The organism is Pedobacter sp. BMA, assembly GCF_001027745.1.
Classification (GTDB): Bacteria; Bacteroidota; Bacteroidia; order Sphingobacteriales; family Sphingobacteriaceae; genus Pedobacter.
Map to the genome: position 1 here is coordinate 229,883 of NZ_LECU01000002.1, position 115,343 is coordinate 345,225.

Genomic DNA, 115,343 nt, shown 5'->3' on the forward strand with positions numbered 1-115,343 from the left:
ATTACAAGCGTATCCGACATTTCAACAAGTTGTTTCAAATACTTCTTTCCGCTGTCTGTTCTAAAATAGATATAACCGTAAATATTTATAAACCAGGTTTTGATCAGTTCTAACCATTTAAGCTTGCCTATGCGGTGTCGCATTTCTCTACCTAAGTTATTGAAACTGGTTTTAAATATAAGTTTAGGAATACTAATGGGCTGTCTTTTTTCCGGGGTACCATAAATCTGATCGATATGTTTGATCACTCTGCTAAAGGCTGACGCCTGGTCCCTTCCCTGTTTCGCAATAACAATTAAAGTCACTACTTCTTCCATATTCTCAGGAGGTGCAATTTTGTCCCACCTGCATTGCATGCCAGTGAGATCAATGTCTTCGGCTCCATATTCCTTTGCAGCAAGCAGATAATCTTCTCCTTTAATCTGTTTCTCCGCGTACTCCAAACCATCCCCCAAAATTACAGGTATCACAAAATTATCAGAGGCGCTGAATCTACTGATACTTAAGCGATGTGCTTTGTCGTAAATCTCCTTAACTGAGATTACACCAACCCGTAGATCAAGATTAAAATTATTGAGTGTATTTGCCTTATATTGAGATAAACCTTTCAATGCTTTATCAACTATAGCATCGGGTACCAAAAAGGTTGCACCATCGCCGCCAAAGAAAAATGGTATGGAAATATTCGCTTTGAAAGCAATGTTTAAGACTGTGACCATACTACCTGTGGCAATTAAATTGACCGTTTCATGCAAACCTGAATTAACAGCTATCGTTGAGCTTTTAATATCAGTAATAATCACATGCCAATCTGCAGGGATATCATTAAACAGTTGCTTCCTAAGCAATAATTCATGCAAAGGCAATTTACTAATGTGTAGATTCGAATAAAAGTGTTCTGTATGAGCTTTCATCTATTATAGATTATAACAATATACGAAGTGAATTGATTAAAGTATCTATAATAACTGCCATTACATTAAAGCTTATTTAGAATTAATAAAAATAATTTTGCTAATACGGTTTTAATGTCATTCCTTTGCGCCAACTAAGAATTAATCTAAATAATTATGTACAAAAAAATTACCCATTTTTTTTCTGTGCTGGCTGTCGCAATGTTATTTACCGCTTCCGCTCTTGCACAATCCAAATATGGTTCGGTGTCCGGATCAATCAAAACCAGTGATGGAAGCCCTGCTCCTTTTGTGAGTGTAGGTTTAAAAAACACAAACAAAACTTCCCAAACAGATGAAAAGGGTAATTTTACAATTAAAAATATCAATCCTGGTGATTATACTATCAAAATCTCAGCTATCGGTTTGTCTGTCCAGGAAAAGCAGGTCAATATTACTGCCGGTCAGGTAGCTCAGGTTAGCTTCACAACTGTCGAATCTTTGTCTCAGTTAGATGAAGTTGCCGTTAATGGGTACAGAACACCTAATAAGAAGCCTGTTACCTTGGGCAAGATTGCTATTGCACCAAAAGATTTACCCCAATCTGTTCAGATCGTGAACAGTCAGATAATCACTGACCAGCAAGCATTACGGTTAAGTGACGTTCTGGCAAATGTAAATGGAGTGGCGTATTCCGAAAATCGTGGAGGCGTAAGTGGCGAAACATTTGTTGCACGTGGCTACAGTCTTGGAGGAAATAATCTACTAAAGAATGGAGCGCGTACGTCTTCAGGTGGAACACCAGAGGTAAGCACTTTAGAGTCTGTTGAAGTATTGAAGGGAAGTTCCGCATTGTTGTATGGTGGAGTTACCGGCGGAGCGATTATTAATATGATTACTAAAAAACCAAAATTCGAATATGGTGGTGAAGTATCAATGCGTGTAGGCAGCTATGATCTGTATAAGCCAACAATCGATTTTTATGGACCCGTTTCTAAGAAACTGGCATTTCGTGTGATTGGAACTTACGAAAATGCCAAAAGCTACAGAGATGATGTAAAAACTAAAAGATTTTATATCAATCCTTCATTATTATACAAAATTAGTGATAATACCGACTTCTTGCTTCAAGGAGATTACTTAAAAAGCGATTTCACACCAGATTTCGGGATTGGAACAGTAGCCAATGCTATCCCGGATATTAGCAGAAAAGCTTACCTTAACGCGCCATGGGCATATAACAAAACCAATACTGCAACAACGCAACTAAATTTTAATCATAAGTTCAATGAGAATTGGAAGTTAAATGTAGTTGGTTCGTTTCAATCTTACAATAGAAATTATTTCAGCGCAGAACGGCCTTTCGCAACTACTGCAAACGGAATAGCGGCCAGGAATGTAACTCGATCGAAATCCAAAGAATTTACATATAACGAACAGGTAAACTTAAATGGTAAATTCACAACTGTTGGTATATCACATACCCTTTTAGTAGGTGCAGATGCTGATCAGTCGAGATCGACGTCTGCAGCTAATTGGACTTACAACGGAGCAACTGCCTTTAATTATGGCAATTTCAACATCCTCGACCCATCTACGTATTATGGATCTGGCTTAGAACCCAATGCTGTATCTGCTGCATCTACTTTTGCACCAATTTTTAGAATGGGCGCATTTGTTCAGGATTTGGTAAGCATAACTGAAAAATTTAAAATTCTCGCAGGTGTTCGATGGACATTTCAAAAAACACCGTCAACGCAAACAACCGCCGCTGCTACTGGCATAACAACAGCAAGTACTACTGTAGATAAAATTGATAAGGCATTTTCTCCAAAGTTTGGTTTAGTTTATGAACCATTGAAAAGCACATCTGTATATGTAAGTTATGCGAATAACTTTACATCTAACTCTGGGACGGATATTTATCTCGCGCCAATGAGACCTTCGATTATTGATCAATATGAAGCTGGTATTAAAAATGACTTTCTTGAAGGAAAACTTACAGCTAATGTTACTGTTTACAGAATCCTAAATAGCAACTTCGCTCAAACAGCATTATTCAAGCAAGATGGGACTGCCAATGCGGATGCTACTATAAAAGAATTTACTGGGAAAACAGCCAGTGACGGCGTTGAGCTTGACTTAAGCGGAACAATTACAGCAGGCTTAAACTTCCTAGCCGGCTACAGTTACAACTATTACCGTTATTTAAGCACATTACCAGGTACTGGTATTATTGAAGGAGACAGAGTAGTTGGAACAGTAAAAAATAAAGCAAATGCAACGGTTTTCTATACCATTCAAAATGGGGTGGTAAAAGGCTTAAAATTAGGTGCTACAGCAATTTACACAGGCGACCGCTTTGGTGGTAGGAACCAGAACAAAAATGGAACAACCACCGGCCTCATTCCTTTGACTCCATTTACAACCTTGGATATTAGTGCGGGTTATACCTGGAAAAGATTATCACTGCTTGCAAAAATATCAAATCTTACGAATGAATTGAATTACTATGTTCACGAAAACTACAGCGTGAACCCCATTCCCCCTCGTCAGTTCGTAACCACATTATCGTATAAGTTCTAAGTACACTCTCAAAAACGAAAGCCCGGAATCAGCAATGATTTCGGGCTTTTTTGTAAGTACAACTTACGCAATGATAAAAATGGTTCCTGATTTCCCCAGGTAGAAATAATAATGCGATTCCCTTGGATAGTCAACCTTTTCAATATTGTTGACCTTGCCGGATCTGCCATACTCATCCGCTACAAAGTCGCCAACTTTAATATTTTCCAATAGCATCCGGTTGGCCGAAGATCTTTTAATTAGTTTAGCATGTTTTTCCATGAGATATGCGTTTAGAAACTTATTTACGCATTCTCAAATCTTTCGGTTTCAGGTAACTGCAGAATACTTAAAACTAAGTATTAATAAAAGTCAAATTCCTGATTTAGAAATGAACCATTTCGTAAATACGCCTCATGTACAGCGCCTCATCTACTTTATGAAAAAACTCTTCCCATTCATATCTGGTAAACACTAAACTGATATCCGGTAATGGTGTAGAAAGAATCACCACCTCTTTCCCGTCTGGTCTGTTTTCGAGATAATCGTCGAAGCTTAACTTTTTGGTAGATTGATAAAAAACCTCAAACTGGTCAAAAGAAAAATTCATAAGCACACCGGCACGCCAGATATTCAGAACTTTACAATTGTTGCACTGGGCAATGGTGATATTATCATTTTGGCTAAGTACTGTGGTTTGGCACATAAGTGATGATTTTGCAATTAAACAGATTAAAGCAAATATCATACTATTTAGAATAATTCCAAATAATTATCTAAACATTTATAAAAAAAACCGGATGATGAGTCCGGCTTAAGTTTTAATGTGCATCGTAAATAATTACGTTTTCGAAGTACTGTTTAAATTCATCCAGAAATGCTTTATGTAATGGATGTACCTGATACACATCATGAGCAGCAAGATCTTCAAAAATTAGAATCAAACTAAAGGTATATGTAGTATCTACAACTGCGCGTTCTATAGGTGCAGGTGTTCCGATATGGAACGTTTTAACAACTTCAATGTCTTCCAGGGTCTGTAAGCTAGCACGAAAAGCTGCTTTCTGTTCTTCAGTGATATCGGCTTTAAGCCAGAATAATACGTGGTGAGCTATCATAATATATTTTTTTGCCAAAGATAATGAAAGCAAACATTCGAACCTCCCTAACCGAATACTGTTTTTGCTTTATTGATGGCTTTTTTTAAATCTATTCCTTTTCCTAGAACTCCTTTAAATAAATCACCCTCAGCTTTCAAACGTTCGAGCGTATTGACGATATTAAAATCTTTCATTTTTAATCCGGGTTTCACTTCATCCCAATGTAACGGCATAGAAACTGTAGCCCCTTCTTTTGGTCTAAGGGAATATGGGCCTGCAATGGTTGCTCCAGGTCTGTTTTGAAGAAAATCCAGATACATTTTACCTTTACGTGCAGAAATCATCCGCTCTAATGAAGTAAAAGATGGAATTTGCTGGTGTACCAGATTTACAATAATCTTCGCGAACATCTGGCTTTGTTCGTAGGTATACTTCGCATCAAGTGGAATATAAATATGCATTCCGGTTGAGCCCGAAGTTTTACAAAAGCCCGGAACTTCAATGGCATCCAGAATCTTTTTCGTTTCCAGAGCTGCCGTAATTACCTGGTCAAAGGTATGCTTATCCGGGTCCAGATCAATTACACAATAATCAGGATGATCAGGACTTTGAATTCTGCTGAACCAGGGATTCATTTCAATACAACCTAAACTGGCCATCCAAAGTAATGAAGCTTCATCCGTACCAACCAGATACTCTTTCTTTTCACCCTCACCGTTTTCATAGGGAAAGGTTTTAGCCCAGTCCGGAGCTTTACCTTTAACGTCTTTTTGATAAAAACTTTTTCCGTGAATTCCGCTCGGAAAACGGTTCAAAGACTGTGGCCTGTCCTTTAGATAAGGTAATATATAATCCGACACCTGGTAGTAATAGTTAAACATATCCCGTTTCGTCACCTTGTCCCCTGGCCAGTAAACTTTACTCAGGTGCGTAAACTTTAGCTCATGTCCCTTCACTTTTCTAACCTGCGTTTCATCCTTTGGGTTTAAAAGTGTTTTTCCCCCTTTTTCCTTTGGTGGTTTTATCGCCGAATCGTGTTTTGCATCTACCTCATTCATGATCTGGCCTACAGGAACTTCTTTCTCTCTAACTACATCTTTTGCCGCTTTATCGGTACGCATACCTTTAAAAGATGGATGCCTGAATACGCCATCTTCGGTAACTTCAGTAAACGCGACTTCGCATACCAGCTGAGGCTTCAGCCATGTTGCTTTTGCATTTGGAGGGTTAGGTCTAAAACGAGATGGTTTATTTACATCAGGCAATTCACTGAAAGGCAACTTTTCAGTTTCCAGCGGCTTAAACAGTTTCATCATTTCCTTTTGATCGGCATCTGAAAAGCCAGTTCCTACCTTGCCTACATAACTCAGATTCTTTTGATCATATACGCCTAATAATAGAGAACTAAAGGTTTTAGGACTATCTGCATTGGTAGTATACCCCGCAATAACCACCTCCTGACGCTTACTCACTTTAATTTTAAGCCAGTCCTTCGATCTGCGGTCTGCAACATAAGTACTGCTTGTTTTTTTAGCAATAATTCCTTCTAAACCCATTTTTTCTGCTGCAGCAAAAAACTCTACTCCACTGGCCTTGAAAACCTGGCCCAGTCTGATCTGGTCACTGTCTAAGGGCAGTATATCCTTCAATATTGCCTGCCGCTCTATCAATGTTAAACCCATTAGGTTCTTACCTTCGTACCAAAGCAAATCGAAAACATAATACACCAGTTCACCATCTGCTTCACTTCGCCAGTTCTGCAGCGCACCAAAGTCCGATACGCCATTTTTTTTCAACACCAGAATCTCGCCGTCGATAACTGCATTAATTTCCCATTTGGCGAGTAAATCATGAATCGGGTAAAATTTATCGTCAAACGATTTGTTGTTGCGGGATAGTAGTGAAACTTTTCCTTTCTCTATAAAAGACAATGCCCTGTAACCGTCCCATTTTACTTCATATTGCCATTCATCATCATCAAATGGCGCATCAACCAATGTGGCTAGCATAGGTTTTATCCCGGTAGGTATGGATGATTTAGGGGCATCCTTTAGTATTTTCTTTGTATTAAGATCATCTTTATTTATGCTTGCCGGCTTCTTCTTTGCAGCACTTTTTCGGGGCTCTGCTGGCTTTTCTTTGATCTCCTGTTCTTTGCCGTCTTTCCATACCTTCTCTGATGACTTCGCCATGGTTTCTATTGTCTTTCCCGAAAGTACAGATTCACCCTTCTTAGTGATGTCCTTAACCGAGGCGTAATCGTCTTTATGTTTAATTAACAGCCACCCATTTTCCCCCATTCCATGCGTTTTAACCAGGGCAAACTCGCCCTCCAGTTTCTTACCATGAAGCTTAATTTTTACTGATCCCTCTGCCAGCTGTTTCAAGAGGTGTTTCTCCTGCGCCTTTTTACCTTTGATTGCCTCAATGGGCTCATAGGTTCCTTCATCCCAAACAATTACAGTCCCGCCGCCATACTCCCCTTTAGGGATTAATCCTTCAAAGTTTCGGTAATCAAACGGATGATCTTCAACCATCATCGCCAAACGCTTATTCTTAGGATCGGTAGAAGGGCCTTTTGGAACAGCCCAACTCTTTAAAACCCCGTCCATTTCCAGCCTGAAGTCATAATGTAGTCTGCTGGCGTCATGTTTCTGAATTACAAAAAGTAACTTGTTTTTATCTTTACTTTTTCCCGCTTCAGGCTCCGATGTTTTGGAGAAATCCCTTTTGGTTTTATATTTTTCAAGACTCATCTGTTCTGTTTTTAGTCCCTGATATTAATCACAATACGGGTAAAACAGGACCTGAACAAAAAAGGTTTTAACACCTGCTATCGACACAGACATTAAAACCTTCAAAAAAATAAATGATTTAAACTATTCGGCCAACCTGGGCAAAATACCGGCATCCATTTCATCAGCAAATTCATGCTGACTTTTTACGGCACTAAACAGCACCCTTAGCCAAACCAGAAAATATGGAAAACTCAACATGGATAGTGAAAGTGGATTTGCTTTTGCAAACTGCGGAAAACACAATAGTGGGATGTTACAGGTTACAACAAGCAATATGGGTAAGAGTACATGCTTTAGTCCTTTATTCTTTTCAAGCACATACCAGATACCAACCCCTGTAATAGAGATAATGTAAGTACAGTCTTCAGACCCTGTGCTGAAAAGTACAGGAAATAATAGCACTGATGATAAAATCAACAGCTGAAACTTACGCTTGGAAAAACGGCTGACAAAAGCAAACGGAAACATAAATAATAATGCTCCTACTGCCAGAAACATGATATTTGATAAGCCGGGATAATGTAGCAAGCGCCTGAAAAAACCCATAATAGAAATATCAGTAGCGGCACCTGCAATATTTGCAATATTCTTATTTACCAGTTCATTTTTCCAGTCAATATAGGAATGAGCCACGAAATCCGGAGAAGCAAAAATCATCGGAAGCACAAAAAACACTGCAGACCACAGTATAAGATAGCCGATAAATGCAGGTTTCTTTTTAATAAAAAAGAATACAACTATCCCAACAATGCCGTATAGTTTAACAAATGTACCAAACGCAATGCACATGGCCGACCAGAATCCGTTTCGTTTTTCAAACTGGGTATAACTCAATATCATAATTGCCCCTGCTCCAGCATTAAATTGCTGATTCAACATCGAAGCTACCAGACAAGGTATAGCAATATAGCCTATGATGACCTTTTTGTTTTTACTCAAGGGTAAGGTTTGTATAGCCTTAAACAAGAGAAAGCAATTAAAAAGATTCCAGAACAATAGCCCGAGCCAGTTTGGCATCAAGGCAAAAGGTGAAATCAGTACACTAAAGATCGGGCCATAGTGATTAACATCACCGTGATATTGGGGATAAAAAGCGTACAATGACCGCTCATGAAGCAAATTTCTGAAGGTATTTTCAAAAATGAGGTAATTGTTTAAACGGTTTGTTGCCCATGAATCTATAACAAAGATTAAGGTGACAAGGACCCATAATAAAAGTACGAAGCGATTGTCCTTGTAAAAATTACGACGCGACAATCCATCGAATGGTTTGGTTAGGAAATGATTTAGCATGTAAAAAAAGTATTACACAGCAATAATACAATCTGAAAATTAATTATGAAAATACTGTGTAAGGAAAGTGTTACAAAGTTATTGACTTTAGTCAAATGAACCGATTTACAATTGATTATATTTACAACTGTATTGTGTTTGTGGCGTTATCTACGTTTACAACGGCTATAAATACGTGCAAAACGACTGAATGTCAGTCTTTTTAATGTTTATTGCCATTTTTTTGGATGAAATAAAAAAAAACAGATAATAATCAGCAAAACAATTAAGCCTTACTAATGTTTAATACTAATAACTAAATATGAATCCCATGGAATATCCACTTCAATCCCTGAATGCCAGAAAAGAATTCATTGAAATTGCAGATGAAAAAGACCGCGATTATTGGGCAACAAGATTAGGTGTAAGCACCGAAAAACTGAAGTCTGCAATCAGGGCTATCCAAAGCATGGAATTTTTGCAACTAAAGGAATATTTAGCAATGGAAAAAATTAAATCAGGTACTGCATACCAGCATTTCCTAAACGCATAAAAAGCTCTTTCAAAGAGCTTTTTATATTTTCTATTCCCCCTTCGCTAAAACGTTTCTTCCATCGCTCTCACCCGACTACCTAAAATTCCTTACACATCTCTTTTGCATGCAATCAATACTATTTTACAAAATAGTTATAGAGCAGATTAATCGCTGCGCGACTGAAATCAGGAAAATCTCCTGTGTAGGTGGCATTTATTCCATTGGTGATAATTACAAATCCAAACTTTCGCTTAGGTTCGAAGAACATTGTGCTATACAATCCATACGCTGACCCGGTATGCCCGATTAATGAAATGTTGGGAATAAGTGTTTTGGTGCCCCTCAAGGCCAGGCCATAATCCTCATCTGCAGATAAAGGGGTTTGCATTAAACGTGCACTCTTCCGGGAGATCAATCGAACGCCCCCGGTCTTTCCATAATTCATATGCATAACCATATATCGGGCAAGATCGCCCGCCGAAATCTTCATTCCTCCTGTCGGAGAAAAAATTGGAGTTGAGTAACCCATTACATAATTACCAATCTCAGTACGCCTGGGTGCATAAGCTGAAGTTGCTTCTGTGAAGCTTTTAGCAACTGGCTGGTATTCATAAAGCTTTACGAAACGCGCCGAATCGAGTGAATCTATGCAGTAACCACCGTATAAACCTAACGGTTTAAGAATATGACTTTTAACGTAAGCATCAAAACGTTCACCAGATTTCTTTTCTATAATAGTTCCAATCAGATTGAAGTTCAGGTTACAGTAGTTAAACTTCGTGCCGGGCTCATATTCATTATAACATTTGGCCCAGTCAGCATTTTTGGCAGGGTTGATCAGATCCAGGTTAAGGTAACCTTGCGAATCATTCAGACTTGAGGTATGGGAAAGTGCCATCTTCAGTGTAATCTTCACGTCGGGGTATTTTGGGTTTCTGATTTTGAAGCCTACTAAATCTCCGAAGTCATCATCCAGAGATAACTTACCAGCTTCCACAAGCTGCATGATGGAAGTGGCAGAAAATGATTTGGATATTGATGCAATTCGAAAGATATCACTGTTTTCCAAAGGTATTTTACGATCAAGGTCTTTCAAACCAAACGAATGGTTGTAAATAACCTTACCATCCTTTATTACCGCAACCGATGCGCCAACAGCGCTAAACTTTTGCATCACGGAATCAAAAGCAGTCTCTAATTTATTTTCCTGCGCCCCGGCACCACCACCAATCAGTAATAATAGTAATGCAGGAATGGCAAGTCGCACAATCAGATTTTTCATACAATATGGGATAAAAACCTAAATATAAACTTTAATCCTATGGAAGCAGGCCTGTACCTAAAAATTTACCTTGCATTGTTAACCTCCAGCCAATGCCCGTCAGGATCCTGAAAGTAGATTTGTTTTACCCCATCAACACGCACGTTGATTGCACCTGTTTTGCCTCCCCAGTCTCCATATGAAATCTTTTGCGTTTGAAGCTTCTTTATAAAGTCTTCTATGGAGCTGATACTGAAACACAAGTGATCATTTCGGTCATAAACCTGGCCCGATTTGGCCCCTTCAATCAAATGCAGTGCCGAACCATTACCCAATGAAAACCACGTATGTTTTCCGTCCTTGAAAGGCTCTGGTATGATCTTGAGATTAAACAAACTTTCATAGAAATCAGTTGATTTCTTCAAATCGCCAACATATACGGCAATGTGGTTTAAAACTGCGGGTGTCTGCTGTGCCATGGTTTTATTCATGATAGATCCCGTTAATCCAAATATGAGAATGATCAGATATTTTTTCATTCTTCAATATCGCATTAATTGCTGAAAAATACAGATCAAATCAACGATAAATTATGAACGTACAATTATTTAGATTCTTGCGACCTGTGTGTCTTTCAGGATTACAATGGAACTGGTCCCCCAGTCATTAAAACCATCGGTTATGAAACCATCAATAGCTTAACTGAAAACCCCGGCAAACAACTTATTTGAATGAAGCTTAGCCTCGTGATCGTATATATGCGAAGTACTCATCACCTCATTCACACCATGCTGATCAATAAAATCACTTAGTTGCTGCTTGATAGTTTTTGCGCTGCCAATGAACGAATAATGTAGCATCTGCATCACGGCTTCTTTTTCCATTTGATCCCACTGGCTATCCAGGTGATCTATTGCAGGCTTTAATAGCTCACGTCTTCCGGTAATCACACCTAAAAACATGCGCTTAACCGAACTCGATAACCGTTCTGCTTCCGCATCTGTATCGGCCGCTACTACATTCACACAGGCAATAACATAGGGTTCCTGTATATAGATGGAAGGTTTAAAACGGCTTTTGTAAAGGGCTATAGCCTGCTCAAAATAGGTAGGCGCAAAATGACTCGCAAAGGCGTAAGGCAAGCCTTTTTCTGCGGCAAGCAAGGCGCTGTCAGTACTTGATCCTAACACCCATATCGGAATCTCCAACCCTTCACCGGGGATTGCCCGCACATTTGAGCGCGAATTGCCAGCAGAAAATAACTGTTGAAGTTTGTCGATATCCCGGGGAAAGCTGTGCACAGCATTAAAATTTTCACCCCTTATGGCCATGGCAGTAACCTGATCCGTGCCAGGTGCCCTGCCTAATCCTAAATCTATACGATTGGGATATAAGGATGCGAGCGTTCCAAATTGCTCGGCAACGATTAAGGGCGAATGGTTGGGTAACATAATCCCACCCGATCCTACCCGGATTCGACTGGTACCACCGGCAACATAACCAATGAGGATAGGCGTTGCTGAGCTGGCAACTCCAGCCATGTTGTGATGCTCTGCGAACCAGTAACGTGTATAACCAAGGGATTCAGACTGCTGAGCCAGCTCCAGGCTCGTTTTAAAAGTATCAGCAGCAGTATATCCCTCTAAAACAGTAGCAAGATCAAGAACAGAATAAGGTATGTTTTTTAATGTAGTGTTTTCCATAGTATGCGCAGGTATTAAAACCTACTCCGCAAAAATATCTTTTGATATCCTGGATACCACATTTCATTGCCACAAATGACCCTAAGGCAACATTAAAAGATTGTCATGACAAAACACGATAACTTCCACATCATTATATTACTATCGTTTCGCAAAGTAATTGTTAAAGAATAACATTTGATAAGCAATAGCATTGCCCCAGTATTCCCAGGTATGACCTCCCGGCCTTACGATAAAATCATGCGCTACATTTCTATCAACCAGCTTGTTGTGCAGATCTACATTAACCTTATAAAAGAAATCACTGTAACCGCAGTCAATAATAACCGCCAATTTATTTGGTGTAATTAAATGTGTCAGGTTGATCACCGTGTTCGCTTCCCATCGCTCCGGATGCTCGCTGTATTTACCTAAACGTTTCGCGATTTCCCAGTTCTCCGGAAAGGGCCTGATATCTACACCACCACTCATGCTCCCGCAGGCTCCAAAAACATCCTGGTGCCTGAAACCCAGATATAAACCACCATGGCCGCCCATGCTCAAACCTGTAATCGCCCTACCGCTCCTGTCTTTTATAGTGGCATAATGACTATCGATATATTCAACCAGTTCACCGGCTACATAGGTTTCATATTTGTAGGTCGGGTCTTCAGGGGCATCGAAATACCAGCTGGTTACCCCTCCATCCGGGCAAACCACAACCATATTGTAAAGATCAGCAAGCCGTTTTACAGTTTCCTTATCCGGCGTTTTGCTTACCCACTCAGAATACTTGCCTCCTGCGCCATGTAGCAGGTAAAGTGTAGGGAATTTTCGGTCCGTATTGTAGCCTGCAGGTTTAATTACCACAGCTTTAATATCTTTTTTCATGGCTTTGCTACGGGTAACTACAGTATCTACCGTTGCTGCAAGCGCTATATTGCACCATACGAGTGCCAATAAACCCAATGTTCCTGATAACAGATTTCTTTTCATGGAATGTATAAGATGTTTGCTGCACAATATAAATAAAATGCCAAAAGGGAACGATATCAATCATTCCCTTTTTTTATTGTTTCCTTAAATAGCCTTATTTTGATTTTGCAGGTTTGGGAAATACCTGGTTGTTATTCGCCCAGTTTTTCCACAAAACCTCCAGTTCCTTTACTTTTTCAGGCAGTTGTTTTGCCAGGTCGTTTACCTCCGACTTGTCTTTCGACAAATCAAATAAATGCCAGGTACTGTCGTTGCTGAGTGAAACCAGTTTCCAGTTACCTGATCTGGCATATTGCGCACCAAAATGCTCATTGAACAATACTTCGTGTCCTGCATTTTCTTTACCTTCAAAGGAGGGAACCAAGCTCACTCCGGTGGTAGGAATGATTTTATTACCCTTATAGCTCGATGGATATTTCGCGCCGGCTAATTCCACAAAAGTTTTCATAAAATCCATCACATGGCCCCGCTGATCACTAAAGCTTCCTTTATTCCCTTTTATTCCTTTTGGCCAGAAAGCAATCATCGGTGTATGTATTCCACCTTCAAATGATTCAGCTTTAGCGTATTGATATGGTGTATTCGCTACACTGGCCCATATTTTTCCTATAGAGCTATAGGTCGTTTGAGGCCCTGGCATAGCCTGTTTCTGCGTAGCGTAAATAATGGGAGAACCCCCACGGCTTTCACTGGGACGGTCAAAGCCTGGTCCGTAAGCAGCAGCGTTTTCCGGACTTGCGCCGTTATCAGAAAGGAAAATAATAATCGTGTTATCAAGTTTGCCTGTTTTACGAAGTGCATCAATGATTCTTCCGATTCCCTGATCCATTCTGTCGATCATAGCAGCATGCACCGCCATCGCTTCTGCATCCCATACCCGATCGGGATTATCAGCCCAGGTAACTGTACGCCCTAAGGGTTTGGGTAATTTGGTGGTGTTCGAATCAATAAGCCCCAGCTTAACCATCTTTTTATAACGGGCTTCACGAATCAAATCCCATCCGGCTTTATAAGTATCTTTATATTTCGCAATATCCTCGGGTTTAGCCTGCAAAGGCCAGTGGGGCGCATTTTGCGCTACGTACAAAAAGAATGGTCTATCTGTTTTTTTCCAGGAGTTGATATAGGCAACAGCGGTATCATTAATAGCGTCTGTTTGATAATAATCTTTGGGTACCGTTTTAACAGGCTTTGTGCCACTTACCAGACTAAAAGGATCAAAGAAATCCACCACCCCCCAAATGGTACCGAAAAACTGATCGAAGCCCCTGCTTGTTGGATATTGGTTGATGGGTGAAAAATCGCCATAGTCCTTTTGATGATTTAGCCAGCTTAGCTGATCCTTGGGATTTTTCTGCACAATCGTATTACTCACATGCCATTTTCCCGACATAGCTGTATGATACCCCGCTGTTTTTAACACCTCGGCAAGGGTAACGGAGTTATCCGCTAACCTTCCTAAATAGCCAGGCTCATCTTCTGCCTCCGTCATCTTACCTATTCCAGCCTGTTGATTATACAAACCAGTAAGCAATGATGCCCTTGTAGGACAACACCTCGATGTATTATAAAATTCCCGGTAACGCAGTCCGTTGTTGGCGAGATAATCCAGGTTTGGTGTATTAATTTCACCGCCATAACAGCCGGCATCCGAAAATCCCATGTCATCAGCAAGGATGACCACAATATTAGGCCGGCTGGCTTTAGCTTCTGTCTTCTGCTTTTTTGATTGCTGATCAAATGCACTCAGGAAAACAAGCGCTGAACCTGATACTGCTGCAAGGGTTAAAAAAAATAGCTTTGTTGATTTCATGCCAGAATCTATCATAATTTAACGCTAATCTAACTAAACCGTTTTAATAGCTCAAACTACAGCGAATAATCATCTCCGAATTTTCATCTTTACAAAGAAATAATGTCGAACTATCCAACAGAATACCTATATAGCAAAGCAATTAACAAACCATTAAACCAATAAGAAACATTTCTAAAACTAAATCACCTTATTCTTCGTTTATCCAACTATAATGAGCAGTTTTACCATACAGGAGCAATTCGATAATTACCTCGACATTCTCAATAAGATCCATGTCATCGATCACGATATTGACGCCTCGATCAACGAAGTTGAAATAAATGATCTGGCAAACCGTCGTACCGCATTAAAAAACAGGCTACATCACGTAACCAAAAGCCTGGTCAATTCATTAAATGAAATGGGGAAGAAATATCCCGTTCAAAATAACCTGGCCAACCAAACCACCTACATTTACACTGAAGGCGGCAAACTCATGTTCGAGTACCACTAATACTAATACATCCTCGCAATCAGTGGCTGGAACGCTACTGATCCATATGCACCTGCCCATCACCCTAAAAGGCTATAGCAGGAAAAATACGGTTTGGCTAGTTTTGTGACAATGGCAATAACATCTATCGTTACCGTAAACTACAATCAACCCGAAGCCACCCTGGCTCTTTTAGCGTCCATTAAGCTTAATCTAAACCTTGAAAATCTGGAGGTCATTATTGTTGATAATGGCAGTTTAATTGATTCAGGTGCCAGCTTCAAAGCATTTTTACCGCAAACAATCTATATCCGCTCCGAAGCTAACCTGGGCTTCGCCGGTGGTAACAACCTGGGTATCAAGGTCGCTTCAGGGGAATATATTTTAATGGTAAATAATGACACAGAAGTTGTAAAAGGAATGACGGATGTGCTCATCAAAGAAATGGAGGCCAATCCCGAAATCGGAATTGTAACCCCTCTCATTTTATATTTCGATCAACCGGATACCATTCAGTATGCGGGTTATACCCCCATGAATTACACCACCTGCCGTAATAAAACCGAAGGCTTGATGGAAAAGAACACCGGTCAGTATATGGGGATGAGCAACGAGACCGCCTTTTGCCATGGTGCTGCGATGATGTGCCGCAAAGCCGATATTATGGCCATCGGACTGATGCCCGAGATGTATTTCCTCTATTACGAAGAGCTCGACTGGTGTGAGATGTTTAAGAAAGCAGGGAAAAAAATATGGTTTACCGGCAAAACACATATCTTCCATAAAGAATCCATCAGCGTGGGTCGCGAAAGTGCTTTGAAAACATATTTTGTTACCCGTAACCGGATCCTTTTCATCAGAAGAAATGCTAACCTGTTTAATCAAATTGCTTTTGCCTTTTATTTTACCGGCATCGCCATCCCCAAACAAATGATCATTTACATACTTAAAAAAAGAACAGATTTAATCCCTTACCTACGCAGGGCCCTAACCTGGAATATCACTCAGGCGAAAGACAGTCTCAACCTGGGCTTCAATAGAGTGGCATAACACACTCATCAAAACCAATCGTTTACAAATAATATCTCCATTATATGATCACGCTATTCTGGCTTTCCCTTGCCATCGTATTCTACACTTTCCTGGGTTATGGCCTGTTGCTTTATATTTTAATCAGGCTAAAACGGGTATTCAGCAAACCTGTCCGGCATGTATTAAATACACTTCCAACAGTTACTTTGCTGGTTGCTGCATGGAATGAGGAGGATATGATTGAACAGAAAATCAATAATACCCTTGCCCTCGATTATCCCGCTGACCGCTTCCAGATCATTTTTATATCCGACGGTTCTACCGACAGGACTCAGGAATATATCCAGCCATTCAAGCAAATTGTTTCCATGCACATTGATGAAAGGAACGGCAAAATGGCGGCAATTAAAAGGGCCATCCCGGCAGTTACAGGAGAGATCATTGTATTTTCCGACGCCAATACTTTGTTAAATGAGCAGGCCATAAAAGAACTGGTGAAACACTATCAGAATAAAAAAGTAGGCGCCGTTGCAGGTGAAAAACGAATCCTGGTAGACGCCCAAGCCGATGCCAGTTCTGCCGGAGAAGGGTTTTACTGGAAATATGAGTCGAAGTTGAAAACATGGGATTACGAACTGTACTCTAACGTAGGTGCCGCCGGCGAACTGTTTAGCATCCGAACAGCCTTGTATCAGCCTGTTGAAACCGATACCATTATTGATGACCATATGATTGCGATGAGAATTGCCGAACAAGGCTACATCATCGCCTATGAGCCGAATGCCTATGCCTCCGAAACTGCATCAGCCAACACCAGAGAAGAACTAAAGCGTAAAATTCGGATTGCTGCAGGCGGTATTCAATCGATCTTCAGGCTTAAAAAATCTGCAAATCCATTCAACCATCCCATACTAACTTTTCAATACCTGTCACACCGGGTACTCCGCTGGACGGTTACACCATTCCTCATTATTCTTGCCTTCATACTTAATATTGCACTGGTTGCCACCACAAATAATAATGTTTATACCGTATTGCTCATCGCCCAAATATTCTTTTACAGCGCGGCCTTCATCGGTTTAATCTTTGAAAGAAGGAACATTAAAATCAAATCGTTTTTTGTCCCCTACTATTTCTGTGTGATGAATTATGCCGTGATCGCCGGAATCGGCCGATACATCAAAAAGAACCAAAGCGCAGCCTGGGAAAGATCACTCAGAAAATAAAAAACAAACGCTGAAGGCATCAACCCGCAATAGCCCTTCAGCGTTTCCAGTTTCTCCCCCGCCCCCCGTGGCAAAATAAAAACGCTTCTAAACATTCTCCGCCCTGCCTTCTATTTACTTACATCCGCATATGGTAAAAGATACCGTCGGCAGCGCCCTATAAAGCCATTCCGTGGCTCCGCCTTTCCGTGGCTAAATTAACATGCCGGAGGCATGCCCCCTGCCGATAGCCCTTTCGCACTATTTTCAGCACCGCATATAACCGGTATTTTAGTACACGCAAAAAAGATAACCGGCTTAAAGCTACAGTACTGCTTTACAGTCACTTAATCATTTACGCACAAAATTAACGATCCAGTTAACCCCGGTTTTGTATGCTTAATAATACCCTCATATCCCGTTTTTCCGAGCACTGTAGTGTAAGCCCACATAGCATTGCTCTCGAACTTAATAATGAATCGTTAACCTATCAGGAACTCGACAACCAGTCAAATCAACTTGCAAACTTATTGGTTAACACAGGAGTAAAACCAAATAACCATATCCCAATACTTCTAAACCGGTCATTTGAAATGATCATAGCCATTTTGGCCACAATGAAATGCGGGGCAACTTACATCCCTATCGATCCTTCTTCCCCTTCGCAGAGAATCAATTATATATTGAATGATCTGCAGGCTGATTTTTTAATTACCGAAGGAGCAAACGAACTGAATTTTGCTGGTACCACTATCAAAGCCGACGATCCGCAACTTTCAATACAATCCTGTGAAAAAATTCAAATCCAGGGAGCACACTGTGATATCTGTTACATCATATATACCTCTGGTTCCACCGGCAAACCAAAAGGTGTAATGATCGGTGATCAGGCCGTCGGTCACTTCATCAACAGCCAAAGTGAATACTATGGAATTGGGAATGATGACCGGATACTGCTTTTTTCCAGCTTCGCCTTCGATGCATCAGTTGAACAAATCTTTCTGGCTTTAACTACAGGTGCATCTTTAATATTAATACCTGAAGAATATTTAATAGACGTTAAACGGTTCACACAATATGTTCAGGATAAAAAAGTAACCCATCTCGATGTCACTCCTGGGTTTCTCGACAACCTGAATCCCGATCACTTCAACAACCTCAAACGGATCGTTGTAGGTGGAGACACCTGCCCAAAAAGTCTTTACCTCAAATGGCAGGCAAAGGGGACATTTTACAACGCCTACGGGCCCACTGAAGCAACAGTAACCGCAACCCTCTTCAAATGTAGTCCACACCAGTTGTCGTTGTCTTCAGGTTTGCCCATTGGGAAACCAGTAAACGGAACAGGGGTATATATTCTCGACGAAACAAAAAGACAAGTAGCAAATGGCGTTGCTGGCGAAATTTATTTGAGCGGAGAACATCTCGCCAAGGGCTACCTCAACAATCCTGAACTTACAGACGAACGCTTTGCCATGATAGATATATCCGGCCCGCAACGATTGTATAAAACCGGTGATCTCGGCCGGCTTCTTGCAAATGGAAACATAGAATTCTTAGGGCGGATAGATAGCCAGGTTAAGATAAGGGGATACCGGGTGGAGCTGGGCGAAATCGAAACCGCATTGAGCACACTCCCCAACATCAGCCAGTCTGTTGTGGTGGTCAAAAGTCACGACCTAGGCGACAAGCAATTAGTAGCCTTTGTTGTTGCTGCGAATTCATTTTCCAAAGAAGCTGCTGAAGCAGCACTTTCTGCAAACCTTCCCGAATTCATGATCCCAAAAATATGGGTTCAGCTTAACCACATGCCATTAACAGTAAACGGAAAAATCGATAGGAATGCATTGGAAGTTCCCGACTACGCCGACTTACTGCACACCCCTTATGCACAACCTAAAACAAAACTCGAAACTAAAATAGCCGCCATCTGGAAACAGGTACTCGATGTAAAACGAGTGGGACTAAACGACAACTTTTTTGATCTCGGAGGAAATTCACTCCTGTCGCAAAAACTGATGCTGGCCATGCAGGAACAAAATATTGTGCTGCCTATCGCAAAACTGTATCAATATCCTACAATAGCGGGATTAGCAAAATACCTGGATAAATCTGCCGAAAAAAACACCAATACAAAACGCCATCAGGCACAAGCCGGAAGAAATATAGCGGTGGTTGGCCTGGCAGGTCGCTTTCCCGGTGCAGATACTGTCGGCGAGTTATGGGACCTGCTTTGCAAAGGAAAAGAAACCACCACATTCTTTACCAGCGGTGAGCTGGATGTAAACATACCCGACAATATCAAAAACGACGACCTTTATGTAAAGGCCCGGGGAATCATTAACGATACCATGATGTTCGATCCCGATTTCTTCGGCATCAATAAAAAGCTTGCTGAACTCATGGATCCTCAGCAAAGGATATTTCTCGAGATTGCATTCGAGCTACTGGAGAAAACTGGTCATTTGCAAAAAACCGATCAATATAAAACCGGTGTATTCGCTGGTTGCGGACCTAATTTTTATTATGAAAACAACGTTTTAGCCCACCCTGAGAAAATCGAAGTGATGGGTAAACTGCAGGTTACTACTGTAAACGATAAAGACTATATCGCATCGCGAACAGCCTATCACCTTAATCTTAAAGGCCCTGCAATTAATGTAAACTCAGCCTGCTCCACCTCGCTCCTGGCAATTTTAGAAGCGGTAAATAGCCTCCGGGCCATGCAATGCGACGTAGCCATAGCCGGCGGGGCAAGCATCAATGCTTCCATCAACAGTGGCCACCTATATCAGGACGGCAGCATTCTGAGCAAAGACGGCCATTGCCGCCCTTTTGATAATGACTCAACCGGAACGGTGTTCAGTGATGGAGCCGGCGTTGTATTATTAAAACGGCTGGAGGATGCTGAAGCCGACAGAGATCAGATCTATGCCATAATCAAAGGCGTTGGCGTTAGTAACGACGGAAATCAGAAGGCCAGCTTCACTGCCCCAAGTACTGACGGACAGGCCGATGCAATTCTCACGGCCATTGCCGACGCAGATGTAGAAACCCGTAACATCAGTTATATCGAAACGCATGGAACAGGAACACCAATCGGCGATCCGATAGAGTTCGAAGGGCTGTTACAGGCATTCGGCAATCATAATGATAAACAATATTGTGCAATCGGGTCGGTAAAAAGCAACTTCGGCCACCTTACCGAAGCTGCCGGTGTAGCCAGCTTCATTAAAACCTGCCTCTCCCTGCACCATAAAAAATTATTGCCTTCTATCGGGTTTCAAACACCTAATCAAAATATAGACTTTAAAAACAGCCCATTCTTCGTAAATACCAAACTTCAGGATTGGAAACATGAAATAAAGCTTGCTGGCGTCAGCTCATTTGGTGTGGGCGGCACAAATGTCCATGTCATTCTTGAAGGCTACCAGAATACCGAAATACCCACAACTTCAAGGCGCCAATACGAACTGATCGCCTGGTCCGCAAAAGCCCCAGAAAGCTTAACCGCCTATCATGGAGCATTGCAACACTTTACTGCAGGCCAGCCAGGCTTATTGGCGGAAGATCTTGCCTACGCCCTGAACACGTCGAGAGGGAGTTTTCCTTACCGCGGTTTTCAGGTAGTCAGTACAGAAAACCGGCTTTCAGAACAACTCAGCAGGCCCGACACAGAAACTCATCTACCTACAGTATCATCAGCAGCAGCCGCAGATCTCGTTTTCCTCTTTCCCGGACAGGGGGCCCAATACAATAACATGGGGCACGACCTCTATAAGCAGGAACCGGTATACAGGGAAGCCGTTGATGAATGTGCTGAAATCCTGAAAGAATTTATGGAGGCAGACATCAGGGACGTCATTTTTGATGAAAACAGCTTCTCCGATACCATCAATCAAACTGAAAATAGCCAACCAGCAATATTTGCGACCGGGTATGCCCTCGCCCGCCTGTGGATGAGCTGGGGACTTCAGCCCGGTTTATTATGCGGACACAGTGTAGGCGAATATGTTGCAGCACACCTTTCAGGAGTTTTCTCCCTAAGCGATGGTTTAAAATTAGTAGCCCTTCGGGGTAAAATGATGAGCACAATTCCCAGTGGGGGAATGCTTTCAGTCAGGGTAAAAGACAATGATCTATCTAACCTGTTATCAGGCGAACTTTCTATTGCCGCAGAAAACACCCGGAACCTTTTTGTTGTGGCTGGACCATCAGCAGAGCTGGAAGACTTTAAGGCTAAAATTGATACATTAGGTATTCCCGGCAAACGTCTTTCGGCGAGCCACGCCTTTCATTCTTCAATGATGGATCCGGTTATCGCCGATTTTCGCAGTCTGGTAGACACCATCAGTCTTTCCAAACCCAAAATACCGGTGATGTCTACGGTAACGGGTAAAATGCTCACCGAATCTGAAGCAACCGATCCCGGCTACTGGGCTTCGCACCTACGCAAAACAGTAAAGTTTTCGACCGCCGTTGAAGCCATTATATCATCCTGCAATCCTTTGTTTCTGGAAATCGGTCCCGGGGAAACGTTGAGCGTTTTTGCCAGACAGATAGCGATGGGCCAATCCAGGCCTTATACTGTGATATCAGGTATCAAAGCTAAAGAGTCCGGCACCAGACAGGTCACCACAGCACTGGGAAAATTATGGAGCAATGGATTTGACATTAACTGGCATCAATACTACAGCAGCCAGCAGCGAAAGTTAATTGAACTGCCTGCTTATACTTTTAACAAGGAGAAATACTGGCTGGAACCAGCATCAACGAATAAAGTGACAGAACATACCGCTCAAAACGCCTATCATAACATGGATACCCTTCAGACAAGAAAAAACACACTCATTTCCAGAGTTAAAACCGTACTCGAAAATTCTTCAGGCATTGGCTTCGATCAGGTCGACTTAAACAAAAACTTCCTGGAAATTGGGTTCGACTCACTTTTGCTTACCCAACTGGCCACTTCCCTTAAACGGGAGTTTGCCATATCGATCACTTTCAGGCAACTAAATGATGAATGTTCATCTATAAATACACTAACGGAATACATCGCGCAACGCATTCCTGAAGAAATTGTCCAGAAATTGGCTCCAATGCCTTCAGCTCCGCCGGCAGCATCTATACAAACCGCCCAAGGTCAAAATGGAAATGTACTTTCCCTCTTGTCTGCACAGCTGGAAATTATCGCTAAACAAATTCAACTCATGAATCAGGCTGATGTGTCATTACTACCGCAGCCATCAATTCCCCTAAAGGAAACGCCCGCAGCCCCTTTGCACACAGCTGCAACTGCGCTAAGCAGCGAAGAAGAGACCAACCTGCGTAAACCTTTTGGTGCAACGCCAAAGATTGATCTAAATCATGCATCAGTAGATTTGAAACAACAGAAATTCCTCACCAGCCTGATTCAACGCTACAACTTAAAAACAGCTAAAAGTAAAGCTTATACCGCCGAAAGCCGTCCATACATGGCCGACCCTCGTGTGGTCAACGGCTTCAAACCAGCAGTGAAAGATTTAGTTTACCCGATTGTGGTTAAACAATCGTCTGGCAGCAGATTATGGGACCTGGATGGCAATGAATATATCGATGCGCTGAATGGATTTGGATCAAATATGTTGGGCTATCAGCCTGAGTGCATCAAAGAAGCCCTTCATGATCAGATTGAAAAAGGCTTTGAAGTAGGCCCGCAGCATGAGCTGGCTGCTGAAGTCAGCCGTCTGGTATGCGAATTTACCGGCTTCGACAGAACCGGACTATGCAGCACGGGATCTGAAGCCGTATTAGGCTGTATCCGGTTGGCCAGAACTGTCACTTCCCGCCCAATCATTGTGGCCTTCACAGGCTCATACCACGGTATATTTGATGAAGTATTGGTGAGAGGCACGAAAAAACTTAAATCCTTTCCCGCAGCAGCTGGCATTATGTCTGAAGCTGTAGAAAACATTCTGGTACTCGATTATGGTACGGATGAAAGCCTCAGGATCATCAAAGAAAGGGCCAATGATATTGCGGGGATACTTGTTGAACCTATACAGAGCCGCAGACCAGATTTTGTGCCGATTTCGTTTTTACAGGAATTGAGAGAAGTTACCCGCAACCAGGGCATTGCCCTGATTTTTGATGAGGTGATTACCGGATTCAGAATGCATCCTGGTGGTGCTCAGGCGCAGCTTGGCATCAAAGCAGATCTTGCAGCTTATGGTAAAGTGGTAGGCGCAGGCATTCCGATCGGCATAATTGCCGGCGACAAAAACTATATGGACGCGCTTGATGGCGGCATGTGGAACTATGGCGACGATTCAATTCCCGAAATTGGTATCACATATTTTGCCGGGACTTTCGTGCGCCACCCCCTTGCATTAGCTGCAGCAAAAGCATCGCTGCTGTACATGAAAACGCAGGGCCCCGGCTTACAGGAAAAACTAAACGACAAAGGCAACTTCATTGCCAAAGCCCTCAAGAGGGAAATTTCAGCGCGGCAGCTTCCAATAACAGTAGTCAATTATGGCTCGCTCTGGAAACTAACTTTCGATCAAACCATTCCCTTTAGTGAGCTTCTGTTTGTCATTATGAGAGAAAAAGGAATTCACATCCTGGATGGTTTTCCATGCTTCTTAACTGAAGCCACCACTTATCAGGATATTGATAAAATTATAACGGCTTTCACGGCATCGGCAGATGAAATGATCAGGGCGGGCTTCTTCCCTGATCAGCAGCAACACCTGAATCAGACATATCAAAGCAGTGCTGTAGTCATCGACGGTATGGTTCCTCCGGTTCCCGGTGCGCGTCTCGGCAAAGATCAGTCGGGTAATCCGGCCTGGTTTATCGAAAATCCGCAGGTGCAAAATGGTTACTTACAGATTCAGATTTAAACTTAAACGCTCATAAATGGAACCTCTTTACGCTAAAAGCGATTTTATTGCCATTGATTTCAACCCTTTTGATGATCAGCTCACCATCAGCAAAATCGTGTCAATTAATAAAGCACAACAGGAAATTTACCTCTCTTGCCTTTTTGGAGAACAAGCCGCTAACCTGGCCTACAACGAATCGCTATCAGTAATGCTAACTGGCAATTTCAATGTGGGCTACTTCAAACAAGCCTTTGCGCAAATCATTAAACGGCATGAAGCCTTGCGCAGTGTCATCAGTGGCGATGGGGAGAAGCTGATTATTTATGAAGATCTTCCCTATGCAATTACGGAAGAGAATTTGCTGCACCTCGATCAGGAAACCGCTAAAGCCAGTACAGCTGATTTTATAACGCGACAGATGTCTATGCCTTTTGATTTGCAGGAAGCCCCCCTATTCAGGGCTTTTATACATCAAACTTCTGCCGATAATCATATAGTCACCTTAATCTTCCATCATATTATTTGCGATGGCTGGTCAATGGGCATTATCCTCGAAGAGTTAAGTAAGGTGTACAGTGCACTTTGCAGGGGCAATTATCCCCTGCTACCCGAAGCATTCCAGGTGAGTCAATTCGCCCTTGTACAGGAAGAATATCTGCGTAGCCAAACCTTTCACGAAACTGAACAATTCTGGCTGCAACACTTTCAACACCGTATCCCCGAAGTAAATCTGCCTGCCGATTTTCCGCGTGGCGCATTACGGACTTATCACTCACGACGCATCGACCAGCTGCTCCATCAGGATGTAATTGAAACCCTGAGAAAATGTGGTGCGAAAATAGGTTGCAGTCTGGTAACTACCATGCTCTCCCTGTTCGAGATTCTCATCCACAAAAAAACGCTGCAAACAGAAATGGTTATCGGACTACCTTCTGCAGAACAAGCCGTAACTGAATTTTATAACCTGGTAGGTCATTGCGTTAATATTTTACCGATCAAAAGCCGTATCGACCCGGATGTCTCCTTAACCGATTATCTTAAAGCAAAACGCGAACAGCTGATGGACGTTTATGAGCATCAGCAGTATAGTTTTAGTCAATTGCTCAGCAGTTTAAAAACTAAAAGAAATCAGTCGCGCATTCCTTTAGTACCCATTGTTTTCAATATCGACATGGGTATGGATAGTGATGTGAATTTCTTTGACCTAAAGCACCAGGTCGTTTCGAACGTACGCCAAAGTGAAACTTTCGAGCTTTTCGTTAATGCAACCGATACTGCCGAAGGCCTCACGCTCGAATGGAACTATAACAGTCAGCTGTTTACATCCGAAAGCATCAACAAAATGATGGATGATTTTACGCTACTGATCAACGGATTCATTGAAAATCCATCTGTCCGCATCATCGAGGCCATCAGCACTGAGCATAGAAAGGCCATCGTTGCCGGTGAAATAACTGCCATTACCAAAACATGTATTGACCTCCTTAGCGAAAGTGTTTATACCTTCCCCGATAAGATTGCTGTAGCCGATGAAATAAATCAGATCTCTTACCTGTCTCTCGACAAGCAGACCAACGCGCTGGCGAACTACCTTTCTGGTACGGGGATTAAAAAAGGACAGATAGTTGCGGTTGCCATGCACCGCTCCGTTCAGATACTTACAGCCATTATTGGCATTCTTAAAACCGGGGCAGCTTATCTTCCGATCGATCCAACATTACCGGCCGATCGCATAAAATATATGCTGGCTGATGCAAATGTCAAGCTAATGATAACCGATGCGGCCGACAATATCGGTACCTCGGTCAATCGCGTTAACCTCAATCAATTATTTCAATTCCTTGATCTGGAGGCTCCGCAATGGCAGCAACCAGCAATCAGCTTAACCGATACCGCATACTTACTGTATACCTCTGGCTCAACGGGTCGCCCTAAAGGCGTAAAAATCAGTCACAATAACCTCTCTAACCTCTTGTCAGGAACCATGCAGATTCCCGGCATGAAGCCTGAAGACAAGCTGCTGGCCATTACAACCATCTCTTTCGATATTGCAGTGCTTGAACTGTTTCTTCCGCTTGTTTCCGGTGCAAGTGTAACCATTGCGAACACCGAAGCTGCTAAAGATGGTCGCCTGATCAATGAACTTATTGTCCGCGAAAACATCACCATTATCCAGGGAACACCTTCGACACTCTCGATGATATTGGATTCAGGACTTCAGCGCAATCAACTGCGGATCATTGTCGGCGGCGAACAACTTGACTTGCTCCTGGCCAGAAGAATCATGGCTACGGGTGCACGGTTGTGGAACATGTATGGACCAACAGAAACAACCATCTATTCTATAGGAAAAGAAATCCTCAGAGAGGACGAAGTGATCACAATAGGAAAACCCATACACAATACCCAGGTGTATATTACCAGTACCGCGGGGTACCCGGTACAAATCGGACAAACCGGAGAAATATGCATTGGTGGTGAAGGTGTCGGTCTCGGTTACCTAAATAACAATGCCCTCACTAGCCAGAGATTTACACTTGCCGGCAAAAATTCCAATACCATTTTATATAAAACCGGCGACCTCGGGAAAATACTTCCCAATGGCGAAGTACAATGTTTTGGACGTATTGACCATCAACTAAAAATCCGCGGACATCGCATCGAACCGGGCGAAATTGAATCGTTATTGCTCAGTCAAACCGACATTAATCAGGCTGTGGTAGTGCAAAGAAATGATTATGGGGATGACAGCTGTCTGGTAGCATACATCATCCCAAAAGAAACAGCAGTCAGCAATCCCGCCGTGATTGGCCAGTCCTTGAATATCCGGAGTCAAATGCCATTAACCAAAGATTACACTCAAATGTTGTTGAACGAGCTGGCGAAAACTTTACCAGCTTATATGATACCAAAATACGTTGTGGCCATGACTGCAATGCCTTTAACCCAAAGCGGTAAAGTCGACAGAAGTCGCCTGCCAGCACCGGAGGTAAATAAAGTATCAATTTCAAAAGATGAAGCTAAGCGACTTACTACCAACGAACAAATGTTAACTGATATCTGGTCTGAGTGTCTGGGTACTCAAAATATCGGCATTAACGACGACTTCTTTGAACTGGGAGGAAATTCATTGATGGCTGTAAGAATGATGGTGAAGCTGGAGAAAGTTACGGGCGTCCGCCTGCCATTAACCGCACTGCTTAGTCATTCTACTATTGAGCAGCTGGCGTTGCATTTGAAACCTGACTGGGGTGAATACCGTTCGCAAACCATTATTCCCATTCGTACGGAAGGAAACAAACCACCTGTTTACCTTATACACGGAAGCGGACTAAATGTGCTTTTATTCAAAGGCATCATACAATCCCTTGATATCGATCAGCCTGTGTTTGGCGTTCAGGCCATCGGTCTTGACCAGTTTGAAGCCATCCCCGATAGTATCGAAGAAATCGCTGCGCGGTATATAGAAGAACTCCTCCTTCACAACCCACAGGGGCCATACAATATCGTTGGTTATTCTATGGGTGGATTCATCGCATTCGAAATGGCAAAACAATTAAAAGCCGCCGGAAGAAATATGAATATGCTGGGTGTAGTGGATACAGATACAGGTGAAAATGCATCACGCCCTGGTGACCATAAAAATCTGTCATATTTCATGAAGCGGCAATTCAAAAAAATACCCTTCATCACCAGGTCATTCAAGAAAACCCCGGTAAAAGCCATTAAATATCAGCTGAACATCACCAAACAACGCCTGCTTAAAAAAGAGAACGAAATGGATCTCGAGTTTGGGATGCTCAGCCAGCGGGAAAAAGAAATCTATATGGTTTATGATCTGGCACTTGAAAAATATTTGCTCACGCCTGCGGCATTAAAAGTAACCCTCTTCAGGGTTTCGGAAAGGTTGTATTTTCTGGATGATCTGGTGCATCTGGGTTGGGACCGTTTTGCCTCCCTTGGTGTTGAGGTATGCGAAATTCCCGGAGATCATAAAACATTTATTTCCGAAATGCACAGGAGCGCTTTTGCCAGGATTCTACAAAACCAACTTAATCACCACACCCATGCACACTAAGGAAAAGTTCGTCATCTCCAGTACGCCCTGGCATGATTACCTCCGTTCATCAGTCCTTGAGCAAAACCTGAATCATGTTTTCCAAATCAACGTTGCCGAATGCTTCGAAACCATCGCTGGTCAGTTGAATGCAGTGTTGCCCGCTACCGAAATAGAAAAAGCATCAAGGTTTTCGAATTATGACGATGCGCAACGTTACCTGTCAACCAGATTTGTGCTACGAAAACTCATATCAACCACAACCGGGCAGCAACCTTCGTCAGTATATTTCGGCGAAATAAAAAATAAAAAACCCGTTACAAAAGGGATAGCATTCAACATCAGTCACAGCGCCAATTGTATCCTGATCACCCTCAGCAAATACGCCATAGGTATTGATGTGGAGTACATCAGCCCCCGTTTTGATTATGTGGAGCTCATTTCCCATTGTTTCGATCAGGATGAACAATATTTGATCAATTCTGCAAACGATAAAACAGCAATGTTTTATGCGCTCTGGACCCGCAAAGAAGCCATATTGAAAGCAACGGGTGAAGGTTTGATTGATGACCTGCCAGCACTTAACTGCCTTTCACCAGTGTATAGAAACGCAGGTAGCGACTTCCAGTTACAAACCTTCGCACTTGGAGCTGATTACATTTTTACCCTGGCAAACAGCCATATAGCCAAAACCATATTCTGGAATTACCAGATTTAAACAATAAGATACCTGACTAGCAACTGGATATAGCCTTAAGAATGTCATGGCATTTGGTATTAAAGGGCTATTGTGATGCAGAGCTGCCAGCTTTACCTTCGTATCAATAAAACATAGAAACCAAAACCCTCGAAATTCATGAAAATAGCAGTAATTGGTACAGGCTACGTTGGCCTGGTAACAGGCACATGCCTGGCAGAAACCGGAAACGACGTGATTTGTGTCGACATCAACGTCGCCAAAGTAGAAAAAATGCAAAATGGCCTTCTGCCAATTTATGAGCCAGGGCTTGAATTGCTTTTTAACCGCAACATCAGCCAGAACAGATTAACGTTCACCACCAACCTTGCTTCAGCAATTAAGGATGCGCAAATTATTTTCATGGCTTTACCAACCCCTCCGGGTGGCGACGGTGCAGCAGATTTATCTTACATACTTGGCGCGGCCAAAGATGTTGCCTCGCTGATTACCGATTACAAAGTGATTGTAAATAAGTCAACTGTTCCAGTGGGCACAGCTGCTAAAGTAAAAGCAATATTTGAACAACATACCACCATTGAGGTAGATGTGGTTTCCAATCCTGAGTTTTTAAGAGAGGGAGTTGCGGTAGAAGATTTCATGAAACCCGATCGTGTTGTACTCGGTACCGGTAGTGAAAGAGCAAAAAAACTCATGACAGAGTTATATGCCCCTTACGTACGTCAGGGAAATCCAATCATCTTTATGGACGAAAAATCATCAGAACTAACCAAATATGCCGCCAACGCTTTCCTGGCTACAAAGATTACCTTCATGAACGAAATTGCAAACCTATGCGAACTCGCAGGTGCAGATGTTGATGCAGTCAGGAAAGGCATAGGCTCCGATGAAAGAATCGGAAAACGTTTTCTCTTCCCTGGTATTGGTTACGGTGGATCTTGCTTCCCAAAAGATGTTCAGGCACTGGTTAAAGCCGCAGATGAACATCAGTACAATTTCGAAATCCTGAAATCCGTGATGCAGGTAAACGAAAAACAAAAGCTTGTTCTGGTAAATAAAGTCCTTCAATACTATGATTTTGATCTCAATGGAAAGCATTTCGCCATCTGGGGATTGTCATTTAAACCTGAAACCGACGATATCAGAGAAGCTCCGGCACTTTATATCATCAAATCACTACTTAAAAAAGGCGCTACCGTAACCGTTTTCGATCCTGAAGGGTCTGAAAACGTAAAACAACTTTTCGGCGATAAAATCGGCTACGCCAAAGACCAGTACGAAGCGCTACATGCAGCTGATGCTTTACTTATCGCTACAGAATGGTCACTTTTCCGCAATCCAGATTTTGAAATGATCGAAACGCTGATGAAAGAAAAAGTCATTTTTGATGGGCGGAACCTGTTCGACCTGGAGAAAATGAATGGCTTAGGCTATTATTATAACAGCATTGGTCGCCAACTGGTTAACCAGTCTGATACTGAAGAAACAATTTACGTCGGAGGCCACGAATAATGATCGACAACAACATACCAGTACAGCACAACCAATCCGGAAATACATCAGCAAAACGCATCCTGATTACCGGTGCAGCAGGTTTCTTAGGCTCACACCTTTGCGACCGCTTCATAAAAGAAGGTTACCATGTCATAGGCATGGATAACCTCATTACCGGAAATATTGAAAACATTGAACACCTGTTTGCATTACCGAACTTTGAGTTTCACCACCACGATGTTTCCAAATTTGTACACATTCCCGGAAAGCTGGATTATATTCTGCATTTCGCATCGCCTGCAAGTCCGATAGATTACCTTAAAATCCCGATACAAACGCTCAAAGTGGGGTCTCTGGGTACACACAACCTGCTTGGCCTGGCCAGAGCAAAAAATGCGCGCATGCTGATTGCTTCTACTTCTGAAGTTTATGGCGATCCCAACGTAAACCCTCAGCCCGAAGAATACTGGGGCAATGTAAATCCGGTTGGGCCGAGAGGTGTTTACGATGAAGCCAAACGTTTTCAGGAAGCCATCACCATGGCATATCATACCTTCCACGGCGTAGAAACCCGCATCGTGAGGATCTTCAATACCTACGGACCAAGAATGAGACTAAACGATGGTCGTGTACTGCCTGCGTTTATCGGTCAGGCGCTACGCGGTGAAGATTTAACCGTTTTTGGTGATGGCAGCCAGACACGCTCCTTCTGCTATGTCGACGATCTGATCGAGGGCATCTACAGACTTCTCCACAGCGATTACAGCCAGCCGGTAAATATCGGCAACCCTGATGAAATCACCATTAAGCAGTTCTGTGAGGAGATCATAAAATTAACCGGCACTACGCAGAAAATCATCTACAAGGAACTCCCTCAGGATGACCCTAAACAACGGCGCCCCGATATTACTAAAGCCCGCGATTTGTTAAACTGGGAGCCCCTGGTTGGTCGTGCAGAAGGCTTACGAATTACCTACAAGTACTTTAAACAATTACCTGAAGACGCCCTGCAGAAAACCGAACATAAAGATTTCTCAAAGTACAACACGCATCACATTGCGCAGGCAGAGCTTACATCCTGATCATTTTATCTCAAAGTGCAATGCTAAATCATACAGAAGTGACAGCCCGACCAGAATTACGTAATAAGAACATCCTGTATATCGGGGTAAAATTTTACTACTATCATCAGCAGCTTATCGATAAGCTCGAATCAAGCTATGGTGCCCGGGTAGATTATTTTCCCGAAAGAGATACCAGTATCCTGTATGGCATTATCAATCGCCTGAGTCCTTCTAATCTGGAGGCCTATCAGGAACTGCACTATAAACGGGTTCTCCGTCAAATCATGGAAAGGGAATATGATTATTTCCTTGTCATCCGTGGTTTTAAGATGCCCGTGTGGTTTGTAAAAAAGTTAAAAGAATTAAACCCATCACTTAAACTGATCAATTATCAGTGGGATTCAAATGCAAACAGTCCTTTCATTAATACGAGCACACATTACAACATATTGCCCGAATTTGATGTGACGTTATCTTTCGATTATAAAGATGTAAGTGACTACCCGCAACTAGCCTATTCTCCAACGTTTTATACCGACGAAATTAAGGCGCTTGGGCAGCAAAACGAAAGTAATGTACAAAAGTATGATCTGTTTTATTTCGGCTCTTATCTTCCTGAAAGATATGCAGGACTTCAAAAGTTCATTGCTTATGCAAAGGCCAACAACTATTCTCTGAAATCGCATTTTTATATGCCGATCAGATATTATATCATCGAAAGACTAAAGGGCGTTAAAATCGACTGGAAACTGATCAAACTTACCAAGATGTCCCGGGAAGATTACATAGCCAACCTGGCAAATGCGAAAACAATTATTGATGTAAGCAACGCAAAACAATCTGGAATGGCCATGCGGGTACTAGATGCACTGGGTGCCGGTAAAAAGGTTATTACCACCAACAAATGGGTAGCCCAGGATAGCATATTTGATCCCAGGCAGATTGCTATTATAGACATTGAAAATATCAGTCTGGATAAAAATTTCATTGAAGATAACTCACCCCTGCCACGAAAGAAGGAATTCACAATGGACAGGTGGATAGAACGGATCTTTCTCGAGAGTTTCAGTAAAGTCAAGCAGCCGGCACAGTAATCTATTCACATTCCCCCAACCTAAACGTAAAAGAACGAATAATCCCCGTTAGATGAAGATTTTATCCAAGCTTAAGAACATACATTTTCTGTCATTGATGGGTACGGGAGGCATGTCGGTATTAACCTTTCTGTTAACCGCCATTCTTTATCGTTCTTTGTCCATTAAAGAAATAGGCATCTGGTTCTTTTTTCAGTCTATGCTTTCCTTTCTTGATACCTTTCGCCAGGGTTTCTTATCTACCGCATTTGTCAAGTTTTATGCCGGTGCCTCACCCGAGCGGGGCCGCGAAGTAATTGGTTCAACCTGGTACATTGCTACGGCCACCACCGTTATCCTTTTATTGCTCAGCATTCCGCTCCTGTTTATTGTTTATCTGATCAAGGACGAAAGCCTGGTCTTTTTTGCAAAATTCTACGCCTTTAATCTAATGGCATCATTACCGATGATCGTGACGATGTGCATTGCACAGGGCGATTTAAAGTTCGGTCGCTTGTTGTATATCCGCGTATTCCAGGTAAGCTTTCTCATTTTGTGCGTAGGCTTTCTCATTTTTACCAGGCAAAATAACCTCGTCAATTTAATGTACATTAACATTGCAGCCAGCGCCATCACAAGCATTTTCTGCATGCTGCTGGGCTGGTCGGGCATCAGGTTCTTCTCGCATCGCACAAGAGAAAGTACACGGGAGATTTTCAATTTTGGTAAATACACGGTAGGCACTTCAATAAGTTCCAGCCTTTTCGGCGTTACCGATACCTTCGTGATTAACTTCATGCTGGGTCCTTCGGCCCTTGCCGTATACAACCTGGGCCGTAGGCTAATGGAGGTAGTCGAAATACCCCTGCGCAGCTTTGTAGCAACAGCCATGCCTGCACTGTCAAGCGCCTTCAATCAGGGCAACAAGGAAAAACTCATTTCAACAATGGGTAAATACATTGGTATCATCACCATTGGTCTCATTCCTTTCCTAATTGGCACATACATCTTCGCCGGCTACGCCTTAGCCATTATTGGTGGTGGCAAGTACAATGGTACCGAAGCCGGATCCATAGCGGTGAATATATTCAGGATCAGTGCAACAATTGCACTGCTTTACCCGGCCGACAGATTCATGAGTGTAACTCTTGATGCCATTCACAAGCCTCAAATCAATTTATATAAGGTCATCATTATGGTGATCATCAATGTAGCCACCGATTTCGGAGGGATTTATTTCTTTGGAAACATATATGGATTGGTAGCAGGTACATTTATTCCGATTCTTGTGGGAACCATCATTTCCTATTACCACATTAGCAGAGGCTATAAGCGCTTTTCAATTGTGGAAAGCTATACCAATAGTTTCCTGGAAATTAAAAGATTTGTCTTCAACGGGTTTAAACCCGATAAAAAATTATCTCATTAAAAGCTAAAAATCATGACAACCATGTTCAGCATACCATCCTGGGTTCAGCAATACAAATTTGACTACACTAAAGTAGCAGAGGTACCCGATCAGATATTCAACGATATTAATTCAAAGCTTGATACGCTGACCAAAGGCGAGCCCGATGTGAGCATCGTCATTGGCGCATGGAACGAGGAAATCAATATACTAAAGAATGTCGCCAGCCTGGCTGATCTAAAATCCAGGTATAGCATCGAAATTATTGTCATCAACAACAATTCTACCGATGGTACGCAAACTACGTTAGATAAGCTTAACATCCGCAACTACTTTCAGCCCATTCAAGGCTGGGGGCCTGCACGGCAAATGGGGCTTGAACAATCCAGAGGGAAATACATCCTCCTTGCCGATGCCGACTGCGTTTACCCCGCCTGCTGGGTAGATGATATGCTCGAATCACTCTCACAGGATAATGTTTCCTGTGTATACGGGCGCTACTCGTTCATCCCTGAAAAAGGATATCCCCGCTGGAAACTTTATATGCTCGAAAGAATGAAAGATGTAATCTCGGAACTCCGTCACCTGAAACGTCCTTACCTTAATGCCTATGGCATCAGCATGGGCTATGTGAAAGCATACGGACTCGAAATTGGTCACATCATGACCCGTTTTAGAGGGGATGATGGTAAAATGGCTTTCGACCTGATGAAATACGGCCAGGTGAAACAGGTTAAAGGAGATAAAGCAAGGGCATGGACTGCTCCCCGCACATTACAGCGCGATGGCAGTTATTCAAAAGCCTTATGGAACAGGTTAAAGATCGAATCTGCCAAGTCGCTCTCTTTTTTAACGGCAATGAAGCCACATGACACTAAAAATGTTCCGGGCGAATAATTAGATATTAACAAAGCAATATGGTATTTTTTCCTCAGGTTTCATTACTCATTACCCATTACAACAGAAGTCATTCTTTAAAGAACCTGTTGCAAAGATTCCGGCAATTGAACTGTGTATTCGGCCAGATAGTGGTTTCCGATGACGGAAGCAAGTCCGAACACGCAAAAAACCTTCTTGAACTTCAGAAAGAATATGGATTTCTGCTGGTAACAGCACCTACGAACCGCGGTCTGGGCAACAACCTCAATAAAGGCCAGGATGCCGTTAATAAGCCATTTACGCTTTATATTCAGGAAGACTTCGAGCCAGCTGATCTGTTTCCGACCGCTTTTGCCGAAGCGTTGGTCATCATGGAAAACAGAACTGAACTCGACATCGTTAAGTTCTATGCCTATTACCCATATGCCTACTTAAAGTCGTACAATGAAAATTTTGATGAAATGTATGTACCGGCCTTAGCCGCAGATTACAGGAAAATCTATTTTTATACCGATCACCCTCATTTACGTCGCTCCGCTTTCTTCACCAAATTCGGCCGCTATCCCGAAGGTATCAAAGGCGACGCAACAGAGTATAGCATGTGCATATCCTTCCTGCAGCACAAAGGAAAAGGTTTATTCTATAAAGATTTTGCTAACCTCCTCTCACAGAAAAACTCAGCTGAAGAGCCAAGTACCATGCAGAGGGAAAACTGGAAACAACGTAACGGGCTCCTGATCAGCATGATCCGCTATGTGTACAGACAATTTAAATATAATTTCGATATTGTAACTCAAAAGCCCCTGAAGCAGATGCCATAAACGCCGGACTAAATCCGGCGTTTTTTTCCTTCCTTCCCGCTTTCTTCCTTGCCTCTTAAACGCCTATTGATTCGTAAATCTCCTTTACCGAGCGTTCCCAGCTATGTGATCTGGCAAAAGCTTTTCTTCTTGCTATAAGTTCAGCATTGTTGTTTGATAACAACTGGTGTATGCCATCAATATATTCTTTTAACGAACCGGCCAGGCTAACATAATGTTTAAATGCCTGCATCGACTTTGTAGCCGTTGCAATTGTCGGCTTGCCCAATACCAGGTATTCATCAATCTTTCTAGGATAATTACCTATTGTCAAATCATTTACCACCTGCGGATTAAAGCATACATCGAAGCTGTCAATATATACCGGTAAATCAGTTACAGGCTTTGGACCGGTAAAGTGTACATTCTGCAGCTGATGTAATTCGCTGTTTAAGAAATCTTCATCTTCAGGTCCAACCAGCACGATGTTCCACTCAGGTTTGGCTTTGGCAATTGCACCAATTAAACTAATATCCAGGCGTGCAGAGGTAAGTACACCAACATAACCAATTACGGGTCCAACAAAATCTCCCTTTATTTTATCCTTTTTGCTGTTCAGATATTCATCAAAAAGTTCAAAGTCGCATCCCTGCCCAACATAAAAAGCATTAGGATTATAGGTAGCGCAATAATCTTTAAGAAATTCCGAATTCGCTACGCAGATATTGCTTTTAGCAATCAGCTTGGGTTCCAGGCTTGTACCATGCCTCTCGTAATAGGTGGTCGCAATCATATTATCCCTCGAATAATACACAGAGAAAGCAGGCTTCAGAAAATCAATCAGGTAAAAACTCCTGAAAATATCACTGTCGTTAAACAGAATCACATCTTCGAAACCGAGTGCGTCTATCGTAGGCTTAATGGCCCGATAAAACCGCTGGTTATTCAGGCGGTTAAAAACGTTAAATAAAGTGTCGAAGGGCAGCCAGTTAATTGATTCAATTAAGCAATCCGGATAAAGCGTATACAGGTTATTGTTAATCTGCTGTAGCCCTTCCTGTTTGCCGGCAATCACGTCTAAACGCATTTTTACCCCGGCGTTATTCGAACGCCTGATTTTAGTAATCCGGTCAAGTGGCGGATTGATATAAAGAACACGGTTGTGTTTTGAAAACTCCACTGCAATATTTTTGCAATTGCTACCAATCTCGGTATCCCAGGCTTGTTGCCCTACGATAATAATATTTCGATTTTTCAAACCTTAGCTTTTAGCCTCACCTTTTAATGAGGGAATGACGTGTACGGTAGCTACTGATCGTTTATTCGCATTTCTGATTTTCAGAAGCGAACACACCTGCAGATACATAAATGCGGGAATATTTAACAAGGAACGGAATATTTTCTGATCAGCTTTACCATGGCGTAAGCCAATATAAAAACCAGTTACAAACAACAATAAAGCTACAAACCAGGTAATGGCCATATAACTGCCCATCAATATATTTGCAGCGAAGCAGATTACGGAGAGCAAAATAAAAATAAACAATGGTGGTCTCACCAATATAGTACCAAACAATATCTGGTTCCAGCTCAACGTTTTAAACCCTTTAATCAGTACTGATAGTCCAAGTCCGAAATATTTAAACCAGGTATTAATCCATCTTGAACGTTGATGAACCAACTGCGTAGAATTGGCGGTCTTTTCATCGTATACTATAGCCTGGGGTGCAAATGCTATCCTCTTATTCATTCCCACTATTTTGGCTTGAAGTACCTTATCAAAACCTGCGCCTTCTAAATCATAATTTTTAAAACAGTCCAGATATAACGAAGTTTTAAAAGCCATGCCCGAACCCGCAAGTGTGGCAGATGAGCCCAGTTTGAACAATAATTCCCCGTCAAAAAAATGATAATAGTAGTCTCGTGCGGCATCCATCGCTGCGATAGCTGTATCATAAGATTTTGCTTTCCGCACCCCCTGTACTGCTTCGTAACCAAGTTCAAACAACACATTCATTTCGTTTAGGTATTCCGGGTCAGTCAGGTTATCGCTATCAATGATCGTAATCAGCTCGTGCTCACGAATAAAATGGGCTATCGCGTATAGATGAGATCGGGTGTTACTCGCCAGCACCTGTTCAGGGCGCAATACCACTACCCGGTCATCATCAAATGAAAGTCCCGATACATCGCAGTTATCTGCCACCACATATATGGTATAGTGCTGATAATTTAAAGATAACAGGGATTGTACCACTGCCGGCAATAAATCAACCTGTTGATAAGCCGTCACAATGATCCCGTAATCATAGTCTTTCGAAACTCTCCGGGATTCTTTTGCAGAAGGCACCAGGAGGTAAACTACATAAAGTAAAATGGGCAATACCAGATTATATCCGATAAAAAATTGTAAAATCAGCCATAGATAATGTATGATCATGGTTTATCTTCTTTTATTTTGTGAGCAGTGTAAGCCTTGTAAAACGCAAGACCAAAAAACAAAATCCCGGGAATTATAAATATCTCAAATGGCATGGTATTAAATTAAAATGGGCCGGGCAACAGCCTTTTCCATTAGTTTATGTTGATGAACAAATACCCACGACAGGTAAACCACTATTGAAGTAGGCATCAGGTTAATTACCTCATTTCCGTAACTGCAAAATAATATACCTGCCGCACCCGCAGTAAGGGCAATCAGCTTGGTTTTTAAAATCTTATTTTCAATGTTCCAAACCATCCCGCAACAACTCCCGATAATATACATCATTACACTGAACCAGATGGTTAAACCCACCACCCCGTACATCATCCACACCTTCACAAAATAACTGTCGGGTGGAACGGTAGACAGGTATTTATCCGCATTATAAAGTTTCCCGTAATAGCCTGTTACCCCCGGCCCTGCACCAAATGGTAAATCGGCCATGTAAGCTTTGATATTTTGCTGGTTGATGAAACGCACATTCAGCGAAGCATCTTCAGGGTTTAATGCCGACCTCAACCGGTAAATCTGGTAATTGCTATCGCCCAGGTGTGTAAATTTCAAAATGGCCAGTAAACCTAAAACCAGCATACCACCCACAAAAAGCGCTTTAAAGTTTTTACTTAAGATAATCGCCACTAAACAGCCAATTACAATGGCAAACAAAGCTCCCCTTGTTCCAGAGATCAGCATGCCATATATATTGATAAAGCCACATAAACCAAGCAATATCCGTTTCCAGGTTTTAATAGGCGCAAGGGCAAACATCAGCGCCATTAAGCCAATATGTGCCTGTGAGGCACCAAATTGTCCGGCATCACTATAAAACGAGAATACCCTTAACCTGCCCCATAACAGGTGGGTGCTGGCGTTTTCTTCAAGAAATACCTGTTCCCCTTTCGATAATCCAAAATGAAGCTGCTTAAAACCGTTGATGGTGGCCAGCGTAGAAAGTCCGATGATCAGAATAATAAAGATATCCAGTTCCCTCTCCGACTTAAAAGTGAGTAAACCCAGCATCACAATCATAAAGGGATAAACTGCCGTACTCCTGATTTCATTGATCCAACCGGCTAAACTTGTTCCCGGATTAAAACCCTCAAGTAAGCTTACCCCAAGCCAGATGAGCAACGCATAAAAAATACCTGTGTGCAGCCTCTCCCAGTTTTCTTTTTTGCTGGTAATTAATGTGCAGATGAAAATTACCACCAGCACACAGTCAATAAAAAGCCCCACCGGCAAACCACCGATTTCTCTTGATATAATGAAGAAGAGAAAGCAATAGGCAATTAAAAAATAAAACAAAAATCGTTGCATCGGCGCGTTTGTAAATCCTTATAGATGCGGTTAAACAACTTTATTCAAAATCCATCCTAAAAATCCTGGCTGTTCTTTAATGTATCTTACCAGGCCTTGCTCCTGATCGCTGATACTGGTGTTATGCTCAAAAACAGCGATGTTCTTTTCGGTAAACAAAAGCCACTCTTTCGAAATATTTACATCAGCCAGGCTGTTGATATCAATAATGATATAATCAAACTCTTTCTTTAAAACATCAAATCCATTTCTCAGGCTCACCACATTCTGAATCTCCAGTAGTGAATTTCTTTCACTGCTTTTATTCATAACCGTGATCAAATCTTCGGTGTGGAACTCCTTTTTTACCAAAAACGAATGAAAACTCTGACTGGTCACTAAACCGGTTTCATCGCTCAGCTGTTTCGATTGCTCGTCTGCAATCAGCAGCACTTTCTTTCCCGTTAAGGCAAAGGCATAAGCCAGACTGTAAGCGATAAATGTTTTACCAGCTTTAGCCTTTAAACTCGTTATTCCCAGAATCTTACTCTGGTCTAGCTCCATCTGATTAAATATTTCAAACCTCAGCGAACGAATTTGTTCTTTGTAAACTGTGAACTTATCATTGTCACTTTTGTCGTTCCAGATATCGCGGGGATTCACTTCCTTATTGCCGATGCTGTTCAAGCTTCCTATCGCAACAGATTGTGTGGCGGCTTCAAGTTGCTTAGCATTGGTAATGGATGTGTTGGCAACCACCAGCAGAAAGATAAAGCCAAGGCAAAGCGAAAGCGAACCAATTCCTGAACCGGCAACATATAGAACCTTTTTAGAAGGTTTCGGATTGCCGGGTAAACCAACCTGTTCAATCTTGAGGTTCAAACCCAGCTTCTGATCTGTTTTAGCCAGATTGAACCGATCCAATGCAGCCATATAGTCTTTAGTCGCCAGTTCAGCATCTCTTTCATAATTTTGAATATCGGCATCAAAAGGTACCATCCCGCTGTAACGCGAGCGCAGCACCGAAAGTTCCGAATCAATGGAGCGGATACTGCTTCGAGCCTGTTGCAAGGCAATTTCCAGTGCCAGCTTCTGCTGTACCAGGTCTTGTTTCGAAGAAGCCGTGTTAATCACATTCTCGTCAGCGTTTACAGCGCTTCTCGAGCTTAAAATCCGGTTAAGCGAATCTATCCTGCGTTGGTCTGAAGGTTTAAATCCGCCATCAATAAAAGCATTATTTGCCAGTTGCAAACGTCTTTTCAGGTCAATAATTTCCCGGTTGTCGGCACGGCTGCTGCCATTGATGTATTTATCACTGCCCCTCAGTTTGCTTTCGATGGTGGCGATAGCACCACCGTTCGATTGAATCACCCGCATGGCTTCCGCACGTTGCGATTCATAGAGCGAAATCTGATTATAAACCGTAGCCGATTGCTCTGTCAGGTTTAAAACGCCTTTGGTTTTCCTGAACTTCGAAAGCTGTTCGTTTTTCAGGTCCATTTGTGTTTTCTTGCCCTGTAACAAAGAATCCAGAATTCGGGCAGAAGAATTCTGGTTAAGGGTAACATCCGTACTATAATTACTGATAAACTCCGAAGACAAGGTATTCACCACATAAGCGCTTAATACCGGACTTTCAGATAAATATTTAACCGTAATCAAATCACTATTCCCAGAATGAGAAACATCCAGGTGTTTATTCAGGTCCTCTTCCGAGTAGCCCATTGTTTCCGCTATGGTATAAAACGGATATTTTCCTTTGTCGTCATCAAGCGTCAGCACTGCTTTGGCAGCTAGCCTGGCTTTAAACAAATCCAATACCTGTTGCCTTTCGGTTTGGCTCCAGTTTTCTACCAGCTCCGGATAGGGTTTAAAGCTCGTCTTCTGATTTTCCAGATCATGAATAATAAGCTTGTAGGTCAGGATATCCATCATCTTCTTCATGGTGAATTTCTCCACCAGGTTCGAAAACTGCTGATTGGTAGTAAACCAGTCTACGGTTTCATTGCTGATCACTTTTTTAGAAGGATCCAGTAAACCAGTCGATACCTGCGCTTCAGATTCATATTGTTTTGGTAAACGGTTCACCAAAAAGAAAGTAATCACAATAACCGCTACAGGAATCCCGATGATCAGCCATTTATTGCGATTGGCATGTTGTAAAAATGATTTAAAATCCATGTGTATCTCTATTTACCTTCCTGTATCTTTTGCCCTATAATCTCTTCCAGCATTGCTTTTGCTTTGAGGTAGTTGGTTTCGGTTTGTATCTTGAGTGTAAGCACCTCTGCCTGTTCAATTCTCGATTGGTTATAAACATCGAGTGTAACGCTGCTCCGTTCAAACTTACTTCTCAGGCTTTCCGCAACACCTTTGCTGTCAACCGCACGCTGGGTAACCACCTTCAGCTGGGTTTTCTGTTCCAGGTAATCATAATAGCGTCTTTTTACTTCGGTAGTGAGCTGATAGTCAAAGTCAAGTTCCTGCAACTGTGCAACCTTGTATTCTGCTTTAGCTTTCTTCACCATAAAAGGTTTCTGTAGCAGTGTTCCGATATTGATATTGATACCAGCCTGTAAACCATTAACATTATATGGATTCACCAGGTCTACAGCCGATTTCCCTTCCGGACGATAAATGTATGACACGTTAAAGATGTCGAGGTACGATACCTGTGCCATAGGTACTCCCGCTTTGGCACTCTCAGTAAGTGCCTGCTGCACTTTACGTTTGCTATAGTTCTGTTTCGCCAGGGCGATATAGGTTTCTATATCTGAAGCATTAACCTCAGTCAGCATCGATTCTTGTGCATAAGCGCCTGTAAACGAAAGCAACATCAATAAAGTGGTAATCTTAAATAGGTATCTCATTTTTAAAAAAATTAATCGGTCTTGTATTACACATCTTCTTTTTGAATCAGTGCCGGTATGGTTTTTAGAATTATTTTAAAGTCCAGGAAAATAGAATAGTGGTTCGCGTAGTAATTATCAAGCTCCTTACGTTCACTTTCCGACATGTCTTTTTTACCTCTGCGGCTAATCTGCCACAATCCGGTAAGTCCGGCCGGGCCATTAAAGCGTGTAGACCATTTATTGGTGGTCAGCTGTTCTGCCTCATAAAGCGGCAATGGCCGGTTTCCTACCAGCGACATGTCGCCAGTCAGCACATTAATCAGCTGTGGAAGCTCGTCTATGCTGGTTTTCCGTAAAATCTTGCCTACCCGGGTAATCCGGGGGTCGTTAGAAAATTTAACAAAAGCCGACTTTCCGTTTTTATTGCCTTCGTTGGCATATTGATTCAGGTCGGCAAGTTGTTGCACCATCTGGTCAGCATCACTCCGCATCGATCTGAATTTGTAGAAATCAAAAATCCGGTAGCCTGCGCCCACCCTTTTGCTTTTGTAAACCACCGAACCTTTCGATTCCAGCTTAATCAGTATGGCAACCGCCACAAACAAAGGCGAAAGGATCAGTAACGCTATCGACGAAGCCACAATGTCAAATACCCTTTTGCTCACAGGCATCCGGTACGTATCTTTCATTTCCGCTTCCAGTTGAAGGATGTTCGGTTTAACAGACCTGAATTTCACCAGGAAGCCAATTCTCGATACAAAATCTGCAGTAGGAAAAGGATAGATATAGTAATCGTTTACTTTGAGCTCCAATGATCTGCGCCTGTAGGCGGCATTATCTTCAGTTCCGATCAGGATGATAATTAAACGCTTTAGTACCGGGTGATTTCTGATAAGCATTACTTTTTCAAAGCACTTTCCCTCATCATCCACTTCAATCATCATCACATCAGGCAGACTTAAAAAGGTTTGATGGGCGATGTATACATCAAAATCTGCGATAAATTGTAAATGTTTAAAGTGTTCACCAATATATACCGGCATTACACTGGATAGGATGTTTCCTGAATAGACCGCTTTTACATTGGTAATCTGCAGGTCGCTGAAAGTGTTTAACATTAGGCAATTAAACTATTGATCTGGTTCTTCAATAGCGTCGGGTTAAAAGGTTTCTCCATATAGCTGTCAACCTTAAAAGTCATTTCTTTCACTTTCTCCTCCAGGTTTTCCTCTCCCGATAATAACATCACCGGCGTATTGCGGTATAAGCCACTCAGTTTTAAAATCTGGATAAACAAGCTCCCGTCAAAATAAGGCATTCTTAAACTGGAGATAACGAGGTCCGGATCGTTCCCTTCCTCCAGCCAGCTCAACGCGTCAATACCATTGGTTTTTATCGTTAACCGGTATTCCGACGACAAAATAAAATTCAGCAGTTTACCTAAGTTTAAACCACCATCCACAATTAAAATGTGCTTCTTGCTGGCTTTCTTTTTGATGCTGTTGAGTAGGAGTCTTTTCATAAATTTATACTTAAAAGTTGTAGACAAACAGATGCATATTCCACATCATATACTACTTTTCTAAATCTCTGTAAAGGTCTAATTTGAAGCCTGAGCCAACAATAGCCCGATAGGGCTAAACTGGAAAACTATACTTTTTTTTTAATACCACAGCTGGGTTGCCAACCATCACCGAATTATCATCCACATCTTTTGTAATCACCGATCCCGCACCAATAATCACATTGTTGCCAATCCTGATATCCCCTATAATCACTACATTTACACCAATATCCACATTATCGCCAATCACGGGCGAAGCACTGGGAGTACCATGTTCTGTAATTTTACAACTGATATTGGTGAGCTGACGCAGGTTGCAATTGGTGCCGATTACCGTTCTGCTGCCGATAACCGTACCGAAGCCATATTGAATTTTCAGGCCCTTGCCAATCTTGGCACTCGAGTTTATACCTACATTCATTACCCATCCAATGAAGAATTTATAAATCAGCAGGTACCAGAAAAACAGATATCTCAAGACTTTATGCCGGTAAATCAAAGAAGATAACCTGAACAATATCATAATCATTCTCGATTTGAAATTGCCTTTATTATCCTCCCAGTCTTGAAAAATCCCATCCGAGAGTAACTTGCCTCTCAGTTTAATCATCGCTTTTTTTGGTCATATTTTCATTGAAACTATTTCTTACCTGCCTCCATAATTACTTACAGGAAAAGGTTCGATATTTCAACAAAACTATTGTAAAAAACAGCCATTTTCAATAGCCCTTAACTACCAACAAAAAACGACTAAACCGGTGATAATATCGACTTTACGACCCAATTGAGCATCGTTTTGGATCATAAACAAACTATTTTGCAGCTACAAAAACGGGGGTTTCCGTAACGGTGATTTGTATCTTGCCGTTTTGTGTATCCACCACCCTGCTGCTCATTTCAGCTTGTCCGGTTGCCGGGGTGTAAATAACAGCCTGTGTAGCACTGCCTAAATTGAGTTCGTACGTGGCCGTTCTCGCTGTTTGGTCAGGTATAGAAAGGACATACATCTTTTTCCCGTTAAGAGCGTACACATCAACGTTGGGATCATTGCTGAGGCTGCTCTGATAAAAATATTCACCTAAAAGTTTATTGGCTTGGAGAAAGTAGTCGGCCGAAGGTCTTTTACTGCGGTCGGGATTAACAAACCCTGATGAAGTATATTGCGTCCAGCTGTTTACATCCACATTCTCCAGCATATAGAAAATACATTTAGAAATACCACTTCTGGCGTATAAAAGCGCGGTACGAAGGTTCCAGTCGGCCTGGGTTACCTGCGAACTTTTGTTGCCAATGGCTATCGCCCGTTGCGGCGTATGCTCACCAACATCGTAGCCGGTTTCTGTTACCCAAACCGGAATGTTGGCTGCTTTGCTTTTTGATAAGGAAGAAAATTTATCTGCTACAGTTCTAAGGTTTGAAAGTTCGGGCGCTACGCCTCTGGTTGCAGTGGCATAAACTGTAGTTGCATCATTAGCATACAGATGATAATTGATCACATCAAAACAAAGGTCTATCTGCCCGTTCGCTTTCCTCCCCCTGTTGGCAGCGCACCAGTTAATCAATTTTTCTACGTATTCAGGATTTGGATCAGCCAGTCCGCCCATTACAACAATCATATTCGGGTCGGCATTCTTTACGCCAACACCTTTACCCAGACGTCCCTGATCACCATCATAAAATGCCGATAGGTTGGCAGCATATTCCTCTGCAGTCTGTTTTGTCCCCTCGCCTTTCCACCACTTGTCCCTTTCATTATCACACTCTATATAATTTACGGTACCCAAACCAATCTTTTTTGTATTCTTGGGGTCGCCTGTCCAGCGGATGCTTGGATCGATCAGCAACAATGCGGTATCTACATTTTTGTTGGTGCCGTATCTCGCCGCAAGCTGAAAAGCAGCACGGGCTTGTTTGATGTAGCTCAAGGGTTTAGAACGATCCAGACCATATGGGGCGGGTACATTTTCTGCATCCCTCAAGTTTGCCGGGTAAGAATTTAGCAACCACGAGGGGCAGGTTTTTAAATCTACCAGCACATACTTACCCGCGTTTTTCATGGTTTGATAAATGAGGTCGTAATCCCAGCCACCATTGTGTGCGGGGCTATAAGAAAATGCACCTTCAACTGGCTCTATGCGTTCCCAGTCGAGGTAATGTCGCATTCCGCTAAAAGACTTAATGGTTTCAAGTCGCGAAGGGTCAATCTGCTCATGTGCCGATTCCGAGGCCAGGTCCCATTCAAAGGCATTAATACCAAGATATTCCTTAAAGGCAACACCTGAGCCTGATGTCTCGGTCAGAGACAGTGTTTTGTCCGGAGAAAAAGTTTCAGAATCGGTAGCGATAGTTCGCTTACATCCGTTTGAAAATAGCGTAAGTGCTACGCATGAAAATACGATGATTGATGAAGACATTTTAAGCATAACGGGAGGATTTGGTGCAAAGCTACCCAATTCCTCGCCTAATTAACTATATATCAGAAGAATAAATCGAAATCCAGTATAATTACCTGCTTTCTAGTAGTTCTTCCATTGTAATTCTGCAAAAACATAAAAAAGCAGTGCAGATTACACGGCTTTACTCATGATGAAAATGGTTTGCTTCGTATCCAGGTGAAAACTGAATTCAACAATGCCATCTTTTGCTTTTTTAATTACTTTAACCACTTTTCCATGCGATTGATAATCATCAATCACCTCGTCTCCAACTTTTACTTTTTCTAACTTAAATACTGGTGTGCTGTGTGCTAGCTTAATCATGAGATGAGTTTCGTTATATAGGTAAAACAATAGACGTGAAAATTCCGTAATCAGTTCAGGATACTGCCAAACTTGATATCCGAAATGTGAGTGGTTTAGTTGTAATGGTATTGCTTAAATTTATTCAGTGCTTCAATTTTATTCTGAACATGCAAACGCTTGTAGATATTCTTGCAGTGATTTTTAACCGTATTCGGACTGATCAGCAGTAAGTCTGAAATCTCTTTATACAAGAGTCCTTTACTGAGCAGCGATAATACTTCAAGTTCCCGATCGCTTAAACCCAGGTCCTTACTGCGGTCTTTCTGTGGTTTTTGATGTAAAAGGCCGATTACTTTACGTGCAATAAACGGACTCATCGGCGACCCACCCTGGTGCAAGTCTAACAGTGCGTCATGAATTTCTTCAGTCGATGAACCTTTGATGATGTAGCCCGACGCACCAGCCTGTAGTGCACTAAAAATCTTTTCATCATTTTGAAAACCTGTACACATCAAAAACTGGGTATTCCATTGATTTAGCCTGCTTTCCAGGATTACATCGATACCTGACTTATTTTTAAGTTTAATATCAACAATAACAATATCCGGTAAATCTTTCGGTAAAAACTCAATAGCCTCTTCGGCAGATGCATGTACACCTTTAATACGGAAGTTTTTGCTTTCCTGTATGGCGCTCACAAGGCTGTTTCGGTAATAGTCGTGATCTTCGATAATGGAAACTGAAATCATAAATAATTGAGGTTAATGTTTAAATTTTATTACATTCGTACATCAACACAACTTTGATTCTATCCCTTATAACATGTGCAGTCAAGTAGAACCTAAACTACCTGAAAATCAATTATATCGGTGGCCTAAAATTAGCCTAAGAAGGATGACGACAATCCAGGTTTTAAATGGATCGATACAAACGTACACAACATTTAATAAACAACAAGGTTTAGTTATGTCCTTTTATATCAATGGTATACACATATATACAACCTATTTGAAATACTATAAAGCATTACAAAAAAGCATAAAGAATCTATACTTACAGTATATATTTACATTATTCAATCGTATTATTAATACTACTCATTTATCTTATAGTGTCTAATATTTTATCTAACGCAAACTTACCTCTATGATACTTCAGACCAAGATCACGATTTTACACAACCTTAATTTGACTGTGACAGGGCTGATTTTAATTCTCGGTTTTGTCTTCTTTTTTTTCATTTTCAAGTATTATAAAAGTGGCAAGTTCTACGAAAAAATGTTCATCAAGCAGGGAAAAATTATCAGTCAGGAGCGCACAAGAATCAGCAGCGAGATCCATGATGAGATCGGTTCGGGTCTAACGGCAATCAAATTATATACTGAACATGCCAGTAAAACACGTCCAGATGTCAGGGAGATTCAACACATCAAAGTGATGATCGATGAGATTTCCCAAAAGATCAATGAAATCGTCTGGAGCACCAATACGGAGAATGATGAGCTGGACAACCTCGTCTATTTCATTGAAGATCAGACACGTCAACTGTTTAAGCATACAGAAATTCGTTTCCATTCCGAAATAGATCAGAACATTCCCGATCTGCATATCAGCAATCAAAGCAAACGAGAATGTTACCTTTTAATCAAGGAGATAGCGCATAATGCACTGAAGCATGCGAAGGCTACCAGCATTAAACTTTTATTCAATTTTGATAACGAACATATGATCATCAGCTTCCGCGATGACGGTACCGGGTTCGATATCGGAAATAGCAAAGGGAAAGGCATGGGACTTGAAAACATCAGGCTTCGGGCCGAGAGATTAAAAGGAACCATGATCATGGAACAATATAAAGGAACGATGATCAGTGTGAAAATACCGCTCAAACCTAATCTTGCTCCAAAAATGTAAAGCTCAGCCTGAAATACGTAAAGCAAAGATTACAAATACCGGTAAACGAAAAAAGCTCCCATTGCTGGAAGCTTTTTTCTGCCTGAATGTTATCAGCATTCAGGCCTGTCTTTAGATCTATTCCATCCAGAATACATCATCCCGTTGTTAAATTAGCGCTCCTAATTTGACATCCAAATGTACCCTATCTAAAACCGTCTAACGATAGCCCTTTCGTACTAATGGCACAATATTTATGGCTTAGATATGTTTAAGAATCGTCTAAATCACTAATTTCATGTTTTGTAGTATTTATTCTAGTTATTAATCATAAAACAATATCAAAAAAACGAGGTTCTAATAGGCAATGGAAAATAATGATCCCTTCATCCCAACTATAATGGGATTAAACGAAAAAGAGAATTACATACTTGAATTAATAGCAGAAGGACTTACGAGCGAAGAGATTGCAGAAAAGCTAGAAATCACTTCGAGAAATGTCCAGACCTATAAAAAGCACATGCTCAACAAAACTAAAACCCGCAACATGGCTTCCATGGTAGCATTCGGCTTTAAATACGGCCTGCTAAAGTTATAATCTAAAACCAGGAGATGGATGTCATCAAAAGCATCCATCTCACCCCCCAGTTAGCCGCTCCTTTCGGGTGCCTCAATCCTCTCCCTTGCGCATTACACTCCACATCTTATTTGTCCTTCCATACCTTAAATGGTGAACAAACATAGCGCAAACATCTCATTGTTTAAGTCCCTTATCATGCCTTTTGTGCAAACAATTTTTTTCTTAACTTTAACCATCTAACCTAATCATGATGAAAAAATCCTTCTTAATCCTCCTGCTCCTGGCAACCTTTGCCTGCAAAAAGAAATCCGACGATTCCACAACAGCAACCCTTAGCGGTAAATGGTCTACGGGTGGCTACGACATCATCCTCTATAACAGCTCTGGCGCAGTAGTCAGACATTCGGTAGCTGATGCCATTAAATCTTACTGGAACTTTACCGACACCGAAATCCAGTTCTCGAATATTGCCAACAGCCAGACTTCTACCTCAACATACCGCGTAAAACAATCCAGCAAAGGTCGCCAGCTCATTATCGATAATCCAAGCATGACTGGCAATACCAACTGGCGAATCGAGACTGAAACCGCGAATCAGATGCAAATTTCCGCTGAAATTACAGATAAAGCTTCGCTTCGTTACGGCAACAATCAGGTCGCAGCAGTAGGAAAACAATTTATATACCTGTCAAAAGAATAAACAACCCCCTAACCACTAAACCACCATTATGAGCCAAACCACCACATTCACCATTGATAAAAATACCCTAAACGTTAAGCGTGTATTCGAAGCACCTGTTGATACCTTATGGAAAGCCTGGACCACCGCCGAAATCCTCGATCAATGGTGGGGACCAAAACCTTACCGTGCCGAAACCAAATCGCTCGACTTTAGCGAAGGCGGAACCTGGTTTTATGCCATGGTAAGCCCCGAAAATGAAAAGCATTTTAGCAAATCCACTTTTCAGCAAATCGATCCCGAAAAAGCATTCACCGCAAGCGATACCTTCTGCGATGAAAACGGCACGCCTAGCAATCAGTTCCCAGGCTCCCGTTGGAAAGTATCCTTCACACCACAAAATGAACATACCATGATCGACATCAACATCGTTCATGAAAACGAAGCAGACGTAAAGCAAATCTTAGAGATGGGTTTTAAAGAAGGCTTTACGATTGGATTAAATCAGTTGGAAGAATATTTAGAGGGCAATTTGTAGTATCATGAAATACCTTGCGGCCCTCTTACTTTCTGCTACCCTACTTATCTCATCTTGTACTGTAAATAGAAAATATACCATCCAACGATACAAAACCGATCACCCTGCGGTAATCATAACAGGTGCAGTATACGATAAAAAAACAAAGAAGAAAATGCCAGCCGTACGGATCATGTCATTAATGGATTCAATGAAAGTAAATACAGATAATGACGGAAACTATACTTTAAAATCAACAGTAGGAAGCCAAAAGCTCAAGGCAATATGGGTTGGTTACTACGATGTAAACACTAAGAAAATTATGCTGAACAGAGGCGATTCGTTAATGATCGATTTTTATATGAAAGAGGATAACAGGCCGCTGATTGATTAATGATACCATTTATAATGGAACTTAAAAGTGTCAAGTGGTTCAACTCCTACTCCTCCCCCTCATACCAATCCTTAAAATCCTTCACATTCCTTTGTACAACAATCCCCGGATTTTTGGCCATCGGCTCATAAAAATACACAATCAACCTAAGTGAGGTGTGCTCTTCATAATGACTAATTAATTCCCGGTGAACAATATGCCCCTTATTAATTTGAAAATAAAACTCCGGTGGCAACTCCTCAATGGTTTCCCTTAAACTTTTGCCCCAGCCGTCATATTTACCATTAAACAAAATCACGTAATTAGCTTTCCCCTCGCTGAAGAACATCGCTGGTACCGTGGGGCCGGTCAATGGCAGCGGTGGCGGCTTATGGTTGGGTAGCTTTTTTCTCCTTGGCATCTTAATCGCTGCAAAATCTGCAATTACATAATACAGGTTAACGATCAGCAGGAAACAGACCACCATAGGGAAATCATAAACGAAATACCCCTGTGCCCGTGTAGAGGTTTCCAGTAGCAAAAAGTATATTTCAGCAAGGAGTATCGCAGCAACAGTATGTACCAACGGATATATAACACCTTGCCATAGCAATCTCGCCTTAAAATTCTGTCTCCATGATAATTTTTCGTTCACAGAATAAGTTGTGTAATGAATAAACTCACTCAAACATGCGGCAATACAAAAACTCCCAGCTTCAGCAATAAGAAACCTCCGCGGATGAAGGCTGATTTCATGTATACTTTCCCCAAGAACAGTAATACAAGATCCGGTGAGAAAACATAAAAACAGGCGTACCACACGCGAAGGGTAGTAAGATCCTGTACTGATGAAAATCCAGCCGGAAATCCTTTCATATAACGCATTCCAAAAACTAACCATATTAGGAGCAAAAACAATAAACCAGCCAAACGGAAACCCAATTTTCAAAACAGTTAATCAGTTATCCGATTTTTATATATCACTTATCCCTACATCCTTTTAAACATTTGGAAAGGGTCTTTTTCATTATTTATGTTTGTATCTATTAAGATATTACTAAAATTCTAATCACATTTACTATGGAAAAATTTCCACTAAACAACCATGGTTTTGGGGCATTTCAGTCCCAACTTTATCAAAAGTCCGATCAGGAACTCGAAGATGAATACATTTCAATCCACAGCGATTTCCCAGACTGGATGAATTCCAATTTCATCCTGAACCAGCAACAACTGGCGCATCTAAAATCCCTAAAGCCACAGCTCCTTGCTGAACTTTCTTCCCAAACTGCAATTGCAATCCGGGGCCGATTAAAGATTTCTCTCATCAAACCAGAGGTGGTTGAAGTGAAATCCTACGACAGCAAGTTTGTCATTCCCGTAAGCAGAGTTCGCGAACTGGTTAGTGACGATGATACGTATGAATCCGAAGGAGAATTAATTATCGAAATAGGCTACCAAAAATAATCCCCTGTTGTTGTTCGAAGTTCGGGTGTCCATTCGGCTTAAAATCACATCCCATATGAGCGAACTCATCATCAGGAGGTACACAATAATTGTAAAATATGGATAACCTCCAGCCATTCTTTCGTTACCTCTTTCAATTCAAAACCATTCCTAACGACATGGTTGACTTCCTGCGCGCCTCTATACGAATACATCACTATCCAAAAAATCACGAACTCATCAAAATAGGCCAATATCACACCGGTCTCTTCTACATATTATCCGGTTCCGCACGCGTATGTACCATAAGTGATGGCGAAGAAATTGTAGAAAAAACATTTTGGTTCTGGCATCCCAACGAAATCATTATCCCATTCGATATAATGGATCGTGATCACCCCACAACTACTAAAGTTGTATTAAACGAATCATCCACCTTATTGAGCCTGCCTTTGGTACACCTAAACGAATTACACCGGTTGTTTACCGAATACACACCCCTCGCCTCCAGCATATTGCAGCAAGTAATCGTTAACCTTTCCAATCACATCCAAAACCTAAGTCACTTATGTGCCGAAGAACGATATAACCATCTCCTTGCCACACACCCATATCTGCTAAACATTATCCATCTCAAATACATCGCCTCCTTCCTGGGCATGTCACTCAACACCCTCAACCACATCCGCGCCATCCGATAAAAATACCGAAGGCATCCCCCCTTTTTAGCTTTTAATCTTAAATGCTCTCACATTCCTTATATGGTAAAAAAATAATGCCGAAGGCATTCGTTCCCGATTAATCTAAAATGTTCTTAAATGTCTTAGGTGGTAAAAAAATAATGCCGAAGGCATCCCTCCATTGTTTAAACCAACAAAAAGGCAGTCCCAACCACCACATTCCCTTAAAACAACTGCCTTTTGGATTCCCCCAAACAACCCCACCCATCCTACCTTAGTACTAACAAAACCAATGAAAAAAATAACTTACATATTGACCATAACCACCATGCTACAAGCCATGTTTGCCTATGCCGCCATATCGAAATGGATGGACTTTAGCCGCTTTCGTGCTGCCATGCTACTCCAACCAATACCCAATCAGCTGGCACACGCACTCGTTTACATTTTGCCTCCAATTGAAATCGTAATCGTTGCGCTACTGTTCAAACCATTTGTGAAATACGGTTTATGGCTAGCCGCACTCACCATGTTAGCTTTCACACTATATGTGGGTTTTGGAATAGCTGGCATCCTGGGCCACATGCCTTGCAGTTGTGGTGGCATTATAGAAAACATGCCGCTAGGTATGCATTTGGTATTCAATCTGATTTTTTTAACACTTCCGATAGTGGGCATATACATTTATTTAAAAGAAAAAAGAAAGGAGGTACAACAGAAATAGAACACTAACAGGCTCAACAAAACCAGGTTTTGGTTGAGTAGAGAAATGAGGCTATGAAGCAGGTAAGTTGATCTACCCTTCAATAGCAAACTTAAATTTAAATTGTAAGAAAGATGAGAAATTACATCTTTGGCTTAACAGCCATCGTAATCGCATTTGCAGCAAGTGCGTTTACCGTTAACACGAAAGTGTTAACCAGGGCAGAAAATAACAAACTGTCCATTCAAAACTGGTACTTCAATGTCGGCCAACCATTATCCAATGCTAAAAGCGAAGCCAATTACGGTACAACGTCTGTGGCAGAATGTAATGCCGAGAGAGAGGTGCCATGTAGGATTAGCTTTGAAGCTAACGACTACTTGATTCCAACTACGAATACACCATTGCAAAACTATTTGGATGCACATCCAACAGTAAACGATGTGTTGTTGGATGCAAAAGAAGTTCGCAGTGAATAAAGTCAAGCCGAAACCGAGATAGGCTGCCCAATGTTAATTGGTGCAGCCTATTTTATTTAAGGATTTTGAGAAATCCCCGACAATTGAATCACATCTTCAGGAATAGCCAAAGCATAACGTGAATCATTAGGGGGCAAAGTATAAGTGGCCCCTTTCAAAACCCGCATCATCGTTATGCCCATCCCTTCTTTATTCAACCGCTTCAAATCGGTCCAGCGTAAACACCTCATCAATAGCTCTTTTCGGCGCTCAGTAAGCACCAGATCCATTGCCTGTTCCGCTGTTGTAACATTTAAAGGCACATAGGTTCCTGTTTTGTATCGGGTAACCAGTAGCGTATTTAAATCTTTCAAACATTCACTTGTCTTACCATTTCTTGCAAAACATTCTGCCCTGATCAGGTACATTTCATCAACTGCAACGCCGGTAAACAAGCCCGATGTCCCCTCATAACCACCTTTAAAGGCATAACTTTTATCGGTATTAGTTTTAAAAAAAACTATTTTCCTTAAGTCATTGGCACTATACATTGCATAAATGTCCTCCAGAATCCTCGCCCGCGTCGGACTTACCGGCGTAGGTACTGGCGCATAACTTTCTGAAACAACTTCAGTGTTAACGCGTGAAAAAGGATAGGTTGCACTACTATTGATGCTATTATAATTTAATAGTGTGGAGCGCAATTGCAAACAGGAATCTGCATATAATCCCGCATGGTTGTAATCTCTTATACTCAGGTAAACCCTTGCCAGCATTCCGTAAGCGCCTGCTTTTGATGGCCTAAAAGCCGTCGAAGTAACAGATGGTAAATTAATTATCGCCATTTTCAAATCACTGATTACTTGATTGTAACTCTCAGCTACACTCGCTCTTACAGACTGTTCATTGAAATTGCTATTTAAGCGCAGAGGGACACCTAAATCTGTGGCTGCAGTTTGTGCGTCGTATGCCTTTGTCCATAAACTTACTATCTGATAAAATAGTCGTCCCCTATGAAAATATGCCTGTCCTGTAATATTATTCCAGGTACTTTCCTGATCTTGCTTTCCTATCTTGGGTAAATCAGTAAGCACTTCATTAGTGATGTTTACAGCCCGATACATCTCATTCCATTCATTGGAAGACGATTGGAAAATAAAAGTCTTCTCCCATAAATACATTCGCCTGTAATTCTCCAAACTCAATGCCGTCCATACCGCATCAGTCAAATAATAATCTCCGCTGCTCACTTCTCCGGCAGAGGCATCCCGTTCAACCATAAAAGATTGATTATCTAATAGCGCTTGCAAATCCCCCAGCGTGCTTGGCACAGTGTACGATTTCACAGTTTTCTCATCCAGAAACTTCTCGCAGCCGACAAGCGTCAACAGTGCCGCAAAAACAATTGCGATATAGTAAATTTTATTTTTCATCATTATAGCCTTTAAAAATTTGTCCTTAATCCAATCGAATACGTCCTACCTTGTTTAATGGCAGTCATCGCCTGATCTGGATCAATCTGTAAATTGGTTGCCTTCCATAATATGCCCACATTGCTTACATTCAGAAAGCAATGAACATCCTTCATCGGAAGCCAATTCAGCTTTTTCTTTTCCAGGTCATAGCCCAAAGCGATATACTGCAACCGGATGTGGTCGCCTTTCTCCAAATTAATTACCGATCCCGCATAAAAAGCATCTCGTGTTGAGCTGTAGGGATAAGCCGTAGAAGGAACGTCGGTATTAACTTCATCCCCGGCTTTCTGCCATCGGTTTGCATAATCACCACTAACCACCTTTCCACTATACAAAGCCAGGTCACTAATGGTATTTTTCCTAAAGTAATAGCCAAACTTGTACAGCAACCTCAGGGTAAGGCTCAGGCCTTTATAGCTAAAGATATTACCTATCGAACCATATAGCGTGGGTAATGCCGATCCATGATACACCAGATCTTCCAGTGCCGTTCCGCTGCCTGTTAACAGCGCATAGTCTTTACTCACCACTCCTTTAACATAGCCGCGCGGGTCGCCCGTCGCCGGATCAAGCCCCGCCCATCGGTACGAGAAAATGCTATACACTGGCTTACCCACCAAACCCGTAACCGCAACTGTGCTACTGGTCCCTACAAAGGTGCTCCCGCTATAGGCCGTTAAATAATAATCTGTTACCTCATCTTTATAAAAGCTCATATTCAACTGCGTCGTCCACCTGAATGCACCATTTAGGTTTAGGCTGTTCAGTTCCACATCTACCCCTTTACCTTTCATACTGGCTACATTTTTTACAATGCTACTTCCTGCTCCTCCCGTGTAATCCAGTAAATCGGTACCGAATAAATCCACCGCACGTTTTTCAAAATAATCTATGCTCCCGCTCAATCGTTCGCCCTTAACTTTAAAATCAAGCCCCACATTAAATTGCTTCACTTTTTCCCACTTCAGTTCCGGATTGGCAAACTTCGAAATCACTGCAGTCTGCGTATTAGTGTAGGTATTAATATCCGAATACGAAATTTGAGTGTATGCTGATTTGCCTTGATCCGTATTACCACTTACCCCATAAGTGCTGCGTAACTTCAAATAAGGCAAAAAGTCGAGGTGATAAAATGGTTCTCCAGATGCAATCCATCCCAGTCCGGTGCTCCACAAAGGATTCCATTTCTCATTGGTATTCACGCCGTACAGGTTCGAGGCATCACTTCGCGCACTTAATGAAAATAAATAACGTTCTTTAAAGGTATAAGCCGCATTTGCATACATCGATACAAACCTGTTTGTTGTACCCGATATGCCATCCACATTTGGAATGAACTGTGTGCCACCAGTAACAATAGTCGGATAGGCTGTGGAGTAATCCACAATACCAACCCTCCAGGTTTCATCCTGAAAACCATATTTCCGGTATGTTTGACTACTACCTACAATATTACGCCGCTCAGCACCCGCAATAGTAGCAACACTATGATTTTTCCATGTTCTGTTATAGTTGAGCTGACCGCGCACATCTTCACTATTTAACTGGGAATTATTCTCAGTTCTAATACCACCCTTAGGTACTTTGTACACAGCATCATTTCTAGATGGCAGTTGCGTAAACCGGTTCACAATATCCCTGGCCTCGAAGCTGTTCGCATCCTGCAACGCCACGCCATTAATCCACTGGCGTTCAATACGATATTTTAATTCTGCGGTTAAGCCTTTTAAAATTTCATAACGCATTCCGAAATTAGCAGTCACATCCTGATTAAGTAAGGTGTTGGTACTATGTAAATAATCCGTAAGTGGATAGTATTTCCAGTCCAATAAGCGGCCGTTGCCTGCTGTATTCAGATAACTTAAGCTGTACGTTTTAGCAATAGGTAATGCATTACCATCTGCATCGGCCAGTTGCGCGTAAGGATATAAGCCAGAAGTATTCAACACACTGTAGCTGTTATAAGCCGTTTTGCCTGATCGGCTGTTCGAATACGTGTAGTATAAATCTGAATTGAGCTGTAGTCCTTTAACAAGCGTCCAGTTATTCTGGTAACGAAGATTATAGCGATCAAAACGCTCAGTCAAGTTATCGCTATTCCGGTCAAACCCGCCCGAAAACAACCAGGCATAAGCTTTACTTCCACTTTGCAAGCTAAGCGAATATTGCTGGTTTAATAACGGTTCGTAAACACGATTCAATAGCTCATTCCTTACATCAATTCCTTTCCATGCATTCAGCTGTGCCTCCACATCAGCAGTGGTTACCTGTCCATTGCGTTGCTTCAACAACAACTCTACCACTGGCGATAACGCAGGATGTGCAGTAGAGTTAATTTGCGAATCATAATACCCCTTACTGAACACACTCCGCTCAAAATCGATATAATCAGCCGTACTCATTAAGTTCTGATAAAATAAGTCGGACTTATCCCCCAGTGTATAAGCCACATTCAGGTTTACCTGCAAAGGCGTATTTAACTTTCCTTTCCTGGTGGTAATAACAATCACCCCATTGCCCGCCTTTGCACCCCAAATAGAACTTGCAGCGGCATCCTTTAGGAAAGAAATACTTTCGACTTCGTTCGGGTTCAGGTTATCCAGATCTCCCTCATAGGGAAAATTATCTACCACAATCAATGGTCCTCCTATCCCCTGTATCGTACTAATCCCCCTGATGGCAATTCCACCCGTCCTGCCGCTTGTACGCCGGTCAACAGAAATCGAATTACCAACGGCTTCCAGCCTGCTGAGTATGTCTGTACTTTGCTGCTCATTAAACAGCTTACCGTTAATCTGGCTAAAAGAACCCGTAGCCCGCTCCTTTGGTAACTGCTGATAACCTGTAGATACCTGCACATCCTCCAATTGCAAACTAGCTTCCTGCAATTTAATCAGCAAGCCTTCCTTCAGCGGTAACACAACCTTTACCACTTGAGGCTGGTAGCCCATTAGGCTCACCATTAAATCAACCGCTTTTACTTTAAGCTGTAAGCCAAACATTCCTGCTTCATCAGTTTGCAACGCTTGCTGGCTTGCTTTTACCCTAATCAACACCCCAACTAAAGGCTTCCCATTAGCCGAAACCACCTTACCTGTTAATAGTCCTTGCGCCATTCCCTTTAATCCAAAGAGGCTAAGCATCATCATCAATAATATCAGCCGCATATTATTCCCCCTCCTGTCTGGCAACCGTCATAACCTCCAACTCGCGTTCCGCCGGTTCCAGCGAAAACCCAATTTCACGGAGTTGCTTTTGCAAATCCTGAACCCGGGAACTGGTTAAATCAAAGTCGATCTTACCTTTCCATCCAGTTTCATCTACTATAATCGGCAAACCATTGTTTTCTTCATTCAAATAGGCAGTTAGATAGAATAATCGCGCATTCCTCAATTTTTTTTCATTCACTTGCGCTAAAGTATTCACCATTGCTCCATCGGCTTTGAGCGTCGGGCTTTCCCCTTTTAGCTTTGTCATCACCAAACACGGCATTAATCGCTTTTCTACCCTCACTGAATACCCACACTGGTCATTGAGTAACTGGAGCATTTTCTTAGACAGTAGCATGGTATCCCGCTTACTCATCGTAATGCTCATGGTATACTCATGACTATGAAACCAGGATTTCCTGGCTTCACCTTTTAGTTTACCGTAAAAGAGATCCAATGAGTCAGCGCTACTGATCATAACCCGTTTGCCACTATAATCTTTGATTTGCCTGCGTGCAATACTTTGCATAATAAATACCAATGGTTGATTAGACCATGTAATACCGTATGTCCCAGGCAAATCGATTTCCCTGTTTGATGCTCCAACACCTTCTAAATGTCCTTTCAACCATATTGAGTAGTAAAGTAAGCGGTTAACAGGCAAGGCTTCTGATGCGTATAATGGCTTACTCAAATCCTGATCAATTTTCATTTCAGCCTTTATTTTGTCGCCTGCTATAAAACTAGCAATACTGCTATCGTTTACTTCATCTCCATTAGTGAACCCTGTAACAATCCCTTTAGCATCTATCCATACTTCATGCGGAATATAAACATGTTTAAAAAGTTTGTTTAGGTATTTGTCACCAACTACAGTTGGAAAGCCGAGTGGCGCTTGCTTCATAAAAAAGGCATCAATCTTTTCCTTTTCAACCTGTTCAATTCCTATTATGCGCAAATCATTTGCAAATCTTACTTGCAATTGCGCCAGTTTAGGAAATGCCTTGATGCAGGGAGAACAGTGTGTTGACCAAAAATCTAGTATAATCGCCTTTCCCTTATATACCGCCAACGTTTGTTCACTGGTCACACTGCCATTGCGCACCTGCAACTTTTCTGTCCAGAAACGCTCCGGTACTTTATCGCCAATCTTCAACGGAACTACCTCCTGTGCGCTTAGGCTAAAATTTAGACAAAGCACAGCCATCACGATGGTTATCGTTATTTTTTTAATCATAAAAGTTTAGTTTATTATTTGTTTAGTTAGTTATCATTCGATCATTACCCTTTTCAAAAATGGGCTCCGCCCTCCCCTCACCATTATTAACCTTAACGTGTATGAAAAAACCGAGTCGGTACAGAGCCCTATATCATTCTAGACCGGGTCTTTAGGTTTCAAGGCAAATAAATAATCAAAGGGACAAAAAATGGGATGAATAACATAATGGGGATGTTTTGGGAGAAAGTTGAACGTAGGATTAGGCATTGCTCTGGAATGGAGCAACGGAAAATTGTTTGCCTTGTTTACCCTTTGGTTCATACTCGTATGGCTATACGAGTCTAGGTTGGATGAGTGCCTATAGTAGGCTCTAAACACCATCTACCGGGCTTCTCACGGCCATGCCAACGGATTTACAATAGAGCCTATAGGTCTATAGTGCATGTAAAAGTATGCAAAATATCGCTACAGGCATAAATCTATTGTCTCGTTGGCTGGAATTTGTGAGAATTTGGTAGCCGAGACTCTTTAAAATACCTGATTATAATAAACGAATATAAAAAAAACCTATTGGTAAACAAATTTGTTGACCATCTTTTTTATTATTTATTGAGTTTGCCTTAATGAAAGACGATGTGAAGCTATTTAGAAAACAGTTGGGGAAGAGAATTTTACAACTACGTAACGCAAAAGGTCTTGAACAAACCGAACTCGCCGCAATATTGGATGGTAAAGACAAACAGTTCATCAACAGATACGAAAATCAGGGCGCTAACCCTACGGCATATATTTTGGTGAGATTGGCCAAAGCTCTAAATGTTGGAGTAGAAGAAATGCTCGATTTTTCGAAAATCGAGCATGATAAATGAGAATATCTGCGAACATTGTAAATCCTGATTTGTAGACAAAACTAAATATCGATCTATAAAGCATTAAAAAAACATATCAGCATTCTGACTTTATAAACCTCAGGAGACTAATTGTTTTAATAAATGTCTTGAATCTGTTTATTTCTCAGCTTTATCCAACTCCCCGACTATCTCCCTAAAACTGGCCAAGCCAGCTTCGATATTATCAATAATCTCTAACGCCAAAACATCCGGATCAGGCAGATTATCCAGATCAGTCAAACTTTGATCTTTAACCCAAAAGATGTCAAGACTGGTCTTGTCCCTGGCTATAATCTCATCATAACTATATTTTCTCCAGCGACCATCGGGATTTTGTTCACTCCAGGTTTCTTTACGTTTTTTGATGTTTGAAGAATTATAGCATTTCACAAAATCAGATAAATCAGCTTCTGATAATGGCTTCTTTTTCAAAGTATGATGAACATTGGTTCGATAATCATAAAACCAAACTTCTTTTGTCCATGCATCTTTACTGGCAGTTTTGTTATTAAAGAACAATACATTTGCCTTTACACCATTGGCATAGAATATACCAGTTGGCAAACGCAAAATAGTATGCAGTTCCGTAGTTTTCAGGAGTTGCTTTCTGATCTCCTCTCCCGCTCCGCCTTCAAATAAAACATTATCTGGTAAAACAACTGCTGCCTCACCATCAATCTTCATTAACGATTTAATATGCTGTAAAAAGTTAAGCTGTTTGTTACTGGTGGTTTCCCAAAAATCCTGGCGGTTGTAGCTGATATCTTCTTTTTCTATATCGCCATCTTCGTTGGTAACCGTCATTCCGCTTTTTTTACCGAATGGTGGATTGGCCAGAATATAATCATAAGTCTTGCTTTCGGCGGCAATCAGTGCGTCGTTTGATTTCACCAATGGTTCTGCATCTATTTCTCCAATACCGTGCAGGTAAAGATTCATCAAACACATTCTCCTTGTGCTGGCTACAATTTCATTACCGTGAAAAGTGCTGTTCTTCAAGAACATCTTTTCATCTTTATCCAATTTATTGTTTGCTGTTAACCAATCGTAAGCGGCCAGAAAGAAACCGCCAGAACCACAAGCCGGGTCAATTACCGTTTTCATTGGTTTAGGTTGCACGCAGGCTACCATTGTTCTGATCAAAGCACGAGGTGTAAAATATTGTCCTGCTCCCGATTTGGTATCTTCTGCATTTTTTTCCAGTAAGCCTTCATAAATGGTTCCCTTCACATCCGCACCCATCAAACTCCAATCCTCTTTGCCAATAAGCGTGATTATACGTTGCAAGTTTGCAGGGTCTTGTATTTTGTTTTGGCTCTTTACATAGATTTGTCCCAACATCCCTTTCTCTGTGCCTAAAGACCGTAATGCTTGTATGTAAAACGATTCCAATTCTGCACCGTTTTTTGAAGTTAAATTCTCCCACGAACATACTTCCGCACCTTCTACTTCTTTACCTTCAACATCTTTCAGCCTTGGCAATTTAAGGTTTCGGTTGTAAGGTGGTTTATTTAACTCATCAACCATTTTAAGGAATAGCAAATAGGTAATCTGTTCCAAATAATCTCCGTAGCCTACTCCGTCATGGCGCATTACATTCGCCAAATTCCATATTTTTGATACTATTGCTGCTTCCGTCATTTTACTTTTTATTTTTTCAATCTTTAGATTGAAAATTTTAATGTTTAATTTTAGATTGACTTTATTATTTCTTTGTGCATCAATCTCGTTTTTTAGCGCATCACTACTTACCTTTTAGCGCATCAATGTTTTTTCTTAGCGCATCACTAACATCATAAACCCGATACTTATCAGAGCCTGATAATTTTAGTAATTGTAAAGTATTTAACAGTAATAAATCTCTCTGTATAGTAGCTCGGGAACTATTAAAATGATCTACGAGGGTCTTTAGAGCAACAGCTTCATTAACATAAAGCAGGTTAACAATAACACAAAGTCTAACTTTTACTGCATCACTTACTGCATCACCTACTGCATCACTTACAATAACATCTACTGCATCACGTACTGTATCATCGAATCCAACAGTGAGTTGATGATGCTCATTAGTCTTTACCGTACTTCCTTGTGGAGCATAAAAAGCAAGTGTTACTTCATTGGTCTTTGTTGTCCATTTAGGTTCTTTCATTCCTGCTTTTTTACAATCTTCCATAATTTTGATGGTACCCCTACCCAATTTATCTATATAACCCATCAGAAAGATAATATGTGCAATATCCGGATTAGCAGGAAATGAGCGATGGTTTGTTTTGAGGTCTGCTACTTTTAACTCACGAGGTAAATGTCCGCTATTAGCAATAATAAAAGCATTGGAATCAACCGAGATGGTCAAATGACTATTAAAATGACTATAATCCCGATGGATAAGTGCATTGATAATGCCCTCTTGAAGTGCCTTCTCAGGATATTTAAAATCGATTCGACGCCATTCTGATTCAGCAAAAACACTACGGGTACCCATGTAATCCACATAGTTCTCCAACTGGTCTCTTAACTTAAATAAATTACCCTCAAAAACATCATCACGCAATAAAGCCTTATCTGTTTTGCCTTCGGCATATTCTGTTATTCTCACCCGTGTTTGCGGGAAATATTTTACAGGGTTTAAAGCAAACAGAATAACGCAGGCATTGGTAAATGAACCGTTATTAAACAAACCATAGTGATTTAGAAATTCAAGTGCTTCCTCTCCTTTATAAGTACTCCTTCCATTACTTTGAGCTTTGCGCATCACATTCAGAATTAAACTTTCATCCAAATCTTCCCAATCTACACCAAAGGTTACCTGCCGCTCCCAATGTAGTTCATTTTTTCTACGCTCCAGCAACAACTTGGCTATATCAGAAGCACTCGCTGCTACCGTTTCCGTATTTTTTCTGAAGTAAATAATACCATTACAGATATAAGGTTGCTTGCTACCCTCCAAAACTTTAAATATCAGTACCGTTTTATCATCAATGCTTTCCTCTATTATTTCTATCGGGCTTTCTGGGGTAATTTTTTGGCTCAATTGATGGCGTAGCTCATCAATGATATAATCTGTATCAATACCAGTAATGTACTTATCGGGTGCTACGCCTAACAATAAATTTCCGCCTTTATGATTAAGAAACCCTGAAAGAACAACGGCAATTCTATCTAAATCCAAAGAAACTAAAAACGCAAGCATTTCATTTTCTCCTTTGTTGATTAAATGAAGTAATTTCTTATTTTCCATTTTTGAGTGCTTTTAAATCGTTGCTAAATCGTTCAACATCTTCAAATTGTGTACGAACAAAATCTGCACCATCCACTTCGTATTTAGTAAACTCCTGCGCCCAGATTCTTTTATCTAATGGCTTGCCATCACCTACAGCCAAGTTGTACATGTCTATTACATTTAAGCTGTCCAAAACGGTTGTCTTTTTATCTAATTTAAAGCTAGTTCTATCGCCATTACCATCGTACATAAACTGCTTTAACAAAGTGCGTAAAAAAGGAATATGTGCGTGTGCCAGAAAACCACGTGGTTTGTTTAGTGCTACTGCCCTTTCAAACTCTTTATGCGTAATACCGGAACCGTAATATGGAAATATAATACCTAAAAAGAAATCACATTCTTCAACCGCTGCCAAACATGACTCTTCCGGCGATTTTCCCGGAATATTATAAATCGTTCCTTTATGTGAACATAATACTTTGTATCCGTAACCAGTTAAAATAGCATATAAACTTTCTATATTATGCTGATTACCGTACACCGTAGATGACAACATGATTTTTATAGGTGCTTCTGCTGGCATAGGCGTAGGCCTTTAATTTGTTATTGTTTTTATATTTCGTTACTCTGAATTTTGTTCATTTTTTACTTCTTCTTTTTCGGGAAAGGAACTATCGCTCCATAGCCCGTTGGTACTATTTCATGTCTACGCATCCAGTCAATCGCTTTGAAAAAGCGTTCTCTTGCAATCTTTAACTTTCGTTCAGACCAGTTTTCTCTTGATTCATAAACGATTTCTTCATCTGATGGATTTGCATTTCCATTAAGAATCAGATTGTTCCATCCTGCGTAAGTAGTGGCAATAATTTCTGAGACTTCTAAATCGAACTCTAAAAACAAAGCGATTAAATCATCCAACTGTTTATTCTTACCATCCGAAAATGCAGATTGAAATTTTTCAATTGCCTTTTCTGATTTTTTTGCCGAAGAGTAGGAATAGCCAATATCTTTCTTTTGTATGGCAAAATAGTTGGCCATTTTTGCACGGTGTTCTATTTTCTTCAAGTGCGGATAATCATCCGGACCTGCAGCATCTTTTACAGGCTGTCTGCCCAATGGAATCTGCAAATGGTATTCAACCAAATGGGCAATCTTTTCGCATTTGATGTGACTTAAGTTATCTATCGATGCGGGATTTTCTTCGTGAATTTTAATCACTTTGGCTATTAAACCTGCGTGAATGTCCGCTGATATTTTTGCAATCGGAGTTGCTATTTTAGCCACAACTAAAGGTTGCTCCTCTTTCTTTTTACTTGGTTTAACCGTTGCTTTATTTCGTTCCGCTTTTATCCTTTCCAGCAATACACTTGCAGGTTCATAATCCTTCGCTAGTTTACATTCTGCCAATTCTTGCGCAGTTAACAAATTACCTTCAAATGCTTTTTTAAGAATGCTTTGACGCAAGGCTTCTGCTTTTGCTAAACTTTCTTTGATGTTTTGTTCTATGGAATCACAAACGGATAAACGAGATTCGATTTGTTTGACGATTTCTTTTTGTTCTAATATTGAAGGTATGGGAATTGGCATTTCTTTTAATTCTTCCATACCAACCATATTTGGCATTGCACTTCCCAATGCTTTCGAGAATATTAATCTTTGAAAACTTTCAGACCTAAATAAAATAAGGAAATATTTTTTAAGAATTACTTCCTCATCTAAATCAACTTTAAGTAATGCTTGGTTAATAACACCCACTTCAGCATCCTCAGGAAGTAAACATATTCTTCCTAATGTTGCACCAGAACAACTTATTATTAAATCACCCGCTCCAACTGCAAATGCTTTTAATTCTTCAAATTTTTCAGGGGTTATGAAATATCTATGTCTATATGGATCGTCATTTATTGCGTGTCCTTGTTCATAAACAACTGTTCCGCTTTCAACAAAAAAATCCTTTTTTAAAGCACTTCCAAATGGTCCGCGTTTAAGTGCATATTTTCTATTTGAAGTTAAAGTTTTCCAGGGTAAACTCAACCAACTATTTGGTGTAGTAAAGTTTAATTGCTCTAATTTATAATTTGGAAAATAGTCTCCTTTAGAAATTAGTTTTTCTTTTATTGCAGTATTTTTTTTGTTTTTGAGTTCCTGTAAAAAATCATCCATATTATATGAATGTTTTTCTCTCCAATTCTTCGTCAACTCCCCCTCAAAAGCCTTTTTCAAAACCGCTTGTCTGTAAATTTTTAATTGCTGTTGTGCTTTTTTTAAATCGGCAATACCAGCATCTAAACTGCTAAATAAACTTTCTAATTTTTTAACTATGGCTCGTTGTTCGGGAAGGGGTGGTAGTACAAACTTTATTGTAGAAAGATTTTTTCTAGATATTCTTTTTCTAGTAGTTCCACTTTCTAACTTTGAAATTTCAGATCGAATAAGCGGTGAATTTATTTGATATAGAAAAAACTTATTTTCTAGTAAATCACTACCAAATCTCAACATTGCAATATCAACTGCGGTAATAAACCTTCCATCTCCATCTAATGGAAATATTACTGCTCGTCCAAGAGGATCAGGCATTCTTGCAATTAATATATCATCTTTCTTAAGAAAATGTACTTTAAGCTTGATAGATGTTTTCTCATTAATAAAAATATTTGATTTATCTCTAAAAATCCCATCACCAAGATCTGAAAGTTGAATCAATCTTATTTCTCCAGATATATCCTGATCTTTTTTTTCTATCCAGTCACCATCACAAAAAACTCCTTTATTTGTTACTAATTCGGGTATAACGCATTCTATCCAATCTTCTCTCATTATGCAGCTAACGCTTCATTTAATTCATTAATAATATTATCCATTTCGTTACCAAACAATTGGTACATCTTTCCTCGTCCGCCTTTACTGTCAAACGGGTTATAATCCAAATCATCCAGCTCAATATGGTACGAACTTACAATGTGGTCTTTTATCATGCGCAGCCAGTCCATTTGTTCGGTGCTAAAGCGGTTGTGCTGTCCTGCATTTTGCGCAAAAATCCAACGTTTAAAATTCTCGTCAATGGTTTTATCAAAAGGTTTCAGTTCTTCATCTATGCCACACACTTTTCTAATCAAAGAAACCAATGCCGTGAGTTCATCTTTCGGGCAATCGCTTTTCACTTCTTCTATACCCGCATAAGCATTCCAAACGTGCGCCGGAGCCAACAGCGGCTTTTCCAGTTTCAGTTTATCCATTACTTCTTTTATCATTTTAAAAGTAATGTTGCGGCGGTTGTAAGGCTGGTCGTAAAAAATACTCAGTGCCTGTATTTCGTCTTTATTGGTTTTTAAGTATGCGCTGAAATCGTTAATCAAGGCTTTGGCTTTGTCCACCGATTCGGTGTCCCATTCTGCTTTGGTCACCACATCCAGATTGATATGGTCGATAATCTGGTCGTGCTGTTTGCGCACATTATCAATATGGTCGTTCAGTTTGCCATTAAAAGTCAAAGATGCGGTTTTCAGCAAAGCTTCCTGCGCTTCGGCTCTGGCCTGTTCTTCTTTTGCAGGCGTACGCTCTTGTACCGGAATTTGAGCGATGATGGCATTGGCTTTATCGGCAATCACATCGGCATCAAAAGCTTCTATCAGCTCACGGGTCATCTGCTTTAAGCTTTTGCCTTTTGCCAATTCCTGTATTTTCTCTTTTTCGGCATCGGTCAGTTGTTTTTCCAAACGGATGAGTCGGTTTGCCAAAGAAAGATACACATCTTCTTCCTGCACACCCATAGTAACGGCTTGCAACAAATCTTTTAAAGGAATGGTTGGCGCACGTTCCAGCGGACGGCTGTCGGTTTTTTTAGATTTGGTGGCACCTACTGCATCTACAATTACGAAATGCGTTTTAGCATCTGCTGTTTTGGTCACCAGTTTTAATTTATCGGCAGAAATGGTGCGGGTACCACGTCCTTTCATTTGTTCAAAATAATTGATGCTTCGCACATCCCGCATAAACAGCAACACCTCCAAAGGTTTTACATCGGTTCCAGTCGCAATCATATCTACCGTAACGGCAATACGCGGATAATAGTCGTTCCTAAAACGGTTCAGCACCGATTTTGGGTCTTCTTCTATCTTATACGTTACCTTTTTACAGAAATCATTGCCTTCGTCAAACACTTCTCTTATGATGTTAATGATGTCATCGGCATGGCTGTCGGTTTTGGCAAAAACCAATGTTTTTGGCACTTCGTATTCGCCCTTTTCATCAAATCGATTGGGGAAAATATCTTTTTTCAATCCGTCTTTATAAGCCGTAATAATGGTTCTGATTTGGCTGATGTTGACTACTTTTTTATCTAAATCATTCCGTAGGTAAGCGGTGTCTTCATCTTCCTGTTGCCAGCGTTTGGCTCTTGATAATTTATCTCTTCTGTCTACAAACCAGCCTTTTTCTATCAAAGCGCCTTTGGTAGAAATATCGGTTTCGATTAGATAAACATCGTAAGGAACATTCACCCCATCAATAACAGATTCTTCGTAAGTATATTGGCTTACTACATTTTCATTAAAGAAACCAAAGGTTCTTTTGTCTGGTGTAGCGGTTAATCCCACCAAAAAAGCATCGTAATAATCCAACACCTGTTTCCAAAGGTTGTAAATAGAACGGTGGCATTCATCAATAATAATAAAATCAAATTGCTCGACGGGAACTTTTGGATTATAAGCCACAGGAATGGCGTCTTTTTTTGCCAATTGTTTTTCTATCCATCCTGAATTTTCATTCGGATTAACTACATCTTCATCTTCATCCATTTCCTCGCCCTGCAAAATGGAATACATCCGCTGAATGGTGGAAATACAAACCTGACTTTCATCGGCGATGTAGCTCGAAGTCAATCGTTGCACATTGTACAGTTCGGTAAACTTACGGTTATCATCCTGTGGCTGATAGGCTCTGAACTCCTGCTCGGCTTGTTCGCCTAAGTTTTTGGTATCAACTAAAAACAGAATGCGTTTAGCCTTTGCAAATTTTAATAAGCGATAAATAAATGTAGCGGCAGTAAAGGTTTTACCCGCACCGGTTGCCATTTGAATCAACGCTTTCGGTCGATTACCTTTAAAAGATTTCTCTAAATTATTGATGGCAATAATCTGTGCCGGACGTAAATTTGTTTCATCCAATACCGGATAATCTGCAAATCTCCCTCGTAAACTTTTTTCTCTTTTCGACCATTCCAACAAAGTCTCCGGCTTATGGAAACTAAAAACATTTCTCCCTCTCGGTTTGGGGTCGGTATAATCGGTAAATCGGGTAACAACGCCCGTGCTTTCGTAGATATATTTTAAACCTTCCGTATTTTTGAAGAACTTCAGTCCGGCACCGGCATATTCTTTTGATTGCTCTTCCACCACAGTAAGCCGATGTCCTTCATCTTCCTTTTTAGCTTCAATTAAACCCACAGGCTTTTGATTGACAAAAAGTACATAATCAGCAGGTCCAACACTGGTTTGGTATTCACGAATGGCTACACCCAATCCTACACTGAAATCGATATTATTTTTAGATTGTACGTGCCAGCCCGCTTGTTGTAGCATAGCATCTATTTGGTCACGGGCTTTTTGTTCAGGATTTTGGTTGAGTTCGTTAGGCATTTATTTATATATACGCTGCTTATGACAGCGCAAGATAATAATTAAATTTCGAGTGGTGGCCTTTGTGAGCTAGGGTTAAAAAAATTTGTAACTTCTATGTTTAACAACTGGCAAATCTAAAAAGCAAAAACCAAGTACAAATATGAAAACTTTTACTACACCCGAAACAATCAGACTTCAAAAATATGATGCACTAAAACTCCTTTGAACAATAGGTATAGGTCTGCTTTAAATTATCTAAATCTAGACTATTAACATTTGGAATTCCAGTGGCGAACGCTGCCAGATCCATGGACGAACACGTGTAGTAATAAAGTGTAGCAATAAGAATAATGATTCATAATCTTATGGATTAAGATGATCGGAATTTAGTCGTTCAGCTTCGCGCTTGATGTTCAAATGTATTAAGCCTTTAGGATGTATACTACATACCAACTTACCGGAAACAAGGACATAAATGGTAGTTCTTTTCACGATCAAAGCGATTGAGTCCACCGGAACACCATAAGACGCCGCGAAATGTTGCTCCGCTTTTTCGATAAAATGAATAAATGAACCAACTTCAGGGCGAGTAAAATATCTTCGTTTAGACATATTTGCTAAATGCTTGGTTGAACATTACCTATCAAAGTCATAACGGTTTACATAGCCGGCGTGGTCAAAATCCTTATCCATACATTGAATGGCTGTCAATATCTGCTCACACTTTTTGCCGTCTTTTTGTTCATAGTTAATAAGCAGGTTAACAAAAGCACTGTAGGTTTCAGTGTCATCGGCGTAATAACTCGGCACTTCACATGTTAGTGTAATATTGATGTTTTCTCCTTCAGCAACATCCCCAAATGCCACACTGGGGTCAATCAAAGGGTCAGTAGTCCAGTTCAGTCCCCAGGATTGTGCTCCGTACCAGCTTAATACAACTCCCAATGCAGGTTGCATACTAGCATTTGTTAGAGATATTTGGCATTTCACATATGCGACACCATCTAAAAAATCTGCATACCAATCCACTTCAGCTTCCAGGCGAGGCAATACATGCTCAAAAAAAGCAAGTTCAGTTCTTATTCTACCACTTTTGATCAGGCGAATTAGATAAACCACGAGAAACATAGTAGCCCCCGTAACAATAAATAAGGGAATAAATAGATAATTAGTCATCCCAGATGATTTAAAATGAAACAATACCTACCCATTTGAGCAAATGTGAACTTGCAATACATTTATGGGATGTGAAAAAACTCAATAGGGGGTTTGAGTAATACTAAAATAATGATAAAAAATTAATAAAAAAATTTTATTTCCTTTGTTTGAAGTATAATTATTGTATAGCTGTTGATGCTCCGCGAAATAGATGTTACCTTAACCAAACCCAAATCCATAACCCTGCATAAAATAACAAACCCAGGCCCATCAATATCCCCATTGTAAGCGCCATGATTTTCCAGAAAGCTACCGGCTTTCGTTTCTGCAACCGCTTTTCCGGAATATACTTTCCAAATAGAATAGCACCGCCAACAACCACCACAATTACGCCAAAAAACCATCGCATGCGGTAAATCATGTCTTTAAAATGAATCCACCTGGCCTTAAGCTGATCGCCTGCACTCACTTCAATACTGGTCACGTAATCATTTCCCAGTCCCGATCTTCCTATGTTAAGTTTAAGCTGCTTTCTGCCCTTGAGATAGAAGAATGCATAAGGACGGGCCTCCATAGTAAAAACCCTCCCATCAACGTTTACGCGAACATCGGTGTGGTCAAAGCCGGTTTTGCGATGAAATACCTTCTGCACATCAACCAGGGTTGCATCCTTAACATGCGATGAGCTAAATGCTGCACTAGCCAGAATATCTCCATTTACAATCATGTAGCCCGTAGCAAAAATGCCCAGTAAAGTGTAGATGAAAAAGTAGCCAATTGCACCGTACAGCTTTACGCGCTCAGCATACACCGTCCTCAGGGCAGCATACAAAGAAAATGGTGCGATTGATATTGCCAGCCATGGCCAGAACTGAAACATCCCTTTATCGCTATACATTACCAGGAAAAATCGTGAGCATAGGTAAATGCCTAACCATAAAGCTATATAACCTAAAAGGAGTGGCTTTACAATATTTTGTGAGAAGGCTTTAATATCCATGAGTAACGATAATTGTAAAAACGTTACAATGTAACAGAGAATAACAACAGAATGTTCGATGTCTATTTAGCTAAACTTCAGCATGCATCACAACTGGTCATTCCATCAACGGTTCTTACTAAACTAGTACATATTACCTAAAAAAACGATACATTTTACTGATTGTCTGCGATAGTTTTGGTAGGATATTTACGTTTTAATAACTTTATATATTAGTAAGATTAAAATTATACTGACCGTTTGAAATCGATCACCCCTTTTTAGGTATCGAATGATTAATGGGATAATTTGACCAATGAAAATTTATAAAGATTTCGCATCATATAATCAAGCGATGGGCATAAATGCGCCCTTGAATAACGACATAGATATCGGTTATTATGATCCCAAAAGTATAGTCCTTCAACCCGAACCGGTGATGGTAGATTTTTACAGAATTTCTATCAAGATTAACTACAGGCTAAAATCGACTCCCTCTGAAGCACATAAAAGCGCTATCTTTTTTAATAGTCCGGATTTGATTATACCTCCGGGATGGGAAGCAGAACCAACTTTTACCGGCATGTATTTGCAGCTTTCTAAAAAAGTAATTGAAGAAAACAGGTTTCTGTTCAGGAACTACCTGGATTACGGCCAGCACGAAGCGCTGATACTTAAGGATGAGGAAGTAGTAGAAATTAGTGCCGTGTTCAAGCTGATGCTCACCCACTACCACAGCGAAAAAAAACATTTTGCTGTGCTACTATCCTATGTGAATGTAATGATATCATTGGTGGAATCTTTTTACCAACGGCAATTTTCGACTAACCCTAGACAATATAACCGGATTGTAGCCGATTTCCAACAAGCTTTGATTGATTACTACACGCAACCCGTAAAGCAACTTCCTAACGTCAATTATTTTGCTGATCGCTTAGGTTTGACAGCAAATTATCTGGGCGATATTATTAAACATTTTACTCAAAAATCCGCACTTGAAAACATTCACGAATATGTGATCAAAAAAGCGAAGGAAGTGCTAGAAAAGGAATTAGAGCTGAACACGGCTGAAGTGGCTTATCAGCTGGGCTTCGAATACCCGAACTACTTCGCTAAATTCTTTAAAAAATGGGTTGGATATAGTCCAAAGGAATATAGGCTCGCTTTAAACAAGAAAAAATAGAACCAGCATAAATACCTTCAATGAAAGTATTTTAACTTATCGGTAATTTGTTTCTGTTTTTTTGGTAATCTGTTTCCGTTGCTCCTTTCCTCAACAAATAATTTTGTAGCCTGATCTTAAAGGATAACAAAATGAAAAATAACGATAGGGACATCAAACCGGAGAACTCAAGACGTAAATTTATTGGGCAATCCGCAACGGCCGGGATGAGTATTTTACTGGCGCCGACATTACTTTCTGCAACTGGAATACCGGAAGAATATGACACAGATTTTGGTGTAACTAAAATGAGTACGAGAAAACTCGGCGAATTGGAAGTATCAGCACTGGGCGCCGGCTGTATGAGCATCAGCGCGAATTATGGCGCTCCAGCCAAACCAGAAGAAGGTATTAAAACCATGCGTAACGCTTATGAGAAAGGAGTTACTTTTTTCGATACTGCTGAAGTATACGGTCCCTATACCAATGAAAAACTGGTTGGAGAAGCATTGGCACCATTCCGAAATAAAGTGGCCATAGCTACGAAGTTCGGTTTTGAAATTGGCGGTCCAAAGATTGCACTCAACAGCAAACCCGAACACATCAAAAAAGTAGTTGAAGAGTCGCTGGTAAGACTTAGAACTGATAGAATCGATCTTTTATATCAACACCGGGTTGATCCTAAGGTACCCATAGAAGATGTAGCCGGGGCGGTAAAAGATTTAATTGCAGCAGGTAAAGTATTGCATTTTGGCCTATCCGAAGCAAACACTTCAACTATCCGCAAAGCACACGCAATACAGCCGCTTAGTGCCATTCAAAGTGAATATTCATTTATAGAGCGAAGCGTAGAGAAAAATGGAGTTCTGGATCTTTGCGAGGAGTTGGGAATTGGATTTGTTCCCTGGGGGCCACTAGGCATGGGCTTCCTCACAGGAAAGCTCAATGCACAAACGCCTTTTGATACCAAACTGGACTTGCGTTCGGGATTTGATCGCTTTACTCCCCAAAACCTTGCAGCGAATATGCCAGTTGTCAATCTGTTGAACCGGTTTGCATCCGAAAAAAATGCCACAGCATCTCAAATTGCACTCGCCTGGCTGATGGCTAAAAAACCATTTATAGTATCAATTACAGGAACCAGAAATATTCCGCACCTGAATGAGAATTTAGGCGCTTACAATCTGCGCTTTACAGCACTAGAAATCCAGGAATTGGAAACTGAGTTTTCAAAATTGAAAATATATGGTGGTAGAATGAACACAATGCAAATGGCCTTCTGCCAATAATTCCTCAATAATGAACGACATCCTGTTACAGATAAAAATACAATGAATACACACCAAAAAGTTTTACTCATAAACACACACTTAACTTACCCCAATTGGAGCGAAGGCACGTTAAACGCTTCTTTCCACAAAAAAGCCAAAGACTTTTTCATAGCCCATAATTTCGAAATTTTAGAAACTAAAGTAGAAGATGGTTATGATGCCAATGAAGAAGTAGAAAAACATCTGCAAGCAGATATTATCATATTGCAAACGCCTGTCAACTGGTTTGGTGCACCCTGGATTTACAAAAAATATGTAGATGAAGTATTCAACAGCGGTTTGATGAGTGCAAAGTTTCTGGTCGGCGATGGGAGAACCCGTGAAGACGATACCCGGCAATACGGCACGGGTGGAAAAATGCAGGGCAAAAAATTCATGGTTTCCGCTACCTGGAATGCACCCAAAGCGAGTTTCGACGATTCAAATCAGCTTCTGTTTGCAGGAAGAAGTACAGCTGATGTATTAATCCCCATCACGAGTAATTACCGTTTTTGCGGCGTTGATATCGTGCCAGACTATAACTGTTTTGATATTTTTAAAGATGGTGATATCGTCGGGGCATTAGAGAATTACCCTGTCCACTTGAAGCAGGTATTAAGTTTGTAATTATTGATTAAATACCAGCAGTAATGTAAAAAGCAAAACCCGTTATAATCCCGGGTTTTTGTTTTTACTTGTGATTTGATCCATGATTTGTTATTTGCACTAATCTTTAAAAAACTGATTGCGAAAAAACAAAAAACGTTAGATAATTTAACCATTAACACTACCGCCAAATCTTCCGTTCCAGAGGGATATACTTTTCGAATAAAACAGCCAGGTTTAGTGCATTTTTGCGGTGCTCGTTCCCAGGGCACTGCTCTTCATAAAACTCAGGGGCATAATAAAAAAGTGTTTTGATCTTGTCTCTCGTAATTAGATGGATGATAATATATCCGCCATCAGTTACAGTGGCGAAAGTACTCCCTTCTGAACAAGCAGGATAATCCCGGTCGTCTTGCATTCGCCATAATTGCATTTTCGTTATTGACTGCCAGAGATTTTTTAGCGAATCAGTTTTCGTCTGAGTCATCTTAAAAAAGATATTAATATCTGCCGGTCTAAGCTTATATAGCATTTTTCTCGCCGACAGTTGAGCAAAAAACTCAGGAGCCATGCTTTTACTCCTGTTAGAGACATTTCTATAAGTCGTATCTATTGGTTGGTATTTAAAACCATTTACAAAGCCCTTATCCTTACTCAAAACCTGATAAACGGCGGGATCATCCTCATATTTAGGAAATTCCAGGATAATGGTACTATCTGCGTATTGTTTAAAAAACAAATGCATCGGTGTTATTCCTGATGTTACCTTTTCGTACTCATGAGTTTGACACAAGGAATTAAAACAAATACTAACTGAAAATAATAAAATTAAGTAACAGGTCTTCATAGGTTAATTTTTAAATACCCATTTTGATAAATGCGACAGCAATCAATTTCCAGGACAAAAAAGGTACCTGTACACTTTTGGAATAATTTCTTAAAATCGATAGGCTGCGGAGTGCTCTAAGATAAATGATCTTGCGCTACTCGCGAAAAATAAATTCTACCAATCATGCGGTATCAAGGATTGTTTTGAACCAGCTTTTCAGATAATTGGAATACCCAATCGTAATTATAATATTTTTTGTATCTTAGTTTTACTTACCAAAAATACATTCTGCTTTCCTAAAAAATTCAAAACAACAGTTTTCTTTAAGTCCACCTCAAGTCTACCCCCAGTCTACCTTTTGTCTACATCCAATCTACACCAACTGGCAGACAACTTGCAGACAACCGGCACACTACTTCGGGGCAAGTGGGATAAACTTCGACAAAAATGGTTCTTTTACCAAGGGAATCCCTCGGCTGGCACCAGAACAGCAGCCGAACCCTATCCGAATATTTCCCGAACTTGTTAATAACTTGTCTGGGAGTTAAGTCATCAGCAAGCCGGAGTGATTGAGGTAATCATTCACTAGTTCTATCATCCAATCATTCCCCTCCCCGATACGCTTCCTCCAGCACCCCCACCTCAACCTTCCCCATTTTCCTGAACGCCTCAACCACCCTTTCAATCTGCTTTTCGCTTCCATGTTTCAGCGCCTCAAACATCACGGATGATGCCACCTGCCACGATACCCCAAACTGATCTTTCAGCCAGCCACATTGCCCAGGGGTCCCGCCCGCCGTAAGCGCCGACCAGTGATAATCGATCTCCTCCTGACTATCGCAGGTAATCAAAAACGAAAGGGCATCATTAAACCCAAAGCCATGCGGGTGTGCACTGTCCATAGCTGCAATCCAGGTGCCGTGCACAAAAAAATCACCATACATCAAACTGCCCGCTTTGTCCGGTCCGGCATCTTCCGCTCTCGGCGCAAGCGACCCTGGCCTGGCATCCTTAAAGATCTTCGAATAAAAATCGATAGCCTCGCCAGCTTTTCCAGCTACCGCTCCGGTAAACATCATAGAAGGAACTATAGCAGGTCTTTCAGCGGAGCCTTCAGCCCTTAGCATCAGTTGCCACGAAACACCGAACTGATCCTCCACCCAACCGTACCGTGCACTAAACGGGTACTCGTCCAGCGGCATCATGATTTTGCCACCCTCAATAAGTTTCTCCCATACCTGATCAACCGCAGATGCCTCATCGAAATGCATCATGAAAGAAATAGACGGATTAATCTTCAATCCCGGACCACCGTTAATCCCTAAAAAAGATTGCCCGGCAATTGTAAACTCCACTACATCACATTTGCCACCTGGCATTGGAATAGCACTCGAATAGATGACAGCTGATTCTGGCATTAAGCCAGTATAAAAATTCGTTGCTTCAACAACATTGTTGTCGAACCAGAGGTGTGGTTTAATCGGTAACATAGGCTTATATTTTTGTTGTATATAAAACTAACGAATATCACCTGAACAAAAAAGAAATACTCAGGCGTTCCCTTTATCCGTGCTTTCCGGATTTCCGACGCGAAAGAAAAATTACCTTCTTGAACTTATTAGCCTTTAATCCATTATCTTTAATAAAAATTAACCTCCATGAGTTTCCCTGCGATCTTACTGTTGATCTATTTGATCTCTTACCTATCTTTCAAGCTGGTGACCATTATTCATGAGTTAGGTCATGCCATCCCCGGAATGATGTTTACAAAGGCTGGTGCAACAATTTATATAGGGTCTTATGGAAATACTTCCGAATCCTCAAAGCTTTCTTATAACAATTTAACCATCTACCTCAGTAAAAACCTTTTTAACTGGCAAGGCGGTTTGTGTATTTTGGAGAAAAACAACCTCACCATCACGCAAGGAATCATTCAAATCATAATGGGCCCGCTCCTGCCGGTGATCCTTGGAGCAGCTACATTTACATTCGCCAGCCTGTTCAACTGGCATGGCTCACTAAAATTCGTTTCAGTCATTTTTCTGGGAGTAACCATTTTCAGCATGTTGCAGAGTTTAGTTCCATCCGCTAAACAAATGGTTACCACCCAGGGGCGCCGCATCAATAACGACGGCCGTCAGCTCCTCAAACTCATTCGCTTGCGAAAAATAGAAACTATAGTAAACCATGCTGTACAATTATATGATGAGGAAGATTATGAACAGGCGGCGGAAATTTTCCATCGGGAAGTCTTGAAAGATATAAAGGAACCTGAATATTTTAAACTCGCAACATCGGCTTACCTGATGTCCAGACAATATCAACTGGCAGTCGAAGTATCAGATGAACATCAGCAGCTATTCATTTTAGATGCCGATGATTTAGCCAACGCAGGATTAGCCCATTCCTTTGCGGGCGAAAACGATACCGCAGTGGAATATTATCTGCAGGCGATAAAGATCTGTCCGGAGCACAAATATGCCCTGAATAACTATGCCTTCACGCTAAAAAATATGGCGCAATACGAACAAGCCATTGACATATTCGATAAAGCGATAATCCATTACCCAGACTTTGCATATGCTTATAGCAACCGGGGACTGTCAAAAATAATGCTTGGCGATCACGACTCCGGTTTGGCAGATATTAACTACTCCTTCAGCCTCGAGCCAGAAAATGCCTTCGCACTCCGCAACCTCGGCATCTACCATCTGCAAACCGGCAATCCCGCACAAGCACTTGAATTATTTGAAAAGGCCAGATCTATATCGCCCATCACTTATCAGATTGATGAATACATCCTTCAGGCCGAAAGCGCCATTAAATAACAACTGAAAATATTTTATACAAATTCATTCAATCTTTCCCTCCCTGAGCCGTACACTCAAAATATTTGAGCCGCTCAGGCAACTTGCTGCTTCTCCAACCGCCCATCTTTGTACTATGAAAAACACCACAACAATTCAACTCGGCAACAATGGCCCAATCGTATCTAGACTCGGATTAGGTTGCATGCGCATGTCTTCCATCTGGGGAGGCCCAACACCCGACGAAAATGAAGCCATCGCCACCATTCACGAAGCGTTAGATAGCGGCATCAACTTCCTAAACACCGGCGACTTCTATGGCGCTGGTCACAATGAAATGCTCATCGGCAAAGCCATTAAAAACCGCCGCGATGAGGCATTCATCAGCGTAAAGTTCGGCGCCATCTTTCATAACGGCCAGTGGCTTGGTCTCGACTTGCGCCCTATGGCCATGAAAAACTTCATCAACTACTCCCTTACCCGCCTGGGCATCGAAACCATCGACCTATATCAACCATGCCGCATGGACGGCAGCGTTCCAGTAGAAGACATCATCGGAACAGTAGCAGATTTGATTAAAGAAGGCAAAGTGCGCCACATCGGCGTATCGGAAATCAACGCCGATCAGCTTCGCCAGGCCAACAGCGTTTACCCGATCAGTGCATTAGAAATCGGTTACTCACTAGCCGATCGCCAGATTGAACGCGATTTGCTTCCGGTGGCCAAAGAACTTGGACTAGGCATCATTGCTTTCGCCAACACAGCGGAAGGCTTGTTAACAGGCGACCTTACCGCCCCGCTTGAGGCGAACGACCACAGGAACCATTTCTCCCGTTTTCAGGGCGATAACTTAAAGCAAAACCTGGAGAGAGTAGAAGTACTGAAACAACTGGCAAAAGCCAAAGGATGTACGCCAACTCAACTCGCCATTGCCTGGGTAAAAGAACAAGGTGAGCAGGTAATGCCACTGGTAAGCATGAGCCGCAGATCGCGTCTGCCGGAAAACCTGGCGGCAATGGATATTGCATTTACTACTGAAGAATTGAACACTTTAAATACTACTTTTGCAATAGACGCCATTGTTGGTGGAACTTACTTACAACGTTAAATGATCAGTCCAGCTGAAATTCTTCCCGGTGTAATCTTCTATTCATACCTCTCCGCCGAAAGGAAAGAGAAAGTCTGTTTCTGGAATCACCATACGCTGGTGTTGCAGGTTTCAGGGAAGTTCACCATGGAAACCTCCGGACAAACAATATCAATGACCCAGGGAGGAATGCTGCTGATTGGCAAGAACCAGCTGGGCACACTCACTAAAACACCACTCCCGGGTGGCAACTATGAAACAATAGTGATATCCCTGCAGGACGACCTGCTAAGGAAAATTGTATTGGAAGAAAAAATTCAGGCCGATCACAAATACATCGGTCCGCCCAATATTTTAATCCCCACCAATGAATTCCTGCAGGGCTATTTTCAGTCCATCGTACCTTATGCCCGCAGTGCCGGCGCCAGCATGACCGATGAAATGGGTATTCTAAAAGTAAAAGAAGGTGTGAAGCTGCTAATGATGGCCATGCCTGCCCTGCGCAATTTCCTGTTCGATTTTTCTGAACCGCATAAAATCGACCTGGAAAAATTCATGCTTAGTAACTTTCAGTTTAACGTGCCCGTAGAGAAATTCGCACAACTCACCGGCAGAAGTTTAGCTGGCTTTAAACGCGATTTCCAGAAAGCTTTTAATGCACCACCCCGGCAATGGCTCCAGAACAGGCGTTTAAACGAGGCCAGGCACCTTATGGAAACCAGGCGACAGAAACCCTCTGCCATTTATCTCGATCTGGGTTTTGAGAGCCTTTCTCATTTCTCTCACGCTTTCAAGAAAAAGTTTGGTGTAGCACCAACGGAAGTAAATGACGGACAAATTAATTCTTAATAAACTCAAAACGCATAATTTGCTGCAGAAAACTTAAAATACAGTAATCGTCTTAATATCAAAAGGCCTCACCAACTTGTTCACCTTTGAAATTGCTGTCCATTTTTATCCTTTTTACCAGACCCAATACGGATAGTGTTATCCTGCACCAGCCCATCTGTCTGATGCTATCTCCTCAATGCTACTTAAAACTCGGTATATTATCAATGCTAATCGAACATCGCTATCTCGTCCTTGCTGTCTGAACATCGCTATCTCCCCCTTGCTATCGAAAATCGCTATCTCCTCCTTGCTATCCGAACATCGCTATCCCCCTCTTGCTATCCGAACATCGCTATCTCCACCATGCATTCCGGCATAGGCGATGATGGAAGGAGAAATCGTTAAAGCTTGCGCAGTTCCATTCGAATCTTGTCTAACCCAAGGCTGCGCGCTTTTGCCGATCATTCGATCAATTCGAAACCTATCGGCACTTGTGCAGCCGCCATTGAAGCTTTGATGAATTTATCCGACATCGGCGCCAGGCCTTGATCTTTTGTTTCTTTTCCATCAAGGGAAAAGAAAAATCAACCCTTACTCCCCCCTCAACACCTCCAGCACATCCCCCAGCGCCTTATCCCGCTCCTCAAACTCCTTAAAAAGAAACGCCAGCGATTCCTTACTCGTTTCAATATGGATTTCAGGAAAGTCCTTACCTAGAATCCTGTCGTCCTGATCGTAGTGAACAAGCTCCTTTGGTTTGACGGTAATGATTTGACTGATACGGATATAGGTATTTTGAACCCGGATAAACTTACCGTGATGAGAGACTGGCATGATAACTTGGATGATTTAGTTTAGTATAGTGTGGGGTCAAAAGTATCACATCAAACAAAATACACAAACGTATTCAACAAGTTTATTGATCTATATCATCAACAATTTTACGAAATATCGTTAAATGATGATAAAGCTATTGACTTGCAAGCCACCTAACCGCCTCATCCATATCATGGAAGAAATTCACGTTTGCGGCGCCATCAGATTCGTCGACGGTTTTCTGCGCAGCAAGCTGGGCAAAAATACTTGGCGAAAATACCCATGCAAAATCCTTGAGTCCAGCCTCGATCATTAGAGGAAACCATACTTTTGCGGCCCAGTCTGAAGCTTCAGACCAGTTACCTAATACCTCCCGGTTATCATTAAGCACCTTTTTCAAGCCTGATTTTTTCAGTATGCCCAGCATTTGAATTCCGCCGTTCTGCACAGTTTCTACATTTTGATAGCCCGTCCAGTTCACATCCAGCCAACCTTTATCCCGGTTGCAGATGATGCTAATGTGCTCGTTATGATATTCAAATCCGCTTTCCGGGTGGCTTGACTGTAATGCTTTCTCTTCCATGGGAAGCCTGAACGAAACGGTACTGCCTTCACCGATGACACTCTCAATCCAGAAAGTTCCATCATGTCCCTTAATAATCTCTGATGAGATGAAGAGACCAAGTCCCAGTCCACCGAAACGCTCCGCCGCATTATCCGAACGGTAATAGCGGTCAAAAAGCTGCTCCAGTTCACGACTCTCTATACCGATGCCAAAATCAGTTACTGATACCACTACGCCACCTTGATCAGTTTTGCAGCTTACGAGTACTTTATCGGTTTTTGGAGAGTATTTAATGGCATTATTAAGCAAGTTATTAACCACTTGCTCTAAACGGAAGCGGTCGCCACTGATGATTACCGGACCAGTAGATTCGAAAACCAGCGTATGACTACCCGTGCTCAACTGCATCGTTTCGCAACACTCCAGCAATAACTGCGAAATATCGAAGCTTGATGGATTAAACTGAAGTTTACCAGCGTTAATACGGCTTACATCCAGCATTTCGTTGATGAGCCGCTCGAGCTTATTGGTACTTTGATCTACCTTTTGAACATACGATCGCATTTTCACCAGATCACTGGTTCTGGCCAGCATCTGGTTAAAAGCTTTTATACTGGTAAGTGGAGTTTTAAGCTCGTGCGAAGCAACCGAAATAAACTCGTCGCGCAGCTCCTGCCCTTTCTTTTGTGCATCGATATTGGTATTTGTACCGATCCACAAACTCAACTTTCCTTCCTCAAAAATGGGCACTGCACGACCAAGGTGCCACAAATAAGCGCCGTCTGCCATTTTTAAACGAAACTGAGTCATAAAGCCCTCGCCACTTTGCAAAGAAAAAAGCCACTTTTGCCTCAGCTCTGCCAGATCATCCGGGTGAACATATTGTTGCCATCCGTCAATGAGCAGCACCGCTCTCGAATTTCCAAAATCCCGGCACACCACATCATTTACATAATCGATACTGCCATCCGCTTTTGCCGTCCATACCTGGTGCGGAATAGTATCCAATAGCGACGAAAGATATTGCTTCTCTCTTCTGCTTGCAGTGATATCCCTGCATATCACGAGCAAATTCGTTTCCGATGTTTTGGACGATACTTCAGGAATAATCTGATAAGCATAAACGCGTACCACTCCACCTACTAAAATGTCAAGTTCTCCGTTTTGTGCCATCCCCATCCTTAAAGCAACCTTCAGCATGGGGTCAATCCTGCGGTGAATTTCGCCAGCGGTTCCCTCAAATAAAACAGGATCTCCTGAAGTAATCTGATTGGAATAGATACAATTCAGCTGATCATCAAAACGAAGAATAATGCCTGGCAGGTTTTCTGCGAGGGTTTTATATTCAAGTTCGCTGGCTTTTAAATTGCGGAACAACTGTTCCATCGGATTAACAAACGACATCTCCACATTGGCCCTGTAAATCAGGAAAAACGCAACCAGTTTCCCGTAATGCCCCAGTTCGTTAAGCACTCCGTGATTAGTGGTATAGGTGGCAAAACAGCATTCGCTAAGTATAGCAAAGAAAATGGAACCTGCCAGTAGTTGAAATGTTCTGCGGTCAAACTTTTTTTGGTTAAAAACAAGTAGTACCAACGAAACAATTAGAATGAGGATAACAACGTACTCACTGTAAATCTTGAAAGGAGTTTGCCCCTGACCTTCCACAAAACAAACCGGAAAAATCTTCCAGAGCAATATACTGGCAGCTATCAGAAAGGTAATCACGAAGTAGATGACAAACAGCAGGTCGCTGTTAATTCTGCGCTTTCTGTTAATCATCAGAAAACCGATTAAAAAGATTCCCGCTTCCATAGCCCTGGTGGCAATCCAGAACTGGTTGGCCTGATAACCATCAGAAGGAATAACATTCATGCCCTTAAACGTCAGGGTATGCAACAAATCCAGCGCGCCGATAAACAGGTAACTGAGTCCAACAACGTGCAGGTACTTATTATCCTGCATGCGCCTCGAGTTCCAGGCCACAATAAATACCGCAAAGGCCACTACGATTGAAAAAAGCTCTACCAGTGTGTGGAAAAGCATGTAACTGTAAGCTTTGCTATAGAAAAATACCAGCACTAAGCAAATGAACGCAAATACTGTGCGGTAATATTGATTTAAAAATGAGCGGATAGCGGGCAAATGAATGGGATTTAAAGACAAATATAATTATTTATCCCAACCCATGCTTAAGTGGCAGGGTAAAATGAAAAACCGACCCTTTTATGCCATCGCTTTTAACACCAATTTCGCCATGGTGACGGCGGATAATCTCTGCGCAAAGGTATAAGCCGATCCCGAAGCCTTTAATATTCTCCGTTTCCTTACGCTCTATTCTATGGAAACGCGAGAACAACTTTTCCTGATCGAAAAGTGTTACACCCATACCTTCATCTTTAATCATCACCCGCGCAAACAAACCATCTTGCACACAGGCAACATTAATTGTAGAACCAATGGGCGAATATTTCACTGCATTGGTAAGCAGGTTGGAAATTACCTGTCCCAGCTTTTCACGGTCAGCATGTACTTCTGTGTACTCTACAGGGGCAAATATCACCTGGTGAGTGGAAATAATGGCGATGCTTTCCTCTTCTGCTTCTTTCATCAGTTCGGCCATATCAAACGTGGTTAAATCAAGCGGAATTTTCCCGGTTTCCGCACGTTTGGTGTTTAGAAAACCATCAACCATCAGGTTCATTTTACGGGTCTGGTTTGCTGCCCGCTGCAAAATTTTAACACCTGCCGTATTGTTGCTCGCCGTCAGCATCCTTTCCAGCAGTTGTACGTATCCGGCCATTGAAGTTAGTGGGGTTTTCAATTCGTGACTAACCATGCTGATGAAATCATTTTTGCGCTGCTCATCTTCCTTCTGCTCTGTAATATCCATCACAGTACCTGATAAATATGACTTTCTGCCCTTATCCTCAGGATTAAGCTTCCCCATGGCTTTAACCCACCTGACACGTTTATCCATAAAACTGATTATCGGATATTCAATATTATAAGGCTGATGGTTTTGAATGGCAAGATTGACTTCATCCAGTACCAGTTGCCGGTAGTCATCCCTTACCTGCGCCATGGCAGCTTCGAAGGTCATGTTCGCAGAATGTGGGTAGCCAAAAAAGTCTTTTAATCTTGGTGATGATATCATCTCCCGGGTATTGGCATCAATATACCAGAGTCCGAGCTGTGCCTGCTCTATCGCCAGATCTTTCATCTCTTCACTATCGGCAAGCTTTGCATTGGCCAATATCAGCTCTCTTTGACTGGCCTGGAAAGCTGCTACAGAGGCTGAAAGCTCCTTATTGGTTTCAAGTAGCGTATCGTTGATATTGGTGAGTTCAGTATTGAGGAGTTCAATTTCCCGCTTACTTCTAACCAGTTCTTCATTGGAAGCGTTAAGCTCCTCGTTCATGGCCTCAATTTCTTCATTGATCTCCAGTTGTTTCTGGATTTCGTTGATTGCAGATAGCCTCAGCTCAATTTCAGCCATTACCACCTTGGCCATGCGCTTCAAAATCTTATCATCCCGTTCATCAAAACTCCGCTCCACCTGGTCAATGATACATAGCGTACCTATTCTGAAACCATCAGGCGTAGTAATCGGCGCACCGGCATAAAACTTTAGCCCAAAATCGCCAACCACATTAGGGTTTGTAAGTAAACAAGGTTCGTTTAAAGGATCGGTAAATACTGTGGTTTCATGGTTTAGTACAGCCAGCGAACATAAACTTACACCACGCAAGGTGCGTTTAGCTTTGCCCATTCCAATATTTGCTTTAAAATAAACTTCTTCCCGATCTACCAGAGAGATCAGGGAAATGGGTACACCAAAAATTTCGGTTGCAAGCCTGGCAATATCATCAAAAGACTCTTCTGAAGGTGTGTCGAGAATTTGATATCTACGCAAGGCACTAATCCGTTGTTCATCGTTTTCAGGGATTATATTAATCCCAAATGTATTTTCCATTGATATCTGATTCCTATAACTGCTAACGGAATAAATTCAGCTTTGTTTGGAATCAGTCGAAATAAAAGCTACAAGTTGTAACTTACCCGGATGATTTAATTTCCCGCGATTCTTTTGGCCAAAAGAGAACTTTATCAGCTAAATCTTGTTCCCACTTCACAATTGATCTCATGAACAAAAATTATCCATTCTACATCAAGGCTCCGGTAATCCTGTTAGGCCTGGTGATATCGGTTTACATTTTGAGCGTTTTACGCGACGTACTTGTGCCACTTGCCTTCTCCGCACTCATTGCCATCCTGTTAAATCCTTTATCGGTACGGTTAGAACGACGTATGCCGCGTGCATTGGCCATTGCCATCTCTATGCTCATTGCCCTTGCGGTTTTAATGGGCCTGATGTATTTCCTCTCGTCCCAGATAGCCCATTTCTTCGATAACCTCGACGCCATGAAAAAAAAATTGGTGGAGCTCATGCACAACTTGCAGCAATGGCTGGAACATACTTTTGGAATTACTACCCAAAAACAGGTGCAAATGCTTAATGATGCAGCCAGCAGCGGAAAAGCAATGATAGGACAAACCTTGAGTGGCGTGCTCGGTATACTGAGCGTGGTATTTCTGATTCCGGTATACACTTTCCTCATCATGTTTTATAAAATGCTTATCCTCAACTTTCTTTATGAAGTCTTTTCAGAAGAAAATAAAGCCAAGGTGGGCGAAATACTCGCAGAAACCAAAGCGGCAATACAAAGTTACATTGTAGGTCTCCTGATTGAAACAGGAATTGTTGCAGTGATGAACTCGGTTTCCTTGCTACTGTTAGGCGTGCCAAACGCCATCCTGATTGGCGTAATCGGGGCTATACTTAATCTGCTGCCTTACATTGGAGGTATCGTTGCCATTGCCCTGCCGGTATTGATGGTTACACTAACACAGGATGGGTTTACCACTCAACTGCTGATTATCGCTGCTTATGCGATCATTCAGTTTATCGACAATAACATACTGGTGCCTAGAATTGTATCCTCAAAGGTAGAAATCAATGCTTTGATATCCATTGTAATTGTTTTACTGGGCGCAGCCTTATGGGGCGTACCTGGCATGTTCCTTTCAATTCCGTTCATCGCAGTATTAAAAATTATTTTCGACCGCATAGACGGACTCAAACCCTGGGGAAAACTGTTGGGCGATACTGTACCGACAGAGCACATGGGGCAAATCAAACGCCTGCGAAGGAAACGGGTGCCAGTAGCTAAAAGCTAAAGTCAACCGCCTACCCCGGTAGTTAAATCTGACATCAATTACCCGTTGACGAATATTCCTGTATGAGCTAGAATACTTACCGATTACAAAACAATGGGTTGCCACGTGTGGTTATCAGAATATCATTATACAAAGCTGAAGCGATAACCAATTTTGATGAGGGCTCTTTTCCAGCAGGGTCCTCCCACAAAAGTCAACTAATCCCCTATAGAATGTCCGTTTTGATCTTATTTTCACAACGATTAGACTATCATTTATGAATAAAAAACAGTATAGCTGTATCATTATTGATGATGATCCGGATTTTCTGGAATCCATGTCCACATATATTTCCCTCATTCCCAAACTTAAGTTAATAGGATCTTATTCGAACCATAATGAAGTATTACGAGACAGCCAGGGGTGGGACCAAATAGACTTCCTGTTTCTCGACATTCGCATGGAAGTGTCTGGAATAGACCTTGCCAGGATGATACGCCCCTGCTTTAAATACCTGATTTTTCACACTTCATACAGTGAGTTTGCATTGGATGCGTTTCATGTAGGTGGCGATCATTACCTGGTGAAACCCTTTAGCATTTCCCGATTGATTGAAGCGGTTAATGCGGTGCTCAAAAGAAACCGGGAAAGCTTGCTCCCCGCACATTAGAACCATTATTATTAATCCAATTGCCTTTACTTTTTAAAATAAAGTCTCAATTAATCGTATATTCCGCCATTCCTTTCGTCGTCTCCCGCTGTTAAAACGATTCATTTTTCGTCACATCCCTAATTCAGAATATGAGCAATACATCAGCTATACTTGCTGCGGTACAGAAAAACGATCCCGTAATTTGCGTTGTTTTTAACGATGCAGATGGCAATATCCTTTACCGCAATCCAGGCTTTATACAGTTTTTCGATAAAATGGCGCAGTCCAAAGCAATAAGGGAAATCAGTGCACTTATCCACCAGGACGACTACACCTATGTGAAGCAAAGCTATGAAAGGAACAAAACCGGTGAGCAACAGTCTTACATTGAATTCAGGCTTGTATTTGAACACCAGATCTTTTTCCTACGGATGAATTTGAGATTTGATGATATTGATGGGACTTCGGTGGCCATAGCTTACCTGGAAGATCGGAGTGTAGAGAAAAAGCACATCGATTATCTTCAGGAGTTTGCAAATAAAAAGAACGCCGCTTTGAGTATATTGAGCCACGACCTGGCAGGGCCGCTTGGCGTAATCCAGATGATGTCAGACATGCTCATTTCCCACAAAGACCTCGAAAGCAATCTGCAGATCGAAAAAATGCTCAACCTGATCAGCAGAAGTTCAAAGAAAGGCATTGCTATGATTCAGGACCTGATTAAAAAGGAATTTCTGGAAAGCATTGGCGTAGAAATGGTCAGGAGCCGTGTGAACCTGGTAGACAGGATGAACCAGTTGTTTGAAGAATACAAAAGTGGTGAGCAGATGTTGAATATTGATTTTACCTTTGAAGTGGAAAGTGATGAGATCTATGCAGAAGTCGATGAAAGTAAGTTTATTCAGGTCATCAATAACCTGGTTTCCAATTCACTCAAATTTACACCTGATGGTGGACGAATCACAGTACGGATTACCGAGAATGAACAGATATTAACCATCTCCGTAAGTGATACGGGCATTGGGATCCCGAAGCAATTCCATGCAGACCTGTTTAAAAAATTTAACCCTGCCGGCAGAAGCGGATTAAAAGGTGAGCCTTCAGTGGGACTGGGAATGTCCACCATTAAAACCATTCTGGACTGGCACCAGGCAGAAATATGGTTCGAATCTGAAGAAGGCAAAGGCACGACATTTTATATATCCCTTGCTCACACTGAATAACACATCTCGACACATTCAGCCATTTTTCTTGAAACCCATTTTACTTTATTTCCTTAAGTCAAAAACCCTATTCCCGGTGGGTTTAAGGGGATTTTTGCTCAAAAAAGGGGTTTTAAATGCGTCTCCTTTGGGTTTTGCTTGGTTTTACCCAAACAATATGCAAGGAATGTGCAAGGAATGTGCAAGGAAAACCCAAGCGAGTTAACTGGATACCTCCCAGGCTGGTCGAACAAAACCTAGGGCTGGGTCGGAGTACGAATTAACAATTCGGAACGCTGATTGGCCTATTTCCCGATACAACAATTAAAAAGTATTGATAATCAATTTATTAACAAAATAATTGAGCAAATAGAAAACATTGAAAAATTGGTTAACGGATTGATTATCAGACACTTTCAATTGTTCTGCTTGGAAATAGCGACAAAAAATAGCTCAAAATCGACATATTTCAAGTGAATCACAAAAGCTAAGGCACTGAAAATAAAAGAGTTATTAAATTAAAAAAAAATGATTTTTTTTAAAATTTTCCGTGCGACGAAAATAAGATTTTTTTTGAATCATACCGTTTTTTTTTTGCTTTAAAACTATCAATAAAAGGTGTTAAAACTATTGGGTTTTTTCAAATAATTTCCCCCTTTATCGGGTTGGCAAATGTTCAAAATTGGTAATAATTGTATTGATGATTTAAAGAGAATCACCGTTGTAGACAAGAAGATAAAAATCAGAGCTAAACGAAAATCCAGAATTGTTGCATTCAGGAAATGCATAACAAATATTTCTGGTGATTGATCTGGATCAACCAATCTGGCTAATACCTTTCCAACAAAACGCTATTGATTTGAAAAGTAATATTTTATAGAAAATTCATCGTCGTTTAGCGTGTTTAATCCACTTTCCATTACCCGGCAAGAAGCGGGATATATGGGGATTTGCACGAGATCATAAAAATGAAGCCAGGGGATTTAAAGCTGAGTTATTTGAGGAATAAATAAAGGTTAGGGTATTTGCCAAGGCAGAACTTAAGCGGATATGGCAGGAAAGGAAAAAGATGTGAAGGATACGCAGGTGCTTGGCGCCAAGGAGAAAGGGACAACATTTATTTGAATGCGTCCCTTGAAATCGACTGTTAAAACTTGGTCCGAATGGATGAATTACGAACAGCTAGCTATTTTTGGTGTATGATGTCAATGGCTTTTTTAAACCCGCCCAATACGTAATTTTGGTCGTAAATTGTCATCGCGAGATCTGCTTTAGGCATCCAGACGCGTCCCAGTTGAACAGCTTGTCTTGTCCTACTACAGCTTGTCATTATGAACTAAAAAATGAAAGCAATACCATTAAAATCTAAGAGGGCAGTTGTTTTGTCCAAGCGTAAGCCTTTTCAAAGAGTCGATGAGAAAACTAAATTAAAAATTGTTGAGGAGATAAAATCTGGCCTGATTAGCTGTAAGGGGGCCAGCCGGAAATATCGAATTCCCAGAAATAGTATAAAAGCCTGGGCAGGCAAATTTAATTTGACTACTTTACTTAATGAAGAAATTTCTTTACAACCTACCGAGATGACCCAAAATCAGGAATCCAGGCTGCTTTTAAGAAAAATACACGAGTTGACTAAAGCCCTTGAGTTATCGCAGCTAAAAAACATAGCTTTAGAAACGATGATCGAAGTAGCAGAAAGCGATTTCCATATTAAGATAAAAAAAAAGCGTGGTACCAAACAGTCTTAAGAATGCGGCAGAATCGTCCGGGAAATACCCTTGTAGAATTCTGTGCACTGTTTGGGGTTAGCCGACAGGCTTATTATTTAGCTCACCATAAAGCCTCCAGAACAAGTATCGGAAACATGATCGTCTTAAAACTGGTGGGCGAATTCCGCGCCACTATCCCTATGTTGGGAACCAGAAAGCTCTTGTACCTGCTGCTTCCTGAAATGGAAAAACACGAGATAAAAATGGGGAGAGATCAATTATATGAACTATTGCGCTTTCATGGACTACTCATCCGCAAAAGAAAACGAATGACTAAAACAACAGATTCACATCACTGGCTAAGAAAATATCCAAATCTTATCAAGCATCTTACGCTTTCAGCTCCCGAACAGCTTTGGGTAAGTGACATTACCTATATTCGAACCCTGGAAGGCTTCAGTTACCTTAGCTTAATTACCGATGCCTATTCAAGAAAGATAGTCGGCTTCTCTCTTCATCCAAATCTGGAAGCGGTAGGATGCATAAATGCGCTACTTCCTTCGTCACCTTTATAAACTGACCAGCTACGGTCCTTTGTTGACTGAGCCTGACTATGGTAATAAACACCTAAGCTCATTATAAGCAACAAGACACATCCAAGTTGTTGCGGTTTGCAGTTTTTCATAAGCATGTTTAAATTTTATTATTATACATGAGTTTATTAAATGGTTGTTGCGTCAATAACGTAGCTATACATAGCCTGGTTAAGTTTACTAGCAGCGAAGCTGATTTATTTCAGCATTACCTACATTTCGGTTATCAGGCCAACAATGAAACCCTCTTTACCAATTTTTCGGCAGTTGCCAGGCTCCTACCCGCTCTTGCACCTATGATTTAATCTAGCCTGTAGGCGACAACTGAATTTCCAAACAGTGTGGGAACATAAACCATGTGACTTGCTGGATCGTATGCAATATCTGCACTATAAATCTTTTTAGCCTCGGTATCAAGCAATAATTGATTATCTCCTCTCGCATTAAGATAAAAGATTTGCCCGCTATAGATGGTAAATAAAAATTCTCGATCTCCAATTGGTTCTAAACCATCTGATCCCTTTTTCGGTATACTGCCAATCCGTGTGATTTTTTTGTTTGCTCCAATCTTAAGTACCCCCCCATCGGATACCATGTACAAATTATCTCCAATGGCTTTTAACCCATTGGCTCCAACATGACCTTTGAGGTATGTTGAAGGTTTTCCATTTTTAATTTTAGTAACGATACCTAATTCAGAATCAGATACGTAAATAACCCCTTTAGCATCTACTGTAATGTCATTTAGACCCTTGGCGCCTGTAATTGGAATCCGGCTATCGATGTTTCCATTTAGGGTATCTATCACCACAACCTCGGTAATATCTGCGACATAAAGTCTGTTTTTCCAAAGTCCCATTCCCTTTGGTGCATGCAGTCCTGATACCCAGTTTGCGTTTATGATTTTTCCATCCCGGTCAATTTTGGCTATACCTCCCTTTCCATCTGCATCCCAGGCCTGCCCGTCAACCAGGGAAACATACATACCACTCGCACTCAATAAAACCGATTCAGGAACTGCAAGTGTAGTATCACTTTCCCAGATTTTAGTCAAGGTATGCTGGGCCTGCGCCTGAGTAGTTATGCCTATTAATAGGATGATAATTAATTTTTTTAGTGTTTTCATATTGATGTTGTTTTTAACTTAGTCCAGCTTGTTTTTCTTTAAAAAATCTGACAACAGATCAGCGATCTGTAAATTGTTCACATCAGAGAAAGGAAAATGAGTATTGCCATAAATGCCGATCTCCGGAAGATGGACAACTGTTGCATTTCCACCATGCTTATTTACCATTGCTGCCCATTCTCTGGCCAGGTTGAGGCGAAAAAGCCAGTCATTTTGATGTGGATTATTACCGGGTACAGTTGGAATATTATCACCGTAATACATTACAATTGGCAGTTTGGTATACGCCATAAATTTTGACATCGAAATCTCTGTAGCCTCAGCCATTCTGGTCTTGGTTTTAGTTTCTTCCGGTCTCTCACCCTGCGGGAATGGAAACAATCCACCAGGTTCATAAGAAACAATTCCCTTGATCTTGCTTGTTTTTAAAAGGGTCTGCCAACCAACAGGCCCGCCCATGGAGTGGGTAATTAGGATTGCCGGTCCCGTTTTCTCAGCAAGTGCGGCATACGCATCCGTATAGACTTCGTAATCCGTAGGTCCTGTATCTGGTGTCATCTGTCGAAAAAACTGATTCAGGGTTTCCTGATCATTTTTAAACTGAACGCCCTTGTAAAAGTTCGGCCATTCGCCTATTCTAAACCTGTTGAACCAATATTCTTCAGTAAATTCAGGCTTTATCGTATCGGCTACTGTGCTTCTGCCCGCATCACCGCGACGGGGCTGATCAGCGAGGTAAACGCTGAAGTGGCGACGCAAAAAGATGTTCTGAAATCCTTCCCGTCCATCAGGAGTAGTTTCCCAGGTTTTTGAGAACTGGCCGATGCCGTGTACAAAGATCAGCGGATATTTGTGCGGCTTAACTGGAACCTGATAATACACATAGGCGTGGTCGCCATGAAACGATTTCCCTTCTGCGTTTGTCAGCACTTTACCCCCTATGGCAAAACTACCCTGCTCCTGAATCATTATAGGGGCAGGTTTTGTTTGAGCCATCACCTGAGCTGCAAAGGTCAACAGCAAGAAAATGCAGCAGAGATTTTTTAAAGAATTTTTTATTAGCATGGCTTAGGTATTAAACTTCACTGTACCAATAGCCTTGATTCTTTCCGGATCGCGGTGATCAAAGAATAGGCTTTGTTTATTGTCAAGCGTGGTGATGGCACTCATGTCATCCGCATTCAATTCAAAATCAAATACACTGAAATTCTCTTTCATTCTTTCCTTACGAACTGATTTTGGGATTACCACAACATCACGCTGGATTAACCAGCGCAGGATTACCTGCGCGATACTTTTGCTGTACTTATTGCCAATCTGCTGCAACAACTGATTGGCGAAGATATCGTTCCTTCCTTCAGCAAAAGGTCCCCAGGATTCTATCTGGACATTGTTATCGACCATAAACTGGTGGCTTTCAATCTGCTGATGAAAGGGGTGCGTTTCTACCTGGTTTACCGTAGGAATAATCTTGTTAAAGGTGATTAGGTCGATCAAACGGTCCTGCTGAAAATTACTGACACCAATGGCCCTGATCAGTCCATCCTGATAAAGTTCTTCCATCGCCCTCCACGCACCATGTACATCCCCATATGGCTGATGGATTAGGTAAAGATCAAGATAATCGACTCCCAGTCGCTTCAGCGCACGCTGGAAAGCAGGTTTTGCCTTTTCATAACTCACATCCTGCACCCAGATTTTGGTGGTGATAAAAAGTTCTTCCCTTGGAACACCACCATTTTTGATGGCTGCACCAACAGCCTGCTCATTTTGATAAGCCGCTGCCGTATCAATCAGGCGATATCCGGTTTCAATGGCATCTGATACCGCTCTTTCGCATTCCTTCAGGTCATTCACCTGATAAACACCGAACCCCAGAACAGGCATTTCAACGCCATTATTTAAAATAATATTTTTCATGACTAATTAATTATGTTATAACGGTTTCAAATCTTTTTTACGCTTTGCATAAGGGCTGCTTGCAAATACCAGTATTGCAGCGGCAAACATCATCACAACAGCACCAGAAAATGAACCATAAACCCCAGTTCTATCAAAAAGCAGCCCTCCGATAAGTGCACCTAATGTGACCGCAAGCTGCATCCCGGCTACCAGTAAGGCGCCAGCGCTTTCCGCTTCATCGGGAACGCTCGTGCTCATCCAGGTAGACCAGGCAACGGGAGCTGTCCCAAAGAAAACGCCCCATAAGGCAATGCCTATTCCTGCGGTTACAACACCTGAACCCATCGCGATCAGCACGATACCCAAAATGGCCATCAGCAAGGGTGCAAAACCCAGGATAAAATAAAGGTGATTTTTAAGAAAACCGGCAATAAGGGTGGTACCGAAAAAACCCGCTACGCCAAAGGCCAGCAGAATTGCTGAAATCCCACTTACCCCCAGGCCGACTTTATTTTCAAGGAAAGGCCTCAGATAGGTAAAGAATGAAAAATGGCCGGCAAATATCAGCAGAACCGATATAATTCCTAAAAAAATGCCCGGACGTTTAATGACTTCAACAAAAGTCCTTAGTCGTATGGTACCCGTTGGAAGTACCTTGGGCATGCAAATAAATTGCCAGATAAAAGCAATCAGTCCTATTGCCGAAGCAAACATAAAAGTTCCGCGCCAACCGATGTGGCCACCAAGATAACTGCCCAGTGGTGCGGCAATTGCAGTGGCCACGGAAACAGCTCCGAAAATAATAGAAAATGCTTTCGGAATATTTGCTGGCGGAACCAGTCGCATGGCAATAGCTGCTGCCATTGCCCAAAAACCGCCAAGGGCAATACCCAAAAGTAAACGACCAGTTAACAGCAATAAATAATTGGGCGCTATCGCCACGATGATGTTTGATAAAGCAAGTAGCGAGGAAAAAACAAGAACAACAATGCGCCTGTCTATGCGTCGGGTGATCAGTGCACTAAAAAGACTTGAAAAAATCCCGACAATTGCTGTTGCAGATACCGTCTGCCCTGCCATGCCTTCAGTAATGTGGAACGAACTCGCTATAGGAGTAAGTAGGCTTACTGGAAGCAACTCAGCCACTACAAGGCCCGAAACCCCCATCGCCATGGAGTAAACAGCACCCCAGGATGGCTTAAGCTCATTTGCTGTGGATGTTGGTAATTGATTGTTTTCTGTACTATTGATCATTTAGAATAAGTAACACTGCCACGGAACCTTTGATTAACTTTCAACTTGAGATCCATGATTATGAATAAAAAATTTGTTAGATGTTTAAACCGCCGTCTATGAAAAGATCATGACCCAGGATCATATCCTAGTCCTGATGCTACTCCTGTAACCAGTGCTACTTTTCCTTCCATTATTACGTTCATGATTCCACCTTTAATTTTGATAGGACAAAGGTCAGACCTAATACTGAATAAGTCCTTACCATAGTTACCGGATTACTTACCACTTTTACAGGTTTGGTCTAAAAAAATCTGAAGTGGAATAGCATTAGATTGGATTAAGATTTTAATAAAGGTTTATCACAATGTTACATTTTGTACAATGGTAATTTTGTAAAATCCGAACGCAAAACAGCCAATTGGTTAACGATTGATAGATTTTTGCGCACTAGCGGGATAACGCTCACCAACGATATCAATCCGGGCGCTTGCTTCGTTTATTTTCTGTAAGTCGTCGGCTGTCAGCTCAACACTAGCTCCACCTAGATTTTCCTTTAGCCGGCTAAGTTTTCTTGTGCCAGGAATAGGGACGATCCATGGTTTTTGAGCCAGTACCCAGGCTAATGCAATTTGTGCAGGAGTTGCATTTTTTTCCTTCGCGATTGTACTTACCAGATTTACCATGCCTTGATTAGCCGCTCTTGCCTGCTCAGCAAAACGTGGGAGATTATTACGGATATCACCTAGATCAAACTTTGTTTCTGTATTGATCTGACCAGTCAAAAAACCCTTACCTAATGGACTGAAAGGAACAAACCCAATGCCCAGTTCCTCTAATACCGGGAGGATAGCTTCTTCCGGCTCTCTCCACCACATTGAATATTCACTCTGTAAAGCAGTCACAGGCTGCACTGCATGTGCGCGGCGAATGGCATCAACACCAGCTTCTGATAGTCCGAAATGCTTCACTTTGCCTTCCTGAATCAGCTCTTTTACGACCCCTGCTACCTCTTCCATAGGAACATTCGGATCAACGCGGTGCTGGTAAAACAAGTCTATTGTATCTCGTTTTAGTCGTTTCAATGACCCTTCCACAACTTTTTTTATGGTTTCGGGGCGGCTATCTAATCCATTTGAAGGAACAGGGCCATTTTCGCCGGATTTCCATCCAAATTTTGTAGCGATTACGACCTGATCTTTAAATGGCAACAGCGCTTCACCGATTAATTCTTCGTTTGTATATGGACCGTATACTTCAGCAGTATCAAAAAAGGTCACTCCGAGCTCTACCGCTTCACGAATTAGTTTGATCATTTCGTTCTTATCCGCTGCAGGGCCATATCCGAAACTCATACCCATGCATCCCAGGCCTATAGCTGAGACATCAAGACTACTATTTCCTAATTTTCTATTTGTCATATTGATTGATTTGATAATGCAAAATTCATGAATAATACTATAGTATACTAAAATTAATCAAACCAAAGATTATACAATTCAAACCTTAATAAATGATGAATCCCATATTTGAATGCTTTAACTCATGATCACAATGCTTTATAAGGAAAAATAGATTTGAATTGTTAATTTTGTGAATGAATGAAAATGTAGCAGAGATTTCAGATTTTCAAACAAAGGATTTGAAGCTGAAAGGCTTCAGAGCTTATGAAGTTTTGACAAAAATTGACCCCTTACCAAGCTTCGGCAGACGTGATTGCTATAAGGTGTGCCTCGTTACGGGCGATACGTTATTAAAATATAGTGATAAAAGTGTCAAAGCCGAAGGTCGTTATCTGTTTTTTGGACATCCGCACTTACCCTATTCTTCGCATGTTAAGGGTAAAATGACAGGGTATGCTTGTTTGTTTACAGAAGATTTCTTGAAACTCAATGACTATCGAGTGGGGAGCCATCCGGAGTCCCCGCTATTTAAATTATCCCATTCTTACTTTATTAAGGTAGATGATAAACAATATGATTTTCTATGTACACTTTTTAAAAAAATAATTGCGGAGCAATTCACCGATTATGAATATAAAGTTGAATTAGTACGGACCTATCTTTCCCTTATTGTTCAGGAGGCTATGAAGATTATTCCAGTTGAAAACCTAATGAAATTCGGAAATGGAGCATCACGAATATCCATGCTTTTTCTAGAGATGCTTGAAAGACAATTTCCTATTGAGAGTCTGGACTATGTGATAGGATTACGTACTGCCCAAGATTTTGCCGAGCAGCTAAATGTTCATGTAAATTATCTTAATCGTTCTGTAAAGGAAGTTACGGGAAAACCAACTACAAGACATATCACTGAACGGATTATCTCGGAAGCGAAAGCTTTGCTACAGCATACTGACTGGTCTGTTTCAGAGGTTGCGTATAGCCTAGGTTTTGAGTATCCGACTTATTTCAATAAATACTTTAAAAAAAATACTGGCGCAATTCCCAAATCTTTTCGGGGATATTCCGCAAATTATCTTGTTTAATTTTACCTATTAATTTGTTTTTTATAATCAAAAATACTAATGTGTTGTTTGAGCTATTGAGCTGTAACACAAAAGGTTTATCTCTAAACAAAATGCAAACTAAATCGATCTAAGAAATAATAATGAAATTTTGATATCAAGTACCCATATCATTTTAAATCAAAACGTCGTCTTCTGATAGGGCGCTTTAGTTAGCAATAGTATAGTCTTGTCTCAGAAAACAAATGTATGTCATGGCTTTGCTAAAATGAGAAAATATGGTTATAGACTTCGTTAACGATATGGTAATTGCCATATGGGGAAAGACAGAAGAATTATAGGAAGTCCACTCCAACTTGGCTTCCAGAAATTAAAGACAGCCGTTTTTAGCTATTGTTAAGGAAGTGTTTGTTCAATCTCAATTTTCTTTTTGCTGTAACTTAGAGCATCAAATACGGCAAAAAATATAAGATTTTTTAACTTATAAGGCTATATGAGCTATGCCTAGGTTACCTGCTTCTTGAATACTGCAAGGACCCACGCAATGAAATCAAAATATATTAAAAAGGTGAATTTGCACCCTCTTAGACTTAAACATCAGTAATAATGGTAGGTAATAGAGTAAATTGTATACAAAAATGATCTTTCGCAAGCGCTACTTTTACTTTTTACAATCCGTAGAATCGAAAAGCCCCATGAAAAAATTAGTGTTAGCATTTATAGTCTTATCCGGTTTAGGATTTTACGCTCAAACCAATGAGAAAAATGAATTATTGGCCCTTTATGCAAGTGCTATTCGCGATTAAATTATATCAATTACATATTGTCTAATGAAGTGCGAGCAATTCGAAGCCTAACTTTCAAATACAAATAAAACTATCATTATATAATCAGTGTTAAAATGAGGGAGGCATTTTGTTTAAAACAGCAAAATTGTAGCGACCTAATTTCAATTAAATTTATTTAGTCTCCGTACTCAGCGACTGCGCTTATGAAAGATATAAACAATAATGAAGAATCTTATAATTTGACAGAAGATGAAAACAACATCTTAGATCAAATTGGACTGAACGATGGGGCTTCACGAAGAAAATTTCTGAAACAACTATCTGCAGCAAGTTTGAGTGTATTGGCTTCTGCGTATTTTACTACAGATTTATTTGCCACTACTATAAAGGATCTTCCGGATGAAGTCAAGGCTCTTCTTAATGAAGTGAAGGTAAACCTGCGAGTAAATAATATGGTAAAACCATTAACGTTAGATTCCCGTACCACCTTACTTGATGCTCTTCGAGAAAAATTAGCGCTAACTGGTTCCAAAAAAGGATGTGATCACGGACAATGTGGTGCATGTACAGTCATTGTTGATGGCAAGCGAAGGCTTTCCTGTCTCACACTGGCAGCATCCTGCGAGGGTAAAGAAATCACAACTATTGAAGGACTTGCAGAAAACGGCCAGCTCCACCCTATGCAGCAGGCTTTTATTAAACATGATGGTTTTCAATGTGGTTACTGTACCCCTGGCCAAATCTGCTCATCTGTGGCGCTCTTAGAGGAAGCAAAAAATGGAGAAGCCAGCTATGTAACCGAGGATTTTAAGGACATTAAAAATAATTTAGCGCTTTCTGAAGAGGAAATCCGGGAAAGGATGTCTGGAAATATCTGTCGATGTGGAGCATATAATAACATTGTTCAGGCATTTAAAGAAGTTCATTCCGGTGATGATGTAATGCCTACGTGGGAGTTTGCCACGGCCGAACAAATGGCAAAAGCAAAAATTTAAGAGCCTGTTTAAAAAATTACTATGAGACCATTTACTTATACGGGTGCCAAGACTACAGCTGAAGCACTAAAAGCAGCAAATGCCAATTCAAATTCCCATTATTTAGGGGGTGGAACCAACTTATTGGATTTGATGAAAGAAGATGTCGAGAGACCAAATGAACTTATTGAAGTTGCGAATCTAGAACACAAACAAGTAATTCGAAATGAAAAGGGAGGCTTGACGCTTGGTGGAATGCTTAATAATTCAGAGACTGCCAATCATCGTGATGTTCGTACCTGGTATCCTTTGCTATCTATGGCAATGCTCTCTGCAGCAACAGCACAGATAAGAAATATGGCAACAAATGGCGGTAATCTGTTGCAGCGCACACGTTGCCCATACTTTTTTGAAGTATCTATGCCTTGTAATAAGCGCGAGCCCGGTAGCGGATGTGGCGCATTAACGGGTATGAACGCCCTGCATGCCATCTTTGGATGGAATGATAAGTGCATTGCTGTTCATCCTTCGGATATGGCTGTAGCGCTGGCGGCTATTGGTGCAACTATTGAAGCGAGACAAACTGATGGATCTTCCAGAATGATAGAGATAGCTGAATTCCACCGTTTGCCTGGTGATACTCCTGAAAAGGATACTAACCTAGAGGCCGGAGAATTGATTACAGCCATTCACCTTCCAAGACCCGACTTCTCTACGCATTATTACTATTTGAAGATTAGGGAACGTGCGAGCTACGCCTTCGCCATTATTTCTGTTGCAGCTGGTTTACAAGTTACGGATGGCAAAATTATTAAAGCAGGGCTGGCAATGGGCGGAGTCGCACACAAACCATGGAAGCTAACAAGCGCTGAGAATTATTTATCGGGTAAAACACCAAACCAAGCAAATTTTGAAGCGGCAGCTAGACTTGCTATGAAAGAGGCCAAGCCGTTAGAGGATAATAAGTATAAAGTAAAAATGGGTGAAAAGGCAATTATTAGGGCATTGACTCAAGCATATCAAAGAAAAGCGTAATCCAAACAAGAAAAACATTAGTATGAAGACAATAAATGCATCAGGTGTAGGAGAAGCGATTGACAGAGTCGATGGACGCCTAAAAGTAATGGGCATGGCTAAATATGCTTCGGAATTCCCCGTTGAAAATTTAGTATATGCTCAAGGTGTTAATAGTACAATTGCAAAAGGAAGAATAAAGTCAATAGACACTTCCGAAGCGAAGAAACAGAAGGGAGTGCTTGAGGTGATTACGCATTTAAACGCGCAGAAATTAAAAGCTTACGATAAAGTTAGACCGTCTTATACATTGACAACTATTGCACCGATACTGCAAAGTGCGGAAGTTAATTATTACGGTCAATTTGTTGCATGTGTGGTTGCGGAGACTTTTGAACAGGCACAATATGCCTGCAGATTGGTAAAGGTGACTTACGAAGAAGACAAGCCTGATATACATTTAAACAAAAACAAAGGTAAAGCCTATAAACCAGACGAAGCTGCCGACTATTTACGAGGAGATATAGACGCGGGTATGCGTGATGCAGAGGTTAAACTTGAAGAAACCTATACTACGCCTATCGAACATCAGCATCCGATGGAATTGCATGCAGCAATAATTTCTTGGAATGATGGAAAGGTTAAAATGTATGCAAATCAGCAAATATTACATGAAGCAACAATTGCAGTTGCAGATACTTTTATGATTCCAAAAGACAATGTGGAAATCATTGCACCTTATATAGGTGGTGGTTTTGGTTCCAAATTACGCATCAATAAACACATCATCTTAGGGACAATGGCATCCAAAATGTTGGGACGACCGGTCAAAATTACGGTTACCCGTCAACAGATGTTCACTAACACCGGAATGAGACAATTTGATGAACAGGTAATGAAGATTGGCGCTAAAAAAGATGGAACATTAACAGCTTTGGCACACTACACTACCTCGCATTGTGCTATTGACGTTCAATACTATGAGACTTGTGGTAATGTTTCAAAGATGCTTTACAATACCCCCAACAATGAAATAACCCATAGATTAATTCCTCTAAACCTTCAATGTCCGGATTCCATGAGAGCACCAGGAGAGGCAACCGGGAGTTTTGCCCTGGAATGTGCGATGGACGAAATGGCCTGGAAGTTGAAAATGGATCCAATTGATTTCAGAATAAAAAACGATACCCAGACAGATTTAGGAGCAGGCAAACCCTTTTCGTCACGATTATTAAAAGAATGCTTACGTATTGGAGCAGATAAATTTGGTTGGAAAAACAGAGCTAAGCAACCCGGAACAAAACAAGAAGACAACTGGCTAATTGGTTACGGAGTAAGTGCAGCATCTCGAAACGCACCATATAAAAAAACCTCTTCGAAAGTTATTATAGAGCTTAATGACGGAAAGGTCCATGCGACCATTCAAATGGATGCTACGGATCTAGGAACAGGTAGCTATACGATAATTGCACAAACAACTTCAGACTATTTAAATATTCCAGTAGCACAAGTGACTGTCGAATTGGGAGATTCTAAGTTTCCGCTTACCCCAGGTTCGGGAGGATCATGGGGAGCTGCTTCATACTGCAATGCTGCACGCGTTGCCTGTCAGAACGCTATTACCGGATTAAAAAATAAAAAAAATATCAGCCTGGATCAGGATATATCAGTATCAGACCTTCTTAAGCAAAACAACCTAAATAAGTTTGAGGCTGAAGGTACTGCAGAGCCCTCTGAAGAATTTAAGAAACATTCTGTTTTTTCTTTCGGCGCAAATTTCGCTGAAGTTTGGGTGGATAAAGACACTGGTATGTATCGAATCAAGCGTATGGTAAATGTAGGCTCAGCTGGAAAGATTGTAAATCCTAAAACGGCTTACGGTCAAATTATTGGTGGATTGACTATGGGTGCAGGTATGGTTTTAGCCGAACAGTCAAAGATCGAACCTAACTTTGGTAATTTTATTACGCGTTCATTGGCTGACTATCACGTTCCTGTAAACTTGGATATGGCCAATATTGAGGTTATATTCTTGCCTGAGGAAGATAAAATTGCAAATGACATGGGAATTAAAGGCATTGGAGAACTGGGAATAACTAGTGTTGCCGCCTCGATAGCGAATGCAATTTTTAATGCAACTGGAAAACGCATGCGGGACCTGCCAATAACACCAGAGAAATTGATTGAGGCAAAAGTAGAAAAAGGTGTGGCTTAAGCTTATTATTTAAGCTAATTTTGTAATGATTTATTTTTAGAACTTATCTGGATTTCAGCGGAGGCCTTACAATCACACAACCTTGAAGACAAAGTCCCAACTGATGCAACAACCAGTACAGAAAAATAAATTACATGGATCCTTTTAATTAGCAAAAGCTTTAGAGTTTTCATAGTTATATCATTTAATTTAGTAAAGGTATTTATTAAATAACATTTGACCATTATATGTATTACTGTAAAAGCTACCAATTTTACTGATGTTCGTTATTTCGAAATAAATCAATAGTGTTAAATGGAATACCTATCAAAACTTTCACTTAAATGGCTAATTATATAACATTATGCTCCTGCATCAATTTAGCCAGCAGATTTTGTGATCGCCAGTTTTCACCAAATTTGCTAGACAAATAGTTTTTCATGTAGTGATAAAAAGGAAGCATCGCGGCTTTATGTAAGGTTTCTAATTCTTCATAATGTCACCGGTTCAGCAAATTGTCGCACGAGCAAATGACTATAGTATTCCTCTAGGAGTTCGGGTAATTGGACCTTACCTTCTTTAAAGTGTGGGACGCTTTGAATCAGTGAATCAATATTTACTAGCACCAGGCTTAACCCGATCTATACAACTTTGATTGAACCCATTTCTTGAGATCTTTTCTCAACAGACAAGACACGATTAAACTTATTAAATTGCTTAAAAACCATACTGCCTGAACAATTCATCATTAATATTGATATGTCATACAGTATTGCATGACATCCACTTTTTCAACATTATTACTTTTTTATTTCGATAATAGCACTCCGGGACTATGAGCTGGATGATAGCTACTTCTGCAGTAGCTGCTTTTTAATGGTTGCATCGCTTTTTGAAACGTCGATTGCTCAAAATCATTAATAAAATTGCCCTTTTATGCGTTTCTTCCTGATCCAATTCCGAAATCAAGGTTTTTTCGCATCAGTAAAATTGGTATGTAATGCAGTGATAGGTATAACAATCCATTGTAAATTATACAAGATTTTTGTGGTAGAAAAATAAGAGGCCTATTGGCCATTATATGACACTTACTACAATGATGATTCGAATCAAAAATTCTAAACTTAGGTATGAAGTGCGAGGGAAACTTTGCTTTACTGGTAGACAAATTTCACCTTCCCAAATAAAGTTACCGCTAAGAGAAACCGGTTGGGTTATAATAAGTATTATTTGCTGGTCACTATTTTTTACTGATGGTACGCAGGCACAGACACTATCAATGAAAAGTGCTATTCAAACCGGTACTGCCAACTATGGAATGGTAAAGGCTAAAGCTAAATATGCTGAAGCAGCCCAAATAACCATCGCTCAGATAAGACGTGAGTTCTTTCCTAACCTCAATCTATCAGCCCAGCAAGATTATGGAACAGTAAATGGCCAGAACGGTCCCCTCTACGGTTTGGGTGGACTTGGGGTAGCGTCGTCGGGCCTTCCTTTAGCACAGCAAAACTGGAATAGCGCATTTGGCGCCTTATACCTTGTTAATACAAATTGGGATGTCTTTACTTTTGGACGCAATAGGCAACGAATTAATGTTGCCCAGGCTGATGCCAAGCGCCTGGAGGAAGATTATCAGCAAGAGTTGTTCCAACACAAAGTGCGCATCGCGGGTGCCTATCTGAATCTTTTGGCTAGTCAGCGATTACTGCGTTCACAGGAAAAGAACCTCCAACGTACAATGATTTTTCTTAAAAGTGCTGCAGCCAGAGTTAAAAGCGGACTGCTGCCAGGGGTGGATTCTACAGTTGCAGCAGCAGAGGTATCTAGAGCTAAAATAACACTAAACCAGACAAAAGAGCAGGTAAAAATTCAGAATAACGAACTTACGCAGTTGATGGGCGGGCCACCATCTGAGATCATCACTGACACTACTCTTGTAACGCGAATACCTGCCTCACTAGCAACGCTTAATAGCACCAGCGAAAGTATTAACCATCCAACAAGGCAGTTTTTCCAAAGCCGCATTTCCTTGAGCGAACAACAGGAAAGGTTTTTCAAAAAAGAATTTATGCCTACCATTAACCTTTTTGGCGTCTTGCAGAGCCGGGGGTCAGGCTTTAGTGCTGATTATGCTTCAAATCAGTCTGCCTATACAAGAAACTATTTGGATGGCATCAGACCAATGCGTCAAAATTACCTTTTAGGCGCGGGACTGGTTTGGAATCTAACGTCAATTTTGAGGTCATCAAAGAAAGCAGAATCGCAACGTCTGATTACACAAGGTCTTAAAGATGAGTATCAAATGGTCAATAACGAACTTCGCAATCGCGATGATGCAGCAACAGCCAGACTTGATTTCGCATTGCAAAATTATAATCAGGCGCCGTTACAAGTCAGAGCTGCCCAACAAGCTTACCGGCAAAGACAAACTTTATATAATAATGGCCTCTCTATTTTAACTGACCTGACAACAGCATTATTCACCCTGAATAGGGCGGAAACTGATCGGGATATCGCTTTTACCAATGTCTGGCAAGCGCTACTGATGAAAGCTGCTTCCACCGGTGATTTTGACTTATTCAATAATGAACTTTAACTATATATACAAATGAACTTAATTCGCTTTGCGTTACGAAAACCGATATCCATACTGGTATTGGTCGCTGGCCTTTTCTTCTTTGGTGTCCGTTCTATCCAAGTCATCAAAGTAGATATTTTACCACAGATGAATTTGCCGGTAATCTATGTTGCCCATCCATTTGGAGGCTACACACCGGATCAGATGGAAGCTTTCTTCGCCAAAAATTATGTAGCAGCCCTTCTGTTTGCCAATGGGGTAAAATCCATTGAGACAAAGAATATTCAGGGATTGACTTTGATGAAGGTTACCTATTATGAGACAACTAATATGGCTCAGGCAGCCGCAGAACTTTCTGCCCTGACTTCAAGAGCACAGACAAATTTTCCCCCCGGATCACAACCTCCATTTGTAATCCGTTTTGATGCCTCATCGCTTCCAGTCGGGCAACTTGTGCTAAGTAGTAAAACACGTACCAATAATGAACTGCAGGATCTGGCAAACGTATATGTGCGTTCGTCTTTTACCTCAATCCCAGGTCTGCTTGCTCCTCCGCCATTTGGAGGTAGCCCAAGAACGATTGAAATTAATGTTGACCCTGGAAAACTTCGTGCACAGAACCTAACGACTGACCAGATCGTTGAAGCGCTCCGACTAAATAATCAGACAGCACCTTCGGGAAATGTCCGTGTTGGAGACATTAACTATATCACTCCTACAAACAACACCATCAAAAATCTAAAGGATTTTGAAAAAATACCGTTATTCAGAAATGGTGTGGCCAATGTTACTCTTGGAGATGTTGCCAGGGTTAAAGACGGTGCAGACATAGCCCAAGGGTTTGCTTTGGTAAACGGAAAGCGCTCAGTATACTTAAGTATCGCCAAAGCCGCGGACGCTTCTACATGGGAAGTGGTAAAAAACTTGAAAGCAAGCCTTCCCCGTATCCGAAACACATTGCCCGAGGACGTGGAAGTATCCTATGAATTTGATCAGTCAGTATATGTTATCAATTCCGTTAAAAGCCTGATTACTGAAGGTGTAATTGGTGCTATACTCACCGGACTCATGGTAGTGCTTTTTCTAGGAGACAGAAGGGCAGCACTTATTGTAATTCTGACCATTCCCATTTCAATTATATCGGGTGTACTGTTCCTGAAATTATTTGGCTTTACCATTAACCTGATGACCTTAAGCGGACTTGCGCTGGCTATTGGAATCCTGGTTGATGAAAGTACAGTTACCATAGAAAATATACACCAACACCTGGATATGGGCAAATCCAAGGCGAGAGCCATTATTGATGGCTGTGCCGAGATTGCCTTACCTAAATTATTGATCCTGATCTGTATTTTGGCAATCTTTGCCCCGGCATTTACCATGTCAGGAATACCTGGTGCGCTTTTTTTACCCCTTGCGCTAGCCATTGGATTTTCGATGATTACCTCCTTTTTGTTGTCACAAACCTTTGTACCTGTAATGGCAAATTGGCTAATGAAAGTTCATCCCGGAAAAACACATACCAAAACAAAAAGTGGGCCTTCAGAAAGTGAAGATCTTCATGAGGACAAAAAAATAAGTCGTTTCGAGAAGTTCAAAACCTCGTTTCTAAAAATGACCGATAGACTACTGAAGGTAAGGAAAACAACTTCTATTGCTTATTTGATTGTAGTTTGCGTGCTGGCAGTAGTGATGATGAACGTAATTGGAAGAGATGTATTTCCAAAAGTCAATTCCAGCCAGTTTCAACTTCGGTTGAGGGCTCCCGAAGGCACAAGAATGGAGCGTACTGAAGAGATGTCACTGAAAATACTTGAAGAGATTGATAGTGTTGCAGGAAAAGAACATGTAGGAATATCTTCTACCTATGTAGGGATGCATCCTTCACAGTTTTCGGTTTCTCCGATTTATCTTTTTATGGCTGGCTCACACGAAGCAGTATTCCAGGTAGCCTTAAAAGACATGCATACAGACATGGATGCGTTCAAAGATGAATTAAGGAAGCGGATTCTAAAAAGGCTACCAAAAGTTAAACTCTCCTTCGAACCTATCGAATTGACCGATAAAATCCTTAGTCAGGGATCACCAACTCCAATTGAAATAAGATTTGCCGGAAAGGATAAAAAGAACAATGCAGAATATGCGAAAAAAGTCGTGGAGGCTTTGAGCAAAATACGCTACTTCCGGGACATCCAGATTGCCCAGTCAATCACCTATCCTGCGCTCAATATCGATATTGACAGAACAAGAGCATCACAGTTAGGAGTAGACATGAGCCAAATTTCGCGTTCACTAATTGCTTCTACCTCTTCTTCCAGGTATACAGAGAAAAACATATGGGTAGATGAGAAAGCTGGCCTGTCTTATAGCGTACAGGTACAGATTCCATTAAATAAAATGTCCGGACAGCAGAATATTGGTGAGATTCCGGTACTTAATAACTCCTCCAGGCCTGTCTTATCAGATGTGGCTTCGATAACAGAGGGAACGACCAATGGAGAGAATGACAACCTTGGTACCATGCCTTATCTTTCTGTAACAGCTAACATTGACCATACAGATCTTGGAACTGCAACAAAAGATGTTAAAAAAATAATCGCAGGTTTAGGAGAATTACCAAGGGGCTTATTTGTAGAGCCAATAGGTTTAAGTACCGTACTTACAGAAACCTTATCTAGCCTTCAGTCAGGTCTGCTTGTTGCGATCATAGTTATCTTTCTACTGCTTGCTGCAAACTTTCAGTCTTTCAAGGTCTCTTTTGTTGTACTCACTGCAGCTCCTGCGGTTGTACTAGGTTCACTGTTAATGCTACTCGCTACAGGCTCGACACTGAACCTGCAAAGTTATATGGGAATTATCTTAGCAGTAGGGGTTTCTATCGCCAATGCAGTTCTTCTGATCACCAATGCAGAACAGCTAAGGCTGAAAAGTGGAAATGCGTTATCGGCAGCACGTGAAGCTGCATCTTTAAGGCTGCGCCCAATCATAATGACCAGTTTAGCAATGATCGCGGGAATGCTTCCAATGGCCATCGGACATGGGGAAAGTGGCGAACAGACCGCTCCACTTGGAAGAGCGGTAATTGGAGGTCTTACATTCTCCACTTTTGTGGTACTAATAGTATTGCCGCTAATATTTGCCTGGCTGCAGGAAAAAACTACGATTAACTCAGTTTCTCTAGACCCGGATGATTCAGAAAGCAAATTTTACGATAGAACAGCTTAATAAATTATATATGAAATCTTATAAAGGCTTATCAGCCATATTTTTAATCCTATTACTTGCGGCTTGTAGCAGTGAAAACAAGGATAAAAGCGCCACTACAGCGCCCATAGTTGAAAAAATGCCAACATTTGTACTAAAAAAACAGGCAGTGAACTCTTCGATCACTTTGCCTGCCGAGCTTACTGGTTTTCGTCAGGTGGATCTATATGCCAAGGTAAACAGTTATATTAAATCACTAAAAGTGGATATTGGATCGGATGTTCGTGAAGGGCAACTGCTTGTGGAACTGGAAGCACCGGAAATCAGCGCTCAACTCGCAGCCGCTGAATCCAGGCTCAGTGCTCAACAGGCAATCTACACGGCAAGCAATAGTACTTATCAGCGTATTCTTGAAACCAGCAAAGTAGAGGGGACTATTTCAAAAAACGATTTGGAAACGGCCTTATCGAGGAAAAATACAGATCATGCGCAACTACAGGCAAACCGGGCTGCATATCGCGAAGTGCAGGTGATGAAAAATTACCTTCAAATAAGAGCGCCTTTCTCAGGTAAAGTGACCTCAAGAAATTTAAATGTTGGCGCATATGTCGCACAAGGTGGACAGGTTCCTTTACTCACAGTGCAGGACAACAAAAAACTCAGGTTGGCCGTATCTATTCCCGATGCCTATACCAGTTATTTAAAAACTGGTGATGAACTAGCTTTCCGGATAACCTCGCTTAAAGGTGAAAAATTCACTGCAAAAATAAGCCGCATGTCAGGTGCTCTGGATTCACGCCTTCGTTCACAGCGTATTGAACTGGATGTTGCAAATAATACTAAAGCTTTACTTCCTGGAATGATTGCCGAGGTGCTGCTGCCTTTAAAAAGTAACAAGGATATATTTATGGTACCAAGCGCCGCAGTAATTACCAATAGCGAAGGTACTTTTATAATTAGGTCTAAAAATGGGAAAGCAGAACGAATAAAGGTGGATCTTGGCCTTGAAAGCAATGATAAAGTAGAGGTTTTCAATGATCTTCTGGCAGATGATGATATACTGGTAGCCAAAGCAAATGACGAGCTAAGGGACGGATCCCCTATTCGCTGATAATACAATATATCGATACTGCTTTTGAATACACTTATCTCTGGAACTCGTTCCTATTCCAGAGATAAGTAAAGTATGATCAGTTCTGGATCGATAAATACGGCAAAAAGAAAGAATAAATTATATTTCACTATCTGAACTGCTTTCTTTAGCAAGTTTTATTGGACTTCCATTTTGTGATAAGTCAGACGCAAATGCAATTATAGCCGCAAACAGAAATAAGCTTCCCAATACAAAGAAAGTTCTTATAGTGCCGCTGGCTCTCATGTCATTTAACTGTTTAACAGTTGTTATTACTCTGTATTATAAGTTGTTATGAAATATACAAAATATCTATACTTGGAAGACTGGTACTCGCTCTATCATCAATTGTTACAATTCTTATCTTGATCTATTAATTATCCTCCAATTGTAATCATGCTCCGGTTATGAATATCCTGGACATTAATCTGATCAAATTGTTTATTAAGCTGTCCACCTAGTTCTTTTTTCTTACTCCAGATCGAGGCCTGGATCAATGGAAGAATTGGTTGCTTATTTCTTAAAGCGGTTAGCAGATCAGTTTCCTGCTCACTGAACAGACAGTTCTTAAGTTTGCCATCAGCTGTCAATCGCATTCGGTTACAGGTACTGCAAAAAGGGGCGGTCATAGTACTAATGATTGCGAATGAACCTTTATGTGAAGGAATTGTAAAATGCTTGGCCGTATCATTGGGATTTCCCTTAGCAGGAAAAACAGCAAAATCCTGCTGAATCACTGATAAAATTTCTTCAAGTGAAAACATCTTATTACTGGTCCATTTGTTTCCGGTAAAAGGCATAAACTCAATAAATCTAATCTCAATTGCCAGACCTTTTGTCCAGCTAATAAAGTCCTTAATTTCATTGTCATTGAGTCCCTTCATCACTACCATGTTTATTTTCACAGAAATGTGATTTTGCAATAGCAAGTTAATATTTTCGCGTACCTGCTCAAATGCATCGCGTCTGGTGATGAGTAAAAATTTTTCCCGCTGTAAAGTATCCAAACTCACATTAACAGTTTTTATACCTGCTGAAATCAGTACGGGGAGCATTTCGGCTATTCTTGTGCCATTGGTGGTAATAACCAGTTCTACGGGGAGTTTGCCTAATTCAGAAATAATTAGCGGGGCATCTTTGCGTACCAATGGCTCACCGCCTGTCAACCTGATCTTTTTCACACCCTGTGCTACAAAGATTTCGGCCACCGCTAAAATTTCATCTGGCTGCATTAGCCTGGATGCAGGAGTAAAATCGTAATCCTCTTCAGGCATACAATAGAAACAGCGGAAATTACAGTTATCAGTGAGTGATATCCGCAGGTAGTCATGTACACGTCCAAAAGAGTCTTCGATCATAATATTAATTTAAAGAGAGGCCATATCTATAACAAACCGGTATTTTACATCTCCCTTTTCAAGTCGTTCAAATGCTTTATTAATATCCTGAATGTGGATCAGTTCGCTTTCAGCAGTAATGTTATGCTCGTAACAGAATTCAAGCATCTCCTGAGTTTCTGCAATACCTCCAATATTAGAACCTGCAAAACTGCGTCTACCCATTACGACATTGAAAGCACCAATTTCAAGAGGCTCTGGCGGCAATCCAACAAGGACAACACTTCCGTCATGACGTAAAAGGTTAAGATAAGCATTTACATCATGCTTAGCAGATACAGTATCTAAAATAAAATGAAGTTTTTTGGTATATTTTGCCATTTGGTCAGGATCAGAAGATAAAACTGCTTCATCCGCACCAAGCCTTTTAGCATCTTCAACTTTATCAGGAGAAGTAGTAAAAACAGTAACATGCGCACCCATAGCTTTGGCAATTTTTATGGCCAAGTGTCCTAAGCCACCAATCCCTAAAATGCCTACCTTCTTACCTGGGCCTGCTTGCCAGTGTTTAAGGGGTGAGTATACCGTAATACCAGCACATAATAATGGCGCAGCAGCTGCCAAATCCTTAAAGTCTGGCATATGCAAAACATACTCTTCTTTGCAAACATAAGTTTTAGAAAAGCCACCAAATGTAGCTCCACCCAAATCCTTGTCTTCGCTATTAAAAGAGAAGGTTGCCCCTTCATCGCAGAACTGCTCTATTCCGTCTTCGCAATATTCGCAGTGACCACAGCTGTCAACAATACAACCTACTGCAGCCAGATCTCCTACCTGAAAGTTTTTGACATGCGCTCCAATAGCGGTAACCCTACCGACCATTTCATGTCCGGGAACAATTGGAAAGATAGTGCCTCCAAAATCATTATGGATCTGGTGAAGATCAGAGTGGCAAATGCCGCAATATAATATTTCAAATTCCACGTCATGAGCCTGAACTGCCCTGCGTTTAATGTTCATCTGTTTTAACGGCTCAGATGCTGCCGATGTCCCGTATGCTCTTACTTCTTGTGTTTTCATATCAATTAGTTATTTATTATGGTTTGTTATTTAAAAGTTTCTAAATCGATCACATACTTTATTTCACCTACAAAGTTGCAGACTGAGTTCACCATATCTCTTATACATATCACTGCATTACATACCAATATTACTGATTGGTAAATATTTGTATCTCGAGGTATAAAACAATTGCTAGTTTTGTATAACAAAAAAATAGACAAGATGGAAGAGCTGATTAACTTCGATACAATTGCCCAGTACAATGATTATAATAACAACCCAACGCCACACCCCCTTGTAAATATAGTGGATCTATCCAAAGCAAATCCCCGTACGCACCATAGGCAACGTTTTGGATTTTACACCATTTTTCTAAAAGAAGTTAAATGTGGCGATCTTAGATATGGCTGTAATTATTATGATTATGATGAAGGCACAATGGTGTTTGTAGGACGTGATCAGGTGATTGGCAGAGAAAGCAAAGAGTATTTCCAACCTAAGGGCAAGGCTCTTGTATTTCACCCTGATTTTATCAGAGGTACTACGCTGGGGCGTAAGATCCAGGACTACACCTTTTTCTCTTATGAAATATTTGAGGCACTACACCTATCAGAGTCAGAGCGCAAGGTAATACAGGACTGCATAAGCAAGATTGAAACTGAACTACAACACCCAATAGACAAACACAGCAAAAATTTGATCGTTAACAATATTGAGCTATTCCTTAATTATTGTATCCGTTTTTATGATAGACAATTCATCACCAGAGATGTAGTGAACAAGGGGATTTTAGAACGATTTGAAAAAGTATTAAATGATTATTTTGCATCAGTAGAATTGCAATTAAACGGTCAACCCACTGTTGGTTATTGCGCAGAAAAGGTAAATTTATCGGCTAACTATTTTGGTGATCTAATCAAAAAAGAAACTGGTATGTCAGCATCTGATCATATTCAGAATAAGATGTTGGATATAGCAAAAGAAAAAATGTTCGATCCAAGGAAATCCATAAGTGAAATTGCCTATGAGTTAGGCTTTAGATATCCTCAACATTTTACAAGAGTCTTCAAACAAAAAGTGGGTGTGGCTCCGTTAGACTATCGAAGGCTGAATTAAACCTGTTATCTCAAATAACAATATATGTTAATGAAATTCTTTACTAAGGGATAATCCGCTTCCATATATAAGAAGCGGATTTTATAATTAGTATTAACACGCTGTGGCCACAGAGTTTAAAACTGCCTATGTGCCATTGTGTTTTTCAAGTTCCATTTCAGCCTTTAACACTCACCGGTCACTAATGATTTGCATGCCAATATGGCTAATGCTCCTGTTATTGAAAATAATGGGACTATTATTCAACACTCAAGCACAACTCATTATAGAAACCCATCAAAAATTAATATCTAGCAACAAAGTATTATTCATATATCTGCCTTAACCACTACTGGTAATTCAGGAGCTTTTAAAGTTCAATTGAATTAAGGACTGGATGTCGGATTAACTGTTAATGAATTAAGGAGGACTTGTACAGATGTACCCCCCATTACTTGGTTACCTTGGTATGACGGGGAATCGCGCCTTATTGTTCCGAAGTAAATTAACGATCTCTTTTTCATGACTAAATTTTACAGTACATGGCTTATCGACACAAACTATGCCATTTGTACTGCGGTCAACTGATCGTTACCATTAACAATGAAAGAAACATTCCCATTAACCAGCGATCCTCTCCCCACCACCGCATATTTAGTATCTTTTAGGAGGATCAATTTTATTGGGTCGTATTCAAACCGGTTAAAATAAATCTTTATTAAAAGATGTCTTCCCCATTAAGTAACACGTATTGACAACACCATGATCCAATATGAGCTCAATTGTAGCACTAAATATAAACTAACTATATTTTCAATTTCGCGATATGCCGTACATGAAGGAGACTTATCCAACATTCCGCCCGAGCAGTAAGGTAATCGCCAAATAAACTGATCATCTTATATTCTTCCAGTTCAATAATCAGCGGGAATTTTATGAAACAGGCTACGACAGGATTTTCAAGTGTCAGGTTATCTAATAGGTTACTTGCTCGAAGTACTATGCTTAACATGATGGCTAAATTGTCAATAAAACGTCAGTATGTGTATGGGAATTAGCGCTTAAAGCCTTATTTAATCAATCGTTTGATTGAAAATAATTTTCTTATTTTTGTACCTAACAAATTTTAAGAACCATTAGCATCACTCAACAACGAGCTTAAAAAAAAGGATAAAGTGGATAAGAGAAAACATTTAATGGACCATGCGACGCGGCTATTTGCCTTAAAAGGATATGGAAATATTTCTATAAGGGATATTGCTAAAAGTTCGAATCTCAACAGTGCAATGATAGGCTATTATTTCAGCTCAAAAGACTTTTTATTGCATGAAATACTTCGTACCTATTATGCCCCTATTCTTAACTTCATAGAAAAGACGCTTTCTAAGGAACAGCCACCGTTAAGCAAAATCTCCAGCATTATGAAATTCGTGACGGAACATGTGTTTGAAAACACCCATAGTACCTATGTTTTTTTTCAGGAAGGGATGACCATGGGCGAGGCGTATGATCAATCAAAAAACTCGGTTACGAAATCTCATAAGACGCTAATGGAGACGCTGCTGTCTTTATTTGATCAGGAAAATGATTTCAGGCATGTTAAATTTGAATTCAACCCACTCCTGATGGTATACGCACTCGGCGGTACTATTAAAGAGATATTCTACAAAAACAAAGAATTACTTCTGGCGGGTTCAACAATAGAAAATCGACTAAAAATATGTGAACTTAAAATTTCTGCAATAGATTTTCAGTCCTATCTTTTAAATTCTTGTGCCGATAAGGAATTGGCCTCCGAGAAAAAATAAAGTTTCAATTTAACCTTTATAACTAGTTTATAATATGATC

The 115,343-nt window shown here is 41.1% G+C and carries 91 protein-coding genes (2 of these 91 running past the window's edge); 45 read left to right on the forward strand and 46 right to left on the reverse strand.

What is annotated here, in order from left to right; translation table 11 throughout:
• Positions 1-914 carry the 5' portion of a DUF3095 domain-containing protein gene (locus AB669_RS03405; RefSeq protein ID WP_047797900.1) on the reverse strand. 250 nt of this gene lie to the left of the window's left edge, so 914 of the gene's 1,164 nt are visible here — the first part of the coding sequence; the start codon lies at positions 912-914; its stop codon lies beyond the left edge, outside the window.
• Positions 915-1,070: 156 nt separating this feature from the next.
• On the opposite strand from AB669_RS03405, the gene AB669_RS03410 reads away from it, so the two are divergent.
• Entirely contained in the window at positions 1,071-3,479 is a 2,409-nt protein-coding gene (locus AB669_RS03410; RefSeq protein WP_047797901.1) for a TonB-dependent receptor, read from the forward strand.
• A 63-nt stretch (positions 3,480-3,542) separates the two neighbouring features.
• On the opposite strand, the gene AB669_RS03415 is transcribed toward AB669_RS03410, so the two are convergent.
• The 5 genes from AB669_RS03415 to AB669_RS03435 form a co-directional block, all read right to left on the reverse strand.
• On the reverse strand, positions 3,543-3,740 hold the full coding sequence (locus AB669_RS03415) for a hypothetical protein (RefSeq protein ID WP_047797902.1): 198 nt from the start codon (positions 3,738-3,740) through the stop codon (positions 3,543-3,545).
• A gap of 103 nt (positions 3,741-3,843) precedes the next feature.
• Entirely contained in the window at positions 3,844-4,164 is a 321-nt protein-coding gene (locus tag AB669_RS03420; protein ID WP_156166643.1) for a hypothetical protein, read from the reverse strand.
• A gap of 115 nt (positions 4,165-4,279) precedes the next feature.
• On the reverse strand, positions 4,280-4,576 hold the full coding sequence (locus tag AB669_RS03425; protein ID WP_047797904.1) for a Dabb family protein: 297 nt from the start codon (positions 4,574-4,576) through the stop codon (positions 4,280-4,282).
• A gap of 47 nt (positions 4,577-4,623) precedes the next feature.
• Positions 4,624-7,314 (reverse strand): DNA ligase D, encoded by a 2,691-nt coding sequence (gene ligD / locus AB669_RS03430; RefSeq protein WP_047797905.1) that lies wholly within the window; start codon positions 7,312-7,314, stop codon positions 4,624-4,626.
• 123 nt (positions 7,315-7,437) lie between these two features.
• On the reverse strand, positions 7,438-8,649 hold the full coding sequence (locus tag AB669_RS03435) for a glycosyltransferase family 87 protein (protein ID WP_053058227.1): 1,212 nt from the start codon (positions 8,647-8,649) through the stop codon (positions 7,438-7,440).
• A 310-nt stretch (positions 8,650-8,959) separates the two neighbouring features.
• Between AB669_RS03435 and AB669_RS03440 the strand changes: the two genes are divergently transcribed.
• On the forward strand, positions 8,960-9,181 hold the full coding sequence (locus tag AB669_RS03440; protein WP_197082324.1) for a DUF3606 domain-containing protein: 222 nt from the start codon (positions 8,960-8,962) through the stop codon (positions 9,179-9,181).
• A gap of 118 nt (positions 9,182-9,299) precedes the next feature.
• On the opposite strand, the gene AB669_RS03445 is transcribed toward AB669_RS03440, so the two are convergent.
• The 5 genes from AB669_RS03445 to AB669_RS03465 form a co-directional block, all read right to left on the reverse strand.
• On the reverse strand, positions 9,300-10,445 hold the full coding sequence (locus tag AB669_RS03445; RefSeq protein ID WP_047797907.1) for a serine hydrolase: 1,146 nt from the start codon (positions 10,443-10,445) through the stop codon (positions 9,300-9,302).
• A gap of 65 nt (positions 10,446-10,510) precedes the next feature.
• Complete coding sequence (locus AB669_RS03450) at positions 10,511-10,963, reverse strand: VOC family protein (RefSeq protein WP_047797908.1); 453 nt, start codon at positions 10,961-10,963, stop codon at positions 10,511-10,513.
• A gap of 159 nt (positions 10,964-11,122) precedes the next feature.
• Positions 11,123-12,127, reverse strand: coding sequence for an LLM class flavin-dependent oxidoreductase (locus tag AB669_RS03455; protein ID WP_047797909.1), 1,005 nt, complete (start codon positions 12,125-12,127; stop codon positions 11,123-11,125).
• Between the two features lie 141 nt (positions 12,128-12,268).
• A complete protein-coding gene (locus AB669_RS03460; RefSeq protein WP_047797910.1) occupies positions 12,269-13,102 on the reverse strand; it encodes an alpha/beta hydrolase family protein in 834 nt (277 codons plus the stop codon).
• A 94-nt stretch (positions 13,103-13,196) separates the two neighbouring features.
• Positions 13,197-14,915: an arylsulfatase gene (locus tag AB669_RS03465; RefSeq protein ID WP_047798060.1), complete on the reverse strand. Its 1,719-nt coding sequence runs from the start codon at positions 14,913-14,915 to the stop codon at positions 13,197-13,199.
• Positions 14,916-15,129: 214 nt separating this feature from the next.
• On the opposite strand from AB669_RS03465, the gene AB669_RS03470 reads away from it, so the two are divergent.
• From AB669_RS03470 to AB669_RS03525, 12 genes are all read left to right on the forward strand, one after another.
• Positions 15,130-15,411 carry a hypothetical protein gene (locus tag AB669_RS03470; RefSeq protein WP_047797911.1) on the forward strand — a complete coding sequence of 94 codons (282 nt, stop codon included), beginning with the start codon at positions 15,130-15,132 and terminating at the stop codon, positions 15,409-15,411.
• Between the two features lie 111 nt (positions 15,412-15,522).
• Positions 15,523-16,440 carry a glycosyltransferase family 2 protein gene (locus AB669_RS03475; protein ID WP_047797912.1) on the forward strand — a complete coding sequence of 306 codons (918 nt, stop codon included), beginning with the start codon at positions 15,523-15,525 and terminating at the stop codon, positions 16,438-16,440.
• Between the two features lie 44 nt (positions 16,441-16,484).
• Positions 16,485-17,648: a glycosyltransferase family 2 protein gene (locus AB669_RS03480; protein ID WP_047797913.1), complete on the forward strand. Its 1,164-nt coding sequence runs from the start codon at positions 16,485-16,487 to the stop codon at positions 17,646-17,648.
• A gap of 374 nt (positions 17,649-18,022) precedes the next feature.
• On the forward strand, positions 18,023-24,511 hold the full coding sequence (locus AB669_RS03485; protein ID WP_047797914.1) for a type I polyketide synthase: 6,489 nt from the start codon (positions 18,023-18,025) through the stop codon (positions 24,509-24,511).
• Positions 24,512-24,527: 16 nt separating this feature from the next.
• Entirely contained in the window at positions 24,528-28,571 is a 4,044-nt protein-coding gene (locus tag AB669_RS03490; protein ID WP_047797915.1) for a non-ribosomal peptide synthetase, read from the forward strand.
• On the forward strand, positions 28,561-29,268 hold the full coding sequence (locus AB669_RS21380; protein WP_053058228.1) for a 4'-phosphopantetheinyl transferase superfamily protein: 708 nt from the start codon (positions 28,561-28,563) through the stop codon (positions 29,266-29,268). The genes AB669_RS03490 and AB669_RS21380 overlap by 11 nt, the downstream gene beginning before the upstream one ends.
• Before the next feature lie 138 nt (positions 29,269-29,406).
• Complete coding sequence (locus AB669_RS03500) at positions 29,407-30,759, forward strand: UDP-glucose/GDP-mannose dehydrogenase family protein (protein ID WP_047797916.1); 1,353 nt, start codon at positions 29,407-29,409, stop codon at positions 30,757-30,759.
• On the forward strand, positions 30,759-31,823 hold the full coding sequence (locus AB669_RS03505; protein ID WP_047797917.1) for a UDP-glucuronic acid decarboxylase family protein: 1,065 nt from the start codon (positions 30,759-30,761) through the stop codon (positions 31,821-31,823). The genes AB669_RS03500 and AB669_RS03505 overlap by 1 nt, the downstream gene beginning before the upstream one ends.
• Positions 31,824-31,843: 20 nt before the next feature.
• Positions 31,844-32,899 carry a hypothetical protein gene (locus tag AB669_RS03510; protein WP_047797918.1) on the forward strand — a complete coding sequence of 352 codons (1,056 nt, stop codon included), beginning with the start codon at positions 31,844-31,846 and terminating at the stop codon, positions 32,897-32,899.
• 52 nt (positions 32,900-32,951) lie between these two features.
• A complete protein-coding gene (locus AB669_RS03515; protein WP_047797919.1) occupies positions 32,952-34,307 on the forward strand; it encodes a lipopolysaccharide biosynthesis protein in 1,356 nt (451 codons plus the stop codon).
• A 21-nt stretch (positions 34,308-34,328) separates the two neighbouring features.
• Positions 34,329-35,183, forward strand: a complete 855-nt coding sequence (locus AB669_RS03520) for a glycosyltransferase family 2 protein (RefSeq protein WP_047798062.1) — start codon at positions 34,329-34,331, stop codon at positions 35,181-35,183.
• Positions 35,184-35,203: 20 nt separating this feature from the next.
• Positions 35,204-35,986, forward strand: coding sequence for a glycosyltransferase (locus tag AB669_RS03525; RefSeq protein ID WP_047797920.1), 783 nt, complete (start codon positions 35,204-35,206; stop codon positions 35,984-35,986).
• A 55-nt stretch (positions 35,987-36,041) separates the two neighbouring features.
• Here the strand turns inward: AB669_RS03525 and AB669_RS03530 are convergent, their stop codons facing one another.
• The 11 genes from AB669_RS03530 to AB669_RS03580 form a co-directional block, all read right to left on the reverse strand.
• Positions 36,042-37,223: a glycosyltransferase gene (locus AB669_RS03530; protein WP_047797921.1), complete on the reverse strand. Its 1,182-nt coding sequence runs from the start codon at positions 37,221-37,223 to the stop codon at positions 36,042-36,044.
• 3 nt (positions 37,224-37,226) lie between these two features.
• A complete protein-coding gene (locus tag AB669_RS03535) occupies positions 37,227-38,405 on the reverse strand; it encodes a glycosyltransferase (RefSeq protein WP_047797922.1) in 1,179 nt (392 codons plus the stop codon).
• A 99-nt stretch (positions 38,406-38,504) separates the two neighbouring features.
• Positions 38,505-39,767, reverse strand: a complete 1,263-nt coding sequence (locus AB669_RS03540) for an O-antigen ligase (protein WP_053058230.1) — start codon at positions 39,765-39,767, stop codon at positions 38,505-38,507.
• A 30-nt stretch (positions 39,768-39,797) separates the two neighbouring features.
• On the reverse strand, positions 39,798-41,927 hold the full coding sequence (locus AB669_RS03545) for a hypothetical protein (RefSeq protein WP_047797923.1): 2,130 nt from the start codon (positions 41,925-41,927) through the stop codon (positions 39,798-39,800).
• 8 nt (positions 41,928-41,935) lie between these two features.
• Positions 41,936-42,616 carry a TolC family protein gene (locus AB669_RS03550; RefSeq protein WP_047797924.1) on the reverse strand — a complete coding sequence of 227 codons (681 nt, stop codon included), beginning with the start codon at positions 42,614-42,616 and terminating at the stop codon, positions 41,936-41,938.
• Positions 42,617-42,642: 26 nt separating this feature from the next.
• A complete protein-coding gene (locus AB669_RS03555) occupies positions 42,643-43,716 on the reverse strand; it encodes a sugar transferase (protein WP_047797925.1) in 1,074 nt (357 codons plus the stop codon).
• Positions 43,716-44,120, reverse strand: a complete 405-nt coding sequence (locus AB669_RS03560; protein ID WP_047797926.1) for a PleD family two-component system response regulator — start codon at positions 44,118-44,120, stop codon at positions 43,716-43,718. Before AB669_RS03560 ends, AB669_RS03555 begins: the two co-directional genes overlap by 1 nt.
• Before the next feature lie 115 nt (positions 44,121-44,235).
• On the reverse strand, positions 44,236-44,772 hold the full coding sequence (locus AB669_RS03565; RefSeq protein ID WP_047797927.1) for a serine O-acetyltransferase: 537 nt from the start codon (positions 44,770-44,772) through the stop codon (positions 44,236-44,238).
• 202 nt (positions 44,773-44,974) lie between these two features.
• A complete protein-coding gene (locus tag AB669_RS03570) occupies positions 44,975-46,576 on the reverse strand; it encodes a hypothetical protein (RefSeq protein ID WP_197082326.1) in 1,602 nt (533 codons plus the stop codon).
• Positions 46,577-46,729: 153 nt separating this feature from the next.
• The gene (locus AB669_RS03575) at positions 46,730-46,921 is read right to left on the reverse strand and encodes a hypothetical protein (protein ID WP_047797928.1); all 192 of its coding nucleotides are present in this window, start codon (positions 46,919-46,921) and stop codon (positions 46,730-46,732) included.
• A gap of 95 nt (positions 46,922-47,016) precedes the next feature.
• Positions 47,017-47,652, reverse strand: coding sequence for a response regulator transcription factor (locus tag AB669_RS03580; RefSeq protein ID WP_047797929.1), 636 nt, complete (start codon positions 47,650-47,652; stop codon positions 47,017-47,019).
• A 397-nt stretch (positions 47,653-48,049) separates the two neighbouring features.
• On the opposite strand from AB669_RS03580, the gene AB669_RS03585 reads away from it, so the two are divergent.
• The 5 genes from AB669_RS03585 to AB669_RS03605 all read left to right on the forward strand — a co-directional run bounded on the left by AB669_RS03585 (position 48,050) and on the right by AB669_RS03605 (position 50,966).
• Positions 48,050-48,817, forward strand: coding sequence for a sensor histidine kinase (locus AB669_RS03585; RefSeq protein WP_047797930.1), 768 nt, complete (start codon positions 48,050-48,052; stop codon positions 48,815-48,817).
• A 379-nt stretch (positions 48,818-49,196) separates the two neighbouring features.
• Positions 49,197-49,394: a helix-turn-helix transcriptional regulator gene (locus AB669_RS03590; RefSeq protein WP_047798065.1), complete on the forward strand. Its 198-nt coding sequence runs from the start codon at positions 49,197-49,199 to the stop codon at positions 49,392-49,394.
• A gap of 229 nt (positions 49,395-49,623) precedes the next feature.
• Positions 49,624-50,076, forward strand: coding sequence for a hypothetical protein (locus AB669_RS03595; protein ID WP_047797931.1), 453 nt, complete (start codon positions 49,624-49,626; stop codon positions 50,074-50,076).
• Between the two features lie 28 nt (positions 50,077-50,104).
• The gene (locus tag AB669_RS03600) at positions 50,105-50,593 is read left to right on the forward strand and encodes an SRPBCC domain-containing protein (RefSeq protein WP_047797932.1); all 489 of its coding nucleotides are present in this window, start codon (positions 50,105-50,107) and stop codon (positions 50,591-50,593) included.
• A 4-nt stretch (positions 50,594-50,597) separates the two neighbouring features.
• Positions 50,598-50,966, forward strand: a complete 369-nt coding sequence (locus AB669_RS03605; RefSeq protein WP_047797933.1) for a carboxypeptidase-like regulatory domain-containing protein — start codon at positions 50,598-50,600, stop codon at positions 50,964-50,966.
• 46 nt (positions 50,967-51,012) lie between these two features.
• On the opposite strand, the gene AB669_RS03610 is transcribed toward AB669_RS03605, so the two are convergent.
• Complete coding sequence (locus tag AB669_RS03610; protein ID WP_156166645.1) at positions 51,013-51,894, reverse strand: hypothetical protein; 882 nt, start codon at positions 51,892-51,894, stop codon at positions 51,013-51,015.
• 131 nt (positions 51,895-52,025) lie between these two features.
• On the opposite strand from AB669_RS03610, the gene AB669_RS03620 reads away from it, so the two are divergent.
• The 4 genes from AB669_RS03620 to AB669_RS03635 all read left to right on the forward strand — a co-directional run bounded on the left by AB669_RS03620 (position 52,026) and on the right by AB669_RS03635 (position 54,253).
• On the forward strand, positions 52,026-52,412 hold the full coding sequence (locus AB669_RS03620; RefSeq protein WP_047797936.1) for a hypothetical protein: 387 nt from the start codon (positions 52,026-52,028) through the stop codon (positions 52,410-52,412).
• Between the two features lie 98 nt (positions 52,413-52,510).
• Positions 52,511-53,092: a Crp/Fnr family transcriptional regulator gene (locus AB669_RS21385; protein WP_053058233.1), complete on the forward strand. Its 582-nt coding sequence runs from the start codon at positions 52,511-52,513 to the stop codon at positions 53,090-53,092.
• Between the two features lie 271 nt (positions 53,093-53,363).
• The gene (locus AB669_RS03630; protein WP_156166646.1) at positions 53,364-53,795 is read left to right on the forward strand and encodes a MauE/DoxX family redox-associated membrane protein; all 432 of its coding nucleotides are present in this window, start codon (positions 53,364-53,366) and stop codon (positions 53,793-53,795) included.
• 113 nt (positions 53,796-53,908) lie between these two features.
• The gene (locus AB669_RS03635) at positions 53,909-54,253 is read left to right on the forward strand and encodes a hypothetical protein (RefSeq protein WP_047797937.1); all 345 of its coding nucleotides are present in this window, start codon (positions 53,909-53,911) and stop codon (positions 54,251-54,253) included.
• 56 nt (positions 54,254-54,309) lie between these two features.
• Here AB669_RS03635 and AB669_RS03640 read toward each other — a convergent pair whose 3' ends face one another.
• From AB669_RS03640 to AB669_RS03650, 3 genes are read right to left on the reverse strand one after another with little or no spacing between them, the layout of a single operon-like run.
• Positions 54,310-55,668 carry a RagB/SusD family nutrient uptake outer membrane protein gene (locus AB669_RS03640; RefSeq protein ID WP_082120573.1) on the reverse strand — a complete coding sequence of 453 codons (1,359 nt, stop codon included), beginning with the start codon at positions 55,666-55,668 and terminating at the stop codon, positions 54,310-54,312.
• Between the two features lie 8 nt (positions 55,669-55,676).
• Positions 55,677-58,874, reverse strand: coding sequence for a SusC/RagA family TonB-linked outer membrane protein (locus AB669_RS03645; RefSeq protein ID WP_047797939.1), 3,198 nt, complete (start codon positions 58,872-58,874; stop codon positions 55,677-55,679).
• A 1-nt stretch (position 58,875) separates the two neighbouring features.
• Complete coding sequence (locus AB669_RS03650) at positions 58,876-60,153, reverse strand: redoxin domain-containing protein (RefSeq protein ID WP_082120574.1); 1,278 nt, start codon at positions 60,151-60,153, stop codon at positions 58,876-58,878.
• Between the two features lie 605 nt (positions 60,154-60,758).
• Between AB669_RS03650 and AB669_RS03655 the strand changes: the two genes are divergently transcribed.
• The gene (locus AB669_RS03655; RefSeq protein WP_047797941.1) at positions 60,759-61,004 is read left to right on the forward strand and encodes a helix-turn-helix domain-containing protein; all 246 of its coding nucleotides are present in this window, start codon (positions 60,759-60,761) and stop codon (positions 61,002-61,004) included.
• A gap of 138 nt (positions 61,005-61,142) precedes the next feature.
• Here the strand turns inward: AB669_RS03655 and AB669_RS03660 are convergent, their stop codons facing one another.
• The 7 genes from AB669_RS03660 to AB669_RS03695 all read right to left on the reverse strand — a co-directional run bounded on the left by AB669_RS03660 (position 61,143) and on the right by AB669_RS03695 (position 72,021).
• The gene (locus AB669_RS03660; RefSeq protein ID WP_047797942.1) at positions 61,143-62,666 is read right to left on the reverse strand and encodes a class I SAM-dependent DNA methyltransferase; all 1,524 of its coding nucleotides are present in this window, start codon (positions 62,664-62,666) and stop codon (positions 61,143-61,145) included.
• Between the two features lie 103 nt (positions 62,667-62,769).
• A complete protein-coding gene (locus tag AB669_RS03665; protein WP_053058235.1) occupies positions 62,770-64,263 on the reverse strand; it encodes an RNA-binding domain-containing protein in 1,494 nt (497 codons plus the stop codon).
• Positions 64,253-64,828 (reverse strand): DUF4062 domain-containing protein, encoded by a 576-nt coding sequence (locus AB669_RS03670; RefSeq protein ID WP_047797943.1) that lies wholly within the window; start codon positions 64,826-64,828, stop codon positions 64,253-64,255. Before AB669_RS03670 ends, AB669_RS03665 begins: the two co-directional genes overlap by 11 nt.
• A gap of 62 nt (positions 64,829-64,890) precedes the next feature.
• Positions 64,891-67,062, reverse strand: coding sequence for a restriction endonuclease subunit S (locus AB669_RS03675; protein ID WP_047797944.1), 2,172 nt, complete (start codon positions 67,060-67,062; stop codon positions 64,891-64,893).
• Positions 67,062-69,881: a DEAD/DEAH box helicase family protein gene (locus tag AB669_RS03680; RefSeq protein WP_047797945.1), complete on the reverse strand. Its 2,820-nt coding sequence runs from the start codon at positions 69,879-69,881 to the stop codon at positions 67,062-67,064. Before AB669_RS03680 ends, AB669_RS03675 begins: the two co-directional genes overlap by 1 nt.
• A gap of 618 nt (positions 69,882-70,499) precedes the next feature.
• Positions 70,500-71,039 carry a hypothetical protein gene (locus AB669_RS03690; protein WP_156166647.1) on the reverse strand — a complete coding sequence of 180 codons (540 nt, stop codon included), beginning with the start codon at positions 71,037-71,039 and terminating at the stop codon, positions 70,500-70,502.
• A 196-nt stretch (positions 71,040-71,235) separates the two neighbouring features.
• On the reverse strand, positions 71,236-72,021 hold the full coding sequence (locus AB669_RS03695; RefSeq protein ID WP_047797948.1) for a hypothetical protein: 786 nt from the start codon (positions 72,019-72,021) through the stop codon (positions 71,236-71,238).
• Between the two features lie 295 nt (positions 72,022-72,316).
• On the opposite strand from AB669_RS03695, the gene AB669_RS21390 reads away from it, so the two are divergent.
• The 3 genes from AB669_RS21390 to AB669_RS03710 all read left to right on the forward strand — a co-directional run bounded on the left by AB669_RS21390 (position 72,317) and on the right by AB669_RS03710 (position 75,099).
• A complete protein-coding gene (locus AB669_RS21390) occupies positions 72,317-73,183 on the forward strand; it encodes a helix-turn-helix domain-containing protein (protein ID WP_053058236.1) in 867 nt (288 codons plus the stop codon).
• 131 nt (positions 73,184-73,314) lie between these two features.
• Positions 73,315-74,451 (forward strand): aldo/keto reductase, encoded by a 1,137-nt coding sequence (locus AB669_RS03705; protein WP_231582619.1) that lies wholly within the window; start codon positions 73,315-73,317, stop codon positions 74,449-74,451.
• Between the two features lie 42 nt (positions 74,452-74,493).
• Complete coding sequence (locus AB669_RS03710; protein ID WP_047797949.1) at positions 74,494-75,099, forward strand: NAD(P)H-dependent oxidoreductase; 606 nt, start codon at positions 74,494-74,496, stop codon at positions 75,097-75,099.
• Positions 75,100-75,259: 160 nt separating this feature from the next.
• On the opposite strand, the gene AB669_RS03715 is transcribed toward AB669_RS03710, so the two are convergent.
• Positions 75,260-75,823, reverse strand: coding sequence for a hypothetical protein (locus AB669_RS03715; RefSeq protein ID WP_156166648.1), 564 nt, complete (start codon positions 75,821-75,823; stop codon positions 75,260-75,262).
• Between the two features lie 686 nt (positions 75,824-76,509).
• Positions 76,510-77,397 (reverse strand): VOC family protein, encoded by an 888-nt coding sequence (locus AB669_RS03720; RefSeq protein WP_047797951.1) that lies wholly within the window; start codon positions 77,395-77,397, stop codon positions 76,510-76,512.
• Between the two features lie 168 nt (positions 77,398-77,565).
• Between AB669_RS03720 and AB669_RS03725 the strand changes: the two genes are divergently transcribed.
• From AB669_RS03725 to AB669_RS03735, 3 genes are all read left to right on the forward strand, one after another.
• Positions 77,566-78,735, forward strand: coding sequence for a tetratricopeptide repeat protein (locus AB669_RS03725; protein WP_047797952.1), 1,170 nt, complete (start codon positions 77,566-77,568; stop codon positions 78,733-78,735).
• A gap of 115 nt (positions 78,736-78,850) precedes the next feature.
• A complete protein-coding gene (locus AB669_RS03730; protein ID WP_047797953.1) occupies positions 78,851-79,822 on the forward strand; it encodes an aldo/keto reductase in 972 nt (323 codons plus the stop codon).
• Entirely contained in the window at positions 79,823-80,650 is an 828-nt protein-coding gene (locus AB669_RS03735) for an AraC family transcriptional regulator (RefSeq protein ID WP_047797954.1), read from the forward strand.
• A 306-nt stretch (positions 80,651-80,956) separates the two neighbouring features.
• On the opposite strand, the gene AB669_RS22035 is transcribed toward AB669_RS03735, so the two are convergent.
• From AB669_RS22035 to AB669_RS21745, 4 genes are all read right to left on the reverse strand, one after another.
• Positions 80,957-81,097, reverse strand: a complete 141-nt coding sequence (locus AB669_RS22035) for a hypothetical protein (protein WP_156166649.1) — start codon at positions 81,095-81,097, stop codon at positions 80,957-80,959.
• 126 nt (positions 81,098-81,223) lie between these two features.
• On the reverse strand, positions 81,224-81,466 hold the full coding sequence (locus AB669_RS03740; RefSeq protein WP_047797955.1) for a hypothetical protein: 243 nt from the start codon (positions 81,464-81,466) through the stop codon (positions 81,224-81,226).
• A gap of 136 nt (positions 81,467-81,602) precedes the next feature.
• On the reverse strand, positions 81,603-84,059 hold the full coding sequence (locus AB669_RS21395) for an MASE3 domain-containing protein (protein WP_156166650.1): 2,457 nt from the start codon (positions 84,057-84,059) through the stop codon (positions 81,603-81,605).
• Positions 84,060-84,189: 130 nt separating this feature from the next.
• The gene (locus AB669_RS21745; protein ID WP_082120575.1) at positions 84,190-85,989 is read right to left on the reverse strand and encodes an ATP-binding protein; all 1,800 of its coding nucleotides are present in this window, start codon (positions 85,987-85,989) and stop codon (positions 84,190-84,192) included.
• A gap of 170 nt (positions 85,990-86,159) precedes the next feature.
• On the opposite strand from AB669_RS21745, the gene AB669_RS03765 reads away from it, so the two are divergent.
• The 5 genes from AB669_RS03765 to AB669_RS03790 all read left to right on the forward strand — a co-directional run bounded on the left by AB669_RS03765 (position 86,160) and on the right by AB669_RS03790 (position 91,371).
• The gene (locus AB669_RS03765; RefSeq protein ID WP_047797956.1) at positions 86,160-87,254 is read left to right on the forward strand and encodes an AI-2E family transporter; all 1,095 of its coding nucleotides are present in this window, start codon (positions 86,160-86,162) and stop codon (positions 87,252-87,254) included.
• 256 nt (positions 87,255-87,510) lie between these two features.
• Positions 87,511-87,903, forward strand: coding sequence for a LytTR family DNA-binding domain-containing protein (locus tag AB669_RS03770; protein WP_053058238.1), 393 nt, complete (start codon positions 87,511-87,513; stop codon positions 87,901-87,903).
• 131 nt (positions 87,904-88,034) lie between these two features.
• Positions 88,035-89,108, forward strand: a complete 1,074-nt coding sequence (locus AB669_RS21400; RefSeq protein WP_053058239.1) for a sensor histidine kinase KdpD — start codon at positions 88,035-88,037, stop codon at positions 89,106-89,108.
• 1,322 nt (positions 89,109-90,430) lie between these two features.
• Positions 90,431-90,835 (forward strand): hypothetical protein, encoded by a 405-nt coding sequence (locus AB669_RS03785; RefSeq protein WP_047797958.1) that lies wholly within the window; start codon positions 90,431-90,433, stop codon positions 90,833-90,835.
• Positions 90,836-90,837: 2 nt separating this feature from the next.
• Positions 90,838-91,371, forward strand: a complete 534-nt coding sequence (locus AB669_RS03790; protein ID WP_053058240.1) for a hypothetical protein — start codon at positions 90,838-90,840, stop codon at positions 91,369-91,371.
• 319 nt (positions 91,372-91,690) lie between these two features.
• On the opposite strand, the gene AB669_RS03800 is transcribed toward AB669_RS03790, so the two are convergent.
• The 5 genes from AB669_RS03800 to AB669_RS03820 all read right to left on the reverse strand — a co-directional run bounded on the left by AB669_RS03800 (position 91,691) and on the right by AB669_RS03820 (position 97,071).
• Entirely contained in the window at positions 91,691-92,515 is an 825-nt protein-coding gene (locus AB669_RS03800) for a hypothetical protein (protein ID WP_047797960.1), read from the reverse strand.
• Positions 92,516-92,533: 18 nt separating this feature from the next.
• Positions 92,534-93,580: an alpha/beta fold hydrolase gene (locus AB669_RS03805; RefSeq protein ID WP_197082328.1), complete on the reverse strand. Its 1,047-nt coding sequence runs from the start codon at positions 93,578-93,580 to the stop codon at positions 92,534-92,536.
• 3 nt (positions 93,581-93,583) lie between these two features.
• Positions 93,584-94,435, reverse strand: a complete 852-nt coding sequence (locus AB669_RS03810) for an aldo/keto reductase (protein ID WP_047797961.1) — start codon at positions 94,433-94,435, stop codon at positions 93,584-93,586.
• A gap of 15 nt (positions 94,436-94,450) precedes the next feature.
• Positions 94,451-95,671 (reverse strand): MFS transporter, encoded by a 1,221-nt coding sequence (locus AB669_RS03815; RefSeq protein ID WP_047797962.1) that lies wholly within the window; start codon positions 95,669-95,671, stop codon positions 94,451-94,453.
• Positions 95,672-96,075: 404 nt separating this feature from the next.
• Positions 96,076-97,071 carry an aldo/keto reductase gene (locus AB669_RS03820; protein WP_047797963.1) on the reverse strand — a complete coding sequence of 332 codons (996 nt, stop codon included), beginning with the start codon at positions 97,069-97,071 and terminating at the stop codon, positions 96,076-96,078.
• A 176-nt stretch (positions 97,072-97,247) separates the two neighbouring features.
• Between AB669_RS03820 and AB669_RS03825 the strand changes: the two genes are divergently transcribed.
• From AB669_RS03825 to AB669_RS03855, 7 genes are all read left to right on the forward strand, one after another.
• Positions 97,248-98,138: an AraC family transcriptional regulator gene (locus tag AB669_RS03825; RefSeq protein ID WP_047797964.1), complete on the forward strand. Its 891-nt coding sequence runs from the start codon at positions 97,248-97,250 to the stop codon at positions 98,136-98,138.
• A 970-nt stretch (positions 98,139-99,108) separates the two neighbouring features.
• Positions 99,109-99,900: a 2Fe-2S iron-sulfur cluster-binding protein gene (locus AB669_RS03830; protein ID WP_047797965.1), complete on the forward strand. Its 792-nt coding sequence runs from the start codon at positions 99,109-99,111 to the stop codon at positions 99,898-99,900.
• A 21-nt stretch (positions 99,901-99,921) separates the two neighbouring features.
• Positions 99,922-100,914 (forward strand): xanthine dehydrogenase family protein subunit M, encoded by a 993-nt coding sequence (locus AB669_RS03835; RefSeq protein WP_047797966.1) that lies wholly within the window; start codon positions 99,922-99,924, stop codon positions 100,912-100,914.
• A gap of 22 nt (positions 100,915-100,936) precedes the next feature.
• Positions 100,937-103,108, forward strand: a complete 2,172-nt coding sequence (locus AB669_RS03840) for a xanthine dehydrogenase family protein molybdopterin-binding subunit (protein ID WP_047797967.1) — start codon at positions 100,937-100,939, stop codon at positions 103,106-103,108.
• 1,258 nt (positions 103,109-104,366) lie between these two features.
• The gene (locus tag AB669_RS03845) at positions 104,367-105,683 is read left to right on the forward strand and encodes a TolC family protein (RefSeq protein ID WP_197082330.1); all 1,317 of its coding nucleotides are present in this window, start codon (positions 104,367-104,369) and stop codon (positions 105,681-105,683) included.
• A 12-nt stretch (positions 105,684-105,695) separates the two neighbouring features.
• The gene (locus AB669_RS03850; protein ID WP_047797968.1) at positions 105,696-108,890 is read left to right on the forward strand and encodes an efflux RND transporter permease subunit; all 3,195 of its coding nucleotides are present in this window, start codon (positions 105,696-105,698) and stop codon (positions 108,888-108,890) included.
• Between the two features lie 10 nt (positions 108,891-108,900).
• Positions 108,901-109,980, forward strand: a complete 1,080-nt coding sequence (locus AB669_RS03855; protein ID WP_047798080.1) for an efflux RND transporter periplasmic adaptor subunit — start codon at positions 108,901-108,903, stop codon at positions 109,978-109,980.
• 398 nt (positions 109,981-110,378) lie between these two features.
• Here AB669_RS03855 and moaA read toward each other — a convergent pair whose 3' ends face one another.
• Positions 110,379-111,359, reverse strand: a complete 981-nt coding sequence (gene moaA / locus AB669_RS03860) for a GTP 3',8-cyclase MoaA (RefSeq protein ID WP_047797969.1) — start codon at positions 111,357-111,359, stop codon at positions 110,379-110,381.
• A 9-nt stretch (positions 111,360-111,368) separates the two neighbouring features.
• Positions 111,369-112,418 (reverse strand): NAD(P)-dependent alcohol dehydrogenase, encoded by a 1,050-nt coding sequence (locus AB669_RS03865; RefSeq protein WP_047797970.1) that lies wholly within the window; start codon positions 112,416-112,418, stop codon positions 111,369-111,371.
• 204 nt (positions 112,419-112,622) lie between these two features.
• On the opposite strand from AB669_RS03865, the gene AB669_RS03870 reads away from it, so the two are divergent.
• From AB669_RS03870 to AB669_RS03885, 3 genes are all read left to right on the forward strand, one after another.
• Positions 112,623-113,516 carry an AraC family transcriptional regulator gene (locus AB669_RS03870; protein WP_047797971.1) on the forward strand — a complete coding sequence of 298 codons (894 nt, stop codon included), beginning with the start codon at positions 112,623-112,625 and terminating at the stop codon, positions 113,514-113,516.
• A 1,154-nt stretch (positions 113,517-114,670) separates the two neighbouring features.
• Positions 114,671-115,303 carry a TetR/AcrR family transcriptional regulator gene (locus tag AB669_RS21405; RefSeq protein ID WP_156166651.1) on the forward strand — a complete coding sequence of 211 codons (633 nt, stop codon included), beginning with the start codon at positions 114,671-114,673 and terminating at the stop codon, positions 115,301-115,303.
• Between the two features lie 34 nt (positions 115,304-115,337).
• On the forward strand, positions 115,338-115,343 hold the start of the coding sequence (locus AB669_RS03885) for an AraC family transcriptional regulator (RefSeq protein WP_047797973.1). Its footprint extends 906 nt past the window's final position; the window shows 6 of its 912 coding nt (coding positions 1-6); it begins with the start codon at positions 115,338-115,340; the stop codon falls past the right edge of the window.

Coding starts and splice junctions, on each gene's coding strand:
- AB669_RS03410 (WP_047797901.1), top strand. CDS start 1,071: ATGTACAAAAAAATTACCCATTTTTTTTCTGTGCTGGCTGTCGCAATG.
- AB669_RS03415 (WP_047797902.1), bottom strand. CDS start 3,740: ATGGAAAAACATGCTAAACTAATTAAAAGATCTTCGGCCAACCGGATG.
- AB669_RS03420 (WP_156166643.1), bottom strand. CDS start 4,164: ATGTGCCAAACCACAGTACTTAGCCAAAATGATAATATCACCATTGCC.
- AB669_RS03425 (WP_047797904.1), bottom strand. CDS start 4,576: ATGATAGCTCACCACGTATTATTCTGGCTTAAAGCCGATATCACTGAA.
- ligD (WP_047797905.1), bottom strand. CDS start 7,314: ATGAGTCTTGAAAAATATAAAACCAAAAGGGATTTCTCCAAAACATCG.
- AB669_RS03435 (WP_053058227.1), bottom strand. CDS start 8,649: ATGCTAAATCATTTCCTAACCAAACCATTCGATGGATTGTCGCGTCGT.
- AB669_RS03440 (WP_197082324.1), top strand. CDS start 8,960: ATGGAATATCCACTTCAATCCCTGAATGCCAGAAAAGAATTCATTGAA.
- AB669_RS03445 (WP_047797907.1), bottom strand. CDS start 10,445: ATGAAAAATCTGATTGTGCGACTTGCCATTCCTGCATTACTATTATTA.
- AB669_RS03450 (WP_047797908.1), bottom strand. CDS start 10,963: ATGAAAAAATATCTGATCATTCTCATATTTGGATTAACGGGATCTATC.
- AB669_RS03455 (WP_047797909.1), bottom strand. CDS start 12,127: ATGGAAAACACTACATTAAAAAACATACCTTATTCTGTTCTTGATCTT.
- AB669_RS03460 (WP_047797910.1), bottom strand. CDS start 13,102: ATGAAAAGAAATCTGTTATCAGGAACATTGGGTTTATTGGCACTCGTA.
- AB669_RS03465 (WP_047798060.1), bottom strand. CDS start 14,915: ATGAAATCAACAAAGCTATTTTTTTTAACCCTTGCAGCAGTATCAGGT.
- AB669_RS03470 (WP_047797911.1), top strand. CDS start 15,130: ATGAGCAGTTTTACCATACAGGAGCAATTCGATAATTACCTCGACATT.
- AB669_RS03475 (WP_047797912.1), top strand. CDS start 15,523: ATGGCAATAACATCTATCGTTACCGTAAACTACAATCAACCCGAAGCC.
- AB669_RS03480 (WP_047797913.1), top strand. CDS start 16,485: ATGATCACGCTATTCTGGCTTTCCCTTGCCATCGTATTCTACACTTTC.
- AB669_RS03485 (WP_047797914.1), top strand. CDS start 18,023: ATGCTTAATAATACCCTCATATCCCGTTTTTCCGAGCACTGTAGTGTA.
- AB669_RS03490 (WP_047797915.1), top strand. CDS start 24,528: ATGGAACCTCTTTACGCTAAAAGCGATTTTATTGCCATTGATTTCAAC.
- AB669_RS21380 (WP_053058228.1), top strand. CDS start 28,561: ATGCACACTAAGGAAAAGTTCGTCATCTCCAGTACGCCCTGGCATGAT.
- AB669_RS03500 (WP_047797916.1), top strand. CDS start 29,407: ATGAAAATAGCAGTAATTGGTACAGGCTACGTTGGCCTGGTAACAGGC.
- AB669_RS03505 (WP_047797917.1), top strand. CDS start 30,759: ATGATCGACAACAACATACCAGTACAGCACAACCAATCCGGAAATACA.
- AB669_RS03510 (WP_047797918.1), top strand. CDS start 31,844: ATGCTAAATCATACAGAAGTGACAGCCCGACCAGAATTACGTAATAAG.
- AB669_RS03515 (WP_047797919.1), top strand. CDS start 32,952: ATGAAGATTTTATCCAAGCTTAAGAACATACATTTTCTGTCATTGATG.
- AB669_RS03520 (WP_047798062.1), top strand. CDS start 34,329: ATGTTCAGCATACCATCCTGGGTTCAGCAATACAAATTTGACTACACT.
- AB669_RS03525 (WP_047797920.1), top strand. CDS start 35,204: ATGGTATTTTTTCCTCAGGTTTCATTACTCATTACCCATTACAACAGA.
- AB669_RS03535 (WP_047797922.1), bottom strand. CDS start 38,405: ATGATCATACATTATCTATGGCTGATTTTACAATTTTTTATCGGATAT.
- AB669_RS03540 (WP_053058230.1), bottom strand. CDS start 39,767: ATGCAACGATTTTTGTTTTATTTTTTAATTGCCTATTGCTTTCTCTTC.
- AB669_RS03545 (WP_047797923.1), bottom strand. CDS start 41,927: ATGGATTTTAAATCATTTTTACAACATGCCAATCGCAATAAATGGCTG.
- AB669_RS03550 (WP_047797924.1), bottom strand. CDS start 42,616: ATGAGATACCTATTTAAGATTACCACTTTATTGATGTTGCTTTCGTTT.
- AB669_RS03555 (WP_047797925.1), bottom strand. CDS start 43,716: ATGTTAAACACTTTCAGCGACCTGCAGATTACCAATGTAAAAGCGGTC.
- AB669_RS03560 (WP_047797926.1), bottom strand. CDS start 44,120: ATGAAAAGACTCCTACTCAACAGCATCAAAAAGAAAGCCAGCAAGAAG.
- AB669_RS03565 (WP_047797927.1), bottom strand. CDS start 44,772: ATGATTAAACTGAGAGGCAAGTTACTCTCGGATGGGATTTTTCAAGAC.
- AB669_RS03570 (WP_197082326.1), bottom strand. CDS start 46,576: ATGTCTTCATCAATCATCGTATTTTCATGCGTAGCACTTACGCTATTT.
- AB669_RS03575 (WP_047797928.1), bottom strand. CDS start 46,921: ATGATTAAGCTAGCACACAGCACACCAGTATTTAAGTTAGAAAAAGTA.
- AB669_RS03580 (WP_047797929.1), bottom strand. CDS start 47,652: ATGATTTCAGTTTCCATTATCGAAGATCACGACTATTACCGAAACAGC.
- AB669_RS03585 (WP_047797930.1), top strand. CDS start 48,050: ATGATACTTCAGACCAAGATCACGATTTTACACAACCTTAATTTGACT.
- AB669_RS03590 (WP_047798065.1), top strand. CDS start 49,197: ATGGGATTAAACGAAAAAGAGAATTACATACTTGAATTAATAGCAGAA.
- AB669_RS03595 (WP_047797931.1), top strand. CDS start 49,624: ATGATGAAAAAATCCTTCTTAATCCTCCTGCTCCTGGCAACCTTTGCC.
- AB669_RS03600 (WP_047797932.1), top strand. CDS start 50,105: ATGAGCCAAACCACCACATTCACCATTGATAAAAATACCCTAAACGTT.
- AB669_RS03605 (WP_047797933.1), top strand. CDS start 50,598: ATGAAATACCTTGCGGCCCTCTTACTTTCTGCTACCCTACTTATCTCA.
- AB669_RS03620 (WP_047797936.1), top strand. CDS start 52,026: ATGGAAAAATTTCCACTAAACAACCATGGTTTTGGGGCATTTCAGTCC.
- AB669_RS21385 (WP_053058233.1), top strand. CDS start 52,511: ATGGATAACCTCCAGCCATTCTTTCGTTACCTCTTTCAATTCAAAACC.
- AB669_RS03630 (WP_156166646.1), top strand. CDS start 53,364: ATGAAAAAAATAACTTACATATTGACCATAACCACCATGCTACAAGCC.
- AB669_RS03635 (WP_047797937.1), top strand. CDS start 53,909: ATGAGAAATTACATCTTTGGCTTAACAGCCATCGTAATCGCATTTGCA.
- AB669_RS03640 (WP_082120573.1), bottom strand. CDS start 55,668: ATGATGAAAAATAAAATTTACTATATCGCAATTGTTTTTGCGGCACTG.
- AB669_RS03645 (WP_047797939.1), bottom strand. CDS start 58,874: ATGCGGCTGATATTATTGATGATGATGCTTAGCCTCTTTGGATTAAAG.
- AB669_RS03650 (WP_082120574.1), bottom strand. CDS start 60,153: ATGATTAAAAAAATAACGATAACCATCGTGATGGCTGTGCTTTGTCTA.
- AB669_RS03655 (WP_047797941.1), top strand. CDS start 60,759: ATGAAAGACGATGTGAAGCTATTTAGAAAACAGTTGGGGAAGAGAATT.
- AB669_RS03660 (WP_047797942.1), bottom strand. CDS start 62,666: ATGACGGAAGCAGCAATAGTATCAAAAATATGGAATTTGGCGAATGTA.
- AB669_RS03665 (WP_053058235.1), bottom strand. CDS start 64,263: ATGGAAAATAAGAAATTACTTCATTTAATCAACAAAGGAGAAAATGAA.
- AB669_RS03670 (WP_047797943.1), bottom strand. CDS start 64,828: ATGCCAGCAGAAGCACCTATAAAAATCATGTTGTCATCTACGGTGTAC.
- AB669_RS03675 (WP_047797944.1), bottom strand. CDS start 67,062: ATGAGAGAAGATTGGATAGAATGCGTTATACCCGAATTAGTAACAAAT.
- AB669_RS03680 (WP_047797945.1), bottom strand. CDS start 69,881: ATGCCTAACGAACTCAACCAAAATCCTGAACAAAAAGCCCGTGACCAA.
- AB669_RS03690 (WP_156166647.1), bottom strand. CDS start 71,039: ATGACTAATTATCTATTTATTCCCTTATTTATTGTTACGGGGGCTACT.
- AB669_RS03695 (WP_047797948.1), bottom strand. CDS start 72,021: ATGGATATTAAAGCCTTCTCACAAAATATTGTAAAGCCACTCCTTTTA.
- AB669_RS21390 (WP_053058236.1), top strand. CDS start 72,317: ATGAAAATTTATAAAGATTTCGCATCATATAATCAAGCGATGGGCATA.
- AB669_RS03705 (WP_231582619.1), top strand. CDS start 73,315: ATGAAAAATAACGATAGGGACATCAAACCGGAGAACTCAAGACGTAAA.
- AB669_RS03710 (WP_047797949.1), top strand. CDS start 74,494: ATGAATACACACCAAAAAGTTTTACTCATAAACACACACTTAACTTAC.
- AB669_RS03715 (WP_156166648.1), bottom strand. CDS start 75,823: ATGCATTTGTTTTTTAAACAATACGCAGATAGTACCATTATCCTGGAA.
- AB669_RS03720 (WP_047797951.1), bottom strand. CDS start 77,397: ATGTTACCGATTAAACCACACCTCTGGTTCGACAACAATGTTGTTGAA.
- AB669_RS03725 (WP_047797952.1), top strand. CDS start 77,566: ATGAGTTTCCCTGCGATCTTACTGTTGATCTATTTGATCTCTTACCTA.
- AB669_RS03730 (WP_047797953.1), top strand. CDS start 78,851: ATGAAAAACACCACAACAATTCAACTCGGCAACAATGGCCCAATCGTA.
- AB669_RS03735 (WP_047797954.1), top strand. CDS start 79,823: ATGATCAGTCCAGCTGAAATTCTTCCCGGTGTAATCTTCTATTCATAC.
- AB669_RS22035 (WP_156166649.1), bottom strand. CDS start 81,097: ATGATCGGCAAAAGCGCGCAGCCTTGGGTTAGACAAGATTCGAATGGA.
- AB669_RS03740 (WP_047797955.1), bottom strand. CDS start 81,466: ATGCCAGTCTCTCATCACGGTAAGTTTATCCGGGTTCAAAATACCTAT.
- AB669_RS21395 (WP_156166650.1), bottom strand. CDS start 84,059: ATGCTTTTCCACACACTGGTAGAGCTTTTTTCAATCGTAGTGGCCTTT.
- AB669_RS21745 (WP_082120575.1), bottom strand. CDS start 85,989: ATGGAAAATACATTTGGGATTAATATAATCCCTGAAAACGATGAACAA.
- AB669_RS03765 (WP_047797956.1), top strand. CDS start 86,160: ATGAACAAAAATTATCCATTCTACATCAAGGCTCCGGTAATCCTGTTA.
- AB669_RS03770 (WP_053058238.1), top strand. CDS start 87,511: ATGAATAAAAAACAGTATAGCTGTATCATTATTGATGATGATCCGGAT.
- AB669_RS21400 (WP_053058239.1), top strand. CDS start 88,035: ATGAGCAATACATCAGCTATACTTGCTGCGGTACAGAAAAACGATCCC.
- AB669_RS03785 (WP_047797958.1), top strand. CDS start 90,431: ATGAAAGCAATACCATTAAAATCTAAGAGGGCAGTTGTTTTGTCCAAG.
- AB669_RS03790 (WP_053058240.1), top strand. CDS start 90,838: ATGCGGCAGAATCGTCCGGGAAATACCCTTGTAGAATTCTGTGCACTG.
- AB669_RS03800 (WP_047797960.1), bottom strand. CDS start 92,515: ATGAAAACACTAAAAAAATTAATTATCATCCTATTAATAGGCATAACT.
- AB669_RS03805 (WP_197082328.1), bottom strand. CDS start 93,580: ATGCTAATAAAAAATTCTTTAAAAAATCTCTGCTGCATTTTCTTGCTG.
- AB669_RS03810 (WP_047797961.1), bottom strand. CDS start 94,435: ATGAAAAATATTATTTTAAATAATGGCGTTGAAATGCCTGTTCTGGGG.
- AB669_RS03815 (WP_047797962.1), bottom strand. CDS start 95,671: ATGATCAATAGTACAGAAAACAATCAATTACCAACATCCACAGCAAAT.
- AB669_RS03820 (WP_047797963.1), bottom strand. CDS start 97,071: ATGACAAATAGAAAATTAGGAAATAGTAGTCTTGATGTCTCAGCTATA.
- AB669_RS03825 (WP_047797964.1), top strand. CDS start 97,248: ATGAATGAAAATGTAGCAGAGATTTCAGATTTTCAAACAAAGGATTTG.
- AB669_RS03830 (WP_047797965.1), top strand. CDS start 99,109: ATGAAAGATATAAACAATAATGAAGAATCTTATAATTTGACAGAAGAT.
- AB669_RS03835 (WP_047797966.1), top strand. CDS start 99,922: ATGAGACCATTTACTTATACGGGTGCCAAGACTACAGCTGAAGCACTA.
- AB669_RS03840 (WP_047797967.1), top strand. CDS start 100,937: ATGAAGACAATAAATGCATCAGGTGTAGGAGAAGCGATTGACAGAGTC.
- AB669_RS03845 (WP_197082330.1), top strand. CDS start 104,367: ATGAAAAGTGCTATTCAAACCGGTACTGCCAACTATGGAATGGTAAAG.
- AB669_RS03850 (WP_047797968.1), top strand. CDS start 105,696: ATGAACTTAATTCGCTTTGCGTTACGAAAACCGATATCCATACTGGTA.
- AB669_RS03855 (WP_047798080.1), top strand. CDS start 108,901: ATGAAATCTTATAAAGGCTTATCAGCCATATTTTTAATCCTATTACTT.
- moaA (WP_047797969.1), bottom strand. CDS start 111,359: ATGATCGAAGACTCTTTTGGACGTGTACATGACTACCTGCGGATATCA.
- AB669_RS03865 (WP_047797970.1), bottom strand. CDS start 112,418: ATGAAAACACAAGAAGTAAGAGCATACGGGACATCGGCAGCATCTGAG.
- AB669_RS03870 (WP_047797971.1), top strand. CDS start 112,623: ATGGAAGAGCTGATTAACTTCGATACAATTGCCCAGTACAATGATTAT.